The sequence below is a fragment of the Bordetella genomosp. 1 genome (genome assembly GCF_002261335.1).
In the GTDB taxonomy this organism is placed as follows: Bacteria; Pseudomonadota; Gammaproteobacteria; order Burkholderiales; family Burkholderiaceae_B; genus Bordetella.
On record NZ_NEVL01000004.1, the window covers coordinates 621627 to 734228 of the forward strand.

104 protein-coding genes, 1 tRNA gene, 1 pseudogene and 1 riboswitch (2 of these 107 running past the window's edge) are annotated in these 112602 nt (G+C 67.8%); of the genes and pseudogenes, 44 read left to right on the plus strand and 62 right to left on the minus strand.

What is annotated here, in order from left to right; all coding sequences use genetic code 11:
• A protein-coding gene (locus tag CEG14_RS19810; protein ID WP_094828092.1) for an NAD(P)-dependent oxidoreductase crosses the window boundary here: on the plus strand, positions 1–770 show its 3' portion. Its footprint begins 112 nt before the window's first position; only the last 770 of its 882 coding nucleotides appear in the window; its start codon lies off the left edge, out of view; the stop codon is at positions 768–770.
• Positions 771–823: 53 nt separating this feature from the next.
• On the opposite strand, the gene CEG14_RS19815 is transcribed toward CEG14_RS19810, so the two are convergent.
• The 14 genes from CEG14_RS19815 to CEG14_RS19880 form a co-directional block, all read right to left on the minus strand.
• On the minus strand, positions 824–2101 hold the full coding sequence (locus tag CEG14_RS19815; RefSeq protein ID WP_256985854.1) for an MFS transporter: 1278 nt from the start codon (positions 2099–2101) through the stop codon (positions 824–826).
• A 148-nt stretch (positions 2102–2249) separates the two neighbouring features.
• Positions 2250–3239 (minus strand): Bug family tripartite tricarboxylate transporter substrate binding protein, encoded by a 990-nt coding sequence (locus CEG14_RS19820; protein WP_094828093.1) that lies wholly within the window; start codon positions 3237–3239, stop codon positions 2250–2252.
• A 40-nt stretch (positions 3240–3279) separates the two neighbouring features.
• Positions 3280–4332 (minus strand): SMP-30/gluconolactonase/LRE family protein, encoded by a 1053-nt coding sequence (locus CEG14_RS19825; protein WP_094828094.1) that lies wholly within the window; start codon positions 4330–4332, stop codon positions 3280–3282.
• A 414-nt stretch (positions 4333–4746) separates the two neighbouring features.
• The gene (locus CEG14_RS19830; protein WP_094828095.1) at positions 4747–6252 is read right to left on the minus strand and encodes a tripartite tricarboxylate transporter permease; all 1506 of its coding nucleotides are present in this window, start codon (positions 6250–6252) and stop codon (positions 4747–4749) included.
• Positions 6253–6265: 13 nt separating this feature from the next.
• Positions 6266–6688, minus strand: a complete 423-nt coding sequence (locus CEG14_RS19835) for a tripartite tricarboxylate transporter TctB family protein (RefSeq protein ID WP_094828096.1) — start codon at positions 6686–6688, stop codon at positions 6266–6268.
• A gap of 613 nt (positions 6689–7301) precedes the next feature.
• Positions 7302–8276, minus strand: coding sequence for a zinc-dependent alcohol dehydrogenase family protein (locus CEG14_RS19840; RefSeq protein WP_094828097.1), 975 nt, complete (start codon positions 8274–8276; stop codon positions 7302–7304).
• Positions 8277–8351: 75 nt separating this feature from the next.
• The gene (locus tag CEG14_RS19845; RefSeq protein ID WP_094828098.1) at positions 8352–8654 is read right to left on the minus strand and encodes an ArsR/SmtB family transcription factor; all 303 of its coding nucleotides are present in this window, start codon (positions 8652–8654) and stop codon (positions 8352–8354) included.
• A gap of 109 nt (positions 8655–8763) precedes the next feature.
• A tRNA-Arg gene (locus CEG14_RS19850) sits at positions 8764–8840 on the minus strand.
• Between the two features lie 57 nt (positions 8841–8897).
• On the minus strand, positions 8898–9515 hold the full coding sequence (locus CEG14_RS19855) for a helix-turn-helix domain-containing protein (RefSeq protein ID WP_094828099.1): 618 nt from the start codon (positions 9513–9515) through the stop codon (positions 8898–8900).
• Between the two features lie 16 nt (positions 9516–9531).
• Entirely contained in the window at positions 9532–10833 is a 1302-nt protein-coding gene (locus CEG14_RS19860; protein WP_094828100.1) for an NAD(P)/FAD-dependent oxidoreductase, read from the minus strand.
• Between the two features lie 11 nt (positions 10834–10844).
• Positions 10845–11531 (minus strand): amino acid ABC transporter permease, encoded by a 687-nt coding sequence (locus CEG14_RS19865; protein WP_094828101.1) that lies wholly within the window; start codon positions 11529–11531, stop codon positions 10845–10847.
• A gap of 2 nt (positions 11532–11533) precedes the next feature.
• The gene (locus tag CEG14_RS19870; RefSeq protein ID WP_094828102.1) at positions 11534–12226 is read right to left on the minus strand and encodes an amino acid ABC transporter permease; all 693 of its coding nucleotides are present in this window, start codon (positions 12224–12226) and stop codon (positions 11534–11536) included.
• A 15-nt stretch (positions 12227–12241) separates the two neighbouring features.
• Entirely contained in the window at positions 12242–13036 is a 795-nt protein-coding gene (locus CEG14_RS19875) for an ABC transporter substrate-binding protein (protein WP_094828103.1), read from the minus strand.
• Positions 13037–13156: 120 nt separating this feature from the next.
• The gene (locus CEG14_RS19880) at positions 13157–13906 is read right to left on the minus strand and encodes an amino acid ABC transporter ATP-binding protein (RefSeq protein WP_094828104.1); all 750 of its coding nucleotides are present in this window, start codon (positions 13904–13906) and stop codon (positions 13157–13159) included.
• Positions 13907–14025: 119 nt separating this feature from the next.
• Between CEG14_RS19880 and amaB the strand changes: the two genes are divergently transcribed.
• The 3 genes from amaB (at position 14026) to CEG14_RS19895 (ending at position 17716) form a co-directional block, all read left to right on the plus strand.
• The gene (amaB, locus tag CEG14_RS19885) at positions 14026–15528 is read left to right on the plus strand and encodes an L-piperidine-6-carboxylate dehydrogenase (protein ID WP_094828105.1); all 1503 of its coding nucleotides are present in this window, start codon (positions 14026–14028) and stop codon (positions 15526–15528) included.
• 143 nt (positions 15529–15671) lie between these two features.
• Positions 15672–16982: a phospholipase A gene (locus CEG14_RS19890; protein ID WP_094828106.1), complete on the plus strand. Its 1311-nt coding sequence runs from the start codon at positions 15672–15674 to the stop codon at positions 16980–16982.
• A gap of 119 nt (positions 16983–17101) precedes the next feature.
• A complete protein-coding gene (locus CEG14_RS19895; RefSeq protein ID WP_094828107.1) occupies positions 17102–17716 on the plus strand; it encodes a hypothetical protein in 615 nt (204 codons plus the stop codon).
• Between the two features lie 65 nt (positions 17717–17781).
• On the opposite strand, the gene CEG14_RS19900 is transcribed toward CEG14_RS19895, so the two are convergent.
• A complete protein-coding gene (locus CEG14_RS19900; RefSeq protein ID WP_094828108.1) occupies positions 17782–19869 on the minus strand; it encodes a cation:proton antiporter in 2088 nt (695 codons plus the stop codon).
• Between the two features lie 286 nt (positions 19870–20155).
• Between CEG14_RS19900 and CEG14_RS19905 the strand changes: the two genes are divergently transcribed.
• Together CEG14_RS19905 and CEG14_RS19910 are read left to right on the plus strand one after the other, a co-directional pair.
• Entirely contained in the window at positions 20156–20848 is a 693-nt protein-coding gene (locus CEG14_RS19905; protein ID WP_094828109.1) for an aspartate/glutamate racemase family protein, read from the plus strand.
• 170 nt (positions 20849–21018) lie between these two features.
• The gene (locus tag CEG14_RS19910; RefSeq protein ID WP_094828110.1) at positions 21019–21231 is read left to right on the plus strand and encodes a hypothetical protein; all 213 of its coding nucleotides are present in this window, start codon (positions 21019–21021) and stop codon (positions 21229–21231) included.
• On the opposite strand, the gene CEG14_RS19915 is transcribed toward CEG14_RS19910, so the two are convergent.
• The 8 genes from CEG14_RS19915 to CEG14_RS19950 form a co-directional block, all read right to left on the minus strand.
• Positions 21232–21939, minus strand: a complete 708-nt coding sequence (locus tag CEG14_RS19915; RefSeq protein WP_094828111.1) for a flagellar brake protein — start codon at positions 21937–21939, stop codon at positions 21232–21234.
• A gap of 300 nt (positions 21940–22239) precedes the next feature.
• Positions 22240–23292, minus strand: coding sequence for a response regulator (locus CEG14_RS19920; protein WP_218831345.1), 1053 nt, complete (start codon positions 23290–23292; stop codon positions 22240–22242).
• A gap of 33 nt (positions 23293–23325) precedes the next feature.
• A complete protein-coding gene (locus CEG14_RS19925; protein WP_094828112.1) occupies positions 23326–24342 on the minus strand; it encodes a chemotaxis response regulator protein-glutamate methylesterase in 1017 nt (338 codons plus the stop codon).
• Positions 24339–26678 carry a hybrid sensor histidine kinase/response regulator gene (locus CEG14_RS19930; protein WP_094828113.1) on the minus strand — a complete coding sequence of 780 codons (2340 nt, stop codon included), beginning with the start codon at positions 26676–26678 and terminating at the stop codon, positions 24339–24341. Before CEG14_RS19930 ends, CEG14_RS19925 begins: the two co-directional genes overlap by 4 nt.
• Entirely contained in the window at positions 26675–27355 is a 681-nt protein-coding gene (locus tag CEG14_RS19935) for a chemotaxis protein CheW (RefSeq protein WP_094828114.1), read from the minus strand. The genes CEG14_RS19930 and CEG14_RS19935 overlap by 4 nt, the downstream gene beginning before the upstream one ends.
• Positions 27348–28637: a CheR family methyltransferase gene (locus CEG14_RS19940; protein WP_094828115.1), complete on the minus strand. Its 1290-nt coding sequence runs from the start codon at positions 28635–28637 to the stop codon at positions 27348–27350. The genes CEG14_RS19935 and CEG14_RS19940 overlap by 8 nt, the downstream gene beginning before the upstream one ends.
• Positions 28634–29152 carry a chemotaxis protein CheW gene (locus tag CEG14_RS19945; protein WP_094828116.1) on the minus strand — a complete coding sequence of 173 codons (519 nt, stop codon included), beginning with the start codon at positions 29150–29152 and terminating at the stop codon, positions 28634–28636. The genes CEG14_RS19940 and CEG14_RS19945 overlap by 4 nt, the downstream gene beginning before the upstream one ends.
• A gap of 26 nt (positions 29153–29178) precedes the next feature.
• On the minus strand, positions 29179–30798 hold the full coding sequence (locus CEG14_RS19950; RefSeq protein ID WP_094828117.1) for a methyl-accepting chemotaxis protein: 1620 nt from the start codon (positions 30796–30798) through the stop codon (positions 29179–29181).
• A gap of 402 nt (positions 30799–31200) precedes the next feature.
• On the opposite strand from CEG14_RS19950, the gene CEG14_RS19955 reads away from it, so the two are divergent.
• The 7 genes from CEG14_RS19955 (at position 31201) to cynS (ending at position 37319) form a co-directional block, all read left to right on the plus strand.
• Complete coding sequence (locus tag CEG14_RS19955; protein WP_094828302.1) at positions 31201–32361, plus strand: PAS domain-containing sensor histidine kinase; 1161 nt, start codon at positions 31201–31203, stop codon at positions 32359–32361.
• 7 nt (positions 32362–32368) lie between these two features.
• Entirely contained in the window at positions 32369–33004 is a 636-nt protein-coding gene (locus CEG14_RS19960; RefSeq protein ID WP_094828118.1) for a response regulator, read from the plus strand.
• Between the two features lie 141 nt (positions 33005–33145).
• On the plus strand, positions 33146–33826 hold the full coding sequence (locus tag CEG14_RS19965; RefSeq protein WP_094828119.1) for a DJ-1/PfpI family protein: 681 nt from the start codon (positions 33146–33148) through the stop codon (positions 33824–33826).
• 17 nt (positions 33827–33843) lie between these two features.
• Positions 33844–35199, plus strand: a complete 1356-nt coding sequence (locus CEG14_RS19970) for a CmpA/NrtA family ABC transporter substrate-binding protein (protein ID WP_094828120.1) — start codon at positions 33844–33846, stop codon at positions 35197–35199.
• Positions 35196–36047: a nitrate ABC transporter permease gene (ntrB, locus tag CEG14_RS19975; RefSeq protein ID WP_094828121.1), complete on the plus strand. Its 852-nt coding sequence runs from the start codon at positions 35196–35198 to the stop codon at positions 36045–36047. Before CEG14_RS19970 ends, ntrB begins: the two co-directional genes overlap by 4 nt.
• Before the next feature lie 4 nt (positions 36048–36051).
• The gene (locus CEG14_RS19980) at positions 36052–36840 is read left to right on the plus strand and encodes an ABC transporter ATP-binding protein (protein ID WP_094828122.1); all 789 of its coding nucleotides are present in this window, start codon (positions 36052–36054) and stop codon (positions 36838–36840) included.
• 35 nt (positions 36841–36875) lie between these two features.
• Positions 36876–37319, plus strand: a complete 444-nt coding sequence (gene cynS, locus CEG14_RS19985) for a cyanase (RefSeq protein WP_094828303.1) — start codon at positions 36876–36878, stop codon at positions 37317–37319.
• Between the two features lie 146 nt (positions 37320–37465).
• On the opposite strand, the gene CEG14_RS19990 is transcribed toward cynS, so the two are convergent.
• Entirely contained in the window at positions 37466–37822 is a 357-nt protein-coding gene (locus CEG14_RS19990) for a DOPA 4,5-dioxygenase family protein (RefSeq protein WP_094828123.1), read from the minus strand.
• Positions 37823–37959: 137 nt separating this feature from the next.
• Here CEG14_RS19990 and CEG14_RS19995 point away from each other — a divergent pair, with 137 nt between their 5' ends.
• Positions 37960–38763 carry an SDR family NAD(P)-dependent oxidoreductase gene (locus tag CEG14_RS19995; RefSeq protein ID WP_094828124.1) on the plus strand — a complete coding sequence of 268 codons (804 nt, stop codon included), beginning with the start codon at positions 37960–37962 and terminating at the stop codon, positions 38761–38763.
• A 52-nt stretch (positions 38764–38815) separates the two neighbouring features.
• Here the strand turns inward: CEG14_RS19995 and CEG14_RS20000 are convergent, their stop codons facing one another.
• Positions 38816–39619, minus strand: coding sequence for an SDR family NAD(P)-dependent oxidoreductase (locus tag CEG14_RS20000; protein WP_094828125.1), 804 nt, complete (start codon positions 39617–39619; stop codon positions 38816–38818).
• Positions 39620–39741: 122 nt separating this feature from the next.
• Between CEG14_RS20000 and CEG14_RS20005 the strand changes: the two genes are divergently transcribed.
• Complete coding sequence (locus tag CEG14_RS20005; protein ID WP_094828126.1) at positions 39742–40758, plus strand: GlxA family transcriptional regulator; 1017 nt, start codon at positions 39742–39744, stop codon at positions 40756–40758.
• A 173-nt stretch (positions 40759–40931) separates the two neighbouring features.
• Here the strand turns inward: CEG14_RS20005 and CEG14_RS20010 are convergent, their stop codons facing one another.
• The 8 genes from CEG14_RS20010 to mntP form a co-directional block, all read right to left on the minus strand.
• Complete coding sequence (locus tag CEG14_RS20010) at positions 40932–42017, minus strand: porin (protein ID WP_094828127.1); 1086 nt, start codon at positions 42015–42017, stop codon at positions 40932–40934.
• 579 nt (positions 42018–42596) lie between these two features.
• Positions 42597–43706: a porin gene (locus tag CEG14_RS20015; protein ID WP_094828128.1), complete on the minus strand. Its 1110-nt coding sequence runs from the start codon at positions 43704–43706 to the stop codon at positions 42597–42599.
• Positions 43707–44020: 314 nt separating this feature from the next.
• Entirely contained in the window at positions 44021–45013 is a 993-nt protein-coding gene (locus CEG14_RS20020) for a Bug family tripartite tricarboxylate transporter substrate binding protein (protein WP_094828129.1), read from the minus strand.
• Between the two features lie 84 nt (positions 45014–45097).
• A complete protein-coding gene (locus CEG14_RS20025) occupies positions 45098–45784 on the minus strand; it encodes an AroM family protein (protein ID WP_094828130.1) in 687 nt (228 codons plus the stop codon).
• A complete protein-coding gene (locus CEG14_RS20030) occupies positions 45781–46710 on the minus strand; it encodes a DUF1177 domain-containing protein (RefSeq protein ID WP_094828131.1) in 930 nt (309 codons plus the stop codon). Before CEG14_RS20030 ends, CEG14_RS20025 begins: the two co-directional genes overlap by 4 nt.
• Positions 46707–47411: a dipeptidase PepE gene (pepE, locus tag CEG14_RS20035; protein WP_094828132.1), complete on the minus strand. Its 705-nt coding sequence runs from the start codon at positions 47409–47411 to the stop codon at positions 46707–46709. The genes CEG14_RS20030 and pepE overlap by 4 nt, the downstream gene beginning before the upstream one ends.
• 78 nt (positions 47412–47489) lie before the next feature.
• Positions 47490–48257 (minus strand): IclR family transcriptional regulator, encoded by a 768-nt coding sequence (locus CEG14_RS20040; RefSeq protein ID WP_094828133.1) that lies wholly within the window; start codon positions 48255–48257, stop codon positions 47490–47492.
• Between the two features lie 147 nt (positions 48258–48404).
• Positions 48405–48983 (minus strand): manganese efflux pump MntP, encoded by a 579-nt coding sequence (mntP, locus tag CEG14_RS20045; RefSeq protein ID WP_094828134.1) that lies wholly within the window; start codon positions 48981–48983, stop codon positions 48405–48407.
• A gap of 17 nt (positions 48984–49000) precedes the next feature.
• Positions 49001–49166: riboswitch (yybP-ykoY riboswitch) on the minus strand.
• A gap of 387 nt (positions 49167–49553) precedes the next feature.
• Between mntP and CEG14_RS20050 the strand changes: the two genes are divergently transcribed.
• Genes CEG14_RS20050 through CEG14_RS20060 form a run of 3 tightly spaced genes read left to right on the plus strand, consistent with a single transcriptional unit; the run spans position 49554 to position 52464 of the window.
• The gene (locus CEG14_RS20050) at positions 49554–50186 is read left to right on the plus strand and encodes a hypothetical protein (RefSeq protein WP_094828135.1); all 633 of its coding nucleotides are present in this window, start codon (positions 49554–49556) and stop codon (positions 50184–50186) included.
• A 51-nt stretch (positions 50187–50237) separates the two neighbouring features.
• Positions 50238–51548 carry a hypothetical protein gene (locus CEG14_RS20055; protein WP_256985857.1) on the plus strand — a complete coding sequence of 437 codons (1311 nt, stop codon included), beginning with the start codon at positions 50238–50240 and terminating at the stop codon, positions 51546–51548.
• Between the two features lie 55 nt (positions 51549–51603).
• On the plus strand, positions 51604–52464 hold the full coding sequence (locus tag CEG14_RS20060; RefSeq protein WP_094828136.1) for a lysozyme inhibitor LprI family protein: 861 nt from the start codon (positions 51604–51606) through the stop codon (positions 52462–52464).
• Between the two features lie 74 nt (positions 52465–52538).
• On the opposite strand, the gene CEG14_RS20065 is transcribed toward CEG14_RS20060, so the two are convergent.
• On the minus strand, positions 52539–53345 hold the full coding sequence (locus CEG14_RS20065) for a helix-turn-helix transcriptional regulator (protein WP_094828137.1): 807 nt from the start codon (positions 53343–53345) through the stop codon (positions 52539–52541).
• 95 nt (positions 53346–53440) lie between these two features.
• Between CEG14_RS20065 and CEG14_RS20070 the strand changes: the two genes are divergently transcribed.
• The 3 genes from CEG14_RS20070 to CEG14_RS20080 all read left to right on the plus strand — a co-directional run bounded on the left by CEG14_RS20070 (position 53441) and on the right by CEG14_RS20080 (position 56217).
• A complete protein-coding gene (locus tag CEG14_RS20070; protein ID WP_256985858.1) occupies positions 53441–54628 on the plus strand; it encodes an MFS transporter in 1188 nt (395 codons plus the stop codon).
• 108 nt (positions 54629–54736) lie between these two features.
• Positions 54737–55819, plus strand: a complete 1083-nt coding sequence (locus tag CEG14_RS20075) for a hypothetical protein (RefSeq protein ID WP_218831346.1) — start codon at positions 54737–54739, stop codon at positions 55817–55819.
• Positions 55819–56217: a Rap1a/Tai family immunity protein gene (locus CEG14_RS20080; protein WP_094828140.1), complete on the plus strand. Its 399-nt coding sequence runs from the start codon at positions 55819–55821 to the stop codon at positions 56215–56217. The genes CEG14_RS20075 and CEG14_RS20080 overlap by 1 nt, the downstream gene beginning before the upstream one ends.
• Before the next feature lie 33 nt (positions 56218–56250).
• Here the strand turns inward: CEG14_RS20080 and CEG14_RS20085 are convergent, their stop codons facing one another.
• The 12 genes from CEG14_RS20085 to CEG14_RS20140 all read right to left on the minus strand — a co-directional run bounded on the left by CEG14_RS20085 (position 56251) and on the right by CEG14_RS20140 (position 73606).
• Entirely contained in the window at positions 56251–57282 is a 1032-nt protein-coding gene (locus tag CEG14_RS20085) for a YwqG family protein (protein ID WP_094828141.1), read from the minus strand.
• 269 nt (positions 57283–57551) lie between these two features.
• Positions 57552–58628: an ABC transporter ATP-binding protein gene (locus CEG14_RS20090; protein WP_094828142.1), complete on the minus strand. Its 1077-nt coding sequence runs from the start codon at positions 58626–58628 to the stop codon at positions 57552–57554.
• Positions 58621–60390: an ABC transporter permease gene (locus tag CEG14_RS20095; protein ID WP_094828143.1), complete on the minus strand. Its 1770-nt coding sequence runs from the start codon at positions 60388–60390 to the stop codon at positions 58621–58623. Before CEG14_RS20095 ends, CEG14_RS20090 begins: the two co-directional genes overlap by 8 nt.
• A 72-nt stretch (positions 60391–60462) precedes the next feature.
• Complete coding sequence (locus tag CEG14_RS20100; protein ID WP_094828144.1) at positions 60463–61563, minus strand: ABC transporter substrate-binding protein; 1101 nt, start codon at positions 61561–61563, stop codon at positions 60463–60465.
• Positions 61564–61684: 121 nt separating this feature from the next.
• On the minus strand, positions 61685–64156 hold the full coding sequence (locus CEG14_RS20105; RefSeq protein WP_094828145.1) for a sensor histidine kinase: 2472 nt from the start codon (positions 64154–64156) through the stop codon (positions 61685–61687).
• Positions 64143–64814 carry a response regulator transcription factor gene (locus CEG14_RS20110; RefSeq protein WP_094828146.1) on the minus strand — a complete coding sequence of 224 codons (672 nt, stop codon included), beginning with the start codon at positions 64812–64814 and terminating at the stop codon, positions 64143–64145. Before CEG14_RS20110 ends, CEG14_RS20105 begins: the two co-directional genes overlap by 14 nt.
• A gap of 98 nt (positions 64815–64912) precedes the next feature.
• Positions 64913–65278: a DUF3325 family protein gene (locus CEG14_RS20115; protein WP_094828147.1), complete on the minus strand. Its 366-nt coding sequence runs from the start codon at positions 65276–65278 to the stop codon at positions 64913–64915.
• Positions 65275–67134, minus strand: coding sequence for a PepSY-associated TM helix domain-containing protein (locus CEG14_RS20120; protein WP_094828148.1), 1860 nt, complete (start codon positions 67132–67134; stop codon positions 65275–65277). Before CEG14_RS20120 ends, CEG14_RS20115 begins: the two co-directional genes overlap by 4 nt.
• A 2-nt stretch (positions 67135–67136) precedes the next feature.
• Entirely contained in the window at positions 67137–69614 is a 2478-nt protein-coding gene (locus CEG14_RS20125) for a TonB-dependent siderophore receptor (protein ID WP_094828149.1), read from the minus strand.
• Between the two features lie 112 nt (positions 69615–69726).
• Positions 69727–70707 carry a FecR domain-containing protein gene (locus tag CEG14_RS20130; protein ID WP_094828150.1) on the minus strand — a complete coding sequence of 327 codons (981 nt, stop codon included), beginning with the start codon at positions 70705–70707 and terminating at the stop codon, positions 69727–69729.
• Positions 70704–71210: a sigma-70 family RNA polymerase sigma factor gene (locus CEG14_RS20135; RefSeq protein ID WP_094828151.1), complete on the minus strand. Its 507-nt coding sequence runs from the start codon at positions 71208–71210 to the stop codon at positions 70704–70706. The genes CEG14_RS20130 and CEG14_RS20135 overlap by 4 nt, the downstream gene beginning before the upstream one ends.
• 113 nt (positions 71211–71323) lie before the next feature.
• Entirely contained in the window at positions 71324–73606 is a 2283-nt protein-coding gene (locus CEG14_RS20140) for a molybdopterin-dependent oxidoreductase (RefSeq protein WP_094828152.1), read from the minus strand.
• A 290-nt stretch (positions 73607–73896) separates the two neighbouring features.
• On the opposite strand from CEG14_RS20140, the gene CEG14_RS20145 reads away from it, so the two are divergent.
• Complete coding sequence (locus tag CEG14_RS20145) at positions 73897–74520, plus strand: LysE family translocator (protein WP_094828304.1); 624 nt, start codon at positions 73897–73899, stop codon at positions 74518–74520.
• Positions 74521–74848: 328 nt separating this feature from the next.
• Positions 74849–76339 (plus strand): tyrosine-type recombinase/integrase, encoded by a 1491-nt coding sequence (locus CEG14_RS20150; protein WP_094828153.1) that lies wholly within the window; start codon positions 74849–74851, stop codon positions 76337–76339.
• A 387-nt stretch (positions 76340–76726) separates the two neighbouring features.
• Here CEG14_RS20150 and CEG14_RS20155 read toward each other — a convergent pair whose 3' ends face one another.
• The 4 genes from CEG14_RS20155 to CEG14_RS20170 form a co-directional block, all read right to left on the minus strand.
• Positions 76727–77719, minus strand: a complete 993-nt coding sequence (locus tag CEG14_RS20155; RefSeq protein WP_094828154.1) for a Bug family tripartite tricarboxylate transporter substrate binding protein — start codon at positions 77717–77719, stop codon at positions 76727–76729.
• A gap of 115 nt (positions 77720–77834) precedes the next feature.
• Positions 77835–78746: a LysR family transcriptional regulator gene (locus CEG14_RS20160; RefSeq protein ID WP_094828155.1), complete on the minus strand. Its 912-nt coding sequence runs from the start codon at positions 78744–78746 to the stop codon at positions 77835–77837.
• Positions 78747–78785: 39 nt separating this feature from the next.
• A complete protein-coding gene (locus CEG14_RS20165) occupies positions 78786–79922 on the minus strand; it encodes a CaiB/BaiF CoA transferase family protein (protein WP_094828156.1) in 1137 nt (378 codons plus the stop codon).
• Positions 79922–80716: an enoyl-CoA hydratase gene (locus CEG14_RS20170; protein WP_094828157.1), complete on the minus strand. Its 795-nt coding sequence runs from the start codon at positions 80714–80716 to the stop codon at positions 79922–79924. The genes CEG14_RS20165 and CEG14_RS20170 overlap by 1 nt, the downstream gene beginning before the upstream one ends.
• A gap of 151 nt (positions 80717–80867) precedes the next feature.
• On the opposite strand from CEG14_RS20170, the gene CEG14_RS20175 reads away from it, so the two are divergent.
• The 11 genes and pseudogenes from CEG14_RS20175 to CEG14_RS26685 all read left to right on the plus strand — a co-directional run.
• The gene (locus tag CEG14_RS20175) at positions 80868–81800 is read left to right on the plus strand and encodes a LysR family transcriptional regulator (RefSeq protein WP_179280644.1); all 933 of its coding nucleotides are present in this window, start codon (positions 80868–80870) and stop codon (positions 81798–81800) included.
• 153 nt (positions 81801–81953) lie between these two features.
• Positions 81954–82916 (plus strand): Bug family tripartite tricarboxylate transporter substrate binding protein, encoded by a 963-nt coding sequence (locus CEG14_RS20180; RefSeq protein ID WP_094828159.1) that lies wholly within the window; start codon positions 81954–81956, stop codon positions 82914–82916.
• Positions 82909–83283: a Zn-ribbon domain-containing OB-fold protein gene (locus CEG14_RS20185; protein WP_094828160.1), complete on the plus strand. Its 375-nt coding sequence runs from the start codon at positions 82909–82911 to the stop codon at positions 83281–83283. The genes CEG14_RS20180 and CEG14_RS20185 overlap by 8 nt, the downstream gene beginning before the upstream one ends.
• Entirely contained in the window at positions 83280–84446 is a 1167-nt protein-coding gene (locus CEG14_RS20190) for an acetyl-CoA acetyltransferase (RefSeq protein WP_094828161.1), read from the plus strand. The genes CEG14_RS20185 and CEG14_RS20190 overlap by 4 nt, the downstream gene beginning before the upstream one ends.
• Before the next feature lie 12 nt (positions 84447–84458).
• Positions 84459–85364, plus strand: coding sequence for an SDR family oxidoreductase (locus CEG14_RS20195; RefSeq protein ID WP_094828162.1), 906 nt, complete (start codon positions 84459–84461; stop codon positions 85362–85364).
• Positions 85365–85371: 7 nt separating this feature from the next.
• Positions 85372–86247: a MaoC/PaaZ C-terminal domain-containing protein gene (locus CEG14_RS20200; RefSeq protein ID WP_094828163.1), complete on the plus strand. Its 876-nt coding sequence runs from the start codon at positions 85372–85374 to the stop codon at positions 86245–86247.
• The gene (locus CEG14_RS20205; protein WP_094828164.1) at positions 86244–86912 is read left to right on the plus strand and encodes a 3-oxoacid CoA-transferase subunit A; all 669 of its coding nucleotides are present in this window, start codon (positions 86244–86246) and stop codon (positions 86910–86912) included. The genes CEG14_RS20200 and CEG14_RS20205 overlap by 4 nt, the downstream gene beginning before the upstream one ends.
• Complete coding sequence (locus CEG14_RS20210; RefSeq protein WP_094828165.1) at positions 86909–87577, plus strand: CoA-transferase; 669 nt, start codon at positions 86909–86911, stop codon at positions 87575–87577. The genes CEG14_RS20205 and CEG14_RS20210 overlap by 4 nt, the downstream gene beginning before the upstream one ends.
• A 12-nt stretch (positions 87578–87589) precedes the next feature.
• The gene (locus CEG14_RS20215) at positions 87590–88765 is read left to right on the plus strand and encodes an acyl-CoA dehydrogenase family protein (RefSeq protein WP_094828166.1); all 1176 of its coding nucleotides are present in this window, start codon (positions 87590–87592) and stop codon (positions 88763–88765) included.
• Positions 88758–89714: an acyl-CoA dehydrogenase family protein gene (locus tag CEG14_RS20220; protein ID WP_094828167.1), complete on the plus strand. Its 957-nt coding sequence runs from the start codon at positions 88758–88760 to the stop codon at positions 89712–89714. Before CEG14_RS20215 ends, CEG14_RS20220 begins: the two co-directional genes overlap by 8 nt.
• A gap of 159 nt (positions 89715–89873) precedes the next feature.
• Positions 89874–90070, plus strand: a pseudogene (locus tag CEG14_RS26685) (aminotransferase); the annotation flags it as partial.
• Positions 90071–90122: 52 nt separating this feature from the next.
• On the opposite strand, the gene CEG14_RS20225 reads toward CEG14_RS26685, so the two are convergent.
• A complete protein-coding gene (locus CEG14_RS20225; protein WP_094828168.1) occupies positions 90123–90473 on the minus strand; it encodes a PaaI family thioesterase in 351 nt (116 codons plus the stop codon).
• Between the two features lie 44 nt (positions 90474–90517).
• The gene (locus tag CEG14_RS20230; protein WP_094828169.1) at positions 90518–91423 is read right to left on the minus strand and encodes an SDR family NAD(P)-dependent oxidoreductase; all 906 of its coding nucleotides are present in this window, start codon (positions 91421–91423) and stop codon (positions 90518–90520) included.
• 108 nt (positions 91424–91531) lie between these two features.
• On the opposite strand from CEG14_RS20230, the gene CEG14_RS20235 reads away from it, so the two are divergent.
• The gene (locus tag CEG14_RS20235; RefSeq protein ID WP_094828170.1) at positions 91532–92446 is read left to right on the plus strand and encodes a LysR family transcriptional regulator; all 915 of its coding nucleotides are present in this window, start codon (positions 91532–91534) and stop codon (positions 92444–92446) included.
• A 7-nt stretch (positions 92447–92453) separates the two neighbouring features.
• Here the strand turns inward: CEG14_RS20235 and CEG14_RS20240 are convergent, their stop codons facing one another.
• From CEG14_RS20240 to CEG14_RS20250, 3 genes are read right to left on the minus strand one after another with little or no spacing between them, the layout of a single operon-like run.
• Positions 92454–93251: an enoyl-CoA hydratase gene (locus CEG14_RS20240; RefSeq protein WP_094828171.1), complete on the minus strand. Its 798-nt coding sequence runs from the start codon at positions 93249–93251 to the stop codon at positions 92454–92456.
• An 11-nt stretch (positions 93252–93262) separates the two neighbouring features.
• Positions 93263–94231 carry a Bug family tripartite tricarboxylate transporter substrate binding protein gene (locus tag CEG14_RS20245; RefSeq protein WP_094828305.1) on the minus strand — a complete coding sequence of 323 codons (969 nt, stop codon included), beginning with the start codon at positions 94229–94231 and terminating at the stop codon, positions 93263–93265.
• 17 nt (positions 94232–94248) lie between these two features.
• On the minus strand, positions 94249–95433 hold the full coding sequence (locus CEG14_RS20250) for a CaiB/BaiF CoA transferase family protein (protein WP_094828172.1): 1185 nt from the start codon (positions 95431–95433) through the stop codon (positions 94249–94251).
• A gap of 273 nt (positions 95434–95706) precedes the next feature.
• Between CEG14_RS20250 and CEG14_RS20255 the strand changes: the two genes are divergently transcribed.
• Positions 95707–96681 carry a Bug family tripartite tricarboxylate transporter substrate binding protein gene (locus tag CEG14_RS20255; protein ID WP_094828173.1) on the plus strand — a complete coding sequence of 325 codons (975 nt, stop codon included), beginning with the start codon at positions 95707–95709 and terminating at the stop codon, positions 96679–96681.
• A gap of 101 nt (positions 96682–96782) precedes the next feature.
• Here the strand turns inward: CEG14_RS20255 and CEG14_RS20260 are convergent, their stop codons facing one another.
• The 7 genes from CEG14_RS20260 to CEG14_RS20290 are packed head-to-tail and all read right to left on the minus strand — an operon-like array spanning position 96783 to position 104091.
• Complete coding sequence (locus CEG14_RS20260) at positions 96783–98882, minus strand: 3-hydroxyacyl-CoA dehydrogenase NAD-binding domain-containing protein (RefSeq protein WP_094828174.1); 2100 nt, start codon at positions 98880–98882, stop codon at positions 96783–96785.
• Positions 98879–100015 (minus strand): acyl-CoA dehydrogenase family protein, encoded by a 1137-nt coding sequence (locus CEG14_RS20265; protein WP_094828175.1) that lies wholly within the window; start codon positions 100013–100015, stop codon positions 98879–98881. Before CEG14_RS20265 ends, CEG14_RS20260 begins: the two co-directional genes overlap by 4 nt.
• Before the next feature lie 2 nt (positions 100016–100017).
• Positions 100018–101205: an acyl-CoA dehydrogenase family protein gene (locus CEG14_RS20270; RefSeq protein ID WP_094828176.1), complete on the minus strand. Its 1188-nt coding sequence runs from the start codon at positions 101203–101205 to the stop codon at positions 100018–100020.
• The gene (locus CEG14_RS20275) at positions 101195–101857 is read right to left on the minus strand and encodes a 3-oxoacid CoA-transferase subunit B (protein WP_094828177.1); all 663 of its coding nucleotides are present in this window, start codon (positions 101855–101857) and stop codon (positions 101195–101197) included. The genes CEG14_RS20270 and CEG14_RS20275 overlap by 11 nt, the downstream gene beginning before the upstream one ends.
• Positions 101854–102537, minus strand: coding sequence for a 3-oxoacid CoA-transferase subunit A (locus CEG14_RS20280; RefSeq protein WP_094828178.1), 684 nt, complete (start codon positions 102535–102537; stop codon positions 101854–101856). Before CEG14_RS20280 ends, CEG14_RS20275 begins: the two co-directional genes overlap by 4 nt.
• Positions 102538–102544: 7 nt before the next feature.
• Positions 102545–103708, minus strand: coding sequence for a thiolase (locus CEG14_RS20285; protein WP_094828179.1), 1164 nt, complete (start codon positions 103706–103708; stop codon positions 102545–102547).
• On the minus strand, positions 103705–104091 hold the full coding sequence (locus tag CEG14_RS20290) for a Zn-ribbon domain-containing OB-fold protein (RefSeq protein ID WP_094828180.1): 387 nt from the start codon (positions 104089–104091) through the stop codon (positions 103705–103707). The genes CEG14_RS20285 and CEG14_RS20290 overlap by 4 nt, the downstream gene beginning before the upstream one ends.
• Positions 104092–105148: 1057 nt before the next feature.
• Here CEG14_RS20290 and CEG14_RS20295 point away from each other — a divergent pair.
• From CEG14_RS20295 to CEG14_RS20330, 8 genes are all read left to right on the plus strand, one after another.
• Positions 105149–106123, plus strand: coding sequence for a Bug family tripartite tricarboxylate transporter substrate binding protein (locus tag CEG14_RS20295; protein ID WP_256985860.1), 975 nt, complete (start codon positions 105149–105151; stop codon positions 106121–106123).
• 32 nt (positions 106124–106155) lie between these two features.
• The gene (locus tag CEG14_RS20300; RefSeq protein WP_094828181.1) at positions 106156–107004 is read left to right on the plus strand and encodes an alpha/beta fold hydrolase; all 849 of its coding nucleotides are present in this window, start codon (positions 106156–106158) and stop codon (positions 107002–107004) included.
• A 12-nt stretch (positions 107005–107016) separates the two neighbouring features.
• Positions 107017–108525, plus strand: coding sequence for a flavin-containing monooxygenase (locus tag CEG14_RS20305; RefSeq protein ID WP_094828182.1), 1509 nt, complete (start codon positions 107017–107019; stop codon positions 108523–108525).
• The gene (locus CEG14_RS20310) at positions 108522–109445 is read left to right on the plus strand and encodes a 3-hydroxyacyl-CoA dehydrogenase family protein (RefSeq protein ID WP_094828183.1); all 924 of its coding nucleotides are present in this window, start codon (positions 108522–108524) and stop codon (positions 109443–109445) included. The genes CEG14_RS20305 and CEG14_RS20310 overlap by 4 nt, the downstream gene beginning before the upstream one ends.
• Before the next feature lie 144 nt (positions 109446–109589).
• Entirely contained in the window at positions 109590–110750 is a 1161-nt protein-coding gene (locus CEG14_RS20315; RefSeq protein ID WP_256985861.1) for an ABC transporter substrate-binding protein, read from the plus strand.
• Complete coding sequence (locus CEG14_RS20320; RefSeq protein ID WP_094828184.1) at positions 110747–111736, plus strand: Bug family tripartite tricarboxylate transporter substrate binding protein; 990 nt, start codon at positions 110747–110749, stop codon at positions 111734–111736. The genes CEG14_RS20315 and CEG14_RS20320 overlap by 4 nt, the downstream gene beginning before the upstream one ends.
• A 36-nt stretch (positions 111737–111772) precedes the next feature.
• Positions 111773–112501: an SDR family oxidoreductase gene (locus CEG14_RS20325; protein ID WP_094828185.1), complete on the plus strand. Its 729-nt coding sequence runs from the start codon at positions 111773–111775 to the stop codon at positions 112499–112501.
• Between the two features lie 18 nt (positions 112502–112519).
• Positions 112520–112602, plus strand: partial view of an ABC transporter ATP-binding protein gene (locus CEG14_RS20330; RefSeq protein ID WP_256985862.1) — the 5' portion only. 763 nt of this gene lie beyond the right edge of the window; the window shows 83 of its 846 coding nt (coding positions 1–83); it begins with the start codon at positions 112520–112522; the stop codon falls past the right edge of the window.

The window sequence follows — 112602 nt, forward strand, 5'->3', positions numbered from 1 at the left end:
TCGATGACCTGAAGGCGGCCGGCGCCGCCACGGTGCGCGACGGCGCGGCGCTGGCCGCCAGCGCGGACGTGATCATCCTGTGCGTGACCGGCAGCCCGCAGGTCGAGGCCGTGCTGATGGGCGCAGGCGGCGTGCTCGAAGGCCTGCGTCCCGGCACCGTCGTGATCGACTGCTCCACCGCGATTCCCTCCTCCACCCTGAAGGTGGCCGAGGCCGTGCAGGCGCGCGGCGGCCGCTTCCTCGACGCGCCCATGACGCGCACGCCCAAGGAAGCCGCCGAGGGCCGGCTCAACCTGCTGGTGGGTGGCGACGCCGCGGCGTTCGAGGAGATCCATCCGCTGCTCGCGGCCTTCGCGGAAAACATCACGCACGTGGGCCCGGTGGGCGCCGGCCATCGCATGAAGCTGCTGCACAACTATGTGTCGCTGGGCCTGATCGCGCTGATCGCCGAGGCGGCCGCCTGCGCCAAGGGTGACGGCATCGATCCCGCGGTGTTCAGCGAGGTCCTGAGCAAGGGCGGCGGCGGCGGCGTGGCGCTCGAGCGCATCAAGCCCTACCTGATCGACGGCGATCCGTCGTCGTTGCGCTTCTTCATGTCGAATGCGCGCAAGGACCTCGAGTACTACAACACCATGGCGGCAGAGTCCGGCGCCGTGCGCGACATCGGCGCGGCCGTGCTGGCCACCTACGAACAGGCGGTGGAGCAAGGCGGCCCAGACCGCTACGTGCCCGAGCTCGCGGGCCTGCTGGGCGAGCGCCGCAAGCACTGAGCCCACCGTCCGGCACGGCGCGGCCAGCCGCCGCCCGCGCCGGACGCCGCCACTCAGGCGGCCGCCGCGCGCGCCATCAGGGCGGCCCGGTCGGGCAGGCGCAGCGACACCAGCGCGGCCGCCACCAGCAGCACGCCGGCGCTGCCGAACGCGATCCAGTGCGTGCCGAACACGTCGAAGGCCCAGCCGCCCAGCCACGAGCTGATCGTGCCGCCGACCTGGTGGCCGAGATAGGTGAGGCCATACAACACCCCCACCAGTTTCACGCCGTACACGTCCGCCAGGATCGCCGACGACAGCGCGATGCTGCCGGCCCAGACGATGCCGCCCACGGCCGCCGCGGTGTAGAGCTCCCAGTGCGCGCCCACCATCACCAGCGCGAAGAAGCCGAGGCCGCGCACCGCATAGATCACGGCGAGGATGTTGCGGCGGGGCAGGATGTCGGAAAGCCGGCCCAGCACCAGCGTGCTGAAGATCGCCACCAGGCCGATCAGGCCGATGCCGAGCGCGCTGGTGTGCGCGTCGAAGCCGTGGTCCATCAGCATCGGCATGCCGTGCGTGCCGAGGAGATTCATGCTGAAGCCACAGGCGAACAGGCCGATCATGATGCCCCAGAAGGGGCGCGTGCGCAGCGCGCCGCGCACGCCCGCCTGGGCCAGCGGCGCGGCGGCGCGCTGGCCGCCGGTGGCCCCGCTGGCGATCTGGTCGGGCAGCAGGTCGGTGTGCGGCGGCGCCTGGTCGCGGATCACCAGGAACGCCGTCGGCAGCGTGATGAGCGCGAACAGCGCCGCGAACCCGATCAGCGTGGGACGCCAGCCGGCGAGCTCGATCGCGAAGGTCAGCGTGGGCGTCATCAGCGCGATGCCGGCCATCGAACCGGTGGAGAGAAAGAACAGCGCCATGCCGCGCTGGCGCGTGAACCAGCGGCTCAGCACGGGCGTGAGCGCCACCGGGCTGGTGAAGGCCAGCCCGACCGACAGCGCGATGCCGAAGGCCAGCATGAAGCCGGCGAGGCTGGTGGCGGTGATGGTCCAGAGGATGGACAGCACCACGATGAGGGTGCCGGTGACGAGCACGAAGCGCGTGCCGCGCACGCTGACCAGATAGCCGGCCAGCGGCATCGCGAGCCCATAACAGAGCATGCCCACGGCCACGATGGTGGCGAGTTCGCTGCGCGAGAAGCCGAGGTCGTGCGCCATCGGCAGAAAGAACGGGCCGATCCCCATGCGCAGCCCGACCGTCAGCATGGTCAGCACCGTGGCGGCCGCCACGATGTTCCAGCCGAAATACCAGCGTCCGGCGCTGCCGTCGCCTCCTGCGTCCCTACCCAAAGCCGTCTCCTCGGTGTTGTCATCTTATGAGCGCGGGCCGGCAGAGCCGGCCCGCGTGTCGAGGATGATACGCCCGAGGCGCGCTTGCCGCGCGTCCCGTCGTGCCGCCCGTACGGTGAACGGACGGCACGAATGGATGCGCGCGCAATCAATCGAGGCGGATGTCGGCGGACTTCACCACCTTGGCCCAGCGCTCGCGTTCGCCGTTGAAGAACGTCATGAGCTGCGCCGGATCCTTCACCACCACCTCGGCGCCCTGTTCGTTGAGCTGCGCCTTGACCTCGGGCAGGTTGACGATGCGCGCCAGCTCGCCGGCCAGCTTGGCGGCGATGGCGTCGTTGACGGCGGTCGGGCCCATCACGCCCTGCCAGGTGCCCGACTCGAAGCCCTTGACGCCCTGTTCGGCGATGGTCGGGATGTCGGGCACGAGCGACATGCGCTCGCTCTTGGAGATCGCGATGGCGCGCAGCTTGCCGGCCTTGATGTGCGGCAGCGTGGCCAGCAGGCCGTTCATGATGACCTGGGTCTGGCCGCCGATCGTGTCGGTCACGGCCTGCGAGCCGCCCTTGTACGGCACGTACTCCCACTTCGCGCCGGTGGCCTGCTGCACGGCCACGGCGGCCAGGTGCGGCGCGCTGCCGATGGCGGTGACGGCGAAGTTCAGTCGCTCTTTCTTGGACAGCTCGACGATCTCGCCCAGCGTGCGCGCCTTCACGTCCGGATGCACGGCCAGCACGTGCGGCGAGTACGCCAGCATGCTCACGCCGCGCAGGTCCTTGGACGGGTCGAACGACAGCTTGGTGTAGACCGAGGGGCTGATCGCCAGCGCGCCCACGTCGCACAGCAGCACGGTGTGGCCGTCGTCGTTGGACTGCACCACCAGGCCGGCGCCGAGGTTGCCGTTGGCGCCCGGCTTGTTTTCCACCACCACGGTCTGGCCCAGCGCTTCGCTCAGGCGCGGCGCGACCAGGCGGCCGATGATGTCGGAGGAGCCGCCGGGCGGGTAAGGCACGATGATGCGCACGGGGCGCGTCGGCCACTTGTCGGCGTTGGTGGCCGCGCGGGCCCACGCCGGAATCCAGGGGGCCACGCACAGCGCCGCGCCGGCGCCCAGCAGACGTCTTTTGCTCGAATCCATGAAGTCTCCGTTACTGTCGTTGATTGCGCGGGCGGCCGCGTCAGGCCGCGCCGCGCGTTTCTACATACAAGGCGTACAGCGAATGGCTGCTCGCCATGAAAAGCCGGTTGCGCTTGGCCCCGCCGAAGGTGAGGTTGGCGCAGCGCTCGGGCAGGCGGATGTGGCCGATGGCCTTGCCCGCCGGGTTGAACACCATCACGCCGTCGAGCTCCTCGGGCCTGGCATCGGCCGAGCCGTTGCTGCCCCAGCCGCACCAGAGGTTGCCGGCCTCGTCGCACTTGATGCCGTCGATGGCGCCGGGGCCCTGCGCGTCCACGTGCAAGCGCTTGCCGCCCAGCCGGGCGCCCTGCCCCACGTCGTAGGCCCAGATCACGCGATTGGGCTGGTGCCGCGACTCGACCACGTACAGCACCTTTTCGTCGGGCGAGAAGCACAGCCCGTTGGGGCCGGCCAGGTCGTCGAGCACCTTCTCGACCGCGCCGCTGGCGGGGTCGATACGATAGACGCTGTGCGGCAGCTCGGGCCGGGCCTTGTTGCCCTCCCAATGGCCGCCGATGCCGAAGGGCGGATCGGTGAACCACACCGAGCCGTCGCTGCGGCACACGATGTCATTGGGCGAGTTGAAGGGCTTGCCGTCGAACTTGTCGGCCAGCACCGTGATGCTGCCGTCGTACTCGGTGCGCGTGACACGGCGGGTCAGGTGTTCGCAGGCCAGCAGCCGGCCCTGCCGGTCGCGCGCCAGGCCGTTGCTGAAGTTCGCCGGCTGGCGGAACACGCTGATCTGGCCGGTGGTCTCGTCCCAGCGCAGGATGCGGTCGTTGGGAATGTCGGAGACCAGCAGGTAGCGGCCATCGCCGAACCAGACCGGGCCCTCGAGCCAGCGGAATCCGCTCGCGAGCTGCTCGACCGAGCTGCTGTAGATGCGGTACTGCGCGAACGAGGGGTCGAGGATGCGGACCGAGGGATCGGGGTAGCGCTGTTGCGGTGCGAACGGAAAGGTCTGCGCTTGAACCAGCGTGGCCGGACCGAGCGCGAGTGCCGCGCCCAGCCAACGACGCCGGCCCGCCGACACGGGCGGGACTGGTGCTGCCATCGGAGTCTCCTTCTGTAGGTCTTTTTTCGATGGTGCTGCGTGGACTGCTGACGCGGCCGCGCGGGCGGTGTATTCACCTGTCCGGCACGGCCGCGCGGCCCCTCCCCTTGGGCCGCTGAAGGCTTTCGTTTTCCCTTCACGTTGTACGTTGTCGTACAAGATGCCGCATCGTAGCGAGAGGTTCAACCGTCCACAACCTAGGGAATATCCGAGTGAACGTCGCGGGGCCGGTGAGACCGGCGTATCACTACCCGCAGGAAGCTGCGGGTACGTCGGTCAGGCCGTTTCAGGTTGTATGATAAGTTGACGCCATGCAGCCGCGTCGGACACGGGGCGCGCGTGGCCGGCGCGCGCAAAAAAAGCCCGGGCATCGGCAGAAGCCCGGGCCAAAGAGCCAACCCACATGGGCCGGATTCAATCCACGTCGACGAAAGCCTCCTCGCGCTTCTTGCGCAGCGCGGGCAGCGCGACCAGCACCAGCAGCACGGCGGCGACCGCCAGCAGCGAGGCCGACAGCGGGCGGGTCACGAAGGTGCTGAATTCCCCGCGCGACAGCAGCAGCGCGCGGCGGAAGTTCTCTTCCATCATGGGCCCCAGCACCAGCCCGAGCAGCAGCGGCGCGCCTTCGCAGCCAAGCTTGCTCCAGACATAGCCGATGATGCCGAAGATCGCGAACATGAACACGTCGAACACGTTGTAGTTGAGCGAGTACACCCCGATGGTGCAGAACACCAGGATGGCCGGGAACAGCATGCGATACGGCACGCGCAGCAGCTTCACCCAGATGCCGATGAGCGGCAGGTTCAGCACCACCAGCATCAGGTTGCCGATCCACATCGAGGCGATGAGCCCCCAGAACAGCTCGGGGTGGCTGCTCATCACCTGCGGGCCCGGCTGGATATTGTGGATGGTCATCGCGCCCACCATCAGCGCCATCACCGCGTTGCCCGGGATGCCGAGCGTGAGCAGCGGGATGAACGAGGTCTGCGCGCCGGCATTGTTGGCCGACTCGGGGCCGGCCAGGCCGGCCGGGTGACCCTTGCCGAAACGCTCGGGCTGCTTGGATATCTTCTTTTCGAGCGTGTACGACGCGAAAGCCGACAGCACCGAGCCGCCGCCCGGCAGGATGCCCAGGCACGAGCCCAGCGCGGTGCCGCGCAGGATCGCGGGCGCGGCTTCGCGGAACTCCTGCTTGTTGGGGTAGAGCGAGCCCACCTTGTCCTGGATCTCGACGCGCTGCTCCTTGAGCTCGAGGTTGGCCATGATCTCCGACAGGCCGAACACGCCCATGGCCACGATGGCGAAATCGATGCCGTCCTGGAGCTCCGGGATGCTGAAGTCGTAGCGCGCCACGCCGGAGTTCACGTCGGTGCCGACCATGCCGAGCAGGAGCCCGAGCAGGATCATGCAGATCGCCTTGGGCAGCGAGCCCGAGGCCAGCACCACCGCGCCGATCAGGCCCAGCGCCATCAGCGAGAAATACTCGGCCGGGCCGAACGCGAACGCCACTTCGGCCAGCGGCGGGGCGAAGGCGGCCAGCAGCAGCGTTGCCACGCTGCCGGCGAAGAACGAGCCGATCGCGGCCAGCGCCAGCGCCGAGCCGGCGCGGCCGTTGCGCGCCATCTGGTGGCCATCGAGCACGGTCACCACCGCCGAGGTCTCGCCGGGCAGGTTCACCAGGATGGCCGTGGTCGAGCCGCCGTACTGCGTGCCGTAGTAGATGCCGGCCAGCATGATCAGCCCGGCGGTGGGCGGCAGCACATAGGTGATGGGCAGCAGCATCGCGATGGTCGGCACCGGCCCGAGGCCCGGCAGCACGCCGACCAGGGTGCCGAGCAGGCAGCCGATGAAGGCATAGAGCAGGTTCTCCGGCGTGAACGCCACCGAGAAACCCAGCATGAGATTGTCCAGAAGTTCCATGTCGTCGGGCTCCTCAGTCAGCCATGAAGCTCGGCCAGAGCGGGAAGATCAGCCCGAGGCCGCGGATGAAGGCGACATAGGCGAACAGCACCAGGAAGATGCCGTTGGCGACGGCGACCTTCCAGTTGAACTCGTGGCTGGCGATGCTGCTGACCATCACCATCAGGAACAGCGAGAGGTAGAGCCCGAGCGGACGCAGCGCCAGGCCGTAGAGCACGACCGACCCGACCACCAGCGCGACGATGCGGAAATCGAAGCGCGACACGGTGGTTTCGGTGGCCCGCTTGTTGAGGGCGCCCAGCATCACGACCGCGCCCATCAGCGCCAGCACGATGCCCAGCCAGAAAGGGAAATAGCCGGGGCCCATGCGTGCCGCCGTTCCCATGCTGTATTGGGTGGCCTGCACGGCGAAGCCGCCTCCGAGGCCGATGAACATCACCCCAGACCAGAAATCCTGTCTGTTTTTTATCAAGCTGCGTCTCCCGAGTTGTGGCGTTCCAAAAAAAATACCGGGCTGGCACCCGGTGGGAACGCTGTCTATCGCTTCAGCTCGCTGTCAATCTCGACAACCGATTGACAGCAAAACGAAAGCAGTCGGCATGGTACGTAGCATGACTTTCTCTGTGAACCCAGGAAATCACTAAATATTTGCGGGAATTCCCTGATCCATGGAATGGACAAATTCGGGCGGTCTCAACCTCGTGGCGAACGCGCCGAGCGCGAACGCCGCGCCCGCCCGACGCCGGGCATCGGCCGCAAAGGCCCGCCGGCCTTGGCCCTGCGTGCCGGCCGAGGAGCGCACACGCGCCCGCGACGCAATTGCCGTGCCAGGGGCTATCGGCCGACAACAGCCGTTATGTCGCGTTACGATATTTTTTTATCAGATAGTTGCCCTGCGAGCCTGTCCGACATGCGCCGCAGCGGCGAACCGACGATCCGCGCCGGTGTCCGGCCCCCAGGTCCAGACCAAGGGGCTCTGACGCACGGGCCGTTCAAACGGGTCCACCCACACGGGCCGACCCAAACGCGCCGACCCGTTTGGATGGACCTCACGGCGCGAGCGCAGGATCGACCGCGACGGCGATCTTGCCGCGCAGGCCGTTGTTGGGGCTTTCCAGCCGGGCGTGGGCGCGCGCGATGTCGGCCAGCGTATAGACGGCGCCCACGTGCGGCCGCAATTGGCCGCGTTCCACCAGCGCGCCCAGCTCGTCGAGCTTGCCGCGGTTCTGGCGCGTGAAGACCATGTGATAGCTGGCGTTCTTGCCCCAGGCCTGGATCAGGTTCTGCGGCTGCGCGATGTCCACGATGGAGACCACGCGGCCCAATTGCGCGAGCACGTCGGGGCTGCGCGCCAGCGTGTCGCCGCCGATGGTGTCGAACACGACGTCCACGCCGCGCCCGCCCGACGCCCGCATGACGGCGTCCACGTAGTCTTCCTTCTCGTAGTCGATCGTCACGTCGGCCCCCAGGCCGCGCGCGAACTCGGCATTTTCCGAGCGCACGGTGGTGTACACGCGGGCGCCCATGGCCTTGGCCAGCTGGATCGCCACGTGGCCCACGCCGCCGGCGCCGCCGTGCACCAGCACGCTTTCGCCCACGCGCAGCGCCGCGCGCACGACCAGCGCCTCCCACGCCGTGCCGCCCACCAGCGTGAGGCTGGCCGCCTCGAGATGGCTCAGCGAGGCCGGCTTCCTGCCGACGATGCCTTCCGCGGCCACGTGGTATTCGGCATAGCTGCCCTGCCCCTCGAAGATCTGCGGCGTGTACCAGACCTCGTCGCCCGGGGCGAACGCGGTCACGCCCGGCCCCACCGCCTCGACCACGCCGGACACGTCGTGGCCGGTGATCGCGGGCAGCGGCACCAGGTCGGGATAGTCGCCGCGCCGGACCTGGTAATCGAGCGGGTTGATGGACGTGGCATGCACCCGCACCAGTACCTGACCGGCTTGCGGCACGGGCTTGGGCACGTCACGCAGCGCAAAGGATTCGGGGCCGCCAAACTGATTCAGCACGATCGCTTTCATTGAACACCTCACTTCTGGAAAAAGGGATATCGGGAAATACCGATATATACGAGTAAAAAATTTTGGAATGAAGACCTACAACGCCTGCCCGATGTGCTCGGCGAGCGCCTTGATGTTGGCCTCGTTGCGCTTGTAGTAGGTCCACTGGCCGATGCGCCTGACCTCGACCAGGCCGGCACGCTGCAACGTGGCCAGGTAATCGGACACCGTCGACTGCGACAGCCCGACCCCTTCCTGGATGCTGCTGACGCAGACGCCGACCGTGTTCACATCGCCCTCGTCCTGCGGGGGGAAATGCCGGGCCGGGTCTTTCAATCCCTTGAGGATGTCCAGACGCGTGCGGTTCGACAGGGCTTTGAAGACTTCGAGCAGATCCATGGACCGAATCATATCGAGATTTACCGATATGTCAATACCAGGCAACCGCGGAAGCGCAGCCGTCGTGCCGCGGCGATGCCAGGGATCCGGGGGAAAACAGAGAGGAAGATGGCCCGCCCTACACGATTCGAACGTGTGACCGCTCGCTTAGAAGGCGAGTGCTCTATCCAACTGAGCTAAGGGCGGGTTGCGGAAAGCGCGCAATTCTACCGCGTGGCGGCAGGGGCGGCGTGCGCGGCGATTTTACCCTGCCTGCTCGAGCGTGGGCGGCGGCTCGGCGTCGGCGTCCATCGCGTCGGAGGTCGACACCCACAGCACCAGCGCGTCTTTCTTGCTGCGGCTGATCACCCGATGGCCCATGCGGCTGTCGATGTAGAAGCATTCGCCCGCCTTGAGCCGGGCTGGCGAATAGAACTCGGTGTGCAGCTCGATCTCGCCTTCCAGCACGTAGACGAACTCTTCGCCGCGGTGGCGGCTCCAGTCGGCGAACTCGTCGAACGAGCGCGCCTTGACCCGCGTGCGGAACGGCATCATGCGCTTGTGCGACAGGGCGGTGCACAGCAGCAGGTGATCGTAGTACGGCGTCTGGTAGGGCCGGCCTTCCTCGCCGTGATTGACGCTGCGCCGGCCGGTGCCCATGTGTTCGGCGGGCGACATGAACAGCTCGGCCACGTCGAGCTCCAGGCCGGCCGCGATCTTGAGCAGGTTGTCGTAGGTCGGCGACAGCAGATTGTTTTCGATCTTCGACAGCGTCGACGCGGCCACGCCGCTGGCCTGGGCGGCCTGCTTCAGCGTCCAGCGCCGCTCCTGGCGCAGGGCCCGCAATCGCAGCGCCAGCGCGCTTTCCCGTTTATCTTCCATCGCCTGAATACATCCGTCATCCGCGCGCCTGCCGTTCGCGTAGCCAGTCGCGCGCCTGGTACGACCAATAAGTGAGTTGCACCGCCGCGGTGCCGAACGGCCCGCCGTTCCAGGCCAGCCCGAACGGCTCGAACAGCCGGTAGCGCTCGGATTCGCCGGTGATGCCCTCGGCCACGACACGCCCGCCGATCGAGGTGGTGTTCATGCCATGGCCGCCGAACGCCGTGCAGTACCAGACGCCCTCGCCCAGCCTGCCGATCTGGGGCATCAGGTGGCGGGCGTAGGCCATGCGGCCGGACCAGGCGGCGTCGACGCGCAGCCCCTGCAACTGGGGATACACCGACAATAGTTCGCGGCGCAACGATTCCGCCAGGTCGGGCGGATCGCTGATCCGGGTCGTGATTCTACTGCCCCAGCCGATGCGCCCGCCCGGCAGCACGCGATAGTAGTTGCCGGCACGGCGCGTGTCGCCGATCGCGGCGTCGGTGCGGATCGCCTCGCGCACCCGCTCGCCGAGGGGTTCGGTCAGCATGATGTAGGTCGCGATCGGCAGCATCGCGCGCCGCAGCCGCGGCACCACGCCTTCGGTGTAGCCGCCGGTGGCGAGCACCACCTGGGCCGCCTCCAGCGTGCCCTGCGCGGTGGCGAGCCGCTTGACCGGGCCGGCGAGAGCGGCGGCGTTCACCGCGCTGCCCTCGTGGATGCGCACGCCCAGCCGCACGCACTCGCGCGCCAGCGCGCGCGCGTAGTTGAGCGGATGGAAATGGAATGAGCCGGGATCGTCGATGCCCTGGAAATAGACGTCCGACACCAGGCGCTCGCGCACCTGCGCGCGCGACAGCACCGAGACCTCGCGGCCGAACACCGAGCGCTGCTCGTCGCACCAGCGCTGCAGCTCCTCGGTGCCCTCGTGGCGCAGCACGCGCAGCCGGCCGTCGACCTTGTGCGCCTCGGTGATGCCGAGCGCCGCGATGTTGTCGCGGATGATCTCCACCCCTTCCATCGACAGGCGGTAGAGCGATTGATAGTGCGACTCGCTGACGTGGCGGCGGATCTGGTCGGCGCCGGCCGAAAAGGCCGGCGACACCGAGCCGCCGTTGCGGCCCGAGGCGCCCCACCCCACGCGCTGCGCCTCCAGCAGGGTCACGGCGCGGCCGCGTCGCGCCAGCTCCAGCGCGGTGCTCAGGCCCGCCAGGCCGCCGCCCACGACGGCCACCTCGGTCTCGGCCGCGCCCGCCAGCGGCGCGTGACGGGTGTCGGGATCGGCCAGCGTGCGGGCATACCAGGTGTCGACGTAGTCGTTCTCGGCGGCGGACATCCGCGCTCCTTTCAGTGCAGCGACGCCGGCGCGAGCCGGCCCGACACGCGGCGCTCGACCCAGTTGGCCAGGCGCAGCAGCGGATAGCAGTAGACGAAGTAGACGGCCGCGATCAGGCCGTAGATGAACAGGGTCTTGGCGGGATAGGTGATCATCAGCACCTCGCCCTGGCGCGTGAGCTCGGACAGGCCGATCACCGACAGGATGGCCGTGCTCTTGATCAGCATCACGTAGACGCCGCTCATGGGCTGCACGATCAGGCGCATGGCCTGCGGCAGCACCACCAGGCGCAGCACCTGCAGCCGGCGCAGGCCGAGCGTGAGCGCGGCCTCGGTCTGGCCGCGCGGCACCGACTCGATCGCGCCGCGCACGATCTCGGCCACATAGCTCGAGGTGTAGACCGACAGCGCCACGAAGGCCGCCATGAACGACTCCCAGTGCAGCCACTCGATGCCCGTGCTGGGCAACACGAAATAGAACACGTAGAGCTGCACCAGGAAGGGCGTGCCGCGCAGCAGGTGGATGTAGACGCCCAGCAGCTGGTGCGCCACCGGCACGCGGTAGCTGCGGATCACGCCGATCACGAAGCCCAGCGCCGAGCCCGCGATGATGGCCAGCGACGAGATCTTGAGCGTCTCCAGGAAGCCCTTGAGCAGGAAGGGCATGACGGTGAGCGCGGTATCGATGTAGGGTTGCATGCTCACCTCGTGTTCCAGGCCGGGCCGGCCAGCCACAGGCGCACGCCCTGCGAGATCAGCAGCATCACGCCGTAGATCAGCAGGTAGCCCACCGCGATGGTGAGGAAGCTCTCGTTGGGCACGATGCGCTCGCTGTTCATCAGCACGCCGGCCGCCACCAGCTCGAACACCGTGATGAGCGACAGCAGCGAGGAATCCTTGATCAGCACCGCCGCCTGGCCCACCAGCGGCGGCAGCGTGTTGGCGAAGGCCTGCGGCAGCACGATGTAGCGCAGGCGCTGCAGGTAGCTCATGCCGACCGCCTTGCCGCCCTCGATCTGGCCGCGCGGCACCGACGCGATGCCGGCGCGCACGATCTCGCTGACATAGGCGCCGTGATGCAGCGTGAGCGCCACGATGCCCAGCGCCAGCTCGCTCCAGCCCTTGGACGCCGGGATCAGCGCGGGCAGGCCGTAATACACCAGGTAGATCTGCACCAGCAGCGGCGTGGCGCGCACGAACTGCACGTAGCCCGCCACCGGCCGCCACAGCAGCGCGCGCGCCGACATGCGGCCCAGCGCCAGCGGCACGCCCAGCAGCACCGCCAGCACCAGGCTGGCGCCGGCGGCGATCAGGGTGTTGCCCAAGCCCCGCAGAAACGGGTCCGTGTACTGGACGACGATGCGCCAGTTGTAATAATCAAGCAGCCAGTCCATGGACCCCGTTCCGCCTCAATGCTCTTTTTTCCACTCGGTCGAGTACCAGTACTTCACGGTCTCGGGCAGCGTGTTGTCGGCGGTCTTGAGCGAGGCCCAGTTGTCGAGCCAGAACTTCAGGCGCACGGCGGTGGGCGCCACGGCAAACGCCAGCGGCTCGCGCACCATCACGCCGTCGAGCACGCGCAGGTTGTTGAAGTCGGCCAGGAACTGGTTGGCGGTGGAGAGCGACATGATGCCGGCGTCGAGACGGCCCGACGAGAGGGCCTGGCCCACCGGCGCGCTGCCCCCCGAGAACTCTTTCAGCGTTGCCTTGGGCAGCATCTTCTTGCCCACTTCCGCATAGGTGGACGCGCCCAGCGCGCCGACCGTCACGCCGGCCTTGTCGAGCTCGGCGTACGACTTGTAGGGCGAGTCCTTCGGCACCACGGCCACGGTGTCGGCATAGAACATCGGCACCGAGAACAGCAACTGCGCGGCGCGCTGCGGCGTGGGCGTCATGTCGGCGGCGATCATGTCGGCCTTGCCCGACAGCAGCGCCGGGATCAGCCCCTTCCATTCGTAGTCCTGCAGCACCAGCTTCACGCCCAGGTCGTCGGCCATGCGCTGGGCCAGCACCACGGCCAGGCCGGTGCGCTTGCCGTTCTTGTCCATGAAGCTCATGAGCGGCCCGGAGGTCTGCACCGCCACGCGGAATTCGCCGCGCTTGAGGATGTCGCCGAGCTCGTCCGCCTGTGCGGGCGCGCTCGCGCCCAGGGCGGCCACGGCCGCCACGGTGGCCAGGCCCAGCCAATGTTTGATGTTCCGCATTTTTTTACCCCTTCTGCCTTTGGTGATGTGATGCCCGCGTTGCGGGTTGCCGGCCGCGCTGCACCGGCGCCTGGACTGCTGGGACTGCAAAGCCACGGCGCCGCGCGGGGCGGCGCCGCTTCAGAGAATCTGGTCGAGGAAGGCGCGCGTGCGCGGGTGGGTGGCGTGGCCGAACAGCTCGGCCGGCGTGCCGCGTTCGACGATGCGGCCGGCGTCCATGAACATCATGTGGTCGGCCACGTCACGCGCGAACCCCATCTCGTGCGTGACCACCGCCATGGTCATGCCGTCGTGCGCCAGCTCGCGCATCAGCGCCAGGATGCCGCCCACGGTTTCGGGATCGAGCGCCGAGGTGGCCTCGTCGAACAGCATCACCTTGGGCTGCATCGCCAGCGCGCGCGCGATCGCCACGCGCTGCTGCTGGCCGCCGGAAAGCTGGCTGGGATAGCGCTTGCCCAGCTCGCCGATGCCGACGCGCTCGAGCAGCGCCTGGGCGCGCTCGCGCGCCGCGCCCTCGGCCTCGCCGCGCACCACGCGCTGCGGCAGCACGATGTTGTCGAGCGCGGTGCGGTGCTGGAACAGGTTGAAGTGCTGGAACACCATGCCGACCTCCGCGCGCCAGCGGTTCAGGTTGGTGGCGGGGTCCGACAGCGAGACGCCGTCGATGCGGATCTCGCCGGCGTCGATGGTCTCGAGGGCGTTGAGAGTGCGCAGCAGCGTGCTCTTGCCCGAGCCCGACGGACCGATGATGACCATCACCTCGCCGCGCCCGAGCTCGCAATCCACCTCGGTGAGCGCCGGGTGCGGCGGCAGGCCGGGACGTGCAAAGCACTTGCTGACGGACTGCACCTGGACCAGCGGCTGGGACATCGGTCAACCTCGAAAAAAGATTTCGCATTTGACGTCGGAGTTTCGTATAGTAAATTTTTTCTCCGAAATTCGACTTAGGCATAACCCTGAATCGGCTCATCAAACCTAGAGGAAACGCCATGGAAACCCTGACGGCGCTGCTGCGCGAACTTGGCCTGGATCCGGCCGCACTGGCCAACGGCACCCTGCCCGCGCGCAGTCCGATCGACGGCGCCATCCTGGCGCAGGTGCCCGAACACACGGTGGCCCAGGCGCATGCCGCGATCACGCGCGCGCGCCACGCCAGCCGCGCCTGGCGCGACGTGCCGGCGCCGCGCCGCGGTGAGCTGGTGCGCCGCTACGGCGAGAGCCTGCGCGCGCACAAGCAGGCGCTGGGCCGCCTGGTGGCGCTCGAGGCCGGCAAGATCCTGGCCGAGGGCGAGGGCGAAGTGCAGGAAATGATCGACATCTGCGACTTCGCGGTCGGCCTGTCGCGCCAGCTCTACGGCCTCACCATCGCCTCCGAGCGCCCGGGCCACCGCATGATGGAGACCTGGCATCCGCTCGGCGTGATCGGCGTCATCAGCGCCTTCAACTTCCCGGTGGCGGTGTGGTCGTGGAACACCGCGCTGGCGCTGGTCTGCGGCAACGCCGTGGTCTGGAAGCCGTCGGAGAAGACCCCGCTCACGGCCCTGGCCTGCCAGGCACTGTTCCAGCGCGTGGCGCAGCAATTCGACGATGCCCCGGCGGGCCTGTCGGAGCTGCTGATCGGCGGCCGCGAACTGGGCGAGGCGCTGGTCGATTCGCACGACGTGGCGCTGGTGTCGGCCACCGGCTCGACCCGCATGGGTCGCCAGGTCGGCCCGCGCGTGGCGCAGCGCTTCGGCCGCGTGCTGCTCGAGCTCGGCGGCAACAACGCCATCATCGTCGGCCCCAGCGCCGACCTGGACATGGCCGCGCGCGGCATCGTGTTCGGCGCCATCGGCACGGCGGGCCAGCGCTGCACCACCACGCGCCGCCTGATCGTGCACGAGTCGGTGGCCGACGCGCTGCTGACCCGCCTCAAGCGCGCCTATGCCAGCGCCACGGTGGGCAGCCCGCTCGAGGCCGGCACGCTGGTGGGACCGCTGATCGACCAGGCCGCGTTCGACGCCATGCAGGCCGCGCTCACGGCCGCGCGCGAACAGGGCGGCACGATCACCGGCGGCGAACGCCTGCTCGAAGACACCTGGCCGCAGGCCTGGTACGTGCGCCCGGCCATCGCGGAGATGCCGGGCCAGAGCGACGTGGTGTGCCACGAAACCTTCGCGCCCATCCTCTACGTGATGCGCTACACCGACTTCGAGCAGGCCATCGCGCTGCAAAACGCCGTGCCGCAGGGGCTGTCCTCGGCCATCTTCACCAATGACCTGCGCGAGGCGGAAACCTTCCTGTCGGCCTCGGGCTCCGACTGCGGCATCGCCAACGTCAACATCGGCACCTCGGGCGCCGAGATCGGCGGCGCCTTCGGCGGCGAGAAGGAAACCGGCGGCGGCCGGGAATCCGGCTCCGACGCCTGGAAGAGCTATATGCGGCGTGCGACCAACACCATCAACTACTCGCGCGCCCTGCCCCTGGCCCAGGGCATCAAGTTCGGAGAATGAGGCCTGGCGCGCGTCGCGGGGCGATCCGCGGCGCGTGCCGCCCCCGGCCGCCGGCAGGAATTGACAGGGTTCTTACAAGCCGTTTCGGCGCCCGCCCGGCCCGATGCTAAAGTGGCCTGTCCTCATTGTTGCCATCCGACCCAATGTTCCTCCTTTCCGTCACGCGCGGGCAACGCACCCCGCGCCTGGCCCGACTCGTGCTCGGCGCCGCCGGCACGCTGTGCACCCTCTCCGCCGCGCACGCCGGCATGTCCTACCGTCTCGACCGGCCCGCCGCGGGCCCCGGTGAAACCGTGCGCGTCGAGGCGGTGTATTTCAACGACGGCGACGCCCGCTCGCGCTTCCAGCCGCCGCCGCAGCTGGTGCTGCAGTGGCGCGGCGCCGATGGCGCTACGGTGCGCACGCTGGCCACCCTGCAGGGCGAGCCCACGCCGGTGAGCGTGCCGGTGAACAACTTCGCCCGGCTGGCCTGGACCGCACAGGTGCCGGCGCAGGCGCGCGGCCTGCAGGCCGTCACCATCGAGGGCGAAAGCGCGATGATGGCGCTCGACACCACCGGCGCCACGGGGTCGGCCACGGTGGCCGCCGCGCCCGCCACCGTGCCGGTCACGGATCCGGGCACCGGCCAGCCGGTGCCGCCCGCCGTGGTCACGGCCGCCGGCGCCCAGCCCGAGCAGGGCCCGTCGCCGGTGCAGGTGGCACGCGCCGAACCCGGCACCCCGGCCGCCGCCTTCGAGACCTTCCGTTCGGCGATCTCCGAATACGAGCCCATGTATTTCGACCTGGGCACGCGCGGCCGCACCACGGCCCGCTTCCAGCTCAGCGCGAAGTACCGCCTGTTCAGCCCGCAGAGCGGCCAGCAGGCGCGCTGGAGCGAGAACTTCTATCTCGGCTACACGCAGACCTCGCTGTGGGACCTGCAGGGCGACTCGATGCCCTTCATCGACACCACCTTCAATCCCAGCATCTTCTGGCTCAACAACAGCCTGTGGAGCTCGCCGAGCCAGACCTGGCGGCTGGGCATGAACACCGGCGTCGAACACCGCTCCAACGGCAAGGACGGCGATGATTCGCGCTCGGTGAACGACGCCTACGTCGAGCCCGCGATGTTCTACCGCTTCGACGGCGGCAGCACGCTGTCGTTCGCGCCGCGCGTGCGGGCCTACTTCGGCGTGGCCGACGAGAACCGCGACTTCTCCAAGTACGCTGGCCACGTCGACTGGAAGCTGCGCTGGGCCCAGGATGGCGGCGCGGTGGTGTCCGCGCTGTATCGCCAGGGCGATGCCGGCCGGCGCACGACGCAGCTCGATTTCAACTGGCCGCTCAAGCGCACCTTCCTCAACATGAACGGCTATCTGCACCTGCAGTACTTCAACGGCTACGGCGAAACGCTACTGGGATACAACCAGCGCAACGAATCGCAATTCCGCATCGGCCTGTCGCTGGTGCCCTGAGGCCGGCGCGCAGCCATAACTGGTAATGCTTTCCAGCAAACGGAAAGCGCCCGCCCTGACATGATGATCGCCCGGCCTGTAGCATGGTCCGGGCGATTTTCATTGAAGGAGTTCCGCGTATGTCTTTCCGCACGCTGAAGTCGACCACGGTCGCATTCGCCCTGGCCCTGGGCTCGCTCGGCATGGCGCACGCCGCCGAACCCGCCGGCACGGCCGCCGGCCAGGCCGCCGCGCAGGCGCAGGCCGCGCCGCAACTGCAGCAGATCAGCGCCCTGGAAGGCAAGCTGACGTTCAAGCTGCCCCAGAACTTCGCGCGCGCCCCCGGCGACGGCGAGACCCCCGATGGCGGCAACAGCCGCGTCTTCATCCAGAAGGAAGCGCGCCAGGTCGTGGTGGTGAGCGAGACGCCCACGCTGTCCGACGTCAAGGCGCAGGACAACGATCCCGCCTTCCTGACCGGCGCGGTCGTCGGCTTCGTCGACCAGCAGAAGGAGGTCGCGCCCGACTACAAGAAGACGGGCGAAAAGACGCTCCAGACCAAGGCCGGCCTGGGCCTGCGCCAGGTCGACGCGACCAGCACCATGAGCGGCACCGCCACGATCTCGACCAGCCTGCTGGGCGCCTCGGGCCAGAAGCTGGTGGTGGTGCAGGTGGTGTCGCGCGCCGAAAACCCGCAGGGCCACCAGGCCCTGGTCAAGAGCGTGATCGACTCGATCCCGGCCACGCCGCAATAAGGCCAGCCGCCGCGCTGTCGGCCGTGCACGCCGCGCCGGGTCGTCCCCGCGCGGCGTGTGGCTTTCTAGCCCTTGCCGCGCAGCAGGCGCGGCCGCTTCACGCCGGCGCGCCAGGCCCGGTCGAGTTCGCGCATCATCCAGTCGTAGACTTCCTTGGTGATGCTGCGATCCGCCATCATGGCGGCCATGCTCTCGCGCCCGCTGCGCAGGGCATACAGCATCAGCAGGCGCCGCTCCAGCACCACGGTGTAATGGCCGTGCCGCGCGCGCATCTCGTCGAGCACCGCCGTCACCGAATCGATGCGCGCCTGCAGCACCGTGTCCAGCAGATTGGCCAGCCGCTCGCCCAGCATGGGCAGCAGGCTCACGCGCAGATAGCTGCGCAGCTGCTCCAGCACCGCACGCCGGCACACCAGCAGCTCGAAGCGGTTGGCCAGGCGATAGACCAGCAGAGCATCGAAACCGTAGCGCTCGTGCAGCGTGTCGGCGAGCCGATCGAGCAGGTGCGGCTCCAGGATGCGGCGCGCGGCGCGGTTGTAGCCCAGCCGCCCTTCCACGCGCGCCGCGTCGACCATCAGGCCGGCGTTGCGCATCATGTGGTCCAGGTTCGAGATGGTCACGATGCCGTCGCCGTACTGCGGGATCAGGTCGCGCTCCTTGGTGGCCAGCGCCACCAGCCCGATCGTCACCCGCTCCTTTTCCGAGACCGCCGCGTCGAGGTCGAGCTGCACCGCGCTGGCGCTCACGTCGCGCTCGTATTCGGCGTTCACGGAGGCCGCGGTCTCGGGCGGAATCTTGAAGGCCGCGGCCGCCGCGCGCACGGCATCGGCCACGTCGCGCGCCGACAACTTGAGCGCCTGCTGCTGCAGCGCCTGGTCCTGCGCCGAAAGCTGCGTCAGGCCCAATGCCTGGATCACGCGACGCAGGGTCGAGCCATTCACGAACAGGCTGAACAGCACGAAGCCGGTGGCGAGGATGGCCACGAAGTGGCGCGCGCGCTCGGGCAGCGCGGTGTCTTCCGCGATGCCGAGCGCCAGCACCAGCGTGACCGCGCCGCGCAGGCCGCCCCACGCGATCGCCAGCTTGTAGGCGGCGCTCACCGGCTCGGCCAGCCGCAGGCGGCTCAGCAGCGGAAACAGGCCGTACAGCACCAGCATGCGCGCGCCCAGCGCCGCCGCCACCACCACGGGCAGCAGGGCCAGGTCCCATAGCGTGGCGCCATCCAGCAGATACGGAATGCGCACCGCCGCGAGCAGATAGACGGCCGCGCCCGCGATGGCGGCGATCTGGTCCCAGATGATGCGCAGGTGGCCCCACAGCGCCGGCTTCAGGCGCGTCGGGCCCATGCCGCTGATCATCAGGCCCGTGGCCACCACCGCCACCACGCCGGACACGCCGAGGTACTGGTCGGCGATCAGGTACACCGGATAGGGCAAGGCCAGCGACAGCGCCACCTCGGCGTTGCCGCCACCGCCCAGGTACGGAAACAGTCCGGCCGCGACCCGGCCGACCAGCGCACCGAACAGCAGGCCGCCGAAGAAGGACACGGCAAGCTGCGTGAGGCCCGCCAGCGGCGTGGCCGTGGCGGCATTGCCGGTGAGGTAGGCCAGCAGCACGCCGGAGATCGCGATCGCGGCCGCGTCGTTGAGCAGGCTCTCGCCCTCGACCAGCCGCGTGAGCCGCGCCGGCGCGCCGACCTCGCGGAAGATCGCGATCACGGCCGACGGGTCGGTCGTTGCGATCACCGCGCCGAGCAGCAGGCCCACCGCGAGGCCGCCGGCACCGAGCCACGCGACCGACAGGCCCACCACGACGGTGGAGACGAACACGGCCACCACGGCCAGCAGCAGCACCGGCGCCACATCGGAGGCGAGTTCACGCACATTGACCGAGAGCGCGGCCTGGAACAACAGCGGCGGCAGGAACACCCAGAGATAGGCCTCGGCCGGCAGCTTGGGCGAGATCAGCGGATCGAAGAACAGCCGGCCCATCTCGGGCAGCGCGAAAGTTGCGCCCGCATACAACGAGGCCAGCGCCACGCCGACCAGGCACAGCAGGCTGGACTCGGGGATGACGAGGCGGGTGGAGACGGCCTGCACGGCGGCGATGATGGCCAGCAGGCTGGCCAGCAGCAGCAAGGTGTTCGCGAGCATCTCTGTGATTCGGACCGGATGAGGATGTCGCTCGTCACTATACGCCAGGGCCCGCGCGGCTTCCGGCGGCGGCGCGCCGAAAAAAAAGTGCCCCGGGCGTGAGCCCGGGGCCAACTCGAGGTTCCTATTGCGAATTGCCGCGACCGGTTCGGGGGAAAGCCGCGGCAGAACCATAGTAGTGAGCGGGCCGTGCCGCGGCCTTGATCGAGGTCAAATGCGCGCCAATCGGGCGCGGTGCCCTATAGTGGAGTCCTGGGCGCGCGGCGCCCGCTCGCCGGAGATCCCCATGCCCTTGCGTATCGGTATCGTTGCCTGTTCCGCCGAAGGCGCCGCCCTGTGCTATCGCACCCTCTGCGCCGAGGCCGCATCCTTCGGCGGACGTCCCTACGATCATCCCGAGATCCTGCTGCACGGTCATTCGCTGGGCGCCTATGTCGAATGCCTGCAGGCGGACGACCTCGACGGCGTGGGCGAGCTGATGCTGTCTTCCGCGCGCCACCTCACCGAGGCGGGCGCCGAATTCCTGATCTGCCCCGACAACACCATCCACCGGGCCCTGCCGCGCATCGAAAACCGGTCGCCGCTGCCCTGGCTGCACATCGCCGACGAGGTGGCGCGCCACGCCGCACAGAACGGCCTGCGCCGCATCGCGGTGATGGGCACGCGCTGGCTGACCGAGAGCGACGTCTACCCTGCCGCGCTGTCCGCGCGCGGCCTGCAGTGCGTGCTGCCCGACCCCGACACGCGCGAGCTCATCGGCCGCATCATCATGGACGAACTCGTGCGCGGCCAGCAGCGCTCCCTGTCGATCGACCGGCTGTGCAAGATCGCCGCGCAGTTCCGGCTCGATGGCTGCGACGCCATCGCGCTGGCCTGCACGGAGCTGCCGCTGGTGCTCGACGACACCAATTGCGGCATGCCCACGCTCGACTCCACGCGCCTGCTGGCGCGCGCGGCGCTGCGCCGGGCCTACCGCTGAGGCGGCGGCGCGGCCGGGCACACCGGCCCGGCCCAGGGTTTCCCCTGAATTCCGCCCCCGCGCCCGGGGCCGGATGGAACTCATCCGGCGCGTTTGTCACGCATTGCTATCGGCACGTCATCGCGCCCGAGACGCGCGCGTGCCCGCAGCCCCCCGGAGGAGAGTCCACGATGAGCAAGGAAAATGTGTTGAAGCTGTGCCAGTTGGCCGCCACCGACAGCACCCTGGCGGCGCAGTGGCTGGCCTCGACCAAGCTGGCGCTGCCCGAAGCGGCCGCCGCCATGGCGGCGCTGTCGCAGCAGCTGGATTGCCCGTTCACCGCCGAGCAGTTCATCGCCGTGGTGAACGAGTATGCAACCGGCGTGACGCCGGCGGGCGCCTGATCAGTTGCCGCGCTGGCGCGCGATCATCTCGCGCTGGAGATTGTTCACGTAAGCCTGGATGCGGATGCGCGTCGGGCCTTCGAGGTTGACGTAGGAGCAGCCGATCCGGCGCAGCATCTTGCCCTTGCTGGCTTCGTGGTCGTGGTGATGGACCACGCGCAGCGTAATGGCGAACGCGCCGATCTCCGGCAGGCTCAACACGCCTTCGAAGTCGCCGCCGGGCGTCGTGTCGAGCGCCTGTTCGTCGTCGACCAGCGCCAGGCCGGTGGAGGAGATGTCTTTGAGCGAGAGGGTCAGGCGGCGGCCGGCCATCGACCAGGTCGCGGGCTTGAGCACCGGCACCTCGATGCGGAACGAATCGCGGCGCTGCATGCGCGACACGGATTCCGGCAGCGGCATCACCAGGGCGGGACGGCCGTCGTATTCGCTGACCCGCACATTGCGGCCGCTGAACGCCACGCGGATGTTTTCGAGCGAGGTTTCGAACGAGACCTTGTCGCCGGCGGCGATGCGCTCGTTGATGGCGCTTTCCTGGGCGGCGTCGAGCACCAGCAGGCCCCGCTGGGCGTCGACCGCCAGCACCGAGGTCACGCTGTTGATCGGCCGGCCGGGCACATGGACGAACACCAGCGCCGCGCGCTGCATGATGGTGAGCATGAGGTGCGCGATCTCGAGAGGAGTCGTCACCAGGTAGTCTTCTTGGTCCATGGCCGTGGCTGCGTATGAGGAGGTGTAGCGCGCAAAGTCAGCTCTGGCGGACCGAGGGGTCCGGGCGCTGTCAGCATGCCCGTGAATAGTTACAAATTCACTGCGAATTTACGAGAGTTTACACCTGAGCGCGCGGCGCCGGTAGGCATCGACGCGCGTTTGCGCACAATTCGGGCGCGAATATGCAACATATCGCGCGAATGTTTCATGTCCGAGTTGCGCGGGCGGGGCCGCCCGCGCTGCGCGCCTGCGATATCGGCGCGGCGGCCGGCCCGCGGATCGGGGCCGGCGCGCCCGGGCTCAGTTGGTGGCCGGCGCGGGCGCGGCCTCGGTGCCCGTTCCGGGGTCGCCCTGGACCACCCGATTGCGGCCCTGGCGCTTGGCCTGGTAGAGCCCGCGGTCGGCCACCTGGATCAGGTCGGTGCTGGGCCGGGAGCCGTCGGGGGTGACGGTGGCGGCCCCCACGCTGATGGTGAGCCACTGGCCGCTGCCGCCCGCGTGCGGCAGCTGCATGCCCTCGACCGCGCGGCGCAGCTTCTCGGCGATCAGGCGCGTGGCGCCGGCCGACTTGCCCGGCAGCACCAGCGCGAACTCCTCGCCGCCGAAACGCGCGGCCAGGTCGGTGGAGCGGTCGCAGCAGCTGAAGATGGTGCCGGCCACGCGCTTGAGCGCCTCGTCGCCGGCGATGTGGCCGTAGATGTCGTTGTAGGCCTTGAAGTGGTCCACGTCGATCATCAGCAGGCTGATCTCGCGGTTGTCGCGCGCGGCACGGGCCCACTCGGCGCCGAGGTATTCGTCGAGGTAGCGGCGATTGCCCAGCCCCGTGAGGCCGTCGGAGTTGGTGAGACGGCGCAGCTCCATGTTGCTTTCGAGCAGCTGCTGCTGGCTCTGGCGCAGCGCCTGGTAGGCCTCGTCGCGCTGGACCATCGCCAGGTAGGAGCGCGAGTGGTAGCGCAGCCGTGCCACCAGCTCGATCGTGTCGGGCAGCTTGACCAGGTAATCGTTGGCGCCGGCGCTGAACGCCGCGCTCTTGATCTCGGGATCTTCCTTGGTGGACAGCACGATGATCGGGATGTCGCGCGTGACCGGATGCGAGCGGTAGGCCTGCACCAGCGTGAGGCCGTCGACGCCGGGCAGCACCAGGTCCTGCAGGATCACGGTGGGGCGGGTCTGGATCGCAACCTGCAGCGCTTCGTGCGGGTCGGAGCAATAGTGAAAGTCGATGTTGGGCTCCGACGACAGCGCGCGCCGGATCGCTTCACCCACCATGACCTGGTCATCCACCAACAACACCATCGCGGCATGCGGCTGCAACACCACCTGCTCGGGTCGATCGTCGTTAGGAGGGTACATAGTCTGTTTCCTTCAATACTTGAGTCGGCGCGCTCAGGCAAAGGCCTGGATCAATCTCGGCGCGATCGCATCCAAGGGCCTGATTTCCTGCGCGGCGCCCAATGCCGCCGCTGCCTTCGGCATGCCATACACGGCGCTGGTCGCCTGGTCCTGCGCGATCGTGAGACACCCCCGATCGCGCAGCGCCTTCAGGCCCCGCGCGCCATCCTGACCCATGCCGGTCAGCAGCACTCCCACCACCGCGCCGCGCCAGTGCCGCGCCACGCTGTGGAAAAAAACATCGATCGAGGGCCGGTAAAGGCTCTCGCGCGGCTCGCGCGTGTACGCCAGCCGCCCGTCTTCGTGCATGACCAGATGGTCGTCGGTACCGGCCAGCAGCACTTCGCCGGCCGTCGGCACGTCGCCATTGGCCGCGAGCCGCACCGGCAGCGCGACCTGGTCGTTGAGCCAGCTCGCCATGCCGGCCGCGAATATCGCATCGACGTGCTGCACCAGCACGACAGCCGCCGGATACGTGGCGGGCAGCGCCGACAGCAGGCGCGCCAGGCTGGGCGGGCCGCCCGCGGACGCGCCGATCACGACCATGCGCTGCGGCCCTGCCGGCCCCGTGTCGGTCGACACCGGCGCCAGGTTGGGGCGGCTGCGCTTGCCGTAGCGGCCGATCAGCCAGCCGATGTTGCGGATCTTGCGCAGCAGCGGCTGCGCCGCCTCGCGCAGGTCGGCCCCGCCGAGCACCGGCGTATCGACGGCGTCGAGCGCGCCGTGACCCATGGCATCGAACACGCCCGAGGTGTTGCGCGTCATGTCGGAGGTGACGATGACGATGGCACAGGGGCTTTCGGCCATGATGCGGCGCGTGGCCTCGACCCCGTCCATGACCGGCATGAGCAGATCCATGAGGATCACGTCGGGCCGGTCGGTGGCGCTGTGCGCCACGGCCTGCGCGCCGTCCGTGGCGACCCAGGCGATGGAAAAATCAGGTTCGAGCGACAAGGCGCGCCGCAGGGTCTCGACGGCCAGCGGCATATCATTGACGATCGCTATTCTCACGATCCAGCGTTCCCGATCAGGTCTGCGACGGCGTCCAGCAGGGCGTCGTCATGAAAGCTGCCCTTGGCCAGGTAGTAATCGGCGCCCGCATCCAGCCCGCGGCGCCGATCCTCCTCGCGATCTTTATAAGAAACGACCATCACCGGCAGAACCTGCAACTGCGGATCTGCCTTGATCCGTGAAACCAGCTCGATGCCATCCATGCGCGGCATGTCGACGTCGGTGACCACCAGATCGAACGGCTCGCTGCGCAGCATGTTCCATCCATCCATGCCGTCGACAGCAACTGCTACATCGTAACCCCGGTTCAGCAAGAGCTTGCGCTCCAACTCGCGCACCGTCAATGAGTCGTCGACCACCAGCACCCGCTTGCGCCGCGACACCACCTGGGCCGGGCCCTGGTGCTCGACGCGGGCCAGCCCGCCGCCGTCGATGAGCTTCTGCACGGAGTGCAGCAGATCCTCGACGTCGAGGATCAGGAGCGGCGTGCCGTCGTCCATGAGCGAACCGGCCATGACGTCCTGCACCTTGCCCAGGCGCGGGTCGAGCGGCTGCACCACCAGCGTGCGCTCGCCGATGTAGCGGTCGACCGTGACGCCATAGAGGTGGTCATGGTCGCCCAGCACCACCACCGGCACCTCGTCGCCCGCGGGCGGCGGACCGTCGTAGCGCAGCAACTGCCGCGCCGACACCAGGCCGACCTGGCGCTCCTGGAAGCGGAAATGCTGATGTCCCTCGAGCTGCTCGATTTCGGCCGCCGGCACCTGCAACGCGTACGACACGTAGGCGAGCGGAAAGGCATAGATCTCGCCGCCGATCTCCACCAGCAGACTGCGCACCACCGACAGCGAGAGCGGCATCTCCAGCACGAAGCGGGTGCCCTGCCCGAGCGTGGTGTGCACGCGCACCGTGCCCCGCAACTTGCGTGCCATGGTCTGTACCACGTCCAGCCCCACGCCGCGGCCCGAGATCTCGGTCACCGCCGTACGCGTGGAGAAGCCCGACAGGAACAGGAATTCCAGCAGCTCGGCCTCGCTCAGGCGCTCCGCCGTCTCGGCGGTGGTGAGCTTGCGTTCCACCACCTCGCGGCGCAGCCGGCCCAGGTCGATGCCGGCGCCGTCGTCGGCGATCTCGATCAACAGCATGCCGGCGCTGTGGCGCGCCGACAGCGTGATCACGCCCTCGGCCGGCTTGCCGGCGGCGGCGCGGTCCGCGGCCGACTCGATGCCGTGGTCGACCGCGTTGCGCAACAGCTGCATCAGCGGCGCATCGAGCTTTTCCATGATGTCGCGATCGACCTCGGTCGCCTCGCCGCGGATCTCCAGCCGCACCTGCTTGCCGAGCGAGCGGCCCAGGTCGCGCACCATGCGCGCCATGCCGCCCAGCCCGTCGCCGAACGGCCGCATGCGGCAGGCCAGCGCCGTGTCGTAGAGCCGTTGCGCGAGGTGCGACATGCGCCAGCCGAAGTCGTCGACCTCGCTCACGCGCTCGGCGAGCTCGTGCTGGCACTGCTGCAGCAGGCGCGTCGCGTCCTGCAGCGCGGCCTGGGCCACGGCGGCGTCGCTCGCGCCCTGCACCATCTCGAGCGCGCGGCCGGCCTGGGCCTGCAGGCGCTTCAGGCGCAGCATCGATGCCGAGAACGGCCCCATCCAGTGTGACTCGACCAGGGTCTGGCTCGACAGGCCCAGCAATTGGTTGAGCGTGTCGGCGGTGACGCGCAGCACGCGCTCGCCGTCGGCGTTGCGCTCGGTGCGTTCGGGCTGGTCGCCGCTGCGGCGCGAGGGTATCGCCGCGTCCGCGGGCGCGGCGGTCGATGTGTGCAAGGGCGCCTGCAAGGGCGCCTGCAAGGGCGCGGGCACCGGCGCGGGCATAGGCGCGCCCAGCGGCTGCGGGTCCGGCCGGGGCGGCGCTGCGGCGGCCGGCACGCGCGGCGCGGGCGGCGGCGTGCTCACGCCCTCCGGCTGGGCGCTCAGGCGCGCCACCAGCACGTCGATCTCGGCGTCGAGGTCGGCGCCGGGCTCGGCCACGCGCTGCAACAGGTCGGCGCCGGCCAGCAGCGCGTCGATATCCGTGGGGCTCAGCCGCAGCCGGCCCTGCTGCGCCGCCACCAGGCAATCTTCCATCGCGTGCGCGATGCGCACCGCGGGATGCAGGTCGACGATGCGCGCGGCGCCCTTGAGCGAATGGGCCGCCCGCATGCACGCCTCGAGATGATGCGACGAGACGGGGTCCTGCTCCAGCGCCAGCAGCCCGTTGTTGAGCACCTGCACCTGGGTGCGGGTCTCGATCTGGAACAGCTCCAGCAGCGACGCGTCGCGCATCTGATCGGGGTTCACGCCAGGCTCCTTTCCAGGGCCTGGGCGAGCAGGCTGTCATCGAGCAGGCCCACGGCCCGGCCATCGACGCGGATCACGCCGCGCGAATACTTCAGCGGCGCCTGCGCCACCGTGCTGGGCAGCGCCTCCAGCGCGGTCGCGGACACGCTGTGCATGCCCGAGACCTCGTCCACCGGCAGCACCAGCTTGCGATCCTGGCCGCCGAACACCAGCATGCGGGCCTCGGCGCGCTCGCGCACGCCGGTCGCCGGCGCCTGCTCCAGCTCGAGCAGCCGCACCAGCGACACACAGACCGTGAGGTTGCCGCGCACATTGGTCAGGCCCAGCACGGCGCGGTCGCGCCGATGCGGCAGGCCATGGATGGGCCGCGGCGACGCGACCTCCGACAGCGCGCGCGACGGCAGCGCCAGCCACTCGCGCGCCACGCGGAACACCACCACCATCAGGGCGCGTTCGTCGGTGGCATGCCACAGCGGATCATCGCGGCCCGGCTCGTGCGGCCGCGCCGCCGCCTGCAGCGGGATGCGGTCGAGCAGCTGCCGCGCCGCGGCGGCATAGATCGCGCAGTTGCGGCAGTGCACGTGCTCGCGCAGCCGCTCGCAGCTGTGGTCGCCATGGATGCCGATGCGGTTCCAGCAATCGTCGACCTCGTCGCGCAGGATCGGCCGTTCAACCATGCTGGCCTCCCGCACGCTGCGCGCGGTCCTGCAGGCGCGCCGCGCCCTCGGCATCGCCGCGCGCCGCCACCAGGGCCGCGAGATGCAGCAGCGCCTCGCGATGACGCGGGTCCAGGTACAGCACCTTGCGGTAGGCGGCCTCGGCGTCGCGCGGACGGCCCGCCGCATCGTGCAGCAGGCCGCACAGATGGAAGGCCGCGACGCTGCCGCCGTGAGTCTCGATGTGGCGCGCACACAGCGCCAGCGCGTCGTCCAGGCGGCCCAGGTTGGCCAGCTTCTCGACCACGGCCAGACCGGCCTGCGCCGCCGCCTCCACGGCCGGGGCCGGCGAGAGCGGTGCCGCGGCACGCATGCGCGCGGCGGCGGGCGCGGAACGCGCCGTGGGCAGGCGCGACGGCTGCCAGGCCGGGGCGGCGGCACGGCTCGCGGTCGGTCGGGCCGAATCAGGCCGGGCCGCGTCAGGTCGAGCCGCGTTCGCGGCCTCCTTGCGCGCCGGCCGGAATGCGAACGCGCGCGGCACCGGCACCGCGACGTAGCTGCGCGCGGTCAGCAGGCTCGCCTCGGCGGGCCCGACGAACATCACCCCGTCGGGGCGGGTCAGGCGGGCCAGCACCTGGATCGCGCGATCCTGGGTGGCGCCGTCGAAATAGATCAGCAGGTTGCGGCAGAACACGAAGTCATAGGGCGGTTGATCGCGCAACAGCGTCGCATCGAACAGATTGCCCGCCATCAGCCGCGCGCTGCGCTGGATCGCGGGCGACAGCGCATAGAGCCCGTCCTCTTCGCGAAAATGCCGGTCGCGGAACGACAGGTCGTCGCCGCGGAAGGAGTTGCGGCCATAGCGCGCGGCGCGCGCCACGTCGAGCGCGCGCTCGCTGATGTCGATCGCATCGATCGAAAACTGCTGCGGCGGCACGCCCGCATCGTTAAGGGCCATGGCGATGGAATAGGGCTCCTCGCCGGTCGAGCAGGGAATGCTGAGCACCCGCAGCAGCACCTCGCCGCCGGCCGCCAGCTGGCGCGCGCGGGCCAGGTCCACCAGGGTCGAGAGCGATTCGGGATAGCGGAAGAACCAGGTTTCCGGCACCACCACGGCTTCGACCAGCTGCTGCCGTTCGGCCGGCGACACCTGCACGTGACGCCAGTAGGCATGCTCGTCGGCCAGGCCGCAGGCGCCCTGGCGCAGGCGCACGGCGCGCTCGACGGCCGCCTGGCCCACCGAGCCCGTGTCCAGGCCGATCTCGCGCTTGAGCAGGGCGCTGAATTCGGGCAGCAGGTTCATGCGCCCTCCCCGGCCGGCGCGAACAGCATGGCGCGCGCCTCGTCGGTCAGCAGATCCTGCACATAGACCTTCTGCACCATGCCCAGCGCATCGCTGATGACGGGACCGAGATAGCGCGCGGCCTCCTGGTGCACGCCACTGGGCTGGAAGGCCGAGGGATCGAAGTGCGCGGTCTCGGTCGCGCCCGCGAGCAGCAGGCCCAGCACCTGGGTCGGGCCGCCGGGGTCCGGGTTGTAGCGCGCCAGCGCCAGCCGCGTGCTGGTCAGGCGCGGCGCGGCGCCGGCGCCGGCCAGCGCGCTCACGTCCACCACCGGCACCGGGGTGCCGTCATGCTCGAACACGCCGGCCACCCAGGCCGGCGCGCCCGGAATCGCCTTGAACGGCACCAGCGGCCGCACCGCCAGGATGTCGCGCGCCTCCAGGGCGTAGCGATCGCCGCCGATGCGAAACAGCAGATAGAGCCGGCGCCCGCCGATATGGCTGGTGGGCGGCGCGGCGGCGGGCAGGTTGGCCATGGGTGTGCGGGTCGCGGGCTGCGGGGTCACACCTTGAAGCGCGACACGCCGCTGCGCAGGTCGTTCGCCACCAGCGTCAGGTCATCGATCGCGAGGCTGGACTGGCGCAGCGACTCGACGGTCTGCTGGGCCGCGTCGCTGAGCTGCTGCAGGGCCTGGTTGATCTGTTCGGCGCCGGTGGCCTGGGCCTGCATGCCCTCGTTGACCATCTGTACCCGCGGCGCAAGCGTCTGCACCTGCTGGATGATCTGCGTGAGCTGGTCGCCGACCTGCTGCATCTCGCTCATGCCGCGGCGCACTTCCTCGGAGAACTTGTCCATGCCCATGACGCCGGCCGACACCGACGACTGGATCTCGCGCACCATCTGCTCGATGTCGTAGGTCGCCACCGCGGTCTGGTCGGCCAGGCGGCGGATCTCGGTCGCCACGACCACGAAGCCGCGGCCGTACTCGCCCGCCTTCTCCGCCTCGATGGCGGCGTTGAGCGACAGCAGGTTGGTCTGGTCGGCCACCTTGTTGATGGTGGTCACGACCTGCGTGATGTTGCCGGCCTTCTCGTTGAGCACGGCGAGCTTGGCATTGACCGAGCCGGCCGCGTCGACCACGTTGCGCATCGTGTCTTCCATGCGCGCCAGGCCCACCTGGCCGCTGCCGGCCAGCGAGGCGGTCTGCTCGGCCGCGCCCGACACCTCGGTCATGGTGCGCACCAGGTCGCGCGAGGTGGCCGAGATCTCGCGCGAGGTCGCGCCGATCTCGGTCGTGGTGGCGGCCACCTCGGAGGCGGTCGCCTGCTGTTGCTTGGACGTGGCGGCGATCTCGGTGACCGAGGTCGCGACCTGCACGGCCGAGCGCTGGGTCTTGCCGACCAGGCCGGTGAGCTCGTCGACCATGCCGTTGAAGCCGGTCTCGATCATGTTGAATTCGTCGCGCCGCGCCAGCTTCAGGCGCCGGCTCAGGTCGCCGCTGCCGGTGGTCTCGAGCGTGCCCACGATGGTGCGCATCGGGTTGACGATGGCGCGCATCAGCAGCAGGCCACAGATCAGGGCGGCGGCGATCGCCAGGCTGAGCGAGGTGATCATCCCCACCTTGGCCTCGGCCACGGCCGCCTGGATGCCCAGCGCCGACTCATCGGCCTGCTTCTTGTTCTCGGCCACCATCTTGGCCAGGATGTCGCGGCCCACGTAGAAGGCCGGGCGCAGCTGCGTGCGGATCTGCTGGCGCGCGAGATCCGGATTGGCCAGCATCTCGGGCGTGAGCAGCGTGGCGCGGATGCGCATGTAGTCGGCCAGCGCCTTCTGGAAATCGTCGAACAGCTTGCGGTCGTCGTCGCGCATCACCGTCTTGGCGTAGGCCAGCTCGAGATCGTCGAGCGCCTTGTCGCTCTGGGGCAGCCCCACCAGGCCGGCGCGCCGCTCGGCCTCGGTCTCCTGCACATAGGCGTCCTGCACCAGCACGAAGCCGGCGAACCAGGCCGCCCGCACCGAAGTGCTGTAGTAGATGCCGGGCACGGCGTCGCTGTTGATCAGCTCGGCTTCGCTCTCGATATGCAACAGTCGCCGGTAATCGACCACGACCATGAGCGTCATGATGGCCAGAATGACCAGGAAGCTGGCCATGATGCGCTGACGCAGCGTGAAGTTCTTCATAGTGGGCGGGCCTTAGGGAGCGACGGCGGACGGGCGGGGCCACGATGGTCCCCGCCTACGTCACGATTATTGCAGTGCTTTGCAAGATTGGCGCGAAAAATAACACAGCCGCCTGGGCGCAAAGCGTCGCGAATTTCATAGTGTGAAATAAACACAACGGCGCGGTTGGCGGCGCCCGCGCCCCCTCTCCCGTTCCCTGCGGCGCCGGCGCGCGGCCGCGGTCGACGCCGCCGATTCGGTGCAAACCCTGCGCTGACAGGGCGCCACCCGCCCGATACACTTCGGCCAGAGCCGCGCGCACGACGTGGCCGACAACCAACGATTTCATGGGGAAGAGACGGCCGCCGGCGCCTGCCGCTGCGGCCGTCCGCGTTGCCCTGGGATCGCGCCATGGGGCAAGGCATGTTCGCGGATCTGAATCACCTGTCGCACCACGCGGCCTGGCGGCGGCAGCTCGAGATGCTGCTGGAATCGGCCGGCTCGGGCATCTACGGCATCGACCTGCGCGGGCGCTGCATCTTCATCAATGGCGCCGGCGCCGCCCTGCTCGGCTACACGCCCGACGAGGTGATCGGGCGCAACATGCACTATCTGATCCATCATTCCCACCCCGACGCGCAGTTGATGCCGGTGCACGACTGCCGCATCTTCCAGGCCTTTCGCGAGGGCCAGGGGGTGCAGGTCGACGACGAGGTGCTGTGGCGGCGCGACGGCAGCAGCTTCCCGGCCGAATACGCCTCCTACCCGATCCGCGACAACGACCAGGTGGTGGGCGCCGTGGTGACCTTCGCCGACATCTCCGCGCGCAAGCGCATCGAGCGCGAGCTGCAGGCCACCCACGCCCTGCTCGAGCGCCGGGTCGAGGAACGCACCGCCGAACTCACCCGCACGCACGACACGCTGCGCCGGCTCAGCGCCCACCTGAGCACCCTGCGCGAGGAAGAGCGCGCCCACATCGCGCGCAACATCCACGACGACCTGGGCGCCTCGTTCACGGCCCTGCAGCTGGACCTGAACTGGCTGGCGCGGCGCCTGCCGGCCGAGCCCGCCCTGCAACAGCACCTGGCGCGCATGATCGCGCTGACCACCAGCGCGATGGGCGCGACCCGCCGCATCCTCAACGATCTGCGCCCGGTGGTGCTCGACCACCTCGGCCTGTGGGCGGCGCTCGAGGCCCTGCTGCAGGACGTGCAGTCGCGCGGCGAGCTGGCCTGCCGCTATCTGTGCCCGCCCGCCGCCGAACGGGTGCGGCTGGGCCGCTCGGCGGAGATCGAGGTCTACCGCATCGCGCAGGAGCTGCTGACCAATGTGCAGCGCCATGCCCGCGCCACCCAGGTCACGCTGGCCATCGCGGTGCGCGCCGACCTGCTGGAGATCACGGTGGAGGACGACGGCGCGGGCCTGCCGCCGCAGCCCGCCGCGGGCCAGTCCTTCGGCATCCTCGGCATGCGCGAACGCGCGCGCGCCATCGGCGCCACGCTGGCCTTCGACAGCGCGCCCGGCGCCGGCACGCGCGCCTGCCTGCAGATCGCCGGGCCCGGCCTGGCCGTCCTGAACGACTGAGTCCACCATGAGCCTGCACGTCCTGATCGTCGACGACCACCTCATCATCCGCCGCGGCCTGTCGCGCCTGCTGGCGGAAGACAGCCGCATCGCACGGGCCGACGAGGCCGCCGACGGCCCCACGGCGCTGAAGGCGCTGCGCGGCGCCCACTACGACGCAATGGTGCTGGACGTGGCGCTGGGCGAGCGCGACGGCCTGGACCTGCTCAAGACCGTGCGCGCCGAGTACCCGAAGCTCGGCGTCGTGATGCTGTCGGTGTATCCCGAAGCGCAGTTCGCCGTGCGTGCGCTGCGCGCCGGCGCGCAGGCCTATCTCAACAAGGGCGTCGATCCCGAGGCGCTGATCGGCGCGCTGGTGAACGCCGCCCAGGGCCGGCCCTACATCACGCCGGCCGTGGCCGAGCTGCTCGCGCACAACGTGCGCCAGGACGGCGCGCAGGCGCCCCATGCCGGCCTGTCCGACCGCGAGTTCCAGGTGCTGCAGCTGCTGGTGGCCGGCAAGACCGTCTCCGCCATCGGCGAACAGCTCTCGCTGTCGGCCAACACCATCTCCACCTACCGCGCCCGCATCTTCGACAAGCTCGGCGTGCGCTCGCTGGTCGAGCTCGTGACCTACGCCCACGAGCACCGACTGGGTGCGTGAGCACGCGCCACGCACCACCACGGCGCAGGCGCCGCACCGCGTAGTGGCGCCACTACAGCCATATCACTGAATCCGGGATAGGCGCCCCCGCCCGCCCGCCGCATCATCCTCGTACCGACCCAATACCGGAGACCGGACAGGATGAGAATCGCGGGCTTTCGCCTCGGCGTGTACGTGTATCGCGACGCCGAAGTGCTCGACTATGCCGCGCCGCATGGCGTGCTGTCGGTCGCGCGGCGCTTCGATCCGGAGATCGAGGTGTGCGTGATCGCCGACACCCTGCAGCCGGTCAGCACCGCGAGCGGCCTGACGCTGATGCCGGGTTACGCGCTCGGCGACGCGCCCGCGATCGACGCCCTGCTGGTGCCCGGCGGCGCCGGCGCGCGCCAGCAGATGCACAACCGCAAGCTGCACGGCTACATCGCCGCGCTGCCCGAGACCTGCCTGCTGGCCAGCACCGGCTCGGGCGCGTGGGTCTACGCCGCCATGGGACTGCTCGACGGCCAGAGCGCCACCAGCCGCAAGGAGCCCGACCGCCTCGAGGCCTCGCACCTGGGCTGCGCGCCGATCGAGCGACTCGAGATGCTGGCGCCGGGCTGCCGCACACGGCGGGCCCGGCTGGTCGACAGCGGCCGCCTCATCAGCTCGGCCGGCCCCGCGGCCGGCACCGACCTGGGCCTGCACCTGCTGCGCCGCGCGGGCTACCCGGAAGGCCTCATCGACGAAGTGGCCCGCGTGCTGGACTACCGCGTCGCCCACGCGCTCTACCGCGAAGACGTGGAATACGCCACGCCTGCGCACCCTCTCCCGCAACCCCTCTGATCCGACCGGAGCCCGCCATGTCTCTGTTTCGCAATCCCTTCGATGCCCGCGCCCGCCTGGGCTGCGCCTGCGGCCGCCATGCCAGCCAGGACGACCACGACCGGGCGCTCGCCGGCGACGCGCTGAGCGACCGCGCGGTGGAAGGCGCCGTGATGCGCGCGCTGTTCCCGGACGATGTGTTGCGCCGCCGCTTCCTGCGCGCCGTGGGCTCCGGCACCGCGATGGCCGCCGTGGCCGCGCTGTTCCCGCTCGCCGCGGCCAAGGAGGCCTTCGCACAGTCGGTCGGCCCGCTCGAGAAGCAGAAGCTCAAGGTCGGCTTCATTCCGATCACCTGCGCCACGCCCATCATCATGGCGCACCCCATGGGCTTCTATGCCAAGCAGGGCCTGGACGTGGAGGTGGTGAAGACCGCCGGCTGGGCGCTGATCCGCGACAAGGCCATGTCGGGCGAGTACGACGCGGCCCACATGCTCTCGCCCATGCCGCTGGCCATCACGCTGGGCTCGGGCACCAGCAGCGCCGTGCCCTGGACCATGCCGGCCGTGGAGAACATCAACGGCCAGGCCATCACGCTGTCGGTCAAGCACAAGGACAAGCGCGATCCGAAGATGTGGAAGGGCTTCCGCCTGGCGGTGCCGTTCGACTATTCGATGCACAACTATCTGCTGCGCTACTACCTGGCCGAGCACGGCCTCGACCCGGATACCGACGTGCAGATCCGCTCGGTGCCGCCGCCCGAGATGGTGGCCAACCTGCGCGCCGACAACATCGACGGCTTTCTCGCGCCCGATCCGGTCAACCAGCGCGCCGTGTACGACGGCGTGGGCTTCATCCATACGCTGTCGAAGGCGATCTGGGACGGCCACCCCTGCTGCGCGTTCGCGGCCAGCAAGCAGTTCGTGACCAGCATGCCGAACACCTACCAGGCGCTGCTCAAGGCCATCATCGAGGCCACGGCCTATGCGCGCCAGGCCGCGCACCGCAAGGAGATCGCCGCGGCCATCAGCACGCCGAACTACCTGAACCAGCCCGTGACCGTGGTCGAACAGGTGCTGACGGGCACCTTCGCCGACGGCCTGGGCAACGTGCTGACGGTGCCCGAGCGCATCGACTTCGATCCCATGCCGTGGCAGTCGTTCGCGGTCTGGATCCTGACGCAGATGAAGCGCTGGGGCCAGGTCAAGGGCGACATCGACTACGCCCGCGTCGCGAGCGAGGTGTTCCTCGCCACGGATGCGGTGCGGCTGATGCGCGAGGCCGGCCTGACGCCGCCCGAGGGCACCAGCAAGGCCTTCTCGGTCATGGGCAAGCCCTTCGATCCGACCCAGCCCGACGCGTATCTCGCCAGCTTCGCGATCCGGAGGGGCGGATGAGCGCAGTCGCTACGCGCGTGCGGGCCCGCGCCGCCGCCCTGTCGCTGAGCCTGCTGTTGCTGCTGCTGGCGGTGTGGCACGTCGCGACACGGCCGGAGGCCGGCACCGCGACGGTGGATCCCGCCTACGCGGCGCTGGTCGGCAACGCCGCCGCCAGCGGCGCGAAGACGCCGTTCCCGGGGCCGGCGGAGGTGGGCGCGCAGCTCTGGCAGCACCTGCGCGATCCGTTCTACGACCGGGGGCCGAACGACAAGGGCATCGGCGTGCAGCTGGGCCACTCGATCCTGCGCGTGCTCACCGGCTTCCTGCTGGCGGCGCTGGTGGCGATCCCGCTGGGCTTCCTGATCGGCATGTCGCCGGTGGTGTATCGCGCCTTCGACCCCTACATCCAGGTGCTCAAGCCGATCTCGCCGCTGGCCTGGATGCCGCTCGCGCTCTACACCATCAAGGATGCCAACACCTCGGCCATCTTCGTGATCTTCATCTGCTCGCTGTGGCCCATGCTGGTCAACACCGCCTTCGGCGTGGGCTCGGTGCGCCAGGACTGGCTCAACGTGGCGCGCACGCTGGAGGTGTCGCGGCTGCGCACCGCGCTGCAGGTGGTGCTGCCCGCGGCCGCGCCCACCATCATGACCGGCATGCGGATCTCGGTGGGGATCGCCTGGCTGGTGATCGTCGCCGCAGAGATGCTGATCGGCGGCACCGGCATCGGCTACTTCGTCTGGAACGAATGGAACAACCTGTCGATCAGCAACATCATCTGCGCCATTCTCTTCATCGGCCTGATCGGCATGCTGCTCGACACCGTGCTGGCGCGCGCCGCGCGGCTCGTGAGCTACAAGGACTGACGCCATGCGCACTCCCTTCCTGCAGGTCCAGGGCCTGGCCAAGCACTACCCCGGCCGCAACGGCAAGCCGCAGCCCCCGGTGTTCGACCAGATCGACTTCGGCATCGAACGCGGCCAGTTCGTCTGCGTGATCGGCCATTCCGGCTGCGGCAAGACCACCATCCTCAACATCCTGGCCGGCATCGACCAGGCCAGCGACGGCGTGGTCATCATGGATGGCCGCGAGATCGCCGGGCCGTCGCTCGAGCGCGGCGTTGTGTTCCAGGCGCACGCCCTGCTGCCCTGGCTGACCGCGCTGCAGAACGTCGAGTTCGGCGTGCGCTCGCGCTGGCCGGACAAGACGCGCGAGCAGGTGCGCGAGCACAGCGTGCGCTACCTGGAGATGGTGGGCCTGAAGCAGGCGCTCGACAAACGCCCGAGCGAACTCTCGGGCGGCATGAAGCAGCGCGTGGGCATTGCGCGCGCCTTCGCCATCCAGCCCAAGATGCTGCTGCTCGACGAGCCCTTCGGCGCGCTCGACGCGCTCACGCGCGGCACCATCCAGGACGAGCTGCGCGGCATCGTGGCCGCCACGCAGCAGACCGTCTTCATGATCACGCACGACGTGGACGAGGCCATCCTGCTGTCCGACCGCATCCTGCTCATGAGCGCCGGCCCGCACGCCCGCATCGCCGAGGCGGTGGACGTGGACCTGCCGCGCGACCGGACCCGCGCCAGCCTGCACCACGAACCGCGCTACTACGAGATTCGCAACCACCTGGTCGACTTCCTGGTCGACAAGGCCGCGCATTGACCCCCGGCATTTCCCCGACAAAGGAGCCCACCATGATGACCCGCAATGAAGTCACCGAACTCGTCGTCACCCGCAAGCTGGAGAAGAAGCTGAGCTGGCCCGCCATCGCCGAGGCAGTCGGCCAGAGCAAGGAATGGACCACGGCCGCGCTGCTCGGCCAGATGACCATGACCGAGGAACAGGCCCTGGCGGCCGCCCGCATCCTGGACCTGCCGGCCGACGCCGTGATCCAGCTGCAGGTCGTGCCCTACAAGGGCTCGCTGCCCACCTCGGTGCCGACCGATCCGCTGATCTACCGCTTCTACGAACTGGTGAGCGTCTACGGCACCACGTTCAAGGCGCTGATCCATGAGGAGTTCGGCGACGGCATCATGAGCGCCATCGACTTCAAGATGGACCTCTCGCGCGAGGCCGACCCCAAGGGCGACCGCGTGCAGATCGTGATGAGCGGCAAGTTCCTGCCGTACAAGACCTACTGATCGGCCGCCGGCGGCCAAACCCGGGCGGCGCGGGCCGACCCGGGTTGGTCGGATGACCGCCACCCCGAGGACCGCCAGGATCGGGATCTACCCTGATCCGCAACCGGTTGCGCGGACAACCGGATGGCGACCTGGCCTTCGCCGCCTCAGGCGCCGAAGGCGTCCAGCGCCAGCACGTGGCTGCGGCCGACCCATACCGCGCGGTCGCGGTGGTCGCGCAGCGCGTCGCCCGTGTTGGGATGCAGGAACACGTCCAGCCCCGCATGGTGCAGCGCGAACCAGGTCAGGAGCGGGGCGAGCTCGGCCGGCGCGAACGCGACCTGGTAGCTCCAGCAAGGATGCGGCCCGACCGGCCGCTCATGGAAGCGCCCCATCTCGATGCGCGCGCCGAACGCGGCCTCGATGCGCCCGCGCAGCGCCCAGGCGGCGTCGCGCGTGGCGCCATCGAAGTAGACGTGGGCGTGCCAGCTTTGCACGGCGGCGATTTCGGTGTCAGGATTCATGCGTGTGGTTCCAGGCTCGAGGGCCCGCTGGTGGCGGCGCCGGGCCCCATTATCCCGCAACGGTGCCACGGCCTGTCGCGCGGGCGTCATGCCGGCGCGCTAGGCTCGCGGCCTTCCCCGTCCCTTGCCCCGACATCATGAGCTTCTACTCCGACCGCTTTCGCCTCGACGGCAGGATCGCCGTCGTCCTCGGCGCCGCATCCGGCATCGGCCAGGCCAGCGCGCTCGCGCTGGCCGAGCTGGGCGCGCGCGTGCTGTGCGCCGACCGCGACGAGGACGGCGCGCGCGCCACGGCCACGCAGATCGGCGCCGCCGCCACCTGGGCCGTCTGCGACGCCGCCGACGGCGCCGCCATCGAGGCACTCGCGGCGCGCGCGCTCGCCGAGCACGGCCGCATCGACGTGGCCGTGGCCACGCCCGCGCTGAACATCCGCAAGCTGATCGTCGACACCACCGAGGCCGAGTTCGACCAGGTGGTCGACCTCAATCTCAAGGGCGCCTTCCGCGTGATGCGCGCGTTCGGCCGGCCCATGATGGCGCAGGGCGCGGGCAGCCTGATCCTGTGTTCGTCGATGCGCGCCGTCACGATCGAGCCGGGCCTGGGCGTCTACGCCGCCACCAAGGCCGGCATCGAGCAGCTGGTCAAGGCCTTTGCCGCCGAGGCCGGCCCGTTCGGCGTGCGCGTGAACGCGGTCATGCCGGGCGTGATCGAAACCCGGCTGACCGCGCCGCTCAAGGAAAGGCCGGAGATCCATCGTGCCTACGCCGGCCACACGGTGCTCAACCGCTGGGGCGAGGCCCACGAGGTGGGCGCGGCCGTGGCCTTCCTGGCCTCGGACGCGGCCAGCTACATCAGCGCCAGCAGCCTGGCGGTGGACGGCGGCTGGACCGCCATCGACGGCCCGCCCACCGGCCTCACGCAGACCCGGCCGTCGCGCTGAGCAGCGCGGCCCGGCATGCGGCGCCCAGGCCGGGCCGGGTCCGTCGGGGCATTCAGGCCGGCGCGTAGCGGGCCGCCACGGTGTTGCTGGACAACTGCGTCGCCATGGCCTGGCGCGCCGACTCGTAGGCTTCCCAGGCCGAAGCGTCGTGCAGCGACGGGATCGTGACGCGCTCGCCGCGGTCGAAGCCGAGCAGGGCCGCGTCCACCAGGTCTTCGGCGCGCATCACGATGCGGGCGTCGAGATTCTCGACCGGCAGGCCGCCGTTGGCCCAGAACTCGGTCGCCGTGGCGCCCGGCAGCACGGCCTGCACCCGCACGCCCGTGCCGTCCAGCTCGCGGTTGAGCGACTGGCTGAACGCCGTGACGAACGCCTTGGAACCGCCGTACACCCCGTTGAGCACCTCCGGCGCGAGGCTTACGATGGACGAGATATTGATGAGCGCGCCCGCGCCGCGCGCCACGAAGGCCGGCACCGCGGCATAGCTCAGGCGCGTGAGCGCGGTCACGTTGAGCGCGATCATGCGCTCCATCGTGTCCACGTCGCTTTCCAGCAGCGGCGTGTGCGTGCCGATGCCGGCGTTGTTCACGAGCAGGCTGATGCTGGCGTCCTCGCGCAGCTTGCGCTCCACCTGCGCCACGCCGTCGCGCGTGCCGAGGTCGGCCACCAGCACCTCGACCGCGCGCCCGGTGCGCGCCGACAGCGACTGCGCCAGCGCATTGAGGCGTTCGCGGTTGCGCGCCACCAGGATCAGGTCGTGGCCACGGCGGGCCAGGCGGTCGGCGTACAGGGCGCCGATGCCGGACGAGGCGCCGGTGATGAGGGCGGTGCCGAGGCGGGGGATGGCGGTGTTCATGGTCGTTCCTTGAAGGGGCGGCGGAGACTCGCCGCGGTATGGAAGCCATTCTGGACCGCGGCGCGGATGTCTCAAATGACGTATAAGGTAGTGATTCAGGACAACGCTCAAGGAATCGTGCCATGCACCGCATCGGCTATGTCATCTCGGACGGCTTTCAAATGCTGGCGCTGGGCACGCAGGCCGTGTTCGAGTTTGCCAACATGCTGCACGGCGAGCCGTTCTACGCGGTCGACAATCTGTCGCCCGGCGGCGGCGAGCGCCGCTCCTCCTCGGGCACCTCGATCCTGACGCGCCCGCTGTCGTCGCGCAGCCGCGCCGACACCTGGATGGTCACCGGCAGCATCACGCCGTACGCCCATCCGCCCTCGGCCGAACTGCTGGCATTCCTGCGCCACACCGCGACCCGCGCACGGCGCGTGGCCGGCCTGTGCACCGGCGGCCTGCTGCTGGCCGAGGCCGGCCTGCTCGACGGCCGCCGCGCCACCACGCACTGGGGCTATACCGACGCCATGCAGGCGCGCCACCCGGCGATCCAGGTCGAGCCGGATCCGATCTACATCGTCGACGGGCCGATGTGGACCTCGGCCGGCATGACGGCGGGCATGGACCTGGCGCTGGGCATGGTGGAGAAGGATCTCGGCGCCGACGCGGCACGCGCGGTGGCGCACCGCCTGGTCATGCACCAGCAGCGCTCGGGCGGCCAGTCGCAGCATTCCGAGATGCTGCGGCTCGCGCCCAAGTCGGACCGCATCCAGCGCGCGCTCGACCATGCGCGGGCGCACCTGGCCGCGCCGCTGAGCGTGGAAGACCTCGCGGCGGTGGCGAACCTGAGCCCGCGCCAGTTCAGCCGGGTGTTCAGCGCCGAGACCGGCCAGTCGCCCGCACGCGCCATCGAAGGCCTGCGCCTGGAAGCGGCGCGCCTGATGATCGAACGCAGCCGTCATCCGCTCGAGGTGGTTGCGCGCGAAACCGGTTTTCGTGACCGGCGCCACATGCGAGAGGTGTTCATGCGCGGCTTCGGCGTGCCGCCGCAAGTGCTGCGGCGCGAACGGCGCGAGGGGCGCGAGGGGCAGGAAGGGCGCGCGCAGCGCGAAGGCCGGGAAGTGGGCGCGCGGCGCGCCCGTGTCGGCCCCTGAGGCATCGCGCCAGCGTGTGGCGCGACGGGGATACCGGGCTCGGGAGAGCGGGCTGAAGGTGGAGCTAGGGAGGTGGCCGCTTTTTTCGCGTCTGTGGCCGGGTAAGACGTCCAGCCCGCTCACCCGAATGCGGTAAAGACAAACCCCGCGGTGAGGCGCGGGGTTTGCCGGGATCAGAAGCGGTGCCGCAGACCGACCACCACCACCGTACTCGACTGGCCCTCCTCGAAGGCGAAGTTCTTCGCGTAGGAGGTCATGGCGTAGACATTGGTGCGCTTGGAGATGTCGTAGTTGTAGCCAAGGCTGTACATGTCCATCGTGGCATCGCCGGCGTTGGGCACCGCGCGCTGCCACGTTGCCATCAGCTTGCCGGAGCCGCCCACCGGCATGCTGCCGCCGAACATGTAGCCTGTCACCTTGAGCCCCGGGAGCGACTGGGTGTCGGGGAAGTCGACCGAGTTCTTGGGACCGCTGCCGGTGAAGATGTTGATGCCCTGGCCGCCGAACCAGCCGTCGCGGGTCTGGCCGACGGCGGCCGCCAGCTTGATCACCTCGAAGTCATAGGCCGCGCCCAGGCTCCACGCGCGGGGCGTGGCGGGATCGGTGACCTTGTCGGACATGCGCAGCTCTTCGTAGGCCAGCGCGGCAAACAGGGGGCCGTTGGAATACTTGAGCGCGGCGCCGATGCCGCGGGTGTTGGCCGCGTTGGCGTAGCCCGACTGGCCGATGTTGTTGTCGTCGACGTTGAAGGAATAGTTGGCGCCGAACTGGAAGCCGTTGATGCTGGGGCTCTGGTACATCACCATGTTGTCGTAGCGCGAGTTGGCCGAGCTGAACGACGCGCCGAACCAGGACTGGCCCCAGCCGAACGGATCGACGTCACCGAAGTAGAGCGAGGTGATGTTGTCCTGGCGGCCGAGCTCGATCTTGCCCCAATCCGGGCTGCTGAGCCCGACCAGCGCCTTGCGGCCGAAGGCCCGGCGGCCCTGGCCGGGCTTGCCGTTGAGCGGATTGAAGCCCGCTTCGAGCGCGAAGATCGCGCTCAGGCCGTCGCCCAGGTCTTCGGTGCCGCGCAACCCCCAGCGCCCACCGCTGATCGTGCCCGACACCATGCCGAACTTCGATTGGGATACACCTTCGCCCGTGATCTTCTGATAGCCGATGCCGGTATCGATCACGCCATAGAGGGTGACGGTGGCCGCGTGCGCGGAGCCGGTCATGGCGGCAAGGATCGCGGCGCAAAGCAAAGACTTTTTCATTGGAGATTTCCCTTTGGTCGAGGAACCATGCGCACGACGGCTCGGACCTCGCGTCGCGCCCGCCGCGCATGACTGCCAATGCATCCTAGGGACACCAATTTTTATGTCTGCGGCCTGCCCGGGATCTCGGACATACGATGTCGGCTACACGCAAAAAACGCCGGAATATCGGACGATCAAGGCGATGATCGCGGGGAACGAAATGTGGGTATTGAGGCTCGCGCACCGTGGCCGCGCCGGCCTCGGGATCGGACGAACGATGGACAAACAACACGCGCGCGCGGGCCGCGCGAGACGTGCCGGCAGGCCGTTCGCGCGCAGTGTCGCGCGACCGTCATGGCAGGGAGGGGAGACGGCAACGCCGCGGGAATGCGCCGGTGCGGCGCGCGGCCGTTGCGATCGCGCCGGAGGCGGCGCGACGGGAAAACCGGATTCGGGAGAGCAGGCTGGCGGTGGAGCTAGGGAGGTGGCCGCCTTTTTCGCGTCTGTGGCCGGGTAAGACGTCCAGCCCACTCACCCGAACCCGGTTCGGGAGCGCCCCGCGGCGCGGCGAAGGTGCGCCGCGGGGTGCAGGTCCGCTTAGAAGCGGTGGCGAACGCCCACGATCGCCACGGTGCTCTTCACGTCTTCCTGGAAGGCGAAGTTCTTGGCGTACGAACCGAGCGCGTACAGATTGGTGCGCTTGGACAGGTCGTAGGTGTAGCCGATGCTGAACACGTTCAGCGTGGCGTCGTCACCATTGAGCTTGTCGTTCTTGGGCGCCGAACGCTGCCACGAAGCGAGCAGGTTGCTGGCGCCGCCGATCGGCAGGCTCAGGCCGACCAGGTAGGAGTTGGCGCGGAAGCCGTCGGCCGCCACGTTCGAGCCGAAGCCGGCGGCGCTGGCGGTGCCGCTGCCGAAGGCGTTGATGCCTTGGCCGCCGAACCAGCCGTCACGCGTCTGGCTGAAGGCCAGGGCCAGCTTCAGGACTTCGAAGTCGTACGAAGCGCCGAGGATCCACTGCTTGGGCGTGGCTTCGGTGTCGACGTTGTTCGACAGGTTCAGCTGGTCGTACGACAGGGCCACGTTCAGCGGGCCGTTGACGTAGCGGGCGCCGGCGGTGATGCCGCGGGTGTTGTCGGCGGTGGCGAAGCCGGTCTGGGCGGCGGTCGTGTCGGCCACGTTGAACGAGTAACCGGCGCCGAACTGGAAGCCGCTGAACGACGGGGTCTGGTACATGACCATGTTGTCGTAGCGGACGGTGTTGGCGGCGCTGAAGGCGTTGCCGATGTTGGCCTGGCCGTAGCTGGCGCCGAACGGATCGATCGCGCCGAAGTACTTCGAGGCGATGTTGGTCTGGCGGCCGAAGTCCAGTTGGCCCCACGAGCTGCTCTTCAGGCCGACGGTGGCTTGACGGCCGAACAGGCGGCTGTTCTGGCCCGATTGGCCGTTGGCGGAGTTGAAGCCGCTTTCCAGCACGAAGACAGCGCTCAGGCCATCGCCCAGGTCTTCGGAACCGCGCAGGCCCCAACGCGAGCCGCTCGACACGCCGTTGGCCATGCCGAACTTCGATTGATGATCGTCACCACCCTTGATGCGCTGATAACCGATACCGGTGTCGATCAGGCCATAGAGCGTCACGGAGGTTTCCGCCTGGGCGGTGCCAGCCATGGCGGCCAGAACGGCAGCGCCGAGCAAAGTCTTTTTCATTGGAGGTATCCCATTAATTGAAGAAGCATGCGCATCGGCTCGGACCTTGCGTCAACCACCGCAGCGCGCATGACAGGAACGCATCCTAGGGACGCCATTTTTAATTTCAGTGACAGACGCGGGATTACCCGGGATGCATCGAAAAACACCGGATTTTCTGTGGCATCGGGCCGACGCAATGTAAATGACGCGCAGGCGCAAAACCCGCGTCATGCGCGTGTGCTATGCCGTCAATGTGGCGCGCGCAAAAAAAACGCCAGGCCCGCGGGCCTGGCGTCGTCGCTTAAGCCGCCGCGCAATGCGCGGCAGCGCGGTCACTGCTCGAGGCTGATGTTGGCCGCCTTGACGATGTCGGCCCACTGCTGGCGATCCTTCTCCAGGAATTCGCCGAACTGCGCCGAGCTCATGCCGGTGACCGGCTCCGAACCCAGCGTGGCCATCTTCTCGATCAGCGCGGGCTGCTTCAGCACGTCCTGCAACGCGGCGTAGTAGGTCTCGCGCGCCTCGGCGGGCAGGCCGGCCGGGGCGAACACGCCCTGCCAGGTCGGCATGTTGAAGCCGGTCAGGCCCTGCTCGTCGAGCGTCGGCACGTTCGGCAGCTGCGGCGCGCGCTTGATCGACGCCACGCCGATGGCCTTCACCTTGCCCTGCTGCACCAGCGGCGCGGCGGTCGAGATGTTGTCCATGGTCATGGCGATGTGGCCGCCCAGCAGGTCGGTGATCACGGGGGCCGCGCCACGGTAGGCGGCGTGCGGCACCTTCACGCCGAGCTTGTACAGCATGGTCTCGGCGATCAGGTGATTCGAGATGCCCACGCCGGCCGTGCCATAGGTGGCGGTCGGCGTCTTCTGGAAGTATTCCTTCAGCTCGGGCAGCGTGTTGGCCGGCACGTCCTTGTTGACGATCACGACGTTGGGCTGCGTGGCCACCAGCGTGATCGGCGTGAAGTCGGCGGGCTTGTAGTTGGTGCCCTTGGGATTGAGCACGTGCGTGATGGCCATCGAGCCGGCCGCGGCGATGCCGATGGCGTAGCCGTCGTTGGCCGACTGGCTCAGGCGGTAGGCCATGATGTTGCCGCCCGCGCCGGCGAGGTTCTCGACCACGACGGGTTGGCCCAGGCGCTGCGACAGCGGCTCGGCCAGCATGCGGGCCAGCAGGTCCGCGGAGCCGCCGGGCGCGAAGCCCACCAGCAGCCGCACGGGCTTGGTGGGCTTCCAGGCGTCGGCCGCCAGGACGGGGGTGGCGGCGGCCAGGGTGCTGGCGGCGAACAGGGCGCCAGCGGCGCGATGCAGGGTACGGCTGAACATGAAACGACACTCCTGTGACTTGATTGACGAAGACGGCAAGGTCTCCTCGCGCCGCGCCCGCCTGGGCGGGACGGCGTTTCTGCTTTATTCCAGAATCTGGGCGAGCGACTGCGCCACCATGCGGTTGGACAGCAGCACCGGCCGGCCCGATGCCTGCGCGGTGGCGCGCCGCATGCGTTCCGCATAGCCCATGCAATGCAGCACGATGAGGTCGCAGTCGGCCAGCGCGCGGCCGGCGGCCTCGAAGCTGGCCTGCGCGCGCGCCGCATCCGGCTCGTAGGGCGAGGCATGCACGACGCGGGTCTCGCAGGCGAGCGGCGTGGCCAGGTGAAAGGCGTCCACCTGCGCGGCCAGCGGCACCACCAGGCCGATGCGGCGGCAGTGGCCCGACAGGCCCGCGATCAGATGGTCCACCACCTGCTGCGGCTCGACCACCAGCGTGCGCATGGGCGCGATGGCGGTGCCGGTGCACAGCGGCACCAGCACGTCGTAGCCCTGGGTATCCGCCAGGCCCATGATCTCGGCCAGGCGCGTCTCGGCGGCCTGCTTGTCGAGCTCGATCTGCGCGCCGTCGCGCATGCGCGTGGCGAAGCGGTAGGCGCCGGGCCGCGGCCGCATGGCCTCGAGCGCCGCGCCGTCCAGTGCGTCGAGCGCGCCGAACTCGTCGATGCCCACGTGCGCGCCTAGCAGCGGCGCCATTTCGGGCACGACGTCGCTGCGCGGCGACTGGCCGATGGTGAAGAACGCCACGCGGCGCGCGGCGGTGCTCATGCCGCGCCCGCGTCGCCGTGGCCCAGCGTCTGCAGATGCGCCATCGAGCCGTAGCGGCGTTGCAGCGCCTGCCATTCGGCTTCGTCGAAGAACTTCAGCACGCCCTGGCCGTACAGATTGGCGACCTCGATGCAGAAGCGCATGGCGACGTCGGCGTCCACCGCGTTGGTGACGCCGGTGGCGCAGCCGGGCACGGTGGTCTGCGCGGTGAGCGCCACGCCGACCACCGGCGCGTCGGTGACGATGGCCGGCTGCATCAGCGAGTTCACGTGCCACAGCCCGTTTTCGTAGGGCGTGATGTCCTGCGTGGTGAGCGGCAGCGTGATCGGCAGCTGGCCGCTGACCCAGCCCATCAGGTCGAGCAGGGTTTCGGGAATGCGCAGCAGATAGCCCTGCTTGGCCACGGGCGTGAGCGCCACGCCGCGCTGGTTCACGAGACGATTGCCGCGCGTGGTGTCGACCGACAGGATCGCCTGCATGGCGGGGTCGACTTCGTGCGACATCATCTCGCGCATCGGGAAGGGCGAACGCATCATCGGCACGGGATGGTGCGGGCGCGTGCCGGCGCGCGGGCAGATGTGGGTGCGGATGCGCACGGTGCCGGGCAGCACGTCGCCCTGGGCGGCCATGGCCATGATCTTGAGCGCGGCCGCGATGGCGACCACCGCGCCGTCGCTGTCGGACACCAGGCCCGTGACGGCCGGACGCGCGCCGATGCCGCCGAGACGGCCGACGATGCCGAGCTGCGGCGCGCTGGCATCGGCGCCGGGGATCACGATCGAAAGAAAATCGGTGGCGAGGCCGTCGCGCGCGAGGGGGGTGACCTCGACCTCGCAGCGGCCCGCGGCGCGCAGCACGGCGGCGACCGACTCGCCCGTCACGTGGGCCGACGACAGCAGCTCAATGGTATCGATGACCTGCTTCATGCCGGCACCTCGACGGCGCCCGGGGCCAACTGCACGGGCGCCTGCGGGCCCAGGAACAGCGTGGCCTCGTAGGGCCCGACCAGCGTCAGCGCGGCGCCGCGCACGCGCAGGCCGGTGCCTTCGGGCAGGCCCAGCACCGGCATCGCGGGGTTCTTGGCGCAGAACTCGGCCAGGCGCTGCGCGCGCGTCTCGCCACGGTGGCCGGGCGGGTGCGCGTTGGTGTAGTGCGGGTTGATCTGGAACGGGATCAGGCCGAGCGCGCCGAAGCCGCCCGGATCGGTGATCGGCATGTCGTTGGTGGTGCAGATCGTGGGGCAGGCGAGATTGGCGCCGGCGCTCCAGCCCAGGTAGGGCGTGCCGGCGCGCACGCGCGCGGCCACCACGTCGAGCAGGCCCTGGCGGCGCAGCTCGCCCAGCAGGTTGAAGGTGTTGCCGCCGCCCACGATGACGAGGGCGGCGTGCTCGAGCGCGGCGCGGGCGTCGGCGGCGCGGTGCAGGCCCTGCACCGCGAGGCCGGTGGGGGCCAGCGCGTCGCTCACCAGCGTGGTGTAGGTGTCCCAGTCACGGGTCACGCCGGCAAACGGCACGAACACGGCCGAGGCGCCCGCGGGCAGCCCGGCGATCAGTTCGCGGATGTCGGGCAGCGCATGGACCAGATAGCCCGCATCGCTGCTGGAATTGCTCAGAAGCAGAAGATTCATGGAAGGGATTCCGAGTGAGACGCCGGCCGCGCGTGGGCGGTCCGGCATGCAAAAAAGGGAGGCGGCTGCGCCGGGCCTTCAGCCTTGCCAGAAGGGATCGTGCAACTCGCGGCCGAGCGCGCCGACCTGCTCCAGCACGGACTGCCGCAGCTCGGCCACGCGCGCCGCGTCGGCCTGGAACGACACGAACGACAGGCACAGCCCACGCAGCTCGCCGGTGGCGGGGTCGCGCACGGCGGCCGCGACCGCGCCGATGCCGGGCATGGCCTGGTCGATCGCGACCGCGCAGCGCTCGGCGCGGATCTGCGCCACGCGCGCGGCGAGCTCGCCCACCGTGGCCGGGCAGTCGCGCCCCTCGACCGGCAGCGCCGCGTCGGGTTGCGCGCCGTACAGCGACTGGAACTCGGCATAGCTCAGGCGCGCCAGCAGCGCCCGGCCCATGGCCGTATCGGCGGCGGCGCGGCGCGAGCCCGGCGGCGACAGCACCTGCACCGGATGCGAGCCGTTCAGGCGTTGCAGCACCACGGTCTCGTTCTGGTTCAGCGTGGACAGATAGGCGGTGAGGCCCGAGCTGTCGGACAGGCGCGCCAGCACCGCGCGGCAGGCTTCGTCGAGCGGCGTGGCGGCCATGCCGGCGCGCACCGCCTGCGCCAGCAGCGCGCCCGCGCGATAGCGGCGCGAGGCGGGATCCTGGTCGAGCAGGCCGTAGGTCTGCATCTGGTTGAGCAGGCGCGACGCGCTGCTCTTGGGCAGGGCCAGCCGGCTGGCTACTTCGGTGAAGCTGAGCTCCGTGGCGCCTTCCGCATAAAGCGAAAGCACGCGCTGGACGCCGTCGAGAATGCTCATCAAAGTTCCATAAAACGGAACATAAGTTCCTTAATGTCGAACCGAGATTAATCGAAGCGCGCGGGGCGGGTCAAGACACCGGCGGCGCTCGCGCCCCAAACGAAAACGCCGCCCGGAGGGGCGGCGCGGGGCCGGGCTGCGCGGAGGTCAGAGCGCGGGCGCGGCGGCGTGCAGATGTTCGTAGAGGATGGTGCAGCCGATGCCGATCAGGGCGAGGCCGCCGAGCATCTCGGCGCGCTTGCCGGCCACGCCGCCGATGAAGCGGCCCACCATCACGCCGATCGACACCATCAGCATCGTGGCGAGACCGATCGCGAGCGCGGTGATGACGATGTTGTTGTCGATGAAGGCCAGGCCCACGCCCACGGCCATCGCGTCGATGCTGGTGGCAAACCCGGTGGCGGCCAGCAGCCAGAAGGAGTGGCGGGTCACGGGCGCGGCGTCTTCCTCGTCTTTGGCGAAGCCATTGCGGATCATGAGCGCGCCCAGGATACAGAGCATGCCGAAGGCGATCCAGTGATCCCAGGCCGCCACATACTGGGCGGCCACCGAGCCCAGGGCCCAGCCGATGACGGGCGTGATCGCCTCGATCACGCCGAAGATGAGACCGGTGCGCAGGGCTTCGCGCAACCTGGGCTTGTGCAGGGCCGCGCCCTTTCCGACCGCGGCCGCGAAGGCATCGGTCGACATCGCGAACGCGAGAACGATCGTGGAAAACAGATTCATGGAAGAGGAGATTCGGTGCCGGGCGCGTAGACATAGATCGCCTGACGTCGCCCGGCAAGGCTCGTCAGGAATCTATGGTCTCGCCAGGCCGCTCGGGCTGCACGCGCCATGGCCTGTCGGCCAAGAGTGTTGACGCGCGCCCGGCTCCGCAGGAACCGGAGGCTACTCCCCAAAGGAAGACTGAAGTTTAGCAGCGCGAGGCTGCAGGCGGATGACGAACCGCGCGCCGCGCAGGGTCATTGTGGCGCCGCCGCCGCGCCGCGCGGCAGGGGTTCGTTCGCGCATCGCGGCAGCCTCGCGTTGCGCCATGTTGGATTTCGTTTCATTCTCGGGCGCGTGGCGGGCCGCGCCTGGGTCAAAATGCAGCGCCTCCCCTTCGCCTCGCCTCTGCGCCACGCGCGGATGCCCGGCGCAGGCGTGCGGACGGGCCAGGAGATCCTGGAGGCCGCCGATCCCGATTGACGAGGCGGGGCCGCCGCGCCCCGCTTGCCCCTAAAATGTTGTGCTCGCAACCACGCGGGCCTCGAGGTGATGACAACACGAGCCGGCACGACCGCTAGAAGCACTGCCTTGATCCTGGCCATGACGCTCGCGCTGGCGCCGGCCGTGCCCGCGCGCGCCCAGCCTGCCGCGGCCGAGGTGCCGGCCGTGCCGGGCCCCACCGCCTGCGACTTCTACGCGTGGACCAACAACGAATTGCCCTCGATCACGCTGCGCGCGGCGCCCGCCGACGACGCGCCCGCGATCGGCACGCTGCCGACCACGGGCGCCGATGACGCGCCCGAGACCGACGACGACTACTACAGCGTCGGCTTCCAGGTGACCGAGGCGCGCGACGGCTGGCTGCACATCACGGGCGCCAACGACGACAACAGCACCAAGCCTCGGCCGGTGCCGGCCGGCAGCGGCTGGATCCGCGCCAGCGAGGCCAGGGTCGGCATCCAGTCGGCACGCGGCTATGCGCGCCCCGATCCCGCCAGCGCCCGCCTGCTGGACCTGGGCCAGGACTGGCTCACCGAGCGCGGCGCGATACGACAGATCCTGGCCTGCGATGGCGACTGGCTGCTGCTCGACTACGCGCTGCTCGTCGACCGGAAGTTCGAACCCCTGCCGCCGTCGGAGCGCGTCACGCGGCGCGCCTGGTTCCGCGGCGTCTGCTCTGTCGAAGAGACCACCTGCGACATGCGCTCGGTCGATCAGTAAACTGCCTCACGCGGTTCGCCTGCGCATGGCCGGCACATCCGCCCAACCGGAATGAAGAAGAAGATGCTCAACCACACGCTCACGACCTTGGCCACCGGCCTCGCCCTCTCGCTCGGCGCGCTTGCCGTGCAGGCCCAGCCGGCGCAGCTTCCCAGCCGCCAGCCGGCACAGCAACCCGCGCAGCAACCCGCGCAGCAACCCGCGCAGCAACCGGCCCAGCAGCCTGCACAACAGCCCGCTCAACAGCCGGCCAAGCCGCCCGAGGATCTCGAGCGCTACGGCCCGTTCTATTACCTCGGCCGCCAGCCCAGCCTGCTGGTCTACACGGGCGGCGTGGGCGCCAACGACCTGCTCAACCTGAAGAAGGCGCTGCGCGAGCATCCCACCATCGAGACGCTGATCCTGCAGGACAACCCGGGCGGCCTGGTGCACATCGGCCTGGTGGTGGCCGAGGAAGTGTATGAACGCGGCCTCAACACCTACATCCCGGCCGACAGCTACTGCGCCTCGGCCTGCTCGTTCGTGTTCTTCGCCGGCAAGTACCGCGTGGCCGACGGCCGCCTGGGCGTGCACCAGATCTCCGCGCCGGAGCTGAGCGGCGAAGCGGCGCAGTTCGGCGTCTCCGACATCGTCTCGACTCTGCCCAAATACGGCGTGTCGGCCGACGTGCTGGGCATCATGTTCAGCACGCCGTCCAAGAGCATGTATTTCTTCTCGCCGCAGGAGATCCAGAAATACGGCATCAACCGCACCGCGGGCGGCACCCAGACCGCGCAGGCCGACACCGCCGCGCCGTCGCGCGGCGCCCCGGCACAGGCCCCGGCGCAAGCCCCCGCCCAGACATCGCAGCCGCTGCCCAAGCAGCAGCCGTTGCCGCAACAACAGCCGCAATCGCAGGCGCCGGCCAACGCGCCCGTCGACAACCCCTACACGCGCAAGCCGCAGAGCGGCGCCACCGAGGCGCCCCCGGCCCGCCCGAGCGACGAGCAGCGCGCGATCAACGCCGCCGCGCTGATGATCCAGACCGGCAGCGCGTCCAACGAACAGGCGATGAAGTTCACGCGCGAGTTCTATGCCGACGAGGTGGACTATTTCAAGAAGGTGCGGCCGAAGTCGGAGATCATCGCTGACAAGGAGCGCTATTTCGCACGCTGGCCGGTGCGCCGCTTCACGGTCGACCAGAGCTCGCTGACCGCCAAGTGCAAGGATGGCCTGTGCCTGGTGCGCGGCATCTACGACTACAAGGTGTCGAGCCCGGAGCGCAAGCGCGACGCGAGCGGCACCTCGAACTTCACCTACGTGCTGAACCTGCGCGACGGCTACCGCATCGTCATGGAAGACAGCGAGGTCATCAGCCGCTGACGCGTGGCCGGCCTCGCTCGCGGGCCGGCCTTCCCCCCGTTTCCCGGATCTCTCAATGAAGCACACCCTGCCCTCCCTGCTGCGCGGCCTCGCGCTCGCCGCGCTGTGCGCCGCCGCGGCGCCCGCCATGGCGATCGACTGCGCCAAGGCGGCGAGCCCGACCGACAAGCTCGTCTGCAGCGACCCGCGTCTGAAGGAAGCCGACGCCGATCTGAACCGCGCGTACGCGGCCCTGCTGAAGAAGGCGCCCGACGAGACCCTGCGCGACATGGTGCGCGACAGCCAGCGCCGCTGGCTCACGGCGCGCGACAACGGCCTGCTCGCCCTGCAGCAGCAGCTCGACGTGAAGCCGGGCGCCCGCGAGCTGGTCGACGCCGCGCTGGAGATGTATGAGTTCCGCACCGGCGACCTCGCCGCGCAGGCCAAGGACGGCACGCCCGAGCTGGTCGCCCGGGCCCAGGCCCAGCGCCGGTTCCTCGCGCAATTCAGCGGCGGCGACTACGCCGGCTATCGCACCAGTTGCGACATGCTGCCGCGCGACTACACCAGCTATGGCTGCTTCGCCACCCGCCATTACCAGAACGGCGACCGCATCTGCAGCGTGGACGAGTACTTCGCCACCAACGCGGCCTACACCTATCGCTACGTGGCCAACGTCGAGCAGGGCAAGCCCCGGCTGATCGCGATGTGCAACCTCAATGGCAACGACACCGGCTGCCCGAGCGCCAACGACAAGGTCGGCCACTGGACGACCAACCCCGAGGCGCCGCAGGGCGAGCTCTATGCCAGGGACCTGCCCAAGGTCGATGGCGAGGTGATCGACGACGAAGACTACGCCTGGCTGCGCACCTGCCTGACCGACAAGACCTTTCCGCTGGCAGACCCCACGGCCTCCGGCGTGCCCGTCAAGCCCTGACCCGCGGGGTCCGGCGCCGCATGCAAAGCCCCGGCATGCGCCGGGGCTTTGCTTTGCGCGCGCTGCGCGCGGCCTCAGTCCTGCCGGGTCTCGGCGGCCTGCTGGCGCGCGTAGACCACCATGCGCAGATGCCGGTCGGCATCGATGGTGAGCGAGGTGTGGTCGTAGACCTGCACGGCCCCGTCCACGGCGAGCCGCCGGGTGCCCTCGCAGGGCGCGTGCACCTCGTGCCGCCCCCACCACTGCTGGAACTCGGGCGAGACGCGGCCCAGCTCCTGCACCAGTCCCTGGATGTCGGCCTCCTGCGTGGCGCGCGCGTAGTCGCGGCGAAAGCTCGAGAGCATCTGCGGCCCCGCGCCGTCCCAGTCGGCGAAGCGCTCGCGCAACGCGCCGTCGGTGAACAGCAGCCACAGCAGATTGCGGCGGCCGGGCGCATGGCGCGCGAAGCCGAACAGGCGGTCGGCCTCTGCGTTGAAGGCCAGCACATCCCAGCGCAGGTTGAGCACGTACGCCGCGTGCGGCGCCAGATCGTGCATCAGGCGCACCACCAGCGGCGGCACCACGCACCAGGTCTTGCCGGGCTCGGCCGGCGGCCGCGCGTGGGCCAGCAGAAACAGATGGCGGCGCTCCGAGGCGTCGAGCCGCAACACGCGCGCGAGGCTGTCGAGAAAACCGGCCGACACGCCGATCTCGCGGCCCTGTTCGAGCCAGGTGTACCAGGTGACGCCCACCCCGGCGAGCGCGGCCACCTCTTCGCGTCGCAGGCCCGGGGTGCGACGCCGGCCGCCCTCGGGCAGGCCCAGCTCGGCCGGGCTCAGGCGTTCGCGGCGCGCGCGCAGGAACGCGGCCAGTTCATCGCGGGTTCGTTCCAGCGTGCGCATGGGAGAGGATTGCCTTCAGTAATAGCATAAACGGCTAAATTGTAATGGTCTTGCGAGGGCGCCAGAATCCGGGCTTTGCCGCCAGGAATCGTGCCGTGCCCCGCTCTCGTGATGTCTCCCCCTCTTCCGTCCCGCTGCCGGCCGTCGTGCCGCTGGTGGCCCTGGGCGCGTTCGCGCTCGGCATGGCGTCCTATGCGATGGCCGGCCTGATTCCGCTGCTGCAGAGCGCGTTCGACGTGCCGGTGGCGCTCGCCGCCCAACTGGTCACAGCCTTCACGCTGGCCTACGGCCTGGGCTCGCCCCTGGTGGTGGCGCTGCTGCCGCCGCGCGCGCAGCGGGCCGGCCTGCTGGGCGCGCTCGCGCTGTTCGTGCTCGCCAATGCCGCCAGCGCGCTCGCCACCGACTTCGGCTGGCTGCTCGCGACGCGGGCCCTCGCCGGCGTGGGCGCGGGCGTCTACCTCGCCGCCGGCATCGCGGCCGGCGCATCGGTGAGCCCGCCCGCGCGACGCGGCAAGGCCATCGCCGTCATCATGGGCGGCATGGCCAGCGGCACCGTGCTCGGCGTGCCCGCCAGCCTGTTGCTCGCGCAACGATATGGCTGGGCCAGTGCCCTGTGGCTGGTGGCGTCGCTGGGCCTGGTGGCGCTGCTCGGCCTGGCCCTGCGGCTGCCGCCCCTCACGGCGGCGGCCGCGCTGGCGCTGCGCCACAAGCTCAGGCTGCTGGCCGACCGCGACGTGCTCGCGGTGCTGCTGGTCTCGCTGCTGGCCGCCGTGGCGAGCCTGGGCCTGTACACCTATCTCGCGCCGCTGATGGCCGCGCCCGCCCACGGCGGCGCCACGTCAGTGACGCCGTTCCTGTGGGTGTGGGGGCTGGGCGGCATCGCCGGCAGCATCCTGGTCGGGCCGCTGGCCGATCGCTTCCACGGCGCGCGGCTCGCGCTGGCCATCATGGCATTGCTCGCCGCCGCCCTGCTGGCGCTGCCGCTCGCCGCCGCCGTGTCACCCTGGCTGGCGCTGGTGCCGATCGCGCTGTGGGGCGCGGCCGGCTGGGCCTTGCAGGTGCCGCAGAACGACGCGCTGATCCGCGCCCGCGAGGCGCATGGCGACGGCAATCTCGCGGTGGCGCTCAACGAGTCCGCGCTCTATCTGGGCAGCGCCATCGGCGCGGCCGCGGGCGGCATGCTGCTCGCGCTGCAGTGGCCCGTGGCCGCGCTCGCCGGATCGGCCGGCCTCGTGTGCGTGGCCGGCGCGCTGCTGCAATGGCGTGTGGCACGGCGCGCCTGAGCACGGCGTGCAAGCACGCGCTCATACGCGGTTGCCTCCTGTGACGAAGCGGGGTGGCGGGCGTGCCGTACACTCGTTGCGTATTCCGCCAGCCGCCCGCAACGCCTCATGCCTCAGCCTCACGCCGACGCGCCCGATTCGCCGCAACGCCCCGCCCGCCGCGGCGCGCTGCAGGCCTTGGCGGGCCTGGCGCTGGGCCTGGGGTTGCGCCCGGCCGCGGCCGCCTCTACCCGCACAGGAGCCTCGCGCATGCAGGCCTATGACCTGGAGATCGAACATCGCAGCATCCTGGCCGACGGCCCGCGCGGCCAGGGCTGGTGCTTCGGCCTGCCGCCCGGCATCACGCCGGCGCAATGGCCGCTCGACCCGACCAACGGTTATCCGCTCTCGCACGGTTTCACGCTGCTGCTGCCCGAGGCCTATCGGGCGCAGGGCAGCGACCTGGTGGCGATCTCGTTCTTCGCCATCGCGGTCGACCACAACGACGGCGGGCCGGCCGAGGTGAAGGAGGTGCGGGCCTTCTTCGACGCCTGGCGCGACGACATGCCCACGCCGACCGATCCCGACCTGCTGCCGTTCTGGCAGGCGCAGCGCCAGCGCCACCCGCGCCTGCATCGCATGACCGACCTGCTGGGCTGCCCGTACGCGGTGATCTTCCACACCCGCGCCGAGTTCGACGGCCCCTTCTGCGAGCCGCCCGCGCTGGATCCCAACCGCTACCGCGACCGCCAGCGGCCGCCGGCCTGGCTGCGCGTCGGCGCGGCGGCGGCGTTCTGGGGCTACGAGGATCCGCTGCAGGCGCCGCTCGACCAGGGCTATTACCGCAAGATCCTGGGCGAGGATCCGCAGCGCACGCCCGGCTACAACCGCGCGCTCGCGTGGACGCCGCGCCATGACGATCCCAACGCCGGACGCGCGCCGCTCGAGAACCCGCCCGCCGGCGAAGGCCAGTACCAGCGCGAGTTCTACTGGCAGGACGGCAAGCTCACGCGCGAGGCCTACCGCGAACATCCCTGGGCCAAGGGCCACCTGCCGAATCACATCGGCGGCACCATGCGGCCCGCCCAGTCCATCCCGGACGGCATCAGCCCGTACTACATCGAGTTCGAGGAAACGCTGGGCGGCTACAACTTCGGCTCGGGCAATGCCTGGCTCGACCTGCAACACCTCACCTTCGACTGGAGCCAATGATGGCCCTCCCCGCCCCGCGCCGCTTGACGGCGGCGCTGATGCTGCTCGCCGCGAGCGCCGTCCAGGCGCAGCAGCCGCCGCGCACCTACAGTTTCAGCGGCGCCGAGCTGCTGACCGCGCTCGAGGGCAACATGCCGTCGGGCATCGCCGACACGACGCAGCGCCAGCGCTATTCCTCGACCTATGCGCAGGCGTATATCGTCGGCGTGGCCGACCTGACGCAGGGCCGGCTCTGGTGCACCAAGACCGGCGTGCTGCCGCACGAACTGAGCGACCGGGTCCACACCTTTCTGCAGGACCAGCCGGCCAGCGCGCTGCGCGGCAATGCCGGCACGCTCACGGGCCAGGCGCTGCGCCAGGCCTTCCCCTGCGCGGCGGCGGCCACCGGCAAGCGTTGATGCGCGGGGCGGGCCGCCGGCCCGCCCCGCGCATCAGGTCTGCTGATAGACCGCCATCACCCGATCGAAGCGCCGCGCGGCGAGATCGGCGTTGCGGATCACGAAGTACACCGTGCCCTCGCCCAGCGCGTCGCCCGACCAGTCGGCCAGGTCGAGCTGCAACAGCAGCCGCCAATCGCGCGCCGCGCGCATGATGTGGCCGCGTTCGCGCTGCCAGGTCTCGCGGTCGAGAAACTCCTTGCCGTATTCCGCCACCACCACGGCGCTGTAGCGCGGGTCGTCCTGCTCGGGGGTGGGGCTGCCCAGCAGCTGGTGGCGCTTCCAGCCGGGCGCGGGATAGGATTGCGCCAGCTCCTCGCGCATTTCCTCGTAGGCCTCGGCAAAGGCCTCGCCCGCGTCGCCAACGCCGTCGCGGCCATGGTAGTGATCGTCGAGCGCGGGGATCGCGGCCATCTCGAGCGCCGCCGGATCCGGCACGCCCACCGCCGCGTGCAGCGCGACGGCCCGGGGCGGGGCCAGGTAGTTGGTGCCCGACTCGCCCTGCGGCAACGGCTGCTTGTACTTGAGCAGGATGGCCTCGCGCAGCGCAGGCGGCAGCGCGGCGGGCCGCAGCGACTCGCGCGGCGACTGATCCCAGATCACGCGCGCCACGCGTTCGCCCGTCTCCCAAGGCCCGACCGCCAGGTCATAGAAGAACAGCAGGCGGCCGTGCGGCGGCAGGGCCTGGGCCACGGCGCCCTGCGCGTGCGCCTCTTCGAGATCGATCTGGCCGATGAAGGCGTACGGCAGGTTGCGCGCCAGGTGGTCACGCATCTCCGCGCCGGCGGAGGCGTTGCCGCGGCTGGCGATCGCCTCGGCGTCGGGCGGTGCGGGCGGCACCGGCCAGGCGCTGCCTGTCGGCAGATCGGGCGTGCCGCCCAGGCGGGACGCGCCGGGCTTCGCGGCCTGCCCGGGCAGCGGCTCGATGGCGAGCGCCGGCACCAGGGCCTGCACCACCTGCGCCACCTGGTGCGGCTCGAAGAATTCCTGCATCGCCTGTTTGGCGACCTCTGCTGAATCGAACATGCGGCGGGGCTCCGGCGATTTCGTGAGAACAAGCGCGATGTTACCCAGGCAATGCGGCCTGGCAAGGCGCAATGCCATCGTGTGGAAGGATGATTGCGGGCGCAACGGCCGTGCGCGCAGGGGGCGCGCGGCGGCCGGTGTGAGATACGGTTGCGCTTTTTACAAAAATGGCGGCGGCGGGCGCCGCACGACGGTCGGGCCTCGGGGTTACGCAGGCAAAAAAAACGGCGCGGAAATCATTCCGCGCCGCGTTCTTCATGCACGCTTGTTCAGTCGCGCGGGAAGATCCACACGTTGCGTGCCGGCAGGGCCAGCCGGCACGGCCCGGCCTCGCGGCTCTGCGGGCCGTAGGCGCGCAGCGACAGGCCATCGGGCGCGCCGTCGGCACGGAACACATACTCCCAGCGGTCGCCCAGGTACATGCTGGTGATGAGCGGCAGCTCCAGCGTGTTGCCGTCGGCGTCCTGGTCGACCCGGACCTGTTCCACCCGGATCACGGCGGTGGCGTCCTGGCCGGCAGCCACGCCTTCGGCGGCCTGGCCCCAGAGCGACCAACCGTTGCCCTGCAGCCGTGCCTGGCCGTCGCGCACCTCGACGACCTTGCCATCGAGCCGGTTGTTGCTGCCCATGAACTCGGCGGTGAAGCGCGTGCGCGGCGAGCCGTACATCTCCTGCGGCGTGCCCTGCTGCTCGATCTTGCCGTTGTTGAGCAGCAGGATGCGATCGGAGATCGCCATGGCCTCGCTCTGGTCGTGCGTCACCATCAGTGCCGACAGGCCCAGGCGCATGATGAGCTCGCGCAGGAAGGCGCGGGCCTCCTCGCGCAGCTTGGCGTCGAGATTGGAGAGCGGCTCGTCGAGCAGGATCACCGGCGGGCTGTAGACCAGCGCGCGGCCGATCGCCACGCGCTGCTGCTGGCCGCCCGACAGCTGATGCGGGTGGCGCTGGCCGAGCTTGCCCAGGCCGAGCTGGTCGAGCACGTCCTGCACGCGCTGCTTCACCTCGCTGCCGGACACGCCGCGCAGCTTGAGCGGATAGGCCACGTTCTCGAACACGGTCTTGTGCGGCCACAGCGCATACGACTGGAACACCAGGCCCAGGTTGCGGTCCTCGGCCGGCACTTCCTGGCGCGCGGCGCCATCGAACACCACCCGTTCGCCGATGCGGATGCGGCCCGCCTTGGGGCCTTCGAGGCCGGCCACCGCACGCAGCAGCGTGGTCTTGCCGCTGCCCGACGGGCCGAGCAGGGACACCACCTCGCCCTGGCGCAGCTCCATCGACACCCCTTTCAGCACGGGGTTGTCGCCGTAGTCCAGATGCAGATCATCGACGGAAAGCTCAATCATGAAGTTTGACTCCGAAACGCAGCGCGATGCCCAGGCCGATCACGACCAGCACGATATTGATGAAGGAGAGCGCGGCCACGATGTCGATGGCGCCCGAGGCCCACAGCGACACCAGCATCGAGCCGATGGTCTCGGTGCCCGGCGACAGCAGGTAGACGCCGGTGGAATACTCGCGCTCGAAAATGAGGAACATCAGCAGCCAGGAGCCGATCAGGCCGTACTTGGCGAGCGGCACGGTGACGTGACGCGTGACCTGGCCGCGCGAGGCGCCGGCGCTGCGGGCGGCCTCCTCGAGCTCCGGGCCCACCTGCAGCAGGGTCGACGAGATCAGGCGCAGGCCATAGGCCATCCACACCACGGTGTAGGCCAGCCACACGCTGAAGATGGTGCTGCGCAAGGCGCGCAGGCCTTCCACCACGTTCTCGCGCGCCCACTCCGCGAACGGCAGCGCGGAGAGCCAGCCGTCCTCGAGCGCGTTGTCGAGCCACATCGGCACGAACAGGAACACCCACAGGAACGCCAGGCCGGCCAGCAGGCCCGGCACCGCGCGCGGCACCAGCACGCTGTAGTCGAGGAAGCGCGTGGTGTTGTCGGGCTTGCGGTGCATGGCGAGGCCGACGAACAGATAGCAGAACACCGCCAGCGCGCCGCCGAACACGCCGATCGCGACCGAGTTGACGATGGCGCGGATCAGGTTGGGCTGCGACAGCACCGTGCGGAACGCATCCAGCGAGAGCACGTCGAGCAGCGACACGCCCAGCCCCCAGTTCGACACGAAGGCACGCAGCAGCACGCCGATCAGCGGCACCACGATGGTGACCAGCAGCCAGAATGCCACCACGGCGCCGGCCACCCAGCGCCAACGGCCCAGCGGCAGCGGCCGGGCGCGCGAGGCCTTGCCCTTCATGGTGACGAACCGGTTGGCGGTGCGCATCAGGCGGCGCTGCAGCATCACCAGCGGGATCGTCATCGCGATCAGCACCACGGCGACGGCCGCCATCAGGTGGTACGACGGGATGCCGAGCTTGTTGGTGAGCTTGTAGAGATAGGTCGCCAGCACCAGGTTGCCCTCGGGGTCTCCGAGCACCAGCACCAGCCCGAACACCTCCAGGCCCAGGAAGAACAGCAGCACGGTGGCGTACAGCATGGCCGGCCGCACCATCGGCAGGCTGACCGACATCATCACGCGCAGCGGCGAGGCGCCGGCCACGCGCGCGGCCTCCTCCACGTCCGAGCCCATGCTGCGCAGGGCCGAGGAGATGTAGAGGTAGGCGTGGGGCACGTGCGTGAGACCCGCGATGATGACGATGCTGGTGAGCGAATAGACGTTCCAGGGCACGAAGCCGAGCAGCTGCTGCGCCCAGCTCGAGAAAAAGCCCACCGGACCGGCCGCGACCACGTAGCCGAAGCCCAGCACCATGGGTGACACGAACACCGGCACCAGGATGAGCGGCTCGATCCAGCGGCGGCCCGGCAGATCGGTGCGGATCATCAGGAACGCCAGCATCCCGCCCAGCGGAATGGCGATGATCGCCAGGCCGAACGCGAGGATGAATCCGCTGCGCAGGGCCTTGTAGAAGTCCGGATCATCGAAGATGAAGCGGAAGGCATCCAGGCTGAAGTGCTTGCTGGGCGAGAAGAACGGCGCCGACAGAAAGCTCTGGATGATGATGAAGGACAGCGGCACATAGATCGCGAGCGCCGTCAGCAAGACGACGACACCGCGCGGCAGCGACTGCCATTTTCGGCGCAATGACTGCATGGAGAAGATCCCGTCTTCAGAGGTGGTGCGGACGGCGCGCGAGCGGGGCCGGGCCCCGCCCGCGGCGCGGACTTACTTGCCCGCGGCGGCGCGCCACTGCTTGATGAATTCCAGGCGCTTGTTCTGCTCGAGGTAGTCGAGCAGGGTCTCATTGACGGGGATCGGCTTGAGCGCGTTGCCCAGCTTCTTGGTCAGGCCGTCGACGTCGTTGTCGCCGTCGATGTCGTCGCGGATCGAGGCCATGTCGGCCTTGTTGGCGACGATGTCCTGGCCCTTCTTGGACAGCAGGTAGTCCATCCAGAGCTTGGCCGCGTTCTTGTTCTTGGCCTTCTTGCTGATGAAGGCCACGCGCGACAGCACCAGCGTGTAGTCGGTGGGGTACGACACGCCCAGCGACGGATCGGTCTTGGCCCGCGTCTCGGCATAGGAGCCGAGGATGTTGTAGCCGACGAGGTTCTCGCCGGACGACACGCGTTCCATCATGGTGCCGGTGGACGACTGCACGATCAGGCCGCCCTTCGCGGTGTCGCGCAGCGTGTCGAAGTAGTGGGCGTCGTTGGCCTTGTCCTGCACCGCCAGCATGAAGCCCACGGCCGACTTCTCGATGTCGTAGGTCGTGACCTTGTTCTTGAACTTGTCGGGCTGGCTCGCGATCAGCTTGGCCAGCGCGGTGTGCGTGGTCGGCACCTCGTTCTGCGGGATCAGGCGCTTGTTGTAGATGAAGACGGCCGGCTCGTAGGTGGTGCCGTAGGCCGAGTCTTTCCAGACCGCCCACTTCGGCAGCTTGTCGGCTTCGGGCGAACGGTATTGCAGCGCGTAATCCACGGCGAGCTTGAGCGCCGAGTCCATCGACGAGCTCCACACCACGTCGCCGCTGCCGCTGCCCGAGGCCTGTTCGCTGATGTAGCGGTTGTACAGCTCGGTGCTGTTCATGTCGTTGTATTCCACCTTCACGCCCGGGAACGCGGCCTCGAAGCCGGCGATGATCGGGCCCGCGGCCTTGGTGTCGGTGGTGGAATAGATCACGACCTTGCCCTCTTTCTTGGCGCCGTCGATGATCTTCTGATAATCGGCCGGATAGCCTTCGGGGGCTTGCTGCGCGAGCGCCGCGCCGGACGCGAAGGTGGTCAGGGCGGCCGTCAGGGCGGCGGCCAGGCAGGACTTGGCGAACATGGCTGTCTTCTCCATTGGAATGATGAAACTGGCTCTATGACCAGCCTGCGAGCATCTTAGGAGTCGCACTCTGTCGGCGTCCTGTCAGCAGCGCCGCCGCATTCCTGGGACAAACCCTAGCCTAGCGCCGCGCCTCCGGCGTGTCCGTGACCAGCCGCATCCAGTTCTGCACGAAGCGCGATTGACGCTGTTGGTCGAGTCCGACGAGCAGCGCCGGGCTCAGTACCACGGGCTGCACGATGCCGCGCGTGCGCGCCTGCAGCGCATCGGCGGTCCAGGGCCCCTCGGTGCCCTGCACCAGCGCGCCCAGCGCGGCGTGGCTCGCCGCCACCCGCTGGCCGGCCGGCGACACCAGCCAGTCGACCAGGTTGCGCGCGAGGTCGGGATTGGGCGCGCGGCGCGCGATCAGCGCCGAGCGCGCCAGCACCAGCATGTAGTCCTGCGGCAGCACCACGCCGATCTGCGCGCCCGCGGCCTGGCGCGCCAGCGCATACGAGCCCAGCAGGTTGTAGCCGAGGTCGAGCTCGCCGCGCTCGATCGCGCCCAGCAGCTCGCCGCTGGTGGCGGCCAGCCGCACGCCGACCTGCCCCAGCGCGTTGGCCAGGCCCCAGAAGTTCGACGACACCAGCTCGTCCTGCTCGGCCAGCACATAGCCCACGTTGCTCGCCGCGATGTCGTAGGTGCCGACGCGGCCGCGCAGGCTGGCACCCTCGCGCTCGAGCAGGCGCAGCAGCGCCTGGCGCGAGCGCGGCACCGTGTCTTCGTTGAAGCGGCGCGGGTTGTAGACGATCACCGCGGGCTCGAAGGTGAAGCCGTAGACCTCGTCGCGCCACACCGCCCACGACGGCAGCGTGCGCGCGTACGGCGAGGCATGGCTCATGGCGTAGCCGTCGTTGGCCAGCCGCACCTGCAGGTCCGGCGCGGAGCTGATCAGCACGTCCACGTCCGCAAGCTCGCCCGCGATGGTGGCCTCGTAGAGCTCGCGGCTGCCCATCTCGCGGTAGACCACGGTCACGTCGGGCCGCTCCTGCTGGAAGCCGGCGATCAGCGGCGCGAACACCGGCGTGTCGGTCGGGCCCGCCACGGTCAGCACGCGGCTCGACGGCCGCGGCGCGGGATAGCGGCTCTCGACGTAGCGTTCGGCCGCGGGCGCCGGCGCGGGCAGCAGGCCGCCCAGCAGCACCGCCGCGAGCAGCCAGCCCGCCAGCCGCCGGCCCGCACGCGGCCGCGCCAGGGGCAGCACGATGCGCGCCATCAGGCCGCCACCGGGCCGGTCCTGCAGCCAGAGCGAGCCGCCGTGCGCCTGCGCCACCGAGCGCACGATCGCCAGGCCCAGCCCCGAGCCCGGCAGGCCGCTGGCGCCGCGCTCGAAGCGCTGCTGCACGCGTTCCTTGTCGGCATCCTCGATGCCGGGGCCGCGATCCGACACGGTGAGCGCGAGCCGATAGCCCGCCACCGGCGTCACCTGGATGTCCACCTGCGACGCCGGCGCGTAGCGCAGCGCGTTGTCGACCAGGTTGCGCAGCATCTCGCGCAGCGCCACGCGATCGCCCAGCACCCGGGCGCGGCGCAGCTCCGGCGCGATCGCGATGCGCAGCCGGCGCGCGTCCAGCGGGCCGATGCGCCGGCGGGTCTCGTTGACGGTCTCGGCCACGCCCACCGCGGTGCGCTCGCCGCGCCCGAGCCGGTGCGCGATGGTGGCATCCATCAGCAGCTGGTTGATGAGCTGGCTCGCCTGCGTGGCGTTCTGGTGGATGCGGTCGACGCGCTCGCGCAGGCGTTCGGGGTCGCGCTCCTCGAGCGCCACTTCCGCTTGCGCGCGCAACGATGCCAGCGGCGTGCGAACCTGGTGGGCCGAGTCGGCCACCAGCGTGTTGAGGCTGTCCATCATGGTCGCCAACCTGCGCATGAATGCATTGAGGGCCTCGGCCAGGCGCCGCACCTCGTTGGGCACGGGCGCACGCAGGGGCGCGAGGTCGTCGGGTTCGCGGTGGCGCAGCTCGCGCTCCACCGCGGCCAGCGGCGCGAAGGCGCGCTGGATGCCGAACCACAGCAGGGCCAGCGCCACGCCCACCACCACCAGCAGCGGCCACAGGCTGCGGTTGAGGATCTCGGCGGCGAGCGCCTGGCGCGATCCCAGCGTCTCGGCCACGCGCACCGTCACCCAGCCCGCATGCTGGCTGGCCGACACCAGCCGCCCCACCGTCGCCACCCGCACCGGCTCGTCGTGATACTCGCCATACGAGAACTGCGGCACGGCGGAATCGGCCAGCGGCAGGCCGGGCGCGAGGTCGGCATAGCCCGTGATCGCGCGGCCGCTGCTGTTGAGCGCCTGATAGAACACCCGCTCGCTGCCCGGCAGCATGGCCAGCGAAGAAAACGGCGGCTCCACCGTCACGCCCGCGTCGTCGATCTGCACCGAGCCCGCGATGGTGAGCGCGGAGGCCGCCAGCAGCCGGTCGAAGGCCTGTTCCGAGGCGCGATGGGCGTAGGCGCGCAGGAAGAAGAACAGCGCGATCGAGGCACAGGCCAGCGCCACCAGCGCGAGCACGAACACGCGCCGCCGGATCGAGAATCCGTCAGTCCGCCTCATCGAGTCGCGCCTGGTAACCCACGCCGCGCACCGTCACGATGTCGACCGACGCGCCCGCCAGCTTCTTGCGCAGGCGCGAGATCAGCAGCTCCAGTGCGTTGAGCGACACGTCGTCGGCGTCGAACAGTTGCGCCATCAACCGTTCCTTGGCCACGGTCTGGCCCTGCCGCGCCAGCAGGATCTCGAGCAGGCGGAACTCGCGCCGGCCCAGCTCGAGCGCCGTGCCGTCGAGCGCGACGCTGCGGTTGGCGGCGTCCAGCGTCAGGTTGCCGAACGCCACCGTGCTGGAGGTCTGGCCCGAGGGGCGGCGCATCAGCGCGCGCAGCCGCGCCTCGAGTTCGCGCAGGTCGAACGGCTTGACCAGGTAATCGTCGGCGCCCAGGTCGAGCATGTCGACCTTGTCCTCGATCTCGGCACGCGCCGTCATGACCAGCACCGGCGACTCCAGGCCGCCGCCGCGCAGCTCGCGCAGCACGGCAAAGCCATCCTTGGCCGGCAGATTGATGTCGAGCACCAGCGCGTCCCAGGGCTCGGCGCGGCCCCATTGCACCGCGGCCGCGCCGTCGCGCACCCATTGCACGCTGTGGCCGGCATTGCGCAGCTTGCTCTCCACGGCATCACCCAGGTCGGCGTTGTCCTCGACCAGCAGAATGCGCATGTCTCGTCTCCCCTCTGCATTTTTTTCGAGGTTGTGTGCGAGGGAGTGTAGCCCGCGGGGGCTTTCAGATGGCATTCATCGCGCGCGGGCGGGAGGCCTCACAGGAAGCGCATCGCGCCGGCCTCGATCCAGGGCAGGCCCAGGCCCGCCGCCGTCGCGCACAGGGCCAACCCACCGAGCCGGCGCGGCGCCAGGCTGAGCGTCAGCGCCGCCAGCAGCGCGCCGCACGACAGCATGCCGGCCCAGACCACGGTCGCGACCGCCGCCCCCCAGGGTTGCAGGCAGGCGGCCAGTGCCGCGGCCGCCAGCAGCAGCGCGCACAGGCGCAGCGCGCGGCGCAGGCGCGGCGGCACGGCTTCGCTGCCGGTGGCCTGCTCGAAATGGCGGTCCATGGCCAGCGCGAGGCAGGCGCAGGCCGCGTAGAGCAGCGCCAGGGCGGCCAGCGCCGCGGTGGTCGTGCTCATGCCGGCGCCATCAGCCAGGCCAGCGGCGCCAGCACGGCCAGCGCCAGCAGCAGCCCGCACCAGGCGCGCCGCGCGGCGAACACCCACAGCGCGGCCACCGCGTAGAACAGGAAGGCCAGCAGGCTGGCGGCGACCACGCCCAGTGCCGGGCGGGCGAGGCCGGTGTCCGCCAGTAGGCGGGCCAGCACGGCGGCGGCCGACGCCGCCAACGCGTAGCCGCCCGCGACGGCGCAGACCACGCGCCCCAGCACGCGCCAGCGGTGACCGGCCGGTGTTGCCACGCCGCGCAGGCGCCAGGCCAGCACCGCAAACAGCCCGCCGAACCCGACCACGGTGGTCTCCACCAGCGCCGGCTGCCAGTCGCCCTGGCGCGCATAGCCGAGCAGATGCTGGCCGGTGCTCAGCGCGTTGCTCAATGGCAGCGCCAGGCACAGCAGCGCGGCGCAGGCGAACTGCTCGACCCAGGCGCGCTGCGGCGGCCGCAGGCAGGCATGCAGCAGGCTCGCGAGCCACACCGCGAAAAAGGCCTGGATCTCCCAGGCGTCGCGGCCCGGCTGCGCGGCCGGGATCAGGCGGTTGGCATGGAAGTACGCGATACAGGCCACGCAGGCGCCGGCGATGGCCGCCACGTTGAGCGATTCGGCCACGCGGTAGAACGCCGGCGTCGCCGCGCCGAACTCCGACTCGCCGCGGTTGCGGCGCTTGAGCATGAAGAGCACCACGCCGGAGGCCATCATCAGCGCGCCCGCCAGGCCCAGGACGAAGTACAGCCAGCGCACCGTCCAGCCGCCGAACGACGCCACGTGCAGCCGTTCCATGACCTCGTGCGCGGCATCCGCCGGCTGGCGTCCGGCCGCGCGATGCACGGCGATGTAGGCGCCGCTGGCGCCGTCGAACACGGCCCGGCCGGCCGGGCTGGAGAGATCGCGGATCGCGGCCTCGGGATCCGGCCGCGCATAGACGCTGACGCGCGCCCCGGGCTGTCCGGGGCGCTCGACCATGACCATGCGCGCGGGGCTGCTTAGCTCGCGCTGCGCGGCCTGCACCAGCGCGTCGAGCTGGCGGTGCACGGGCCGGTCCGCCGCGAGCGCGGGCGCCGCGGGCAACACCTGCGTCCGGTCGGCGCCGGCCGCGTCGGCCTGCTCGGCCTGCCAACGCGCCATGCCCTGCTCGCCATACAGCGCATGCAGCGGCAGCGGCATGTAGCTCACGTAGAAGATCGCCAGGCCGGTGTAGGCGATCATCAGCTGGAACGGCAGCGTGAGCACGGCGGACGCGTTGTGGCCGTCGAGCCAGGCGCGCTGGCCACGACCGGGCCGGAAGGTGAAGAAATCCTTGAAGATGCGCTTGTGCACCACCACGCCGGAGAGCAGCGCCACCAGCATGCCGACCGTCAGCCAGCCCACCAGCCAGAAACCGGTGGCGCCGGCATGCAGCGTGTAGTGCAGCGTCATGAAGTGGCGCCCGCCCTCGGTCTTGCGGCCCCACGGCTGCGGCAGCACGGCGCCGTTGCGGGGATCCAGCGCGGCCTCGTGCGTGACGCCGGCGGGGGTGCGCCAGACGGCCCGCAGCGCCTGGCCGGGCTGCTCGGGCAGCTCGATGCGCCAGAAGCGCGCTCCCGTCCCCTGCGCCTCGAGCAGCGCGACGGCGGCGTCCAGCGCGCGCGCCAGCGCCGCGGCCGGGTCCGCCACCGTGGCCGCGGGCGGCAGCGCGGGCTCGGCCGTCATCCAGCGCGAGATCGGCGCGCGGAACACGCTGATGCTGCCCGCCAGGAAGATCATGCACAGCAGCCAGCCGCACACCAGTCCGCACCAGGTGTGCAGCCAGCTCATGCGCTGGCGCAGGCCCGCCTGCATCGTCAGAACGTGCCGCGCAGGGTCAGCATGGCATTGCGGGGATCGCCGTAATGGATGCCGTTGACCATGTTGCCCACCGCGCTGTAGTAGGTTTTGTCGAAGATGTTGTTGACGTTGAGCGAGGCGGCCCAGTTGCGGTTGATCTGGTACCTGGCGTACGCGTTCCAGACCGCGCGGCCGCTCGCCTTCGCCTCCAGTTCGCCGATCTGGCGCGACTGGCCGCTCTGCACGTTGACGCCGCCGCCCACGGTGAAGGCGCTCAGGTCGCCGGGCAGCTGATAGGTGGTCCAGAGGCGGAAGATGTGCTTGGGCGCGTACCAGGCGAAGGCCTTGCCCTCGCTGTCCTGGTCCTTCAGGTACTTGGTGGTGTTGAAGGTATAGCCGGCATACAGATTCCAGCCGCGCGTGAGCTCGCCGCTGATCTCGGCGTCGAAGCCCTGGCTGCGCACCTTGCCGCCGTCGGTGTAGCAGTAGTAGTCGGCGGCGCAGGTCGGGCTGCTGTTGAAGTCGACCTGGGCGCGGTTGCTCTGGTCGATGCGGAACAGCGCGAAGGCCGTGTTGATGCGGCCGTCGAGCAGCTCGCCCTTGAGTCCCAGCTCGTAGTTCTCGCCGACCACGGGCTTGAGATTCTGGCCCGCCGCGTTCACGTTGCTCTGCGGCTGGAAGATGTCGGTGTAGCTGAAGTAGGTGGTCCACTGCGGCGTCAGGTCGAGCACCAGCCCGGCGTAGGGCGTGAAGTGCGTGTTCTCCTGCACCGTCTGCCCGCTCACCTTCACGCCCGCCGTCGTGGTGTCGGTATCCCAGTAGCGGCTCGAGCGGCTGAAGCGCCCGCCCAGCACCAGCTTGAGCGGATCGGCCAGCTGCAGGCGCGTGGCGCCATAGAAACCGAGCTCGCGGGCCGAGCCGATGCGCATCTCGTCGGTGCCGGCGTGCATCGCGGCGCCGACGGGCTCGGGCAGGTCCGGGTCGAAGTTGAACGCATTGAAGTTCGCGTAATTGACCAGATACGAGTAGGTGGTGTCGATCCGGTTGTGCGAGTAGGTGGTGCCCAGCACGATCTCGTGCGTGCGGCCAAACGCCTGCACCTTGCCCAGCAGGTTCGCATCCAGGCCCGAGGTGTCGATGTCGGCCACCGTCTTGGCCACGTTGACCTGCGCCATGTTGGTCACCGGGTTCACCGCGCGGCTCGAGGTGGTGTACTTCAGGTACTGCTTTTCCTTGACGTAGGCGCCGGTCACCTTGACGCGCCAGTCGTCGTTGAAGGCGTGGGTGAAGTCGGCATAGAAGCCGTCGTTGGTGGTTTCCTGGCGGTTCCAGTTGGCGGCGAAGCTGGTGGAGCGCTTGAAGCCCACCTCCTCGCCGTTGCTGTAGCGCGGCAGGCCCGACACCGAGGGGCGGCCGCGCAGGTCTTCGTGGCTGTAGCCCAGGTTGAGCTGCGTGCGCGGCGAGAAGTCGTATTCCAGCGTGCCGTAGAAGGTGGTGTTCTTGAAGTTGACGCGATCGACGAACGAATGGACGTCCTGGCGGTCGATCAGCGCGCGGCCGCGCAGGCTGCCGTCCTCGTTCAGCACGCCGCTGCCGTCGAGCTGCACGCCGTAGCGGTCCCAGCTGCCGGCCTTGGTCTCGACCATGAAGTGGTCTTCGGCCAGCGGCCGCTTGCGCACCAGGTTCACCGCGCCGCCGGGCGAGCCCGAGCCCTGCAGCAGGCCGGCCGCGCCCCGCAGCACTTCCACGCGGTCATACATGGCGGTGCCGCCGGAATAGTTGTTTGCGCGACCATAGAAGCCGCGCTCGAGCGGCACGCCGTCGTACTGGATCACCGAGTTCTCGAACCCGCGCGAATAGATGTACTTGCCGCCCTGCGGGCTCTGCTGCAGGGTCACGCCGGTGGTGTTCTCGAGCGCGTCGTAGACCGAGGCGAGGTTCTGCTCGTCGAGGCGCTGCCGCGTCACGACGCTGATCGACTGCGGAATCTCGCGCAGGCGCTGTTCGCCCTTGCCGATCGTGGCAGACGCGGTGGTGTACGAGCCGGTGCCCTCGGTCACGAGGCGATATTCCTGTCCGGTCACCGTCACCGGCTCGAGCATGGCGGTGCCGCCCGCGGGCAGCCTGCGCACGGCGAAACCGCCGCTGGCCAGGCGCGCGCCCTCGAAGCCGGTGCCGGCCAGCAGCGCGGCGAGGCCGCGGCTGGCGCTCCAGTTGCCCTTCAGGCCCGCCGTGCGCAGGCCTTCGACCTGCCCCGCGTCGAACGACACGTTCACGCCCGCGGCGCGGCCGAACTGGTTGAGCGCCTGGTCGAGCGGGCCGGCCTCGATGGCAAACGCATGTTCCGCTTCCTGCGGCGCGACGGCGGCCTGCGCCTGGGCGGCGGGCACATACCCGACGAGGGCGGCGCCGCAGAGCACGCCGGAGAGGGCCGCAGACAGTGCGGTGGGAACGGGCGCGCGGCGCGCCGACACACGAGGACGAGCGAGGGTCATTGCTTCTTCTTGAAAGGGCCAGGTTGAGAGCGTTCTTTCCCTGTAGGCCGGTCAAGAATCCAGATCCCCTCACTTTTTCGGAAAATATTTTTGCGCGGGGCCGCGCGGTGCGTCAGGCGGGGCCCACCGTGATCCAGAACCGGGTCCAGTAGCGCACGCGGATGGGCAGGGTCTGGGCCAGGAACTGCAGCGCCTGGTCGACGTCGTTGACGTGATAGGTGCCCGAGACACGCAGGTCGGCGATCTCGGGCGCGCAGCGGATCCGGCCATGGCGGTAGCGCGCCAGTTCGGCGAGCAGGTCGGCCAGCCGCATGTTCTTGCCCACCACCGCGCCCTCGATCCAGGCGTCGGACGCCATGGCGGGCGCCACGATGCGGACCGCGCGCTGGCGGTCGAGGCGCCAGTCCTGGCCGGCCTCGGCCACCACCGGCGCGGCGCCGTTGGCGGGCCGCAGCGCGACGGCGTCCTGCTGGACGCTGACGCGCGCGCTGTCGTCGTCGAGCCGCACCACGAAGCGCGTGCCCAGCGCCTGGACCGCGCCGAACGGCGTTTGCACGAAGAATGGCCGCCTCGCCGCGTGCGCGGCGTCGGCGCCGGTCGCGATCGAGACCTCGCCGCGGTACAGCACCAGCACCCGCTCGGCGCCGTCCATCCGCACGGCCACGGCCGTGTCGGTGTTGAGCACCAGCTCGGTGCCGTCGGGCAGCGTCCTGCGGCCGCGCCGGCCCACGCCGGTGCTGACGTCGGCCAGCACGCGTTGCCAGGGGGTCTGCTCGCGCACGACCCAGCCGGTGCCCAGCACGCCGCCCGCCAGCACGAGACCCTTGAGCACGGCACGGCGTTGCTGTCGCCGCGCCTGGTGCGCGCCACCCATGGCGGTGAGCGTGTCCAGCGCGAGGCGCTGCGGCACGGCGGCGAAGTCGGCGTTCAGGGACTGCATGCGCGACCAGGCCCGCTCGTGCACGGCCGCGGCCTGGCGCCAGCGTTCGAACGCAGCACGGGTGGCGGAATCAGGCTCGCCGAAATGCAGCTTCACCGACCAGGCGATGGCCTCATCGACCACCGCCGACGGGATCGGGACGGCTTCGCTCATGGCGCACCGAAACGGAAGGCATAGCACTGGCGCAGGCCCGCGGCCACGTAGCGCTCGGCGGTCGCGAGCGACACCCCCAGCCGCTCGGCGATCTGCGGGCAGCTCATGCCGTCGAGCTGCGCCCACAGAAAGACCTGCCGCACCCGGGGCTTGAGCGCATCCAGCATCTGGTCGATCCTGATGAGCGCCTCCAGCACCAGCAGCCGGTCTTCGGGCGAGGGCGCCAGCGGCTCGGGCGTGCGCGCCAGCACCTCGAGCCAGGCGCGCTCGAGCTCGCGGCGGCGCCAGTGGTCGACCAGCAGCCCGCGTGCGATGGTGCTCAGGTAAGCGCGCGGTTCGCGCGTCTCGACGGCCGCCGGACGGCGCAGCAGGCGCACGAACACGTCGTGCGCGAGGTCGGCGGCCTCGCAGGAATTGCCCAGTTGCCGGCGCAACCATCCCTGCAGCCAGCCATGATGGTCCGCATACAGCGTTTCGACTCGGTCTTGCGTCGTGGGGGGCATCGCTGGCTTGCAAATGATAACTATTATCTAGTTTAGTGCAGCCCCTCGAACCGAGGCAAGGCTGCGCGTGGCGCCCGCCCCTCGAGGCCGCGCCGCGCTCGACGGCTCGCCGTTCAGGCGCTGCGCAGCGGCGGCGCCTGCCAGGCGCGATGCGCCACGGGCGCGCCGGCGTGGCGCTCCACCTGCACCAGCGCGGTCTGCGCGCTCGGCCCCTGGGTCAGGCGCGAGGTGCCGACGTCGGCGGTCAGCGTATTGGGATTGCCGTGCCGATCGAGGTCGCCGTCGGGGTCCGACCAGGCGCCGGTGGCCATGATGACCACGCCGCGCAACAGCCCCGGATCGAGCACCGCGCCGGCCAGGCAGGCGCCCCGTTCGTTGTAGACGCGCACCACATCGCCGGCCTGGATGCCGCGCTCGGCGGCGTCCTCCGGGTTGAGGGCCACCGGCTCGTGCCCGGCCACCTTGCTCGCGCGCGACAGCGCCGCCGGATCGAGCTGGCTGTGCAGCCGCGTGCGCGGCTGGTTGGTGAGCAGGTGCAGCGGCCAGGTACGGGCCGCGTCTGCGCCCAGCCATTCGGTGGGCGCGAGCCAGGCCGGGTGGCCCGGACAGTCGTCGTAGCCGAACCCGCCCACCACCTCGGAATAGAGCTCGATCCTGCCCGACGGGGTGCGCAGCCGATGCGCCACCGGATCGTGGCGGAAGCCCTCGAACAGCACATAGGGCCGCTCGGGCGGCGGCACCTCCGCATGGCCCCGCTGCCAGAACACCTCGAAGGGCGGCAGCTCGACGCCGCGCTCGGCGCAGCCCGCGCGCATGCCCTCGTAGACGTGGCGGCACCAGCCGTCGACGTCGCGGCCGGCGGTGTAGGTGTCGTGAAAACCAGCGCGGCGCGCCAGCTCGGCAAAGATGTCGAAGTCGTTGCGCGCCTCGCCCTGCGGCGCGATGGCCGGATGCATCGCGAACACATACGGGTCGCGCGAGGAGCCGCCCACGTCGGCGCGCTCGAGCGGCGTCGTGACCGGCAGCACGATGTCGGCGCGGCGCGCCAGCGGCGTCCACCAGGATTCGTGCACGATCACCGTCTCCGGCTGGCGCCAGGCGGCGCGCAGGCGGTTCTGGTCCTGGTGATGATGGAACGGGTTGCCGCCCGCCCAGTAGATCAGCTTGATGTCGGGATAGACGTGGCGCTCGCCATTGAAATCATATTCAGCGCCCGGCGCGAGCAGCATGTCGGTGATGCGCGCCACCGGGATCGCGAGCTGCGCGGGATTGCGCGGCACCGGCACCTCGGGCCCCGGCACGATGCGGCGCGGCTGTCCTATGCCGTTGAGCGAGGCGTGGCCGAACGCGAAGCCGCCGCCCGGCAGGCCGATCTGGCCGATCAGCGCGGCCAGCCCGATCAACGCCCAATACGGCTGCTCGCCATGCTTGGCGCGCTGCAACGACCACGCCGCCGTCAGCAGGCTGCGTTGATCGGCCACGGCGCGCGCCAGCGTCACGATGGTGTCGGCCGGCACGCCCGTGATGCCCGCGGCCCAGGTCGCGTCCTTGGCCTGGCCGTCGGTGTCGCCACGCAGATACGCGGCCCAGCGTTCGAAACCGGTGCAATGGCTGGCGACGAACGCCGCGTCGTGGCGGCCCTCGGCGATCAGGGTATGGGCCATCGCCAGCATCAGCGCCGTGTCGGTGTTGGGCCGGATCGGGATCCAGTCGGCGTTGCTGCCCGCGGGAATGTCGGCGCGGGTCGGCGTGACCGCGACCAGCCGGATGCCGCGCGCCTGCGCCTCCTCGAGCCAGCCGGGCAGGTTGTGCAGCCCCGCGCCGCCCGAGGTGACCTGGCTGTTCTTGACCGGGATGCCGCCGAACGCCACGATGATGCGGGTGTTGCCCAGCACGCTGTCCCAGTCGGTCACGTCGCCGCTCACCGGGCTGATGCTGCCGATCACGTGCGGCAGCAGGAACTGCGCCGCGCCCCAGCTGTAGTTGCCGATCTGGTCGACGCAGCCGCCCCCCTGGAACAGAAAGCGCCGGATCAGGCTGCGCGCGTGATGCACGCGGCCCGCCGACGACCAGCCGTAGGAGCCGCCGAAGATGCCCGCGGGGCCGGCGCTGGCGCGCACGCGCGCCAGCTCGTCCGAAACCAGCGTGAGCGCGCGCTCCCACGACACCTCGACATATTCGTCGTTCTCGCGCTCGCGATTGCCCTCGAGCCAGCCGCGCCGCACCGCGGGACGCTGGATGCGCAGCGGCGAATGCACCATCTCGGGAATCGACGCCAGCATGTCCGAAGGCGCCGGATCGGCGCCGAACGGCTCGCAGGCGATCAGGCGCCCGCCTTCGGTGACGGCGGTGAAGGCGCCCCAATGCGCGAGCGAGGGACTGCGGAGACGGGTCATGGGCGTAGCGGAAGACGGCGGCCGGGCGCGGCCGGATGACGGCGCATGGCGCGCCTGGCCGACGGGCCAGGCTCCCCCGAAGCATAAAGGAAAAGCCCCGCCCGCCCTGTCCGCAGGCGACGCCCATGCGCCCCGCCCCCGCCGCGCGGCGCCACGGCGGCGTGCATCAGGGCGACACGGCGCGCAAATCATCGAGGCAGCGCGCCAATGGTATGGTGCAGCACGCGCGCCGGGCGCGCGGCGGTGCACCCCACGCGGTACCGATCAACACCGACGCAGAGAAGCGATCCATGGAACACCTGACTCAACTGCTCACGCTCTCGGGCATCGTGCTGCTGGCCTGCGCCAGCCCCGGCCCCGACTTCGTCGCCGTCACCTCGCACGCGCTCAACGACCGCCGCTCGGGCATGGTCGTCGGGCTGGGCATCGCGTGCGCGGTCGTGCTCTGGGCCACCCTTGCCATCCTGGGGTTCGGCCTGCTGATCCGCGAAATGTTCTGGCTCTACGAGACCATCCGCCTGGCCGGCGCCGCCTATCTGGTCTACCTGGGCGCGCGCATGCTGATCGGCGCGTTCAAGGCCGCACCCGGCACGCCGCGCGTGCACGGCGCCGCCGCCCTGGCCCCGATGCAGGCCTGGCGCCAGGGCTTCATGGTGGGCATCACCAATCCCAAGACGGCGACCTTCTTCGCCACCCTGTTCGTGACCGTGCTGCCGGCCCACGCCCCCGCCTGGGTCTACGTCAGCGTGGTGGCCCTGGTCGGCCTCATCACCGCCGCCTGGCTCTGTGCGCTGGCCGCCTTCTTCTCGGCCGGCCGCGTGCGCGCCGTCTACGCCCGCATCAGCCGCGCCATCGACGCCCTGATGGGCGCCGCCCTGGTCGCCCTCGGCATCCGCCTCGCCACCAGCCGCTGAAGCGGCCGGCCCGGGCGGCACAGGCAGCCACGGAGCCGGCGCCACGCGCCGCACCAAAGACAAAGGGCTTACAGACAATGATCTGTAAGCCCTTGATTTTCCTGGTCGGGGCGGCGGGATTCGAACTCGCGACCCTCTGCTCCCAAATTAGAAACGCACGAACGCCAGCGAACGCCAACGAACCAATAACCGACTGATTCATAAGGATTTATCCAAATTCCCTTGTTCGTCGACGTTCGCTAATGTACGCTAACAGCCGCAAAAATGTTGTCCCATATGTTGTCCCATATGGCGCTTGAGACAGAAGAACGGAGAGATTCGGGGAAATATGACGAGATACCCAAAACGCGGAAAAGGTGCGCGGTGGACCGTCAAAGAACTGGAAGCGGTACCGGCGGAATGGGTCGGTGATCACCTGGCCGATGGAGACGGCCTGACTGGGGAAATCCGCATTCAGCGTGGAACCATGGCCGTGGTGTGGCGATACGCCTATCGCATGGGCGATAAGGTAAAGAGATTCTACTGCGGCTCATGGCCGGAACGCACACTCGACGAGATCCGCTCCGCCAGAAACAAAGCGCGGGCGGACATTAAAGCTGGCCGCAATCCGTCAGCCGTCCGCGACTTGGAAAAGGCCCAGGTGCGGGAAGCTATGGCAGCTGAATCTGCCGCTATAACCGCCGCTGAAGAAGAGGCCACGACCGACGCCCTTTCGTTCCAAGAGATGTATAAAAGCTGGCTGGAATCGGGAGTGAAGCGAGCAGATGGCAACACCGAAGTGAAACGCATCGTTGAAAAAGACGTGCTCCCCTTGATCGGTAGTACTCCCGTGCGATCAATCCGCGAGAAGGATATTGAGCGAGTGATCCGCTCAATTGTCGGCCGCGGTTGCAATCGGCTTGCCGAGGTGACCTACCAAATACTGGGCCAGATGTTCCATTGGGCAGAAAAGCGCCAACCATGGCGAAAGCTGCTTTCGGAAGGAAATCCGGTTGAACTAGTTGAATTGGAGGTGCTCCTGGCAGACGACTACGATCCGGATAATGCCCGCGAACGCGTTCTGCCCCCCATTGAGATCGTTGAGCTCCAGACTCGATACCAAGAGTTGGAGGAGCAGTATCTCACTTCGGACGACAAGCGAAGGAAAAAACCTCCATCCAAGGCGTTGCAGGCAGTCTCCTGGATCTGCTTGAGCACGCTATGCCGGATAGGGGAATTACACCTGACTGAAATTGCTCATGTCGATCTCAGAGAGGGCACATGGTTCATTCCCAAGGCTAACGTCAAGGGCAGAAAATCTCAGAAACGCGACCACCTGGTTTTTCTTTCACCCTTCGCAGTTAAGCACTTCGCGACCCTTGTCAGCTTGGCGGGATCATCTCGCTGGCTGCTACCCTCGCGCGACAATGGTGACGCGGAGGTCGACCAACCGATGTACAAGCAGGCCTTTACTAAGCAAATCAAGGATCGGCAAGCCATATTCAACGTAAAGCCCAAAGCGCGCCGCGCTTCGGACAACTCCCTGGTGCTCGGCAAGGGCCAAAACGGCAATTGGACCCCTCATGATTTACGGCGAACGGGGTCGACGATCATGGAGTCGCTGGGAGTCGACCCAAACGTCATCGACCGCTGCCAGAATCACGTCATTCACACGGGTAAGAACCGTGTCAGGCGGCACTACCAGCTGTACGACTACGCCGACGAAAAGCGAGCAGCATGGGCGACGCTCGGCGCATACTTGGAAAGACTGCTTTCGGGAGCAGTGGCGCCGGCCGATCTTCAAAGGCGGCTAACCGCCAAGCAGTTACTTGCCGCGTAAAAGAATAGCCGAAGACCATACGGTCTTCGGCTATTAAACGCATGCGGGCAAGTCTAGATCCAGCCCTGCCGCGGGCCTGTAGAGGCCGGCTACCCCACTGCCAGTGAATGTGCTGCCCTACAAACTGGTTGTTGTCGCAGCGGGCGGCACGTCGGTCACGCCAACAGCGAGGGAAACAGTTATCGGACAATGGAGCCCCACATTAGCGGGGCTTTCGCTTTGCAGCCTTCGTGCCGGCAGACAACGCATTCGCCCTCATCGGCTATTGCGTCGATCAGTTGATCGGTAGCACGGAGAGTCTTCCCCTTGAAGTGGCGCTCGCACACGCATCTCCAACCTGCTGTGCAGGGTTCCGCGGGGGCCGTTGCATTGCTTGCTGCTAATCGATCATTGCGGCTCAATGTTTGCGTCGACCGCGCGCTGAGTCCAAACCTGGCGCTGCGATTGCGCGAAGGCCTGATGTTCGGCGAGCGTGTTGGGCGAGACCTGCATACCCAGTGATTCGAAGCGCTGCAGGACGTCCGGCTCTCGCAGGATCGCTGTGACTTCCTGGTTCAGCTTCTGCGCGATCGTGTCGGGCGTCTTGGCCGGTACGGCCACGCCGACCCACACGACCAGATCGAACTTCTCGTAGCCCAATTCGGAGAGCGTCGGCACAGTCGGAAAGTCTTTTGCGCGTTTGTGGCCAGTGTAGGCTAGGCCACGCAGTTTGCCCGCTTGCATGAAGGACGTGACGACGGACAGGTCCGCGAACAGGTAGTCGACGTGCCCGCCCAGCAAATCAGTCACGGCGGGCGGCTGGCTCTTGTATGGCACGCCATTGGCGGCAGCGCCCGCCACCGTATTGAAGGTGGCGCCCGCGATCTGGCTGGTCGGCGAGCCGTAGGCGTAGTTCAGCGGTTTGGCCTGCGTTGCCTTGACGAGTTCCTGCAGCGACTTGTAAGGCGCGTCTTCTCGCACCACGAGCATCATCGGAATTGTGGCGATGCGGACGACGTGAGTGAAATCTCCCGTGGGGTCGAACGGCAGCTTACGGAACAGCGCCGGCGTTGCGGAGTGTGTGGAGCTGCTGGTGAGAATGAGCGTATAACCGTCGGGCTGCGCCCGCGCGACAAACGAGGCTCCAATGGTGCCCGACGCGCCGGGCTTGTTTTCAATCACGACCGGCACGTTCAGACGCGGACCGAGCTTTTCGGCAATGATGCGCGCGCTGGTGTCGGTAGCACTGCCTGGCGAGAAAGGTACGACGATGGTGATGGGCTTGTCGGGATATGCGCCTTGCGCCAGCGCCGTGGACGGCATCGCGCCAGCAAGCGTGGAGAGTACTGCAAGGCTGCCAGCAGCCAGCAGGCGTCGACGGGCGCCAAACGGTCGGATCATGCTTGTCTCCTGTAAGGGGCCACGGATTGGCCCTCTTGAACTGTGACCGTATGATGCTGGCGACTTGCTTATCCCAACAAGCGATTAATTTTCATAGACTTATTCCAAACCAGGATTAGTTCGTTTCGAGCTGCAGCTGCCGAAGATATTCCTCCGTGGATTGAAGAAAGGCTGAGGCCGCCATTGACAATCGCGCATTGCGGCGCTGGATAAGCCACAGCTCGTGCCCATGCTTGCGCGCCCCGTCGATAGTCAATATTCGCAGACCCAACTGCCGCGCAAGGTCGCAGGCATACCCCGGCACCACAGTGATCCCCAGGCCCGCGCCGACCAGTTTCAGCGCCGACGTCAACATGCCGGCCTCGATACGGTATCGAAATTCCAGATTCAGATCGGCAGCCACGCGGTCCAGGCTGCGGCGCACGCTGTACACGTTGCGTAGCATGATGTGGTCGTGGGCGGCCACGTCGGCCCACGATACGGGACGCTTGCGCGCCAAGGCGTGGCGCGGCGCGCACACCGCATACATGGTGTCGCGGTAGATGACCCGCGTAGCCAGTTCTTCCAACGGTGTTTCGACCGAGACAATGCCAAAATCGGCACGGCCGTTGCGCACGTGTTCGATCGTGTCGTCGGTAGACAGTTCAAATAGATCCAACTTCACGCTGGGATGGGCGCGGTGGTAGTCGGCCACCACGTCACCCAACAGGCCGACCATCATCAAGGGCGACGTCGCCACGCCCACGGTGCCGCGTTCCAACGTGCGCAGGCCCGACATGCTTCGCTCGGCCGCGCGCACCGTACCCAGGATCTCTTGTGCATAGGCGTAGAAGTCCGCCGCCCCGTCGCAGGGAGTGACACTGCGGGTGGAGCGTTCGAACAGTGGCTGGCCAACTTCGGCCTCCAGTTCCGCGCAGAGTTTGCTGACCGCCGACTGGGTCACGAAGGCAGCGCGGGCTGCCGCCGTGAAACTGCGCAGTTCGTACAGCGCGCAGAACGCGCGCAATTGCTTGAGAGTGATGTTCATGGTCGAAGTCGCCGATCAGCGCCGCCGGCCATTCCGGCCTCAGCGCGCAGGCTCGAGCATATCGCGATCGGCACCCTGGCGCGGCGCCTGACGCTTTATCTCCCCAGGGGTCCGCGAGAATCGCACCGGAATGCCAGCCGCCATCAACGGTCCTTCAGTCGGGTGCTCGACGGATTGGAAAAAGCCCGTCGCCTGCAAATGCGGATCTTCGAACAAGGCTTCCGGCGTATTGACGCGTGAGTGCGGGATGTCCGCATTGTCCAGCAGTCCCAACCAATCTTCGGTCCCACGCAGCGCGACGATGTCCGCCAAATCCTGGTAGAGCTCATCGAAATGCTGCGCGCGTGAGGTCGCGTCGATGTAGCGCGGGTCCGCCGCCAGGTCGGCGCGGTCAGCCAGAGCGAAAAAGCGCCGCCACTGCGCATCGGTGTAAGGCAGCAAGGCCAAATATCCGTCGCTTGTACGGTAGGGCCGCCGTTGCGGCGATAACACTCGGCTATAGCCCATGGGCCCCAGTGGTGGCACGAAACTGTGACCGCTCATGTGCTCGACCAGGGTGAAGGACACCAGGGTTTCGAACATCGGGACTTCGATGGCCTGCCCTTCTCCCGAACGTTCACGCTCGTACAGCGCCATGGGAATGGCGTACGCCAGCGTTAGTCCGGCAACCTTGTCTGCGAGGATGGTGTTTACGTAGGCAGGCGCGCCGCTGTTGCGGCCCTGCAGGTCGGCCAGGCCGCTCATAGCCTGGATGATGTCGTCAAAGGCCGGGCGCGCGGCGTACGGGCCGCCCTGGCCGAAGCCCACCGCCGAGCAGTGGATCAGGCGAGGATTGCGCGCGCGCAACGTGTCGGCGTCCAGACCCAGACGCCCCAGGGCCGCCGTGCGCACGTTGGACACGAAGACGTCTGCCGTGTCGATCAGGCGCAGCAGACTGTCCCGGTCGGACGGCGTTTTGGCATCCAGCGTCACGCTGTACTTGTTGCGGTTGAGGTTCAGATAGGCTGGCCCCATGCCCGGACTCATCGCGGGCGCCGACGTGCGGAACACGTCACCTTCAGGCGACTCGACCTTGATGACCTCGGCTCCCATATCGGCCAGGATCTGCGTGCCGTATGGCCCCATGGCGACAGAGGTCATATCGATGACGCGCACGCCCGTGAGCGGACCAGCCATTATTCGACCTCCTGGTGCTTCTTGCGGTTGACGAACGGCGCCATAAATCGGCGAGGCTCGTCGGTGGTGAAGGCCTCGCCGAACGCGGCTACGCTGCGGTCCAGGCCCGCTTCCACCGTCGACTCGCTCCAGTAGCGCAGCAGCGCCTTCTGTGAACGGACGGCAATCGGACCGCTTTCCGCGATGGGCCCCACCGTGCGTTCAACCAGCGCGTCCAGCGCCCCGGTCTCGCTGACGAATTCCAGGAAGCCCCACTGCCGAGCCTGCGCCGCGTCCACGGTCTCGCCGGTCAGCAACAGCCAGTTGGTGGGACCGGGACCAATGATCGCCGGGAGCAGCACGGCATGGATCACCGATGGGATACCCACACGCACCTCGGGCATGCCGAACACGGCGTCCGCCGACGCAAGGCGGATATCGCAAGCCGCGGCCAGCTCCATGCCTGCCCCCAGGCAGAAGCCTGGAATGCGGGCGATGGTGGGCACCGGAATTGCCGTGACCGCATCGCACAGGTCGCGCAGGCGGGTGATGAATTCGCGTGCGCCCTGCGGATCGAGTTCGGCCATTTCATAGATGTTGGCGCCGCCCACGAATGCGCGCTCGCCCGAACCACGGATAACGACCGCGCGGGCATCGTCCTGGGCCGCGATCCAGCGCGCGGCCTCACTCAGGCACAGTGTGACTGTCGAGGCCAGGATGTTCAGGCTCTTGGCATCGTGGATCTGCAGGGTGTAGACACCGCGCTCGTCACGAGTCACGAGGGCATGGGCGAAGGTTGGAATAGGCGCAGTCATGAAAGCTCCGGCAAGGGTTATGGCCACCGATGCTAAGTGCCGCGTTTCATCACTACAAACGAGTAATTTTCATGAAATAAGTCTAGATCGGAATAAATGCGCAAGTCCGCCCGGCTTGGGTACGATAGCCGCCTCTTGCGGGAGTCGCATCATGGGAATCACCCTGCGCCAGTTACGGGCTTTTTGCGCCGTGTACGAGCTGAAGAACTTCACTCGCGCCGCCGAGGCGCTCAATCTGACGCAATCCACGGTCAGCAAACTCTGCTCCGACCTGGAGAAAGCGATAGGCATGGCGCTATTCGAACGTTCGGCGCGCGGGGTGGAACTGCTGGAGGGCGCCGCCGAGCTCTACGTCTACGCGCAGGAAGCCTTCGGCTCCCTGCGAGCAGCCGAGCGCAGCCTGAGTAGCTTGGCCGACCTGGAGCGCGGGGAGGTGTCCATCGCAGCCTCGCCCATCATGATGCATACCCTGATCGCGCCGGTGGTTACGCACTTTCATGCGCGGCATCCCAACATCATCTTTGATCTGCACGAGCTTACGGGCGACGAAGTTACCGAGCACGTGCTGCACGGCAGGGCCGATCTGGGCATCGTGGCGATGGAGAGTCAGGATCCCAGGTTGGACTGCCGGATCGTCTACCGCGGCCCCATGTACGCCGTGGTGCCGGCTGGCCACCCCTTGGCGCGGCACGAACAGGCAGCCTGGCGCGATCTCGCCCGCTACCCGCACATTCTGCTGCGCGGCACGTACACGGTGCGCCGCAAAATGGACCAGATTCTGCAGGACCAAGGGCTGACGGTGCGCAGCGTGGCGCAGACGGGCAGCCTGACCACCGCTTTCGCCATGATCCGCGGCGGTATGGGCATCACCGTCATGCCAGGCTATGTGCGCAACGTCTGCCAGGAAATGGGCCTGAAGGCGCTGTGCATAGCCGACCGACCTCAAACCATGCACGAGCTTTCCGTCCTGCGTCGGGCTGACTACCGGTTGTCGCGAGCAGCCGACGCGTTTCTCACCGCCTTCGAAGCGCACCTCAGTGAACAAGGACAGCCCGCAGCGGCAGGCGATTCATCACTTTGTTGAATGCCTTCATGATAATTAATCAATTGTTTGCATGATGGATGGCTTCCATCATTAGCGCGTCGAGGTAGACACTCCACGCGCTATCCGGGCCCACGGTCACCTCGACGCCATAACCAGCAGGGCAAACCAGCCCCAGAACGAGGAGACCCCAATATGACATTCAAGCCTGGCCTGAAGCAGTTGCTGACGCTGCTCGCCGCCCTTCCCTCCATTGCCGCCGCCGACACCTATCCGGCCAAGCCCGTCACCCTGGTGGTGGCTTATGCGCCCGGGGGCATGACCGATATCCTGACGCGGCGCATTGCGGCCGATCTGCAGACCCGCCTGGGCAAGCCCTTCGTAGTCGAAAACAAGCCCGGCGCAACCGGCCAGATCGCTACCGAGTATGTGTCGCGCCAAAAACCCGACGGCTATACCATTCTGGTGGGCGCGACGAGCCACGTGATCAATCCCGCGATGAAGAAGCTGCCCTATAACGCCCGCAAGGACTTCGCTCCCGTGGCGCTGCTGGCTGTCAGCCCCAACTTCCTGCTGGTCAACGCCAACCAGGGCATCAAGACTTACGCCGACTTCAAGGCTTATGCCCAGAAGCAACCTTCGGTGCCCTACGGCACGGCCGGCGCCGGCGGCGCGCCTCACATCGTGGGCGAACTGCTGCGCTCACAAAGTGGCCTGCCGCTGATGCACGTGTCCTATCGTGGCGCGGGGCCCGCCATGACGGATCTGGTATCGGGCCAAGTTCCCTTCGGCATGGCCGAATCGGTGACGGCCAACGCGTACCTGCAGTCGGGCAAGATCGTGCCCCTGGCCATCGCTTCCGCACAGCGCCAGGCGCGTTATCCCGACGTGCCCACGCTCAACGAGCTTGGCTATAAGGGCTTTGACCTAAGCACATGGGTCGGCGTCTACGCCCCAGCCGGCACGCCGGCCGACATCGTACAAACACTGAATACTGAAATCCGCAAGTCGGTGATGCAGCCAGCGACCCAGGAGTACATCCGGTCTACAGGCTCCGAACCTGGCGACAAGGATCTGGCCCAATACCAGAAGTTCGTCAGCGACGAGATGGACAAGTGGCAGGCAGTCATCACCCAGGCGGGAGTCAAGGATGAGTGAAGTCCACATCGGATCCCTGTCGCCAGAGGCGTATTTTTCCGAGGCGCTGCGCGCGGGACGGTTGGAGGTCCAGGTGTGCCGCAGTTGCGGGCTCTCGTTCTTCTTTCCGCGCACGCACTGCGCTCATTGCCGTTCGCAGGAGTACGCCTGGCGCCCCATGCGTACCGGCGCCACGCTGTACTCCTATTCGGAAATCCCGGCCACGCCGCAAGCGCCCGCGCGTAACGTCATCCTGGCTGACATGGACGAAGGGTTCCGCATGATGTCCACGCTGCTAGATGAAGGCGAACTGCGGATCGGCATGCGGCTGACGGCCAGGCCGGATCCGCAGCGCACCCGGGTGGTCTTTGGACCGGAGGCGCCATGACGGACTGGAACAAGAGTCTGCGCGGCGCCATCGCCATCACCGGCTGCGCCACGGCGGGCATAGGCGATGCCGGGGGCCTGAACGACCTCGAGCTCACTTCGTTGGCCGTACATGCGGCGGTGCGCGATGCCGGCCTGCGCATGGACGACGTCGACGGTCTGATGAGCGCCAGCCTGTCCTCGTCGATGTGGCTGAACAAGCTCTCGGAATACCTAGGCTTGTTCCCGCGCTTTATGGACAGCACTCAGATTGGCGGCGCATCCTTCGTGGGTCACCTGCTGACAGCCGCGGCAGCAATTCAGGCGGGCCTGTGCAGCAATATCGTGATCGCCTATGGCGCCGCTCCGCGCGGCGGCAACGGCGTATCGGCGACGTCCGGCGCCCGTGCGCGGCTGGATCCGTTTCCCTACGAGGAGCCGTTTCAGCCCTTCAATCCGCCAACCAGTTACGCGCTGGCGACCCGGCGGCACATGCATGAGTACGGCACCACTCGCGAACAACTCGCCGAAGTAGCGGTTGCCGCGCGCGCCTGGGCCCGCCTGAATCCGGAAGCCTACAAGCGCGAGCCACTGTCGATCGATGACGTATTGGCGGCGCGCGTGATTTCTTCGCCGCTGACCGCGCGCGACTGCTGCCTGGTGACCGACGGTGCAGGTGCCATCGTAGTCACCGCGGCAGAACGCGCCGACACGGCGCGGCCCGTGTATGTGCAAGGCACTGCCATGGCGCACTCACATCGGCAGATCGCCTGCATGGCCGACCTGACACGCACCGTGGCGGGCCAGAGCGCTGGCCTGGCTCGGGAACGGGCCGGCGTGGCGCTTGCCGACATCGACTTGGTGCAGCTCTACGACGCCTTCACCATCAATCCCATCCTGTTCCTTGAAGACATGGGGTTCTGCGACAAGGGTGAAGGCGGCGCATTCGTGTCGGGCGGGAGAATTGCGCCCGGCGGCGAACTGCCAGTGAACACCAACGGCGGCGGACTTTCCTGCGTGCATCCCGGCATGTACAGCATGTTCGGCCTGGTGGAGGCGGTGCGCCAGCTTCGCGGCGATTGTGGGGAACGGCAGGTGAAGCAAGCCCGCACGGCGCTCGTGCATGGCAATGGTGGAGTTTTGAGCGCCCAGGCCACGACCGTGCTGACCAATTGGATGGACTGAAGGAGATTCGACATGCTGGAAGGAAAAGTGGTGGTCGTCACCGGCGCGGCCAACGGCATCGGCCGCGCTGCGGCCGTGGCCTTGGCGGCCCAAGGCGCCCGAGTGGTGGTCAATGACCTGAACGTTTCGCTGGACGGCACCAGCACCTCGCATAGCACGGCCGCCCAGGTCGTCGAGGAAATACGCGCCGCTGGCGGTGAAGCCATTGCCAATGGAGACTCGGTTGCCGAATATGCAAGCGCGCAACGCATCATCGAGGCGGCCGCCGATACCTATGGGAGGGTGGACGGCGTGGTGAACAATGCCGGCATCGTGCGCGACAAGATGTTCCACCGGCTCACGCCAGAAGACTTCGACGCGGTGGTCAAGGTGCATCTGTACGGTTGCTTCAACCTCAGCCATGCTGCGGCCAGGCACTTCCGTGAGCAGGGTGGCGGAAGCCTGATCAACATGACATCCAACTCGGCGGTCATCGGCAACCGCGGCCAGGCCAATTATTGTGCCGCCAAGCTGGGCATCGTTGGTCTTTCCAAGGCCATGGCGCTGGACATGGCTGCCTTCAACGTGCGATCCAACTGCCTCGCGCCGCTGGCCTGGAGCCGCATGACGGAGACCATCCCAGCCAAGACCGAGGAACAGGCGCGTCATGTCGAGAAGATCCGCCGCATGGGACCCGAGACGATCGCGCCCCTGATCTGCTACCTGGCGTCAGACGCCTCGTCCGACGTGTCGGGACAGGTGTTCGCCATACGCTTGAACGAGATTTTCCTGATGAGCCAGTCCCGTCCGGTGCGCTCGGTGCATCGCTCCGACGGCTGGACTGCCGAGAGCATCGCGGAACACGGCATGGCTGCGTTGCGCGCCTCGTTCATGCCACTCGACACCTCAGCCCAGGTGTTCGCCTGGGATCCGGTCTGAGGCTGCCATGGCGCTGGACTATCACAGCCTAAAAACCCACGTTTTCACGCCTGAGCGCCAAGCCTATGGTGAGGATGACTGCATCCTCTACGCCTTAGGCGTTGGCGCGGGGCTTTCCGAAGACGACGCAGTCGGCGATGAAATCCAATTCATCTATGAACGCGGGTTGCGCGCCCTGCCCGCCATGGCTTGCGTACTGGCCTATCCCGGCTTCTGGATGCGCGATCCGCGCCACTGCCTGGACTGGACCCGGGTGATACACGGCGAGCAGCGCATGCGCTTTGCGCACCGCCTACCCACCAGCACTGAAGTGGTATGCGAGATGGAGGTGTCCCGCATCGCGGACAAAGGTCCGGGCGCCTTCGTCGTAACGCGGCGCACGCTGACCGACGCGGCAACGGGCCAGGAGCTCGCTCTTATCGAGCAACTGAACATCTGCCGTGGAGACGGTGGCTACTCGCGCGGCGACGCTGCGCTTAGCGATGCGCTGGCGGCGCCGATCCCCGCGCCGCCGGCCTCCTTGCCGGACATCGTCATCATCCTGCCCACCAGCCGCAACCAGGGCGCTTTGTACCGCCTGAACGCCGACCGCAATCCCCTGCACGTGGATCCGGATAGCGCGCGGCGGGCCGGCTATGAGCGGCCCATCCTGCATGGCGCCGCGCTGCTGGGCATGGTCAATCGCGCCCTCGAAGCGGTGTTGAGGCGTCTGCCGGGCCTGCGGCTGGGCGAGTTGGACATGCGCTTCATGGCTCCAGCCTATCCAGGCCTGGATGTCTCGATATCGCTGTGGCATCAGCCGCAAGGAATCGCCCTAGCCTGCCACCAGGCCGGCGCCTTGTGCGCGCAGGGCCGCGCGGCCTGGACCGAGGAGCAACAATGAAAGACAAGACTTGCGCCGACGTGCAAGACGCCCTGAGCGGCGTCGAATCCGGCGCGGTGATTTTCGTGGGCGGCTTTGGCGGCTCTGGCATTCCCGCACGCCTGCTGGCCGGCCTACTGGCCAGACGAGACGTAAACAACCTCACCCTGATCAACAACAACGCCGGAGCGGGCGAAGCCAGCTTTCTCGCCCTGGTGGCATCCGGCCGCGTCAGCCGCATCGTCTGCTCGTACCCGCGCATGCCGGGCAATGACGTGATCCGCGAACGGGTGCAAGCGGGTAGCTTGGCGGTGGAAGTCATGCCACAGGGTACGCTGGTGGAGCGCATCCGCGCGGGCGGCGCCGGCATGGGGCCCTTCTACTCCCCTACCGGTTACGGAACACCGCTGGCCGAAGGCCGCGAGACCCGAGTATTTGGTGGTCGCGGCTACGTGCTGGAAGAGCCGCTGCGAGCGGACTTCGCGTTCATCCGCGCGCATCGGGCCGATCCGCTGGGCAATCTGGTCTATCGCCGCGCTCAGCGAAATTTCGGCCCCGTCATGTGCATGGCAGCTCGAAGCACCATCGTCGAAGTCGACGAGATCGTACCCTGCGGCGCGCTGGATCCTGACGCCATCGTCACGCCCAGCCTGTTCGTGCACCGCCTGTTGGGAGCCCCACAATGAAACGACTTTCACGCGATGAGTTGGCGGCCCTCGTGGCGAACGACTTGCCGGCGGGCGCCGTGGTCAACCTGGGCATAGGCATGCCTACCCTGGTCACTGATCGTTTGGACCCGTCGCGCGGGGTGCAGTTGCACAGCGAAAACGGGATCCTGGGGATGCGCCTGCTGCACGGTCACGAGACCGCGGATGGCGACCTCATCAATGCCAGCAAGCAGTCGATCGCCCTTACCGAGGGCGCCGCCATCTTCGACCACGTCTATTCGTTCTCCATCATGCGGGGCGGGCACATCGACATTACGGTACTAGGCGCCTTCGAAGTCTCCTGCCATGGCGATTTGGCGAATTGGTCGCTGGGCGCGAACGATCCCATGCCTTCGGTGGGCGGGGCCATGGACCTAGCCGTGGGCGCGCGCAACGTCTGGGTCATGATGGAAGCGCTGACGCGCGAAGGCACGCCGCGCCTGCGCGACCGATGCGCCCTGCCCCTTACCGGCGCGGGCGTGGTTGGGCGGGTCTATACCGACATCGGCATCTTCGACGTGCGAAGCGGCGCCTTCGTCCCCTTGGCGCTGGTCGACGGCCTGACACCATCCGAGCTGGATCGCTGGATCGACGCGCCTGTGCGCATTGAAGGCGTGCCGCGGGTCCTGCATTTCAACTTCTGATTTCTCTTCGCCATGATACGAACCGAACATTTTCTTGAAGACGCCGAGGCGTGGTTGCGTGGCGCGCTCACGCAGCTGCGTGAAATGCATCCAGTCACTGCGTCCCACACCCAGGAGTGCCGGCAGGTCTGGAACCGAATGCTTTGCGACGCCGATCTCATCGCGCTCACGTGGCCACGAGAGCATGGGGGCCGAGAACTCAGCACCGCCACCCTGATCTCTTTTCACGAACTGTGCGCGCGTATGCACGCGCCCCAGCCCATCAACAGCATCGCCCACGCAATCCTGGCGCCTACCCTGCTGCGGTTCGGCACACCCGAACAAAAGGCAAAGTTCCTTCCCGGCATCCGCCAAGGCAGCGAAATCTGGTGCCAAGGCTACTCCGAGCCCCAGACCGGGTCCGACCTGTCATCCGTGCGCACCCGGGCCCGACCAGACGGTTCCGGCTGGTGCGTCAGCGGCCGCAAAATCTGGACAACTCAGGCGCATCTGGCGAAATGGTGCTTCGCACTTGTGCGCACCGATCCCGACAGCCAGGCCCACCGCGGGCTGAGCTTCATGCTCATCGACATGCAGGCAGACGGGGTGCGGGTCGAACCCATCCGCCAGATGACGGGTGAAGCCGATTACAACGAGGTTTTGTTCGACGCGACGCCGGTCCCGGACGGCAGCATTCTGGGTGACGCCGGCGGAGGTTGGCGCATCGCCATGGCGGCCGCCGAATACGAGCGCGGCATCTATTTCATGCCTCGTGTTGTCCAGCTGGAAGACGAACTGCGGCAATTGACCGACGCGCTGGCACAGGTCCGGCTCGGCCAAGCCGAGCGCGCGGTGGAGGAGCACCGCGTGCGCGAGTTGGCCGATTTGTGCCACGTCATTCGCTGGCGGGTGGATCGTGTGCTGCGGCAGGTCGCCGAAGGCAACACGCCTGGCATCGACGGCGCCATGCTCAAGCTGCTGTGGAGTGAAACCCGCCAGAAGATCTGGGAGCAGCGCGTCGCGCTGCTGGGCGAAGCTGCCATCCTCGGTCCTCAAGCAAGCGCGCCGCATGCCGACACGGCTAGCGTGCTACGCGAATTCCTGTGGTCGCGCGCCGAGACCATCGTGGCCGGCACCTCGGAAATTCAACGCAATATCGTGGGCGAACGCCTGCTCGGCCTGCCCAAGGACAAGGCACAACATGCATAGCGAAATCAGGACATTGTTGTCCTCCACCTTTGGGCGTCTGTTAGAAGAGCAGCATCCTCCCGCCTACGCCCGCCGCGCTCTTGCCGCGGACGACGACGCTCAGCGCGCGCTTTGGAGGGAACTGGCGGAGGGCGGCTGGCTGGACGCTGGATCGGAAGCCTTCCAGGCCGAGTATGGCGCCGGCATCCAGCTCATGGGCGAATGGGCCGGCCACGCTCTGCTCACCTTGCCTTATGGCGCGTCGACATTCTTGGCCAGCACACTACTTGAGCAATCCCCTGCCCTCTCAGAGGTTATGCTGGATCTGGTCGTGCATCCGGCTAGCATCCGCTGTGACCGTGGCGACGACGAGCAGGGGTGGATCGACGCCTACGGCCCCGCCGCCCAATATCTGCGGCTGAGCCGCCAGGACCAGGGCTGGCTGATGGCACGTTACGACCCGGCAAAGCTCGAACCGGTCCAGGGGCTGGACCCAACGGTCGCGCTCGCTCGTCTGTGTGGACCGGCCATCGCGCAGGCCGACCTGCCTGCCACGCTAGTTCTGCCCGCGGTACAACGCCATCTGGCCTTCGTGCTGGCGCAATTAACCGGCACAGCTGGGGCGGCCCTGGACTTGGCAATCGCCTACGCCAAAGAGCGCGAGCAATTTGGCCGGCCCATCGGGCAGTTCCAGGCGATCAAGCACTCACTGGTTGACGCCTGGACCGGTCTGGATAACAGCCGTTATGCCGTGGAAGCCCTGCTGGCAGTGCGCTCGTCACCGGATCCGGAGCTTGCAGCGCTGGCCGCTCGACTGACTGCTAACGCGTCGCGTCGTGCCGTCAAGCTTGCGATACAGGTGCATGGGGGCATAGGGTTCTCCTGGGAACATGACGCCCAGCTTTACCTGAAACGCGCATACCGCTTGGCAATCGAGGCCGAAAGGTTAGCCACGCTAATGCGGAGCTGACGTTGCATCGCATGAGCGCCCGCGATTGCAACACGGAGGTAGCTGTCCAGCGACAACGGCGCTCAACAGCTACGGCCGCAGCCGAGACCGTAGCTTCCAAATGAAAGTGAGGAATAAAGTCGGTCGCAGGCTGTTCGGATTCGTAAAGGGTGGGGCGGCTATCCGATCAAGAGCGACCAGCAGATCGCGTACGACCTGCTGGAACAAAACGCGTGTTGATCATCCACGGCACCCGTTTCAATTGGGTCAACCACGACCACTTCCGCGTGGTGTTCCTGCCCAACATGAAAGACCTGACGGAAGCCATCGGCCGAATTGAGCGCTTCCTGTCGCGCATGCGCAAGGAAGGATCAGTCCCCGCAGCCCCGCCGCGCGGCAGCCCGGTTGTCGCGCGCGCTTCTCGCAGTCTCAGTCACGCACGGCGAAGATCGCGTTGGCCTTGAGCACATTGCGATCTCCCACCCGCACATAGCAGGTGGCATAGATCAGGCGGCGGCCGCGCTTGTCGATCGTGACGTGCACCTCCAACCAGTCATCCATCTTCACGCTGCTCAGGTAGTCCAGCGCCATCTGCGCCGTGACCACCGCCGTGCCGGTTTCCTCCACCAGCACGGTGCCCAGCGCGCAATCCACCAGCGTGGCCAGGAAACCGCCATGCGCGATGCCGTGCACATTGGCATGCGCCGGCGTGATCCGCACCGCCAGTACCTTCTCCGAAGCGTCCCAGTACAGCTCGCCCAGATCCGCCATGCGGGTCATGAAGGCGCTGGTCGAGTCCCAGGGGACATATTGGCCAGGTATGTTCAAACTGGATCCCACGAGAAAACATCAGCGGACGTGTCCAGCGGCATGAACGATGCGCGCAGTGCCGTCATGCCATGCTCGGCGATGCCCTGCGCCGTCCAACCGTCGGAGCTGTGCACCGATCGAACGGGCCGCGACTGGCTCATCAGGAAGATCTCGTTGAGCCGGATCGCGAAGATCTGCCCAGAGACATCGCGCGAGGCATCGGACGCAAGATAGCAGACAAGCGGCGCGATCGTCTCGGGCCCCATGCGGCGAATCTTCTCGACGTGGCGCGCCTGCTCGGGCGTCCTAGCCGGAATCGTCTCGGTCATTCGGCTCCACGCCAGGGGTGCGATGCAATTGGAGCGCACGCCGAATGCCGCCATGTCGAGCGCCATGGCCTTGGACAGGCCTACGATGCCCAGCTTGGCCGCGCAGTAGTTCGCCTGGCCGCGATTGCCGATCACCGCGGAGTTCGACGTCATGTTGATCAGGCTGCCCGTCTGCTGCGCGCGGAAGTGCGCGGCTACCGCATGGCTCAGGTTGAAAGTGCCGTACAAATGCACGCGCACCACCGCGTCGAAGTCTTCGGGCGTCAGCCGGTGGAACATTTTGTCGCGCACGATGCCCGCGTTGTTGACGATGGCGTCGACACGGCCATAGGTGTCCAGCGCGGCTTGCACGATGCGTTTGGCCGATGCGTACTCGTCCACCGAGTCGCCGCTGGCGACCGCCTCGCCTCCCGCCGCCCGGATCTCGTCGGACACCTGCTGCGCTGTGCCCCGCACGGAGCCCGCGCCGTCCAGCGTCACGCCCAGGTCATTGACGACCACGCGCGCGCCCTCTTGCGCCAGTGCCAATGCCGCGGCGCGCCCAATGCCTTGCGCTGCACCCGTCACCACCACCACCTTACCTTCCAGCATGTCTGTCTCCAGTGTTTCGAAGCGAATCGAGAATTTCGTGGCTCGTCGCGCATCGGCGCGAATGCCCGCTAGAATTGCAAAAAAACCCTATAAAACGAGGATGACGGCATGCGCTACGAACTGACCGACCTGAAGCTTTTCCTGGCGATCGCCGATGCCAAGAGCCTGTCGGGCGGCGCAGACACCGTCCATCTCACGGCCTCGTCGGCCAGCTACCGCCTGAAGAACCTCGAACTGGCCATGGGCGTGCCGCTGTTCAAGCGCGAGGCGCGCGGCATGGAACTGACGACCGAAGGCGAGTTCGTGCTCAAGCACGTGCGCACCCTGTTGGCCGGCGTGGCGCGCATGCACGGCGAGGTCAGCGGCTTCGCCAGCGGACTCAAGGGCAACGTCAAGCTGTTTGCCAACAGCAGTTCGCTCAACAGTTTCATCGTGCCCAGCCTGGCGCGCTTTCTCAGTGCCAATCCCAGCGTCAACATCCAGCTCGAGGAACGCTCCAGCACCGCCATCGAATCGGCCATCGCGGGCGGCGAGGCGGACATCGGCATCTTTGCCGGCCACGCCGAATCCGCCGGGGTCGAGGCGGTGCGCTATGCCGTCGATGAACTGGTGATCGCCGCGCCGCTGGACCATCCCATCGCCGAACACCAGGTCGTGCGCTTTCCCGCCGCGCTCGACCTGGACTTCGTCTGCATGAGCCGCAACAGCAGCAACTACATCTTCCTGCGCGACATGGCCAAGCTGGCCGGCAAGATGCTGCGCATCCGCATCCACGTGCACACCTTCGAGGCCGCGCTGTCAATGGTGGAGGCCGGCGTGGGCGTCAGCCTGGTGCCGCGCAGCATCGCGGCGGCGGCCCTGCGCACGCAGCGCATCGCCGCCGTGGCCCTGAACGAGCCCTGGGCGCTGCGCGAGCTGACGTTGGTCACCTCGGCCTCCACGCCCATCTCGCCCTTTGTCGAGCAGATCGCCCGTTACCTGCTGGACGACCCGGTCGTGGCGGCCACCCGCCAGGGACGCTGAGTCTGCGCTAGCCCGCTTGTTTCTCGCGCTTGCGCGCCAAGAACTCGTTCATGAAGCGCTGCGGTTCCCCCGTGTTGAAGGCGCGGCCAAACTCGGCCACGCTGTCCTCGATGGCCTCGTCGATCGACATCCGGTCCCAGCGGCGCAGCAGCGTCTTCTGTTGACGCAGCACCGCTGGCCCCAATGCGGCCAGCGCCAGCGCCTGCGTGCGCACCGCCTCGTCCAGGCCCTCGGCTGGCACAGCCTCGTTCACAAGGCCCCAGGCCAGCGCCTTGGACGCGTCGACCAGATCGCCGGCCAGCAGCATCCATGCGGTATGCGCCGAGCCGATCAGCGAGGGCATCAGCGCCGCATGAATCACCGAAGGAATTCCCACCTTGACCTCGGGCATGCCAAACTGCGCATGATCGGCGGTGATGCGCAGGTCGCAGGCCAGCGCCAACTCCATGCCGCCGCCCAGGCACCAGCCGGGAATGCGCGCGATGACCGGCACGGGGAAGTGGCGGACCGCGTTGCAGAGGTCGCGAAGATTGGAAATGAAGTGGCGGGCCGAGGCCTCGTCCAGCGCGGCCATCTCGGCGATGTCCGCGCCCGCGACAAATGCCCGGTCGCCCGTGCCGCGCAACACCAGCACGCGCACTGCGGGGTTGTCGGCCAGGCGAACCATTGCATCGCGCAGATCGGTCATCACCGGTGTGCCCAGGATGTTCAACACGCCCGCGTTGGCGATGGTCAGGACGCCGACACCCTCGGCGTCGATGTCCGCCCTGGCGTGGACAAGCTCAAAGGAATACGTGCTGCTCATGATCCAATCTCCTAGTTCATCTTTTCGAACTTGATGTCCTCGACCACCTTGCCCCAGTGGCCATACGACTCGGCGATCAACTGGCCGAAGACCTTGCGCGGCATGTAGGCGGGAATGGCGCCCTGCTTCTCGATGGCCTCGATGGTGGCGGGGTCGGCCAGCGTTTCCTTCACCGCGGCGTTCAGCTTGTCCAGCACGGCGTCCGGCGTACCGGCGGGCGCGGCCAGCCCGAACCACGAGGGATTGTTCATGGCGGGCAGCCCCGCTTCCGCGTACGTCGGCACGTCGGGCAGCACCTTCAGGCGCTGCTGGGCGGCCACCGCCAGCGGTCGGATGCGCTGCGCCTGCATCAACGGATAGGACGAAGGAATGTTGTCGAAGACCACCTGCACCTGGCCGGCCACCAGGTCGTTCAGCGCCGGGCCCAGTCCCTTGTACGGCACGTGCAGCATGCGCGTGCCCGTGGTCTGCATGAACAGTTCGCCGTTCATGTGGCTCAGCCCGCCGTTGCCGGATGAACCGAACGCGTACTTGTCCGGCGAGGCCTTCAGCAGGGCCAGGAAGGCGCCGATGTCCTTAACAGGCAGTTCGGGATTGACCACCAGCACATTGGGCACGTCGGCCAGGTTGCTGATCGGCGCGAAGTCCTTGACCGGGTCGTAGGCCTGCTTGACATACACGTTGGGATTCACGGCGTGCGAACTCTCTACCGCCATGACCAGCGTATAACCGTCGGCGGGCTGGCGGGCCGCAAAGGCCGAACCGATGTTGCCGCCCGCGCCAGGCCGGTTCTCGATGATGACCGACTGGCCCAGCACCATGCCCAGCTTGTTGCCGACCACGCGGGCGACGATGTCGGTGGTGCCGCCCACGGCATAGGGCACGACCAGGCGGATGGGTTTGTCGGGATAGCCGGCGGCGGCAGCAGGCAAGGCCGCGCAGGCCAGCAACGCGGCCAGGGCGTGATGGATGATTTTTATTGCAGTCTCCAGTGTGGTTATCGATTCTTCGTCGCGTCCGCCAGCACGGCGCCGGTGTGCTCGCCTAGCAGGGGCGGCGCGCTGCCCAGCGATTGCGCGGGCGTGCCAGCCAACAAGGGATTGCGTACCAGCCTGACCGGGCCCAGCACCGGATGCGTCGCTTCTTGCAGCAGTTGCCTGTGCTTGACCTGTGGATGCGCGAACACCTCGTCCAGCGTGTGGATCGGCCCCCAGGGCACGCCCGCCGCGTCGAACGCATCGGTCCAGCGGATGCGGGCCTCGCGCGCCAACACCTCGGCGATCAGAGGACGCAGGATCGCCATGTTGACTAGCCGCGCGCTGTTGGTGCGAAAGCGCGCATCGCTGGCCCAATGCGGCTGTTGGACGACGCCGCAGAATTTCGTGAACTGGCCGTCGTTGCCGATCGCCAGGATCAGGTGGCCATCGGCGCAGGCGAAGACCTCGTACGGCGCGCAGTTGGGATGGGCGTTGCCGGTACGTTGCGGCACCTGGCCGGACACCAGGTAGTTCGCTGCCTGGTTGGCGTTCAGCGCCACCGCCACGTCCAGCAGGCAGATGTCCAGCGACATGCCCCGCCCCGTCTGGTCTCGCTGGCGCAGCGCCGCCAACACGGCCGAGGTCGCATACATGCCGGTCATCAGGTCAACCACGGCCACGCCCGTGCGCAAGGGGCCAGCGCCCGGCGTGCCGTCGGGCTGGCCCGTATAGCTCATCAGCCCGCCCATGCCCTGGAACACGTAGTCGTAACCCGGTTTGGCCGCCAGCGGGCCATCCTGGCCATAACCCGTGATGGACAGGTATACCAGCCGTGGATTGATCTCGGACAGCGCGGTGTAGTCCAGGCCGTACTTGGCCAGTCCACCCGCCTTGTAGTTCTCGACGAACACGTCGGCATCGGCCACCAGCTCGCGGATCCGGGCTTGGCCCTGCTCGCTGGCGAAGTCGATGGCCACCGAGCGCTTGCCGCGGTTGCAGGCCATGAAATAGGCCGACATGCGGTCTTGGCCATCGGGTGCGATCTGGTCAGGCGGTCCCCAGCCGCGGGTATCGTCGCCGCGCTCGGGATGCTCGATCTTGATTACGTCCGCCCCCATGTCGGCCAGGTTTTGGGTACACCAGGGGCCTGCCAGGATGCGCGAGAGGTCGACGACCTTTACGCTGCGCAAAGCGTTGTGAAGCATGTTGTCTCCGGATTTTCGGGGTATGCGAAAAATTATGTCAGCGGCATGTCCGGGCGAGGAGTCGAATGTTTCGAACGCAGCGTTCGCGAGGATTCAAGCAGCCCCACCCGCCCCAGAGACGGCTGCCTCGCGTTTGAGACACACGAAGCCAGCGTTCGAATTTTCCTGATTGAGTCCCCAAAACCGCGCCTCCATACTCGTCGGGCAACGGTGACGCGCGCCCCGAAGCGCCGCGCCGTTACGCAAGCGACTAATCAAAGATCTGGAGACAGCATGACCCGCAAGCTCTTTCGCCGTGCCGCGCTCTGCGCCGCGTTCATCGGTACGCTGGCCTCGGCGCCGGCGTTCGCCGATTACCCCACCCGCCCCGTCACCGTCGTCGTCTCGTTCGCGCCTGGCGGCATGACCGACATCGTGGCCCGCATGCTGAGCGCCGAACTGGGCAAGAAGCTGGGCCAGACCTTCGTGGTCGAGAACCGTCCCGGCGCCGCCGGCCAGGTCGGCACCGAAATGGTGGCCCGCCAGAAGAACGACGGCTACACGCTGCTGATCAGCGCCACCGGCCACGTCATCGGCCCCGCCGTCAACGACAAGGTCCACTACGACCCCATCAAGGACGTCGCCACCATCTCCATCCTGGCGCGCGCGCCGAACCTGCTGGTCGTCAACGCGGGCCTGCCCGTGCACGACATCAAGGAGTTCCTGGCCTGGGGCAAGCAGCAGAAAGGCGTGCCGTACGGGTCGGCGGGCTTCGGCGGCTCCACCCACCTGGGCGGCGAGTGGCTGAAGAAGATCACCGGCATCCCGATGGAGCACATCCCCTACAAGGGCGCCTCACCCGCCACCAACGCGGTGGTCTCGGGCGAATTGAAAGTCGCCGTGCAGGACTCGATGAGCGTCGCGGCGTTCATCAAGTCGGGTCAGTTGCGACCCATCGGCACCGTCAGCGCCGAGCGCAGCAAGCTGTTCCCCAACCTGCCTACGTTCGCAGAGTCCGGCGTCAAGGGCCTGGACGTCTACACCTGGCTGGGGTTCTACGCCCCCGCCGGCACCGACCCGGCCATCATCGCCAAGCTCAACGCGGCCACCAACGAAATCATGAATTCGCCCGAGATGGTGGAGCGCCTGACGGCGCAGAACAGCGAGACCCTGGGCCGCATGACGCCGCAGCAGGCCGCTGACTTCGTGGCGCGAGAAACGGCCAAGTGGAAGAAGGTGGTGCAGACGACGGGCGTGAAGGTCAAGTGACCGCAAAGGCCCGGCGCGCAGCCGGGCTCTTTTGGATCTCCTGAGAAAAAGCCGCCGGCGGGAGGCTAGACCTCCCGCCGGCGGCTTTCCCACATGGGGCATCAGAACGATTTCGCGCCTTGCTCGGCCAGCTTCAGCAGCAAGGGCGCGGGTGTCCAGTGTTCGCCGTGCTCGTGCTGCAGGGCCTGTATGCGAGCCAGCGTCTCTGAAATACCCAACGTCTGGGCATGGAACATGGGACCGCCCCGTGCGCCCGGAAACCCGTAGCCGTGCACGTAGACCACGTCCACGTCGGAGGCTCGCTGCACGATGCCCTCGTCGATGATGCGCGCGCCTTCGTTCACCAGCGCCAGCACGCAGCGCGACACGATCTCGTCGTCGGTGACGGACCGGCGCTCGATACCGGCCTCGCGCGCGCATTGCTCGATGAGGCCGTCGACGACCGGATCATGCAGCGGCTGCCGGCTGCCCGCCTCGTAGCGGTAGTAGCCGCCACCCGTCTTCTGCCCGAAACGCCCCTGCTCGCAGATGCGGTCGGCCACCTTCGAATAACGCAGATGCGCCGGCCGCGTGGGCGCCAGGCGCTTGCGGGTGGCCCAGTTGATGTCCATGCCCGCTAGGTCCGCCATGGCCAGGGGACCCATCGCCATGCCGAAGCGCGTCATCGCGTCGTCGATCTGCCGGACGGACGCGCCCTCTTCCAGCAGGAAGCCGGCTTCGCGCCAATAGCCCGTCAGCATGCGGTTGCCGACGAAGCCCTCGCACACGCGCACCAGCACCGGAATCTTGCCGATCTTCTGCGCCATGGCCATGCAGGTGGCGATCGTGTCCGCGCCGGTGGCCTGGCCGCGCACCACCTCCAGCAGCTTCATCACATTGGCCGGGCTGAAGAAATGCAGGCCGATCACGGCCTCGGGACGGCGGGTGACGGCGGCGATCTCGTCGATGTTCAGGCGCGACGTGTTGGTAGCCAGGATCGCGCCCGGCTTGCAGACCTCGTCCAGTTGACGGAACACCGCCTGCTTGACGGCCATGTCCTCGAACACGGCCTCGATGGCCAGGTCCACGGTCTTCAGGTCGCCGACATCCAGGCTGGGCGCGATGCGCGCCAGCCTGGCCTCCACGCCCACTGCATCGAGCTTGCCCTTGGCGGCGGTGATCTCGTAGTTCTTGCGGATCAGCGCCAGCCCCCGGTCCAGCGCCGCCTGGTCGCGTTCGTACAGCACGACCTCGCAGCCCGCATTGGCGAACGCCATGGCGATGCCGCCGCCCATGGTGCCCGCGCCCAGGATGCCGACGCGCGCGATCTCGCCCGGCCTGGCGCCGCCGATCACCCGCGCGGCTTCCTTTTCGGCGAAGAACAGATGACGCAGCGCCTTGGACGTGTCTCCGGCGACCAGGGCATCGAAATGCCGGCGCTCTTCATCCAGGCCCGCCTGCAGGGGCAGGCGCGTCGCCGCCTCGACGCAATCGATGGCCGCGCGCTGCGCCAGGGCATTGCGGGCACGAGCGTTGACCTTGGCGCGCGCCTGCGCGAAGTCCACGTCGCCCCGCACCGCCCGCTGGCCGGCGACCGGGTGGCGGGCATGGGCGGCGCAGCGGATCGCATATCGCAGGGCGTTGCCCAACAGGTCGTCCTGCACCACCTCGTCGACCAGGCCGGCCTGCCGGGCACGGCCCGCGTCGATGGGCTTGCCCGACTGGATCATCTCCAGCGCACGCGCCACGTCCATCACGCGTGGCAAACGCTGCGTGCCGCCTCCGCCAGGCACCAATCCGAGGTTGACCTCGGGCAGCCCCAGGCGGGCGCCGTCCAGCGCCAGCCGGTAATGGCAGCCCAGCGCCAGCTCCAGGCCGCCGCCCAGGGCAAAGCCCTGGATGGCCGCCACGACGGGCTTGTCCGATGCCTCGATGGCGGCGATCACGTCCCGCAGCATGGGGCGGGCCGTTGCCGCGGGCGTGTTGAACTGGCGGATGTCGGCGCCGCCGCAAAAGGCCCTGCCTTCGCCGATGACGACCACGGCCACGATGGCCGCGTCCGCCTGCGCGCGCGCCAGGCCCTCGTACAGGCCCGCCCGCACCGTATCGCCCAGCCCGTTGACGGGCGGGTTGTCCAGGAACAGGACGGCAACGGCATTGTGCGTCTCGTAGCGTACGGTGGTCGACAGCATGGTCGACCGGCGTTCAGTGCTGTCGGTCATGGAAGATCCTGCAAAGTTGCCGCCGGCGCCAGGCGCTGGTAGCGGTTGAGATGATGGTGCGCATCGCCCAGCGTGTAGTCGATCGCCATCAGGCGCTTCACGTGGCGGCCGACGCCAAGTTCCTGCGTCATGCCCATGCCGCCATGCAGATGGATGCTCTGCTGCCCGATATGGCGGCCAGCCTGGCCGCACTTGTACTTGGCCGCCGAGGCCAGCCGGGCGCACGACGGATCGCCGGCCTGGGCTGCCGATGCCGCCCGCCACATCAGCGAGCGCGACTGTTCCAGCAACAGCAGCATGTCGACCAGCCGATGCTGCAAGGCCTGGAACGCGATCAGGGGCTTGCCGAACTGTTTGCGGGTTTCCAGATAACCGCGTGTGCTGTCCAACAGGGCCTGCATCGATCCCACGGCTTCGGCGCACAGGCCGATGCGTGCCAGGTCCGCCGCATGCGCCAGCGCCTGTCCCGCCAGGCCCAGGCACGCATCGGCCGGCACCTGGCAGCCGGAGAAGCGCAGATCCGCGTAACTGCGCCCGTCCAGCCCGGCCTGTCCGCGCCGGGCGAGTCCTTGCGCCGCGCCATCCACCAGGAAGACCGCCACGCCGTCATCGGTACGGGCGGTCACCAGCAGATGCGCCGCGCCGGCGCCATGGGCAATCCGGCACTTCGCGCCGTCCAGCACCCAGCCATCGCCGTCGCGCCGGGCCAGGGTCCGCACATCGTCCAGCGAGGCGTCGGAATGCGCTTCGGTATGCGCCAGAACGGGTGCCGCGCGGCCTTCGGCCAGCGCCGCCAGCAAGGCCTGGGCACGATCTGCCGCAGGCAACAGGGCCAGCAGCTGGCCGCACAGCAGCGCACTGATGTCGTACGGCTCGGTCACCTGGGCATATCCGAGCCGCTGCATCACCACGCAGACGTCGGTCAGCCCTGCCCCCATGCCGCCCGCCGATTCCGGCAGGCCCAACCCGATCAGGCCCATGCCGGCGAACGCCTGCCAATGCGCCGAATCGACCGGATCGGCCGTGGGGTCGCAGGCGCCACGCGGCTGGCCCACGGCCGGATACTCCTGCGACACGTAGCGCGCCACCGCGTCATCCAGCAGGCGCTGGTCTTCGGTCAGGTCTCTTTGCACGGTTATGCCTCCAGGCCCGACTTGGCGATGATGTTCTTCTGCACTTCGTCCGTGCCACCATAGATCGATATCTTGCGCAGGTTCAGATAGAACCCCGGTATGGCCTGCAAGGCCTCTTCCAGCGTGGGTTCACCGTCCATGTATGTGCGCTCCAGCGCCGCGGAACAATAGGCCAGTCCGTGCATGCCGGCCATGTCGGCCTGCATCCGCGAAATCGCCTGCGCCAGGTTGGACCCCATCAGCTTCAACATCGACGCCTCGGCGCCGTGCCCTGCGCCGCGCTGCGTCCGCGCGATCAGCCGCAGGTTGGTCTGCTCCAGCGCCAGCGTGTCGATCTCGAGTTCCGCCAGCCGGCTGGCATGCAGCGGATCGTCGGCCAGCGGCCTTCCATCGACCAGGCGCTCGGTGGCATAACGGCGCAAATGGGCAAGCTCGCGCTTGGCCCGCCCCACCCGCGCGGCGCCGAAGCGCTCGTGCGACAGCAGATACTTCGCGTATGTCCAGCCCTGGTTCAACTCGCCGATCCAGTGCGAGCGCGGCACGGCCACCTCGTCCAGGAACACCTCGTTGATCTCGTGGCCGCCATCCAGCGTCTCGATCGGCCGCACCGACACGCCGGGACCGCGCATGTCCACCAGCACGAACGAGATGCCCTCCTGCGGCTTGGCCCCCGGGTCGGTACGCACCAGGCAGAACATCATGTCCGCATACTGCGCATACGTGGTCCAGGTCTTCTGGCCATTGACGACCAGCACGTCGCTCTCCTGCCTGGCGGACGTCTTCAAGGACGCCAGGTCCGATCCCGATCCCGGCTCGGAATAGCCCTGGCACCACCAGTCCTCGCCGCTGAGGATACGCGGCAGGAAATGCCGCTTCTGCCAATCGGAACCATAGGCCATGATCACCGGGCCGACCATGCGCAACCCGAAGGGCACGGTCTCGGGCGCGCCGGCCAGCGCGCTCTCTTCGTCGAAGACATCGCGTTGCTCGATGCTCCACGCCACGCCGCCGTGCTCCGCCGGCCAGCTGGGCGCCACCCAGCCCTGCTCGCGCAGGATGTGATGCCAGCGCAGCAGGTCCTGCTTGTCCAGGCGCTGGTGATCCATCACCTTGCGACGCAGGTCCGCGGGCAGGCGCTCGTGGAGGAAATCCCGCACGTCCTGACGGAACGCAGCCAGATCAACCGCCATCGCCCACCTCCAGCGCGAATTGCAACGGCGCCTCGGTAGCGTCCTGCAAGGCCTGGCGCGTCAGGCCGGGCGCCATGCCACGCACGACGAAGCCCTCGGGCGTCACGTCCAGCGTCGCCAGGTCGGTGTAGACACGGTCGACGCAGGCCGCGCCGGTCAGCGGCAGGTCGCACACGCGCTTCAGGCGCGGACGGCCATCGCGCGAGGTGTGCTCCATCAGTACGTGCACACGCTTGGCGCCCACCGCCAGATCCATCGCGCCGCCCACCGCGGCGGCCAGGCGCGTATCGCCCAGCGACCAGTTGGCCAGGTCGCCGCGCTCCGACACCTGGTAGGCGCCCAGGATGCAGTAATCCAGATGCCCGCCCCGCATCATCGCGAACGAGTCCGCGTGATGGAAGAAGCTGCCGCCCACCGCCAGCGCCACGCTGGTCTTGCTGGCGTTGGTCAGGTCGGGGTCGACGGGGTCATCCGCCGTGCGGGCGCGCATACCGAGGATGCCGTTCTCGCTGTGCACCGTGATGCCATCCTCGGGCCGCCAGTGATCCAGCGCCATCACCGGCATGCCGATACCCAGGTTGACGTAGGAACCTGCGGGAATGTCCCGCGCGGCGCGGCGCGCCATTTCGTTTCGTGTGAACCGTTCGATCATGATTGCGCTCCATACCAGGCATCGGGCACCTGCACCACGCGCTGCACAAAAATGCCCGGCGTGACGATGTGCTCCGGGTCCAGCTTGCCCGCCTGTCCGACGGTATGCACCTGCACGATGGCCGTGCGGCCCGCCATGCACATCAGGGGACCGAAGTTGCGGCCCGCCTTGCGATACATCACGTTGCCCAGCGGGTCCGCCCGATAGGCCTTCACCAGCGCATAATCCGCGCGCAACGGTTTCTCGAACACATGGCCCACGCCGTCGATCATGCGCGTCTCCTTGCCTTCGGCCAGCAGCGTGCCGTAGCCCGTGGGCGTGAAGAAGCCACCCAGTCCGGCGCCGGCGGCCCTCAACCGTTCTGCCAAGGTGCCCTGCGGCACGCACTCGTACTGGATGCGCCCCTCGGCGAAGGCAGACTCGAAGGCCTGCGACTCGGCTCCACGCGGATACGATGCGATCAGCTTGCGTACCCGTCCCAGCCGGATCATGCGGGCCAGGCCCGCGTCGCCGGTGCCGCTGTTGTTGCACACCACCGTCAGGTCGCGCGCGCCCTGCTCCACCAGGGCATCGATCAATTCGACCGGCTGCCCGGCCAGGCCGAAACCGCTGATCAACACGGTCGCGCCATCGGGCACGTCCGCCAGCGCCCGTGCGGGCGACTCCACTATCTTGTCCATGTCCGCCTCACACGCTATGCGAAAGAATGGCTGTCGCCTGGCTGGACAGCACGCCGCCATTGCCATGCACCAGCGCGACGTCGGCACGCTCCACCTGCCGCTCGCCGGCCTCCCGGCGCAATTGCGCCACCGCCTCGATCACCAGGAAGATGCTGTACATGCCCGGATGGCCAAACGACAGGCCGCCACCGTTGGTGTTCATGGGAAAATCGCCGCCGGGCGCGATACGGCCGCCACTGACGAACGCGCCGCCCTCGCCCTTGGCGCAAAAGCCCAGGTCTTCCAAGAACAGGATCGGGTTGATGGTGAAGGCGTCGTACAGCTGCACTAGGTCGACGTCCGAGGGGCCCAGCCCCGCCTCGGCGAACGCGTCCCGGCCCGAGTCCACGGCAGGGGTCACCGTCAGGTCTGGCATGCACGAGATCTGTCGGTGCCAATGCGCGTGCCCCGATCCCAGCACGTAGATCGGCCGCTCGTGCAGGCCGCGGGCCCGGTCCGCGCGCGTGGCCACGTAGGCGCCGGCGCCGTCCGTCACCAGGCAGCAATCGCGCACGCTCAGAGGGTCGGACACGAGCGGAGAAGCCAGCACGTCCTCAACCGTCAGCGGTTTGCGCGAGAAGGCCTGCGGATTTAGCTGCGCCCACCGCCGGGCGGCCACCGCCACCTCGGCCAGTTGCCGACGCGTGGTGCCGTACTGGTACATGTGCCGCGATGCGGCCAGCGCATAACTGGAAACGGGATTGAAGGGCTTGTACGGATGCTCGTAGGGCTGGGGATCCAGTGCGGCGCGCATCTGGTTGATCTGGCTGCTGCTGGGCACGCTGCGCGGGTTGGCGCCGTAGCAAACGAGCACGTTCTCGCACAGCCCGGCGTCGATGGCCATCGCGGCGACCTTCAGGTCGGCGATGAACGACGAACCGCCGAACATGGTGCTATCCGAGAACGATGGCCGGATACCCAAGTACTCGGCCATGCGCATGACCCACCACGGCGACGTCAGGCTGGACGTAATGATGCCGTCGATCTGTGCCATCTTCAGTCCGCTGGCGGCCACCGCGTGGTGCGCCGCCTGCGCGATGATCTCCTGCTCGGTGCGGCCGCCGCAATCGCCCAATCCCGCCATGCCGGTACCCAGCACAGCGATCGCGCCTCGATAGCTCTTCCTGGTCATGGCGCCTCCGTCGCTGAGAACACCAGCAGCGGCTGGCCATCCTGGCGCGCCACGCGGGCACGCACGCGCAGCCCGATGGCAACGCGCTCGCTGTCCGTATCGACGACGGTGCTCATCAGGCGAGGGCCCTCGTCCAGATCAACCAAGCAGACATTGTGTGAGCCGTTCTTGCCGCGCACCGTCGTGGTGGCGTAGACCGTGCCCTGGCCGCTGGGCGATACCCATCGTAGGCTGTCGGCGCCGCAATGTGGGCAGATCACACGGGGAAAGAAATGGTGCCGGTTGCAGGCCTGGCATAGGGGGATCATGAACTGGCCGTCAGCCAGGAACTCAAAGTATTCGCGATCGGCGCTGCCGGCCGCTTCACTGCTGGTATGCGACATGCGTTCCCACGCTGCCCGATGGGCAGCAGTCTCCGGTTCAAGGTATGCCCGCCGCGCAAGAGGCCGGCGAAGATTGGCGAACCATTCTAGGATTGGCGGCCTCGCACGACCATCCGAAAGATTCGAAGTCGCCATTGGTGAGATTCGAATCGAGGCCAGGCCCAGAGGAAAAGCAGTGAACTCATGTCCTGCGAGGTTCATGCGCCGCGTAATGCAATTGGCGCTTTCGAAACCGCACGCGAGCGCTGATGTCGCCTCTCACGGTCGATCAGTCCCGGTTACGGGCGGGACGTCCATAAATTCCACCTCGCCGGGACGGCACGCAATATCCCTACAGCACGTTCTTCATCAACGTGCTCGACGCCCTCATCATCGGCATCACCTTCGTGATTCCGGGATTGAAGACCTCGCTACCGCAGTCGGCCCTCCTGTTCGGTGCGGCGTCGCGGCGTTGTGCGGGCGCGGACAAGTGCGCGTAGCGATCGGCTCAAGAACTTTACCCGGTTTGATGTGCACACGTGCCAACTTCAGAATTTCCTTCCCAAGCTGGACATTGGCAGATCGCGAAATCACGCATTAGACACGCGAGTCGATCCTTGTTTCGATCTCCCGGAACGCAACGCCCTTGATGCCGATATGCAGCAGAAAATCCGGCACGATCGCGACGCCCATGTCGCCTTAGCGCCATACCGGAAGGCGTTAGAGATTGGCGCCCACGACTCCGACGCAGGCGTGGCTCAGCAGCGTCAACGGCGCCGGACGGCTACGCCTATCACTCGACAACAGAGTCTATAGCCCGAGCCTTCCAGTGAACTCGAACTCATACTGGTCGAAACGTCTAACGCGACACCGGTCAAGCGTTCAATGCGGCTCCCTACGCCGGTCCAGTCAGCCGGGTCTCAATATTCACATATTGAACAAATCGTGAAATTGACGTGGTAAGCCGTCTTCATTCCCTGAAGAATTGATCCCGCGCAAAGACAAGAGAAAACTCTTGCGGGCGCAAAGAAGAAGGACCTGAAACAAGGTCGCTAACATCAAAACTCAGGAGACAGCAATGATCACGAGGCGCCAAGCCGGGATCTATATGGCAATGTGCGTAATGGGCGCAAAGTTCTCCAATGCCCTCGCCAGCACGTGGCCCGCCCCGGAATCCGTAATTCGGCTCGTCGTACCCTTTTCCCCCGGTGGCACCACGGACATTCTGGGCCGGATGATGGCCGACGGGCTGCGCAAAGAGCTCGGCGTAAGCGTCATTGTCGAGAACCTCGCAGGCGCAAATGGCAATCTGGGCGCCACTAACGTGCTTCGCGCCAAAGCGGATGGGCTCACGCTCATGCTGGGAACACCTGGCCCCATGATTGTCAACAAGTACGTCTACAGCAACCTGAACTACGACCCTCTGACGGCCTTCTCTCATGTAGCACTCGTGGCCGCACTACCCAATGTGTTGATGGTCCGCAAGGAGCTTCCCGTCAATAGCGTGGCTGACCTCGTTGCCCTTGCCGGAAAGAAGGACCTCAGTTTCGGCAGCCCTGGGGTAGGTTCCAGCGGTCACGTCTCAAGCGAGCTGTTCAATCTACAGTCCAAGATCAAGGCCGCTCACATCCCCTACAAGGGAAGCTCGCCGATGCTGGTGGACTTGGCTGGCGGCAACATTGATTACAGCATTGACCAAATCTCGTCGGCGCTGAAGCTCGTTCAAGCAGGCCAGATTCGGGCGTTGGCCGTTACATCGAAAGAGCGATCTCCGGAACTTCCTGATGTTCCTACGCTGCAGGAAGCCGGCCTCTCCGACTATGAAGTGTCCGTATGGTTCTGCATAGCCGCGCCGGCGAAAACGCCACCGGAAACCGTGCTGAAACTCAACGCCGCGATCAACAAGGTCCTCCAGGATCCTGCAGTGATTCAACGCATTGCCGGGTTCGGCGCACGTCCGCTTGGCGGCCATCCTGAAGACCTCACTCGGCAGGTCCAGGTGGAGCAGCAGAACATCATCGCAGTCGCCAAGGTCGTCAATTTCTCCAACTAGCCCAAAGCTACCGTTCAGGTGCTCTACATCACATGCCTTTCAACACCAACGTAAAGAGCCTATCCACGTCTACCCCGGACGGAGTCAAGATCGACTACTACGACTCCGATCCCGAAAAGAAGGGGCGTGGCACCATCGTTTTGCTTCACGGCACTGCAGGCTCTGCCCAGAACAATTTCTGGGCGCTGTATCCGATGCTGTCGCTCCGTCACCGGGTCGTGGCCCTGGACTTCGTCGATCCCGAGGATGCGACGCCCGAGGCGGAGACGTACGTTCGCCAGGTACACGCCGTTGTCAGTGCGGCTGATCAGGGTGAACCCGTGCACCTGGTCGGTTATTCCTTCGGTGCCGTCATCGCTGCGCTGTATGCCGCCCAGCATGGCGCAGCGGTTCGATCTCTTACGCTGGTGTGCGGCTGGGTGAAGACCGACAATCAGCAGCGCCTGCGCAACACAATATGGCGCAGCCTGTATGAGAGCAAGCATGACGCAATTGCGGAATTCTCCGTATTCGCAAACTACAGTCAGCCGTTCCTGAATGCGAAAAACGAAAGTGAGCTCAAGGCGCTTGTCGACGCGGTCCGAACCGGTCCCGACCGCTCCAAGAAGATGGCCTTCAACCTGAACGTGGATATCAGCCGAGACCTCGGTGCCATCGGCGTGCCGTCGCTTGTGGTCGGATGCACGCTGGACCTCACGACACCGATGCGACACGCCAGGATGCTGTTCGGCGGCATCGCCGATAGTCGATTCGCGGAAATCTACTGCGGCCATGGCGTCGTCCATGAACGTCCTGCCGAGCTGTTCACGATGATCGACGAATTTGTTCAGAATCCGGCCGCCCAGCCTGCCGGACACGTATTTCAGAATGCCCACGCCTGAGGTTTACCTTCCATGAACGCTTCAACGACACAAACCGAAAACTTGCTCACCCAGACCTCGGTACTGATCATCGGGTCCGGCTTTTCTGGCCTGGGAATGGCCGTAGGCCTCAAACGCGAAAATAAGCACGACTTCATCGTGCTTGAGCGCGCGACCGATGTAGGCGGAACGTGGCGTGATAACACCTATCCCGGCGCGGCGTGCGACATCCAATCTCATCTGTACTCCTATTCCTTCAAGCCGAACCCGCGATGGAGTCGCGTCTACGCACCACAACCCGAGATTCTGGACTACCTGCGGCGTACCGCCCAGGAAGAAAACATTCTTCCGCACGTGCGATTCGGCGCCAACGTGGAGCGCGCAGCTTGGGATGAAGATCGTGGAATTTGGGTCGTGAAAACTTCCGTCGGAGTGTTCGAAGCTCCCGTTCTGATTTCCGCGGCCGGACATCTTTCAGACCCTTCCTATCCAGACATTCCGGGAATCTGCAGCTTCAAGGGAGATATCTTTCATTCTGCAAAGTGGGACCATTCATACGATTGGTCGGGAAAGCGCGTAGGTGTGATTGGGACCGGCGCATCTGCAATACAGATCGTTCCCGAACTCGCCCGTAGCGCCTCGCATCTGACAGTATTCCAGCGCTCCGCCCCATACGTCATTCCTCGCCGTGACCACGTTTACAGTCCGGCCGAGCAGGGAATGTTCGAGCGATTCCCAGAATCCATGCAGGAGCTGCGCGACGAACTGTTCTGGGGGAATGAGTCACGATTTCCCCAGCGCCGCCAGGTGCCGGCATTCATCGAAATGATCCGCGGCATGGCCGTCAATCACCTGCAGGCCCAGGTTCCCGATGAAGCGCTTCGGACCAAGCTCACGCCCCATTACGCCATCGGCTGCAAGCGAATTCTGATCTCGAACGATTACTACCCTACCCTGATGCGACCCAACGTGGATTTGGAAACGGCGGGTATCGCTAGCATTGACGAAACAGGCGTAGTGCTGACAAGCGGCGAGAGAGTTGAACTCGACCTGTTGGTCGTCGCTACGGGCTTCGAAGCGACCGAGCTCCCGATCGCGGAGGTAATCCAAGGAGTCGGCAATCAAAGTTTGGCGCACAAATGGAAGGACGGTGGGCACGCGTTCGCGTGCACCACGATGGCAGGCTTCCCGAACTTCTTCTTCATGCTTGGACCCAACACTGGGCTGGGAGCGGGGTCCATGATCTTCATGATTGAAACGCAGATCAACTACATCCGAGAGGCCGCGAATTACGTTCTGGAGCAGGAAGTCGTACTGGATCCCAATGCGCAAGCCGAGCAGGCGTATACCGATAGCATCCAAACTCGAAGCCAGGGGACCGTGTGGGTGTCGGGAGGTTGCAGCAGTTGGTACCTCCATCCGTCCAGCGGCAAATTGACGGCGCTATGGCCGGATTTCATGTCGCAATTCCGCAAGGAAAACGGTTCCTTCCGTACCGATGGCTATAACCTGCGGCCTGCCATGGCCCTGGAGAAGGCATGAACCGGGGTACTCGCAGCGCATCCACGCATGTCGCCGTCCTCGGCGCTGGCCTTATGGGACATGGCATTGCCCAGGTGTTCTCCCAAGCAGGTTTCGGGGTTTCCATCTGGGATCCGGACCAGATGGCACTCACCGACGTGCCGCGCAGGATAGCTGAGCATCTGGAACAGCTCGGCGAGACGCCTAAAGGCGAAATCACGCTTTCTTCCACCTTGGCCGAATGTGTTCGCGGATGCGACCTCGTGGTCGAGGCTGCGCCCGAACGACTGGAGCTCAAGCAAAACTTGATCCGCCAGATCGACGAAGCGAATCCTGATTGCATCATCGCCAGTAACACCTCGGTGCTGCGCATTACCGAAATTGCCTTGAATGCCCGGAATCCGCACCGCATAGTCGGTACGCACTGGTGGAATCCGCCCTATCTGATCCCCGTCGTCGAGGTCGTGCGAGGTGAGCAGACTGGCGAGGGGGCTGCGGCGCGAGTCACGCAGTGGCTGCTTGATGCGGGCAAGCTACCGGTGGATGTCTTCAAGGACGCGCCAGGATTTGTCGGAAACCGGATGCAGTTCGCATTGGTCCGCGAGGCGGCCCACATCGTGGACGAAGGCATCTGCTCTGCAGAGACGGTCGACCTGGTCGCGCGGCATACCTTTGGCCGTCGTATTGCCGCAGTAGGCCCTCTGCGCAACTCGGATTACATCGGCCTGGACCTGGTCGAAGCCATTCTCGACTATCTAGCGCCTAGTCTATCTGATGCCAGAAGGACGCCGGCCCTCATCCGGAAACTTGTTGCGGACGGGAGAAAGGGAGCCAAAACGGGGAGCGGAATCTTCGAATGGCGCGAAGGTGAGCGAAAGGAAGCGGAGGAACGTCTTCTCAAGCACCTGATGGCCATGCAGTCGCTCACGGCCAGCCACTGACGCTGGCGGAAAGTTGTTCTCACATTGCCGGGATGGATCTCGCGGCTAACGCGAGTATCCAAGGGAGGATTCGTCCCGGCGCGTTATCGACGGCTGCCCTCAATCTAAATTTCAAGACACAAAAAAACCATTAAGGAGACCATCGTGTCTGTCATCAACGGACTAATTGGAAGACTCGCACTGGCGTTCACGAGTGCCGTTCTGGCCACAGCATCTATAGCAGCGGAACCGATCAAGGTAGGAGCGCTGTTCCCGCTTAGCGGGGGCTCCGGTCCGCAAGGTCAGGATGTCATCAAGGCAGTGAACGCAATGGCTTCACTGATCAACGAATCAGGCGGCGTCCTGGGCCGCCCCATCCAGATCCTGGCGCGGGACGATGAGTCCACGCCCGCGGTGGGAATCTCCCGGGCGAGCGAACTTGTTTCCGAAAAGGTGGCGGTCGTCATTGAGGGCTACTCAAGCACGGTCACGCTGGCCACGCAGCCGGTCTTCGCCCGCGCGAATATTCTGGATATCACTGCCAATGCGAAGGCGGACACGATACTTTCCAGTCCGGCGAATCCCCTTGCGATCCGTTTGAATAGTTCGAACGAACAGGACGGGGCTGTAATTGCAGAGTATCTTGCCAATGCGCTAAAGGCCAAACGGATCGCCTTCCTCACACAAAACGACACCTACGGTGCGGGTGCTCAAGCGTCAATCGAAGATGGTCTGAAAAAACGCGGGCATACCTACGAGACCGTTGCGGCGGAGAAGTTTCCCTTCAACCAGGTCGACTTCCGCATCGCCTTGACCACGGTCGCATCGGCCAAACCGGATGCCGTGGTGCTCATCAACGCCAACTCCGGCGCTGGACTCCCTGCCCTCATTCAGCAGGCCAAGCGGGCTCGTCTGACGGCCACCCTTGTGACGCCTGCCGGCATCTACTCCCCCAGCGTCGCCAAGGTCGCCGGCCGAGCTGCAGATGGAGTGGTCGGAGCAGAGATCTACATTCCCGACGTTGAGCCCTTTGTCAGCTACCCGGCCAACACTCAATTTGTAGCCCGTCTTAAGGACGAGGCAGGCGCGACGCCGGACAAGTTCATGGCAGTTGCGGCCCTCTCTCTACAGGTGTGGGCCATGGCCGCCAACGAATTGAAGACACTGGATCGTCAGGCACTCGCCAACCGCATTCGTGGCGGAAGCTTCGAGAACACCATATTCGGAAACGTAAGTTTCGAGCCGAATGGCCAAATGAAGACGACACATTATCTATTTGTCTCCAAGGATGGCCGCTTGGCGGTGAACAATGGAGGTGCCGAATGAAAGGACGACTCCTCAATCAGGCGCGGCATCTGGCAATTCTTGGAGCGGTGACGATGATGGCCACTTGGGCGGGCCTCGCGTCCGCTCAGAGCTACCCCAACAAACCGATACGTTTCATCGTCCCGTTTTCCGCAGGCGGTTCCACTGACATCACTGCCAGGACAATCGGAGACGCAATGTCCAAACATCTCGGCCAGAGTGTCATCATCGAGAACAGGACGGGCGCGGCAGGATCGCTCGGCGCCGCGCTCGCCGCAAAGGCACCCGCCGACGGCTATACGGTCCTGGTCGGCGGCGTGGGTCCGATGATGGTTGTCCCCGCACTGGACCCGACGCTCCCGTACAGCCCCGCGAAGGATTTTGAACCCGTTGGCCACGTAACGGACAATGACTACGGATGGGTCGTCAGCGCATCCAGCCCGTTCAAGACGGCAAACGACCTGCTTAGCGAAGCCCGCTCTCGACCCGGGCAGATCTCGTACATGACCACCGGCGTCGGCGGGCCGCTGCATGTCAGCATGGAATACCTTGCCAAGAAGCAAGGCCTCCAACTCAATCACATTCCTTATCAAGGGGAAAGCCAGGCGGTGGGTGACCTGCTGTCGGACCGATTGGATGTGGCCATCATGTCCGTTACGGCCGCCGCTCCCCTGATGAAAGCCGGCAAAGTCCGAATGCTCACGCTCCTGAGCGCCAAACGCTCTGCTGCGGTCCCCGACGTTCCTACCATCGCCGAAGCGGGCTACCCAGGCAACGAAGTGCCGATCTGGCTAGGTCTGTTCGTTCCGAAAGGTACGCCTGAAGGCGTTATCGAACGGTTATATCAAGGGATGAGCCACGCCTTACAGCTGGAGGATGTGCGCGGCCGGATGAAGGATCTGGGCGCGGAGCCGGTTGGAGGCACGCGTACTGAGTATCAGGCCTTCCTTGATGCCGAGATCGCGCGCTGGACCGAGCGAATTGCCGAGACGGGCATCCGGCGCTAGACCTTTGCACGCTTATCCAGGAATAAGGACAGTTTCATGAAACAACAGCTCACTGCACTGGTTACCGGTGCGAGCAATGGCATAGGCCGAGCCACCGTGCAAAGGTTCGCTGCGGACGGCTACAAAATCGTCACGGTTGACCGCAGCCCCCCCGCCGAACTTGTTGGTTCCGAAACCTTCATACAGGCCGACCTGCTGGACGCCGGTGACAGAGAACGCGCTCTGGAGCATATCCGGGAGCAGTTCAACGTGGACGTGCTCGTTAACAACGTCGCCATCGTCAAGCTTTCACCTGTCGAAGACGTGACGCTCGGAGATCTTCAAACGAGCGTAGATCTCAACATCGTCGCGGCGCTTCGCTTTGCTCAGACAGTCATTCCTGGGATGAAGCGCAGAGGCTACGGACGCATTGTGAACATCGCCAGCCGGGCCGCGCGCGGGAAGGAACTGCGGACTGCCTACTCGGCCACGAAAGCCGCCGTCATCGGAATGACGCGAACCTGGGCGCTCGAACTGGCCCCTCACGGCATTACCGTCAACTGCATCGGGCCGGGCCCGATTGCCACGGAGATGTTCAGAGCCGCAAATCCACCAGATTCGGAGCAGACCAAGACGATCCTTAGGTCAATACCCGTGCAACGTCTGGGTGAACCCGAAGAGATCGCGCATGCGGTGGCCTTCTTTTCACACAGGCTTGCCGGCTTCACCACAGGCCAAGTCATCTACGTCTGCGGTGGGATGACTGTGGGCCTTGGGTCCATTTGAAATCGCAGGGAGGCTTTCTTGAATATCGCCGCACCCTCGAAAGTCATCTCATCTGTAGAAGGATCCTCCCATAAAATGCGAGGCCGCCCGATGACGCCGCA

What these genes read in the sequence shown, in the direction of transcription:
- CEG14_RS19820 (WP_094828093.1), bottom strand. Translation starts at nt 3,239, where the DNA reads ATGGATTCGAGCAAAAGACGTCTGCTGGGCGCCGGCGCGGCGCTGTGC.
- CEG14_RS19825 (WP_094828094.1), bottom strand. Translation starts at nt 4,332, where the DNA reads ATGGCAGCACCAGTCCCGCCCGTGTCGGCGGGCCGGCGTCGTTGGCTG.
- CEG14_RS19830 (WP_094828095.1), bottom strand. Translation starts at nt 6,252, where the DNA reads ATGGAACTTCTGGACAATCTCATGCTGGGTTTCTCGGTGGCGTTCACG.
- CEG14_RS19835 (WP_094828096.1), bottom strand. Translation starts at nt 6,688, where the DNA reads ATGTTCATCGGCCTCGGAGGCGGCTTCGCCGTGCAGGCCACCCAATAC.
- CEG14_RS19840 (WP_094828097.1), bottom strand. Translation starts at nt 8,276, where the DNA reads ATGAAAGCGATCGTGCTGAATCAGTTTGGCGGCCCCGAATCCTTTGCG.
- CEG14_RS19845 (WP_094828098.1), bottom strand. Translation starts at nt 8,654, where the DNA reads ATGGATCTGCTCGAAGTCTTCAAAGCCCTGTCGAACCGCACGCGTCTG.
- CEG14_RS19855 (WP_094828099.1), bottom strand. Translation starts at nt 9,515, where the DNA reads ATGGAAGATAAACGGGAAAGCGCGCTGGCGCTGCGATTGCGGGCCCTG.
- CEG14_RS19860 (WP_094828100.1), bottom strand. Translation starts at nt 10,833, where the DNA reads ATGTCCGCCGCCGAGAACGACTACGTCGACACCTGGTATGCCCGCACG.
- CEG14_RS19865 (WP_094828101.1), bottom strand. Translation starts at nt 11,531, where the DNA reads ATGCAACCCTACATCGATACCGCGCTCACCGTCATGCCCTTCCTGCTC.
- CEG14_RS19870 (WP_094828102.1), bottom strand. Translation starts at nt 12,226, where the DNA reads ATGGACTGGCTGCTTGATTATTACAACTGGCGCATCGTCGTCCAGTAC.
- CEG14_RS19875 (WP_094828103.1), bottom strand. Translation starts at nt 13,036, where the DNA reads ATGCGGAACATCAAACATTGGCTGGGCCTGGCCACCGTGGCGGCCGTG.
- CEG14_RS19880 (WP_094828104.1), bottom strand. Translation starts at nt 13,906, where the DNA reads ATGTCCCAGCCGCTGGTCCAGGTGCAGTCCGTCAGCAAGTGCTTTGCA.
- amaB (WP_094828105.1), top strand. Translation starts at nt 14,026, where the DNA reads ATGGAAACCCTGACGGCGCTGCTGCGCGAACTTGGCCTGGATCCGGCC.
- CEG14_RS19890 (WP_094828106.1), top strand. Translation starts at nt 15,672, where the DNA reads ATGTTCCTCCTTTCCGTCACGCGCGGGCAACGCACCCCGCGCCTGGCC.
- CEG14_RS19895 (WP_094828107.1), top strand. Translation starts at nt 17,102, where the DNA reads ATGTCTTTCCGCACGCTGAAGTCGACCACGGTCGCATTCGCCCTGGCC.
- CEG14_RS19900 (WP_094828108.1), bottom strand. Translation starts at nt 19,869, where the DNA reads ATGCTCGCGAACACCTTGCTGCTGCTGGCCAGCCTGCTGGCCATCATC.
- CEG14_RS19905 (WP_094828109.1), top strand. Translation starts at nt 20,156, where the DNA reads ATGCCCTTGCGTATCGGTATCGTTGCCTGTTCCGCCGAAGGCGCCGCC.
- CEG14_RS19910 (WP_094828110.1), top strand. Translation starts at nt 21,019, where the DNA reads ATGAGCAAGGAAAATGTGTTGAAGCTGTGCCAGTTGGCCGCCACCGAC.
- CEG14_RS19915 (WP_094828111.1), bottom strand. Translation starts at nt 21,939, where the DNA reads ATGGACCAAGAAGACTACCTGGTGACGACTCCTCTCGAGATCGCGCAC.
- CEG14_RS19920 (WP_218831345.1), bottom strand. Translation starts at nt 23,292, where the DNA reads ATGTACCCTCCTAACGACGATCGACCCGAGCAGGTGGTGTTGCAGCCG.
- CEG14_RS19935 (WP_094828114.1), bottom strand. Translation starts at nt 27,355, where the DNA reads ATGGTTGAACGGCCGATCCTGCGCGACGAGGTCGACGATTGCTGGAAC.
- CEG14_RS19940 (WP_094828115.1), bottom strand. Translation starts at nt 28,637, where the DNA reads ATGAACCTGCTGCCCGAATTCAGCGCCCTGCTCAAGCGCGAGATCGGC.
- CEG14_RS19945 (WP_094828116.1), bottom strand. Translation starts at nt 29,152, where the DNA reads ATGGCCAACCTGCCCGCCGCCGCGCCGCCCACCAGCCATATCGGCGGG.
- CEG14_RS19950 (WP_094828117.1), bottom strand. Translation starts at nt 30,798, where the DNA reads ATGAAGAACTTCACGCTGCGTCAGCGCATCATGGCCAGCTTCCTGGTC.
- CEG14_RS19955 (WP_094828302.1), top strand. Translation starts at nt 31,201, where the DNA reads ATGTTCGCGGATCTGAATCACCTGTCGCACCACGCGGCCTGGCGGCGG.
- CEG14_RS19960 (WP_094828118.1), top strand. Translation starts at nt 32,369, where the DNA reads ATGAGCCTGCACGTCCTGATCGTCGACGACCACCTCATCATCCGCCGC.
- CEG14_RS19965 (WP_094828119.1), top strand. Translation starts at nt 33,146, where the DNA reads ATGAGAATCGCGGGCTTTCGCCTCGGCGTGTACGTGTATCGCGACGCC.
- CEG14_RS19970 (WP_094828120.1), top strand. Translation starts at nt 33,844, where the DNA reads ATGTCTCTGTTTCGCAATCCCTTCGATGCCCGCGCCCGCCTGGGCTGC.
- ntrB (WP_094828121.1), top strand. Translation starts at nt 35,196, where the DNA reads ATGAGCGCAGTCGCTACGCGCGTGCGGGCCCGCGCCGCCGCCCTGTCG.
- CEG14_RS19980 (WP_094828122.1), top strand. Translation starts at nt 36,052, where the DNA reads ATGCGCACTCCCTTCCTGCAGGTCCAGGGCCTGGCCAAGCACTACCCC.
- cynS (WP_094828303.1), top strand. Translation starts at nt 36,876, where the DNA reads ATGACCCGCAATGAAGTCACCGAACTCGTCGTCACCCGCAAGCTGGAG.
- CEG14_RS19990 (WP_094828123.1), bottom strand. Translation starts at nt 37,822, where the DNA reads ATGAATCCTGACACCGAAATCGCCGCCGTGCAAAGCTGGCACGCCCAC.
- CEG14_RS19995 (WP_094828124.1), top strand. Translation starts at nt 37,960, where the DNA reads ATGAGCTTCTACTCCGACCGCTTTCGCCTCGACGGCAGGATCGCCGTC.
- CEG14_RS20000 (WP_094828125.1), bottom strand. Translation starts at nt 39,619, where the DNA reads ATGAACACCGCCATCCCCCGCCTCGGCACCGCCCTCATCACCGGCGCC.
- CEG14_RS20005 (WP_094828126.1), top strand. Translation starts at nt 39,742, where the DNA reads ATGCACCGCATCGGCTATGTCATCTCGGACGGCTTTCAAATGCTGGCG.
- CEG14_RS20010 (WP_094828127.1), bottom strand. Translation starts at nt 42,017, where the DNA reads ATGAAAAAGTCTTTGCTTTGCGCCGCGATCCTTGCCGCCATGACCGGC.
- CEG14_RS20015 (WP_094828128.1), bottom strand. Translation starts at nt 43,706, where the DNA reads ATGAAAAAGACTTTGCTCGGCGCTGCCGTTCTGGCCGCCATGGCTGGC.
- CEG14_RS20020 (WP_094828129.1), bottom strand. Translation starts at nt 45,013, where the DNA reads ATGTTCAGCCGTACCCTGCATCGCGCCGCTGGCGCCCTGTTCGCCGCC.
- CEG14_RS20025 (WP_094828130.1), bottom strand. Translation starts at nt 45,784, where the DNA reads ATGAGCACCGCCGCGCGCCGCGTGGCGTTCTTCACCATCGGCCAGTCG.
- CEG14_RS20030 (WP_094828131.1), bottom strand. Translation starts at nt 46,710, where the DNA reads ATGAAGCAGGTCATCGATACCATTGAGCTGCTGTCGTCGGCCCACGTG.
- pepE (WP_094828132.1), bottom strand. Translation starts at nt 47,411, where the DNA reads ATGAATCTTCTGCTTCTGAGCAATTCCAGCAGCGATGCGGGCTATCTG.
- CEG14_RS20040 (WP_094828133.1), bottom strand. Translation starts at nt 48,257, where the DNA reads ATGAGCATTCTCGACGGCGTCCAGCGCGTGCTTTCGCTTTATGCGGAA.
- mntP (WP_094828134.1), bottom strand. Translation starts at nt 48,983, where the DNA reads ATGAATCTGTTTTCCACGATCGTTCTCGCGTTCGCGATGTCGACCGAT.
- CEG14_RS20055 (WP_256985857.1), top strand. Translation starts at nt 50,238, where the DNA reads ATGAAGAAGAAGATGCTCAACCACACGCTCACGACCTTGGCCACCGGC.
- CEG14_RS20060 (WP_094828136.1), top strand. Translation starts at nt 51,604, where the DNA reads ATGAAGCACACCCTGCCCTCCCTGCTGCGCGGCCTCGCGCTCGCCGCG.
- CEG14_RS20065 (WP_094828137.1), bottom strand. Translation starts at nt 53,345, where the DNA reads ATGCGCACGCTGGAACGAACCCGCGATGAACTGGCCGCGTTCCTGCGC.
- CEG14_RS20075 (WP_218831346.1), top strand. Translation starts at nt 54,737, where the DNA reads ATGCCTCAGCCTCACGCCGACGCGCCCGATTCGCCGCAACGCCCCGCC.
- CEG14_RS20080 (WP_094828140.1), top strand. Translation starts at nt 55,819, where the DNA reads ATGGCCCTCCCCGCCCCGCGCCGCTTGACGGCGGCGCTGATGCTGCTC.
- CEG14_RS20085 (WP_094828141.1), bottom strand. Translation starts at nt 57,282, where the DNA reads ATGTTCGATTCAGCAGAGGTCGCCAAACAGGCGATGCAGGAATTCTTC.
- CEG14_RS20090 (WP_094828142.1), bottom strand. Translation starts at nt 58,628, where the DNA reads ATGATTGAGCTTTCCGTCGATGATCTGCATCTGGACTACGGCGACAAC.
- CEG14_RS20095 (WP_094828143.1), bottom strand. Translation starts at nt 60,390, where the DNA reads ATGCAGTCATTGCGCCGAAAATGGCAGTCGCTGCCGCGCGGTGTCGTC.
- CEG14_RS20100 (WP_094828144.1), bottom strand. Translation starts at nt 61,563, where the DNA reads ATGTTCGCCAAGTCCTGCCTGGCCGCCGCCCTGACGGCCGCCCTGACC.
- CEG14_RS20105 (WP_094828145.1), bottom strand. Translation starts at nt 64,156, where the DNA reads ATGAGGCGGACTGACGGATTCTCGATCCGGCGGCGCGTGTTCGTGCTC.
- CEG14_RS20110 (WP_094828146.1), bottom strand. Translation starts at nt 64,814, where the DNA reads ATGCGCATTCTGCTGGTCGAGGACAACGCCGACCTGGGTGATGCCGTG.
- CEG14_RS20115 (WP_094828147.1), bottom strand. Translation starts at nt 65,278, where the DNA reads ATGAGCACGACCACCGCGGCGCTGGCCGCCCTGGCGCTGCTCTACGCG.
- CEG14_RS20120 (WP_094828148.1), bottom strand. Translation starts at nt 67,134, where the DNA reads ATGCAGGCGGGCCTGCGCCAGCGCATGAGCTGGCTGCACACCTGGTGC.
- CEG14_RS20125 (WP_094828149.1), bottom strand. Translation starts at nt 69,614, where the DNA reads ATGACCCTCGCTCGTCCTCGTGTGTCGGCGCGCCGCGCGCCCGTTCCC.
- CEG14_RS20130 (WP_094828150.1), bottom strand. Translation starts at nt 70,707, where the DNA reads ATGAGCGAAGCCGTCCCGATCCCGTCGGCGGTGGTCGATGAGGCCATC.
- CEG14_RS20135 (WP_094828151.1), bottom strand. Translation starts at nt 71,210, where the DNA reads ATGCCCCCCACGACGCAAGACCGAGTCGAAACGCTGTATGCGGACCAT.
- CEG14_RS20140 (WP_094828152.1), bottom strand. Translation starts at nt 73,606, where the DNA reads ATGACCCGTCTCCGCAGTCCCTCGCTCGCGCATTGGGGCGCCTTCACC.
- CEG14_RS20145 (WP_094828304.1), top strand. Translation starts at nt 73,897, where the DNA reads ATGGAACACCTGACTCAACTGCTCACGCTCTCGGGCATCGTGCTGCTG.
- CEG14_RS20150 (WP_094828153.1), top strand. Translation starts at nt 74,849, where the DNA reads ATGACGAGATACCCAAAACGCGGAAAAGGTGCGCGGTGGACCGTCAAA.
- CEG14_RS20155 (WP_094828154.1), bottom strand. Translation starts at nt 77,719, where the DNA reads ATGATCCGACCGTTTGGCGCCCGTCGACGCCTGCTGGCTGCTGGCAGC.
- CEG14_RS20160 (WP_094828155.1), bottom strand. Translation starts at nt 78,746, where the DNA reads ATGAACATCACTCTCAAGCAATTGCGCGCGTTCTGCGCGCTGTACGAA.
- CEG14_RS20165 (WP_094828156.1), bottom strand. Translation starts at nt 79,922, where the DNA reads ATGGCTGGTCCGCTCACGGGCGTGCGCGTCATCGATATGACCTCTGTC.
- CEG14_RS20170 (WP_094828157.1), bottom strand. Translation starts at nt 80,716, where the DNA reads ATGACTGCGCCTATTCCAACCTTCGCCCATGCCCTCGTGACTCGTGAC.
- CEG14_RS20175 (WP_179280644.1), top strand. Translation starts at nt 80,868, where the DNA reads ATGGGAATCACCCTGCGCCAGTTACGGGCTTTTTGCGCCGTGTACGAG.
- CEG14_RS20180 (WP_094828159.1), top strand. Translation starts at nt 81,954, where the DNA reads ATGACATTCAAGCCTGGCCTGAAGCAGTTGCTGACGCTGCTCGCCGCC.
- CEG14_RS20185 (WP_094828160.1), top strand. Translation starts at nt 82,909, where the DNA reads ATGAGTGAAGTCCACATCGGATCCCTGTCGCCAGAGGCGTATTTTTCC.
- CEG14_RS20190 (WP_094828161.1), top strand. Translation starts at nt 83,280, where the DNA reads ATGACGGACTGGAACAAGAGTCTGCGCGGCGCCATCGCCATCACCGGC.
- CEG14_RS20195 (WP_094828162.1), top strand. Translation starts at nt 84,459, where the DNA reads ATGCTGGAAGGAAAAGTGGTGGTCGTCACCGGCGCGGCCAACGGCATC.
- CEG14_RS20200 (WP_094828163.1), top strand. Translation starts at nt 85,372, where the DNA reads ATGGCGCTGGACTATCACAGCCTAAAAACCCACGTTTTCACGCCTGAG.
- CEG14_RS20205 (WP_094828164.1), top strand. Translation starts at nt 86,244, where the DNA reads ATGAAAGACAAGACTTGCGCCGACGTGCAAGACGCCCTGAGCGGCGTC.
- CEG14_RS20210 (WP_094828165.1), top strand. Translation starts at nt 86,909, where the DNA reads ATGAAACGACTTTCACGCGATGAGTTGGCGGCCCTCGTGGCGAACGAC.
- CEG14_RS20215 (WP_094828166.1), top strand. Translation starts at nt 87,590, where the DNA reads ATGATACGAACCGAACATTTTCTTGAAGACGCCGAGGCGTGGTTGCGT.
- CEG14_RS20220 (WP_094828167.1), top strand. Translation starts at nt 88,758, where the DNA reads ATGCATAGCGAAATCAGGACATTGTTGTCCTCCACCTTTGGGCGTCTG.
- CEG14_RS20225 (WP_094828168.1), bottom strand. Translation starts at nt 90,473, where the DNA reads ATGACCCGCATGGCGGATCTGGGCGAGCTGTACTGGGACGCTTCGGAG.
- CEG14_RS20230 (WP_094828169.1), bottom strand. Translation starts at nt 91,423, where the DNA reads ATGCTGGAAGGTAAGGTGGTGGTGGTGACGGGTGCAGCGCAAGGCATT.
- CEG14_RS20235 (WP_094828170.1), top strand. Translation starts at nt 91,532, where the DNA reads ATGCGCTACGAACTGACCGACCTGAAGCTTTTCCTGGCGATCGCCGAT.
- CEG14_RS20240 (WP_094828171.1), bottom strand. Translation starts at nt 93,251, where the DNA reads ATGAGCAGCACGTATTCCTTTGAGCTTGTCCACGCCAGGGCGGACATC.
- CEG14_RS20250 (WP_094828172.1), bottom strand. Translation starts at nt 95,433, where the DNA reads ATGCTTCACAACGCTTTGCGCAGCGTAAAGGTCGTCGACCTCTCGCGC.
- CEG14_RS20255 (WP_094828173.1), top strand. Translation starts at nt 95,707, where the DNA reads ATGACCCGCAAGCTCTTTCGCCGTGCCGCGCTCTGCGCCGCGTTCATC.
- CEG14_RS20260 (WP_094828174.1), bottom strand. Translation starts at nt 98,882, where the DNA reads ATGACCGACAGCACTGAACGCCGGTCGACCATGCTGTCGACCACCGTA.
- CEG14_RS20270 (WP_094828176.1), bottom strand. Translation starts at nt 101,205, where the DNA reads ATGGCGGTTGATCTGGCTGCGTTCCGTCAGGACGTGCGGGATTTCCTC.
- CEG14_RS20275 (WP_094828177.1), bottom strand. Translation starts at nt 101,857, where the DNA reads ATGATCGAACGGTTCACACGAAACGAAATGGCGCGCCGCGCCGCGCGG.
- CEG14_RS20280 (WP_094828178.1), bottom strand. Translation starts at nt 102,537, where the DNA reads ATGGACAAGATAGTGGAGTCGCCCGCACGGGCGCTGGCGGACGTGCCC.
- CEG14_RS20285 (WP_094828179.1), bottom strand. Translation starts at nt 103,708, where the DNA reads ATGACCAGGAAGAGCTATCGAGGCGCGATCGCTGTGCTGGGTACCGGC.
- CEG14_RS20290 (WP_094828180.1), bottom strand. Translation starts at nt 104,091, where the DNA reads ATGTCGCATACCAGCAGTGAAGCGGCCGGCAGCGCCGATCGCGAATAC.
- CEG14_RS20295 (WP_256985860.1), top strand. Translation starts at nt 105,149, where the DNA reads ATGATCACGAGGCGCCAAGCCGGGATCTATATGGCAATGTGCGTAATG.
- CEG14_RS20300 (WP_094828181.1), top strand. Translation starts at nt 106,156, where the DNA reads ATGCCTTTCAACACCAACGTAAAGAGCCTATCCACGTCTACCCCGGAC.
- CEG14_RS20305 (WP_094828182.1), top strand. Translation starts at nt 107,017, where the DNA reads ATGAACGCTTCAACGACACAAACCGAAAACTTGCTCACCCAGACCTCG.
- CEG14_RS20310 (WP_094828183.1), top strand. Translation starts at nt 108,522, where the DNA reads ATGAACCGGGGTACTCGCAGCGCATCCACGCATGTCGCCGTCCTCGGC.
- CEG14_RS20320 (WP_094828184.1), top strand. Translation starts at nt 110,747, where the DNA reads ATGAAAGGACGACTCCTCAATCAGGCGCGGCATCTGGCAATTCTTGGA.
- CEG14_RS20325 (WP_094828185.1), top strand. Translation starts at nt 111,773, where the DNA reads ATGAAACAACAGCTCACTGCACTGGTTACCGGTGCGAGCAATGGCATA.